This is a genomic window from Pseudomonas sp. MF6755, from assembly GCF_016405635.1.
Lineage (GTDB): Bacteria > Pseudomonadota > Gammaproteobacteria > Pseudomonadales > Pseudomonadaceae > Aquipseudomonas > Aquipseudomonas haemolytica.
In genome coordinates, this window is sequence record NZ_JAEKDA010000006.1 from 230,166 (window position 1) to 345,508 (window position 115,343).

The following is a 115,343-nucleotide window of genomic DNA, read 5'->3' on the forward strand; positions in this document are numbered from 1 at the left end:
GTGCTCGAGGGCGACATCGATCACCGGGCGGCCTTGCTGATAAGCCTTCTTGGCGATTTCAGCGGCCTTTTGGTAACCAATGATCGGGTTAAGTGCGGTGACCAGGATCGGGTTGCGCGAGAGCGCTTCCTTGAGCTTGGCTTCGTTAACCTTGAAGCTGGCAATCGCCTTGTCCGCTAGCAAACGGCTCGAGTTAGCGAGCAATTCAAGGCTACTGAGTAGGTTCTGGGCGATGATCGGCAGCATCACGTTCAACTCGAAGTTGCCTGATTGACCGGCCACGGTGATCACCGTGTCATTGCCGATGACCTGCGCGGCAACCATGGCCGTGGCTTCCGGGATCACCGGGTTGACCTTGCCCGGCATGATCGACGAGCCCGGTTGCAAGCCTTCCAACTCGATTTCACCGAGGCCGGCGAGTGGGCCGGAGTTCATCCAGCGCAGGTCGTTGGCGATCTTCATCAGCGACACCGCGGTGGCTTTCAACTGGCCGGAGACTGCGACGGCAGTGTCCTGGGAGCCAATCAGCGCAAACAGATTGCTGCCTGGGGTGAACTTCACCCCGGTCAAGCTGCTCAGTTGCTGGCTGAAACGCCCGGCAAACTCGGGATGCGCGTTGATCCCGGTGCCAACCGCCGTGCCGCCCTGGGCCAGTGCCTGCAAGGCCGGAAGCAAATCTTGCAGATGCCCGATATTGGCCTTGAGCTGCTGCGCCCAGCCATTCAACACCTGGCTCATACGCACCGGCATGGCGTCCATCAGGTGCGTACGGCCGGTCTTGATGAACGGGTGCACCTCTTCGGCCTTCCGCTCGATCACCTGCACCAGGTGCAACAGCGCCGGCAGCGTTTGCTCATGCAGTACCAACGCGGCGCTGACATGAATGGTGGTGGGGATGATGTCATTGCTGCTTTGGCCGCAATTGACGTGATCGTTGGGATTGACGGCCTCGCCGAGCAAACGGCTGGCAAGGGTCGCAATCACTTCGTTGGCATTCATATTGGAGCTGGTGCCGGAGCCGGTCTGGAAGATGTCCACCGGGAAGTGCTGCATGTAGTCGCCTTCCAGCAGGCCTTGGGCGGCATCGACGATGGCTTTGCCCTGCCCTTCGCTGATTTGCTTGAGCTCGATGTTGACTCTGGCGGCTGCGGTCTTGGCCAGGATCAGGGCGCGAATGAATTGCGCCGGCATGCGTTGGCTGCTGATCGGAAAGTTGTTCACCGCACGCTGGGTTTGCGCGCCATACAAAGCATCTGCGGGGACTTGCAGCTCGCCCATGCTGTCACGTTCGATACGGGTGTTACTCATCGGAAGATCCTTGCACCAAGTCGGAGTGAGAAATTGATGGCAGCAATTGGCAGGTCGCCAATTGCCAGGCAAAGGTCTGCCAGCGCTTGAGGCGGCAGGCACAGTGGGAAAGTTTTTCCAGGTCGCGTAATGGTCGCCAGGCTTGATCCAGGCACATCGAACGCCAATGCCAGGGCAGCGCGATATCGCTGGCGGTGTCGATCAGCAAGCGGAATGAAGTTTCGGCGATCGTCCACGGATGGGTCGCGGTACAACATGCCAGGTATCGACCTTCATTGAGGTAATGCTCGATGAGGCGCGGCTCATTGGGATCGAGGCCGCAGCGAATCTGGCGACTCATCCAACGCCAGCTCTCCAGGTAAGGATCCTCATGCAGGACAGAACTCATGATCCACACTCATTCGGTAATGATATTTATTATTAAATGATATTGAGAATCAAAACAAGTGCGCAGGGTTAATCCGCCTGCGACAGGGCCATAAAAAAAGGCGCGCCATCCTGAGAATGGCGCGCCTTTTATTGAGTGCTGGAGAGGTTAGCTACCAGCGACAGTCATCCGCTCGATAAGCACGGAGCCTGTACGGATGTTACTGCGCAGCTCCAAGTCATTACCCACGGCAACGATCTGCTTGAACATATCGCGCATATTTCCGGCGATCGTCACTTCCTGGACGGCGAATTGAATTTCGCCGTTTTCCACCCAGAATCCCGCCGCGCCACGGGAGTAATCACCCGTGACCATATTCAGGCCATGGCCCATCAATTCAGTCACCAGCAACCCACGTCCCATACGCCGCAACAACGCAGCCTGGTCTTCATCGCCATGGGTCACGAACAGGTTGTGCACGCCGCCGGAGTTGGCGGTACTTGGCAGGCCAAGCTTGCGACCTGCATAAGTGCCCAATACATAGGAGACCAACTCGCCCTTCTCGACAAACGGCTTTGCATAGGTCGCCAGGCCATCGCCGTCGAACGACGAACTGCCCATGGCACGCATCAGGTGTGGGCGCTCGTCAATGGTCAGCCACTCAGGAAACAGCTTCTGGCCGATTGCGCCTTCAAGGAACGAAGATTTGCGGTACAGGTTGCCACCGGAAATCGCCCCCAGGAAGCTGCCGAACAAACCACCGGCCAACTCTGCGGAAAACAGCACCGGCACTTCGCATGTTGGCACCGGGCGTGCGCCCAGGCGGCTGGCGGCTCGTTGCGCGGCACGCTGGCCAATGCTCACGGGGTCGGCCAACAAATCGCCCTGGCGATTCACGTCATACCAGTAATCACGCTGCATCTGGCCATTCGCCTCGGCGATCATCACGCAGCTGAGGCTGTGACGCGTGGACGCAGAGCCGCCGATAAAACCATGGCTGTTGCCGTATACGCGACAACCCTGGTGGGTGCTCAGCGTGGTGCCGTCAGCATTCTTGATCCGGGAGTCGGCATCGAAGGCCGCCGCTTCGCAGATCAGCGCTTGCTCGATGGCTTGCTCAGGGGTGATGTCCCAGGCATGGTACAAATCGAAGTCCTGTACTTCCCTGGCCATCAGTGCCTTGTCGGCCAGCCCCGAACTTTCATCTTCGGAAGTGTGCTTGGCAATCGCCAATGCTGCGGCTACGGTCTCGCGAATGGCCTCCGGGCCACTGGCCGAGGTGCTGGCCGAGCCCTTGCGCTGGCCTGCGTACAAGGTGATACCGAACCCCTGGTCGCGATTGAATTCAACCGTTTCCACTTCCCGCTGACGCACCGAAGTCGACAGACCCTGCTCCAGCGACACCGCCACTTCACAGGCACTGGCTCCCTGGCGCTTGGCCTCGGCAAGGATCTGCTCGACTTGTTCCTGCAGTGCCGGTAACGCTTGCGGACCGACGCTTTGGGCTGCACTCATGGTTTTCTCCACTCAAATTCTGCTTTCGGTTAAGGCCATCGAGCGACCGGGCCGGACAAGCGGCCCCCGACTGGTTATCATGGCGGCGTTTCTTTGCGGACTGCCACCATGGTTGATTCTTACGACGACTCCCTCGATGGGGAGAAAAGCAAAACCCAGGTCAAACGCGAGCTGCATGCGCTGGTTGACCTCGGCGAGCGCCTTACAACGCTCAAGCCCGACTTGATTGCAAAACTGCCACTGACCGACGAAATGCGCCGGGCCCTGGCAGATGCGCCCAAGCACAGCGCGAATATCGCGCGTAAACGGCACATCATGTTTATCGGCAAACTGATGCGCGATCAGGACACTGACGCCATTCTGGCCTTGCTTGATCAAACCGATGCCTCCACGCGCCAGTACAACGAACGCTTCCATAACCTGGAACGTTGGCGTGACCGCCTGATCGCGGGCGATGACGCCGTGCTGGAGAAATTCGTGATGGACTACCCGGATGCGGACCGCCAGCAACTGCGCTCCCTGATCCGTCAGGCCCAGCACGAACTGGCGCATAACAAAGCGCCGGCCACCAGCCGTAAAATCTTCAAGTACATCCGTGAGCTGGACGAGACTCAACGCGGTCTGCGCTGATCCTCTTCCCCGGGTGGCGGCCTTCGCCACCCGAAGCTCCCGGCCCTACGACCCCGTGCCACCCACGGTGATCGCATCAATTTTCAGGGTCGGCTGGCCTACGCCGACCGGCACCGACTGCCCATCCTTCCCGCACGTGCCTACACCGCTGTCCAGCGACAGGTCGTTACCGACCATCGACACCTTGCTCATGGCTTCCGGCCCGTTACCAATCAACGTCGCCCCTTTGACCGGCGCGGTAATCTTGCCGTCTTCGATCAGGTACGCCTCGCTGGTGGAGAACACGAACTTGCCACTGGTGATGTCCACCTGGCCACCGCCGAGGTTGGCGCAGTAAATGCCGCGCTTCACCGAGGCAATGATTTCCGCCGGATCGCTTTCGCCACCGAGCATGTAGGTGTTGGTCATACGCGGCATCGGCAGGTGCGCGTAGGATTCACGACGGCCGTTACCGGTACGCGCCACGCCCATCAGGCGGGAATTGAGCTTGTCTTGCATATAGCCCTTGAGCACGCCGTTTTCGATCAGGGTGGTGCACTCGGTCGGCGTGCCTTCGTCATCGATGCTCAACGAGCCACGGCGACCGGCCAAGGTGCCGTCATCGACAATGGTGCATAGCTTCGACGCAACCATCTCACCCATACGCCCACTGTAGGCAGAACTGCCCTTGCGGTTGAAGTCGCCTTCCAGACCATGGCCCACGGCTTCGTGGAGCAACACGCCGGACCAACCCGAGCCCAGCACCACCGGCAATGTACCGGCCGGCGCCGGGATCGCTTCCAGGTTGACCAACGCCTGGCGCAACGCCTCACGGGCATAGCCCATGGCACGGTCGTCAGCGAGGAAATAACGATAGTCAGTGCGCCCGCCGCCGCCATGGCCACCGCGCTCGCGGCGACCGTTCTGCTCAACGATCACACTCACATTGAAACGCACCAGCGGCCGCACATCCGCCGCCAGCCCGCCATCGGTTGAGGCAACGAGGATGCGCTCCCACACGCCGGCCATGCTCACGGTCACTTGCTGGATACGCGGGTCCAGGGCGCGGGTAGCCGCGTCGACACGCTTGAGCAGCTCGACCTTTTCGGCACGGCTGATCACTTCCAGCGGGTTATCCGGCGCATACAACTGCGCCACGTCCTGGGTGCTGAATGCCTGCACGGTACCGTTCTGGCCGGCACGGGAAATCGAGCGTGCAGCACGCGACGCCAGGCCCAGGGCTTCCAAGGTGATCGCATTGCTGTAGGCAAAGCCGGTTTTTTCACCGGATTGCGCACGCACGCCTACGCCTTGGTCAAGGTTGAAACTGCCTTCCTTGACGATGCCATCTTCCAGCGCCCAGGACTCGGAAATCTGCCCCTGGAAATACAGGTCGGCCGCGTCGATACCTGGCCCTGCCAGATCGCCCAGCACAGTTTGCAGATTTTCGATGGTCACGCCACCGGGTGCCAGGAGGTGTTCACTGACTGAGGACAACAACTCGCTCATAGGTTTGGCCTTAAATTCATCGTTCTGAAGCAGGCCGCTGCGCGCCCTGCGAGAAAAAGCGCCGATGGTTGACCACCGGCATGCGCGCCCGTATCGACGCCTGTTCACTGCTATCGCGTTCGGCCAGTAACACCGCTTCGCCTTGATCCTGTTGTGCCAGCACCCGACCCCAGGGGTCGACAATCGCCGCGTGGCCATGGGTTTCCCGTGGGCCTGGGTGCACGCCACCTTGAGCGGCCGCCAGCAGGTAGCACTGGGTTTCGATGGCCCGCGCCCGAATCAGCACATCCCAATGGGCGGCCCCGGTCACCGCCGTAAAGGCCGAGGGCGCGGTAATCAATTCAGCCCCCGCCGCGCGCAGTTCGCTGTACAGCTCGGGGAAACGCAAGTCGTAGCACACTGTCAGTCCCAAGCGGCCCACTGGCGTATCCGCCACCACCACATTGCTTCCGAAAGCATAGTCGTCAGATTCGCGATAACGACCACGAGCATCCGCTACGTCCACATCAAACAGGTGGAGTTTGTCGTAGCGAGCGACGATTTCACCCTGATCATTGATCAGCAGCGAGCAAGCGTTGGACTTGGCGTTCGGTTGGTCCCTGGGTGGCAACGGCAACGTGCCGGCCACTATCCATAAGGTGAGGTCGCGGGCGGCCCGTTTCAACCATGGCAGGATCGGACCTTCACCCGATGCCTCGGCGCGGCCGATATCGGCCACGTCACGGCGCCCCATGGCGGCGAAGTTCTCTGGCAGGACCACGAGTTTCGCGCCACCCGCCGCCGCTTGTTCCAGCAGGCGGCGTGCCTGGCTGAGATTAGCCAGCACGTCACTCTGGCTGACCATTTGAATTACCGCAAAGGACATGGGCCGACACTCCATACAGGGCATCGGGCCATGCTACTCCACAGGCTCTCAGTTTGGCTTTTCAAATGGCTTGTCGAAGGTGATTTTCGGATCCTTCCAGGGGCCTTGGACCTTGTATTGCACACTGGCGAAGCGTGAAACCCGGTCACCGATCAGTTTATCGATCAGGAACAGCGCACCACCAATGGCAGGAGCACCGACGATCAGCGCTGCGATCGGCAGGTTGTTGGTCACAGGCAACGTGACCAGCAACTTGGCGTCGACGCGATCAGCCACCAGGTCCAGGGTACCGTTGAGTTCCAGATTGGTGGAGGGCCCGGTCATGGTGATCGGCTCACGGGTCACGAACACCCCATTACTGGCGGCCAGCAAGCCTTTGACCCGGTCATAGCTCAAGCCCTTGCCCAGCAGGTCGGAAAAGTCCAAACGCAAACGCCGGCCAATGGAGTTGAAGTTGAGCAGGCCAAACACCCGCAACGCCTGGGCGCCGCCCTCCACTTCGACGAACTGACCTTTACGGAATGCCGCATCCAGGCTGCCGGAGAAACGCTTGGGTCCGACCCAGGCTGGCGAGCCCGGCCAACGGCCATCCACGTCCAGGTGGAAATCTTCGCTGGTCACCGTAGGCGCAAAGCCCCAACCCTTGAGCACGTCGGCAATGTTCTTGCCGTCCAGCCGGCCCTTGTACCAGCTGCTGCTGGCGCCCGGCGCACCTTCCCAACCGCCGGCGCCCTTGAGCTGCAGGCCCTTGAGGCCCAGGTCGAGGTTGTTGAAGGCCAGGCCCTTGGCGGTCGGACGGATCCTCAGCGACCACGCGCCTATCAGGTCCGGCCCCTGGAACAGTTGATCTACAGCGATATCCAGCGCCGGAATGCTTTTAGGGTCGATATCGGCCAGCGGGTCCGGCGCGTTTTCATCTGCCTGCACCGACGGGTCCACCGCGGGTAGCTTCACATACTTGAGGTTGACGGCTATCGGCGCGCCCTTGGCGTCCGGCAGATTCACCGTGCCCTTGGCTTGCTGGCTGTCCAATTGCAGGCCCCAGGCAGCGGGTTTGCGATTCAACTGCAAGCTGACCTGGTCAAACTGGGTACCAAACCCGGTCAGCTTGCCCACTTTGAAATCGGCACCACTGAGCAGTTGCTTGGCATTGCCGCCCGGGTCATTGCCCGCGTAGCGGTCCACGAGTTTTTTCCAGGGGTCGATATCCAGCTCCGACAGCACGCCACGAATGCGCAAGCCCTTTGCACCAGGCAGCAGGGCATCACCATCGCCAAGAAACAGCTCGCCGCGGCCATCATTGAACTTGTCCGGCGGCGCAGCAAAGGTGAAGTTTGCCAGCTCACCGTAATCAAACCAGTAACGGCGCTCCGCGCCCTGCAAGGTCATGCGGTAGGTGCTGTCACGCCCCTGGCTGGCCGGCATGCCAAACGGCGCGGGCAGGTCCACCGTGACACCTTTGAGGTTGGAGTTGACCATCAGTTGACTGTCCGCACCGTCCAGGATGACTTGCAACTGATACGGGATATCGCCGGACACCGGCAGCGGCTGGCTGACGTTCAACCAATCCGTGAGGCGCTTGACCGTGACCTGGCCTTTGGCAGTCACGCGGGTGCTGATGTTGCCCGGCCTGCCCTCGGCAAAAATCTGCGCGGTGATCGGCCGGTCGAACGCCTGGGCCGAGATGTTCTGCCCACTCAGGCCCTTGGCGCTGTCAAAGCGGAAATCACCCTTGAGCTGATTCAGGTCCAGGCTCGGTTCGGCCAATTGCAGGCGTGCCTTGTCGGTCTTGAAGTCCACCACGATCTTGGGCTCGGTGCCTTTAGCCAGGGGAATGTCCAGGTCCAGGCTACCTTGCAGGTCGCCCTCGCCTTTCCAGCCAGCGAAAGTGGACGCGGTACCGATGGGCGCTTCCTGAAGGATTTTCAGGCCATCGCCCAAGCCACCGGAAAACCCACCGGTGAGCAGCAGGTGGCTGTCCTTGCCGGCCGGTGCGTGGGGAATATTGACGTAGACGTCCTTGACCTGGGTGTCGAGCAATTGCCCCTTGCTCGCCAGGATGCGCACACCGCTTTCCTCGACAAACACTTCGCCATTGACCTTGTTCACATGGGGCCAACCCGGCTGGAAGGCCAGCTCGGCATCATGCACCTTGAAGAACAGGCTGATATTGCGCGACGCCGGCAGCGCGTCGTGGTTCAGGGAACCTTGATACTGGAAGAAACCTTGATCCACCGCGCCTTTGAGAATCGCCGTGCGCAACCATTCATCCAGTGCGGGGCTCAGCACGGCCGGCAAATACTTGGGGGTAAAACGGCCATCGCCATCGACCATGCCGACCCGCAGGTCCATGTAGTCTTCCTGGCTATGATCGAAATGCAGGCGGATCAGGAAGTCCGCAGCCACCTTGCCCTCTTCGCCCAGCACCTTGATATAGGGGGCGATCAGGGTGAAACCTTGTTTATCCAGTTTCCAGGTCAGGCGCGCATTGGCCTGAATGTACTGCCACGGCTTGGCGAAGATCGGGAACAGATGCAGGGAAAAATCCTTGCTGTCCATGCGCAACTCGCCATGGCCAAGGTCACCACTGATGCTCCCGGACACATTGCGCGCAGCCGGCGCGCCGAAATACGCGTCGAAACCGACACGCTCAAGGTTGGCGGCAAAACTGACTTTCTGGTCGGTAGTGTCCTGGGGCCGAAAGTCCACCAGCACATTGCGCAGCAGGCCAGTGGCCTTAAGGTGCTCGACGGCCTTGGCGAAACCATCCGGCAGCGGCGCCAAGGCGTTGAGCAGCGGAGTGATGGGCGTCAGGTCGAGTCGATCGGCCTGCAGCTTCCACACTTCCTGATCCTTGTCGGTCGCCAGGCTTTGCTGTAGTTGCAGACGAGACTCCCAGCGGGTTTCGCCGATGTTCATCGCCAGCGAATCAAACAGCACCTTAAGACCGCTGTCACTGCGTTGCAGGTAGGCGGTCAGGGCCAGGTTTTCCAGGTGCACGGGCTTGCGGTCGGCGTAGCTGCCCTTCACTTGCGGGGAATTGAGGCGCACCGCAGCGCTTTGCACGGTGCCTTTGGCCCAACTGAGCCAAAACTCGCCGCCGGCCTTGAACTGCGTGAGCTTCCATTGCTGGGTCAGCCTGGCGGGAATCCACTTGGCCCAGTCGCTTTGCGGCAGGCTCAAGTAGGCGTCGACCTCAGCGTCTTTCCAATGGCTGGCGCGAATAAGGCTACGCAGGCTTACCGCCAGCGGCTGGCCGTCGGGCAACGTCAGGCGTGCATCCAGGCGCTGATGGCTCATGCCGGTGTGCAGGCTCAGGCCCACGTACGTCACAGTCACTGGCGCCTGGTCGAAGGGTTGCAAGGTGACCTGGCTGTCCAGCACCGATACGCGCTTGACCATTTGCATGCGCGTCAGCAGTTGTTGCGGGTCCAGCGGCTGGTCGTCCTGAACTGGCAAGCCTTGCAGCGTCCAGCGGCCGTCCTTGTCCTCCTTGACGCTCAGTTGCAGGCCACTGACTTGCAGGTGGGCGATGCGCACTTCTCGGGCCATCAAGCTGGCCCACATATCCGGCACCACTTCCACCTGGTCCAGGCGCAAGGCACTGCTGCCCTCGCCGACCATGACGTCGTGAGCCAGCAATACCGGGGCAAACCCGCTCCAGCGGCCCTCAAGGCTACCGATATGCAGGGGCGTATCCACAGCGGCCTGGGCCTTGGCTTCGATTTCAGCGCGGTATTCGGCCACCAATGGGGTCAATTCACGCCCCAGGCTCACGTACACTGCCGCCAATACCAGCAACAAAGCACACAGGCCCAGGCCCCAACGGGTCAAAGCGGCAAAAAAGCGTATCAGACGCTCCATGTCAGGCGACCCTCAAAAAACAGTTAGCGGACGGCAGATCAAGGTTTGCCGGTCTCGGATACAACAAGCAATTGGGGATCAGAGCAGCACCACGTCGTATTGTTCCTGGGAATACATGGTTTCGACCTGGAAGCGAATCGTGCGACCGATAAAACTTTCCAGCTCGGCGACGTTGCCGGATTCTTCGTCCAGCAGCCGATCGACCACTTTCTGGTTGGCAAGCACTCTATAACCTTCGGCCTGGTAGGCGCGCGCCTCGCGCAGGATTTCGCGGAAAATCTCGTAGCAAACGGTTTCCGGCGTCTTCAATTTACCGCGCCCCTGGCAACTGCTGCACGGCTCGCACAGCACTTGCTCCAGGCTTTCGCGGGTGCGCTTGCGGGTCATCTGCACCAGGCCCAGTTCGGTGATACCGATGATGTTGGTCTTGGCGTGGTCGCGCTCCAGCTGCTTCTCGAGGGTACGCAGGACCTGGCGCTGGTGATCTTCATCCTCCATGTCGATGAAGTCGATGATGATGATGCCGCCGAGGTTGCGCAGGCGCAGTTGGCGGGCGATTGCCGTGGCGGCTTCAAGGTTGGTCTTGAAAATGGTCTCTTCGAGGTTGCGATGGCCCACGAATGCACCGGTGTTGACGTCGATGGTGGTCATGGCTTCCGCCGGATCCACTACCAGGTAGCCGCCGGATTTGAGCGGTACCTTGCGCTCCAGGGCTTTCTGGATTTCGTCTTCGACGCCATACAGGTCGAAGATGGGTCGCTCGCCGGGGTAATGCTCCAGGCGATCGGCAATTTCCGGCATCAACTCGGCAACAAATTGTGTGGTGCGCTGGAAGGTTTCCCGCGAGTCGATGCGAATTTTCTCAATCTTCGGGCTGACCAGGTCACGCAGCGTACGCAGCGCCAGGCCCAGGTCTTCATAGATGACGCTGGGCGCGCCAATGGTCTTGATCTGTGCGTCGATCTGGTCCCATAGGCGCCGCAGGTAGCGGATATCCATGAGGATTTCATCAGCACCAGCGCCCTCCGCAGCGGTACGCAGGATAAACCCGCCAGCCTCCTTGATACCCTCGGCAGCCACGCAGTCGCTGACCACCTTTTTCAGGCGCTCGCGCTCGGCTTCGTCTTCGATCTTCAGGGAAATTCCGACATGGGGGGTACGCGGCATGTACACCAGGTACCGCGATGGGATCGACAGCTGAGTGGTCAAGCGTGCCCCCTTGGAACCGATGGGGTCCTTGGTGACTTGCACCACCAGGCTCTGCCCTTCGTGCACCAGAGCGCTGATGCTTTCCACCGCAGGCCCCTCACGCAGGGAAATTTCCGAAGCATGGATAAACGCGGCACGGTCCAGGCCGATGTCGACAAATGCCGCCTGCATGCCCGGCAATACGCGCACCACCTTGCCTTTGTAGATATTGCCGACGATCCCGCGCTTCTGGGTGCGCTCAACATGCACTTCTTGCAGAACACCGTTCTCTACCACCGCCACGCGCGATTCCATCGGCGTGATATTGATCAGAATCTCTTCACTCATGGCTGGGTCTCGTTCAGGCGTTTTCACAATAGTGACCGGTCGCTCAAGGCTTGGCGCTGGAATACGGCGTTCAGCGCACGGTAAGGTTTTGCCAACAGGGTATGCCGAATTGGGCTAGCAGTTGCGCGGTTTCGCACACGGGCAGGCCAACCACGGCGGAATAGCTGCCATTGAGTCCCGCAACGAACACCGAACCCAGCCCCTGGATAGCATAGCCGCCAGCCTTGTCCTGCGGTTCGCCACTGTGCCAGTAGGTTGTAGCCTCTTCGACAGAAACCTGGCGAAAACGTACGCGACTGCTGACATGTCGGCATTCACAGCGTTGGCCGTCGGCAAGGGCGATGGCGGTAAGTACTTCATGCTCTCGACCGGACAAGGCCATCAGCATCGCCAGCGCATCGGCCTGGTCAACGGGCTTGCCAAGAATCTGGCCATCGACAATCACGGCCGTATCGGCACCCAATACGCAGGCGCCCGAGGTCTGGCCAAGCGCAACAAAACCCGCGGTCGCCTTGCCGCGCGCAAGGCGCTCGACATAGGCAACGGCAGGTTCGTGGGGAAGGGGTGTTTCATCAATAGCGGCGCTGACCACGGTGAATGGCACACCGATCTGGGTCAACAGCTCGCGTCGCCGCGGGGAGCCCGAGGCCAGATAAAGCGAATTCATTGCAGCCTCTCCCTGTTGGGTTCGATAACCAGGCAGAGCCTCGCAACCATTCAATTGATTTTATAGCGACGACGCAGCCCACGCAGGCCAAAACTGATCCAGGGCCACAGCAATGCACTGACCAGAGCCGGCAAGACTAACGCCAGGGTCGGCTGGCGATTACCGGTCAGGGCGCTGAGCCATAGCTGCACCAACTGCGCCAGGCCGAAGATCACCAGGATCACCAGGCACTGCTGCCACATCGGGAACATGCGCAAGCGCTGCTGCAACGACAGCACCAGGAAGGTAATCAGGGTCAGGATCAACGCATTCTGGCCTAGCAAGGTGCCATAGAGCACATCTTCCGCCAAGCCCAGGCACATTGCCGTGACCATGCCCACTTTGTGCGGCAGGTTCAACGACCAGAACGCCAACAGCAGGGCCAGCCAGAGCGGGCGCAGGATTTCCATGAATTGCGGCAGTGGCGAAACGCTGAGCAACAGACCAATGGCGAAGGTCAGCCAGACGATCCAGCCATTGCGCGAATGAGTACCGGCCATTATTCCTCCCTCTGCCGTGTGGTGGCCGGAGCGGCGGTCGGCGTCGTGGTCGGCGGTTTGGCCACAGCCGGCTTGGCTGGACGTGCGTTGTGCGCCGCCGGTTTGGCCGGCGTTGCCACAGGCGCCGCCGCTGCCGGTGCGGCCGCCGGTGCAGGCGGACCGACGAAAGCGGGTTTGGGCACCGTGGCCGGCACGACCGGCGCGGTGCCATTCTGCTTATCTTCCGCTTCCTGGGCCTGGGCGGCGTCGTTGGCGCGCTCTTCCGGGGTGCGGTTGTCGCTGAACACCAGCAATAGGTAGCGGCTGCGGTTCAAGGCGGCGGTAGGCACGGCACGGACAATGGCGAACGGCTGGCCGGAATCGTGAATCACTTCCTTGACCGTCGCTACCGGGTAACCCGCCGGGAAACGCTGACCCAGGCCGGAGCTGACCAGCAGGTCGCCTTCCTTGATATCAGCGGTATCGGCCACATGGCGCAGTTCCAGCCGCTCAGGGTTACCGGTACCGCTGGCAATCGCGCGCAAGCCGTTGCGATTCACCTGCACCGGAATACTGTGGGTGGTGTCCGTCAGCAGCAATACCCGCGAGGTGTAGGGCATCAACTCCACTACCTGGCCCATCAGGCCACGGGCGTCGAGCACCGGCTGGCCAAGGACCACACCGTCACGCTCACCCTTGTTGATGATGATGCGGTGTGTAAAGGGGTTGGGGTCCATGCCGATCAATTCGGCCACTTCGACCTTTTCGTTGACCAGCGCAGAAGAATTGAGCAACTCGCGCAGCCGAACGTTCTGCTCGGTGAGGGCCGCCAGCTTTTGCATGCGCCCCTGCAGCAGCAGGTTTTCAGTCTTGAGTTTTTCGTTCTCGGCGACCAGCTCAGTGCGGCTGCCGAATTGGCTGGCCACGCCCTGGTAGAGCCGTTGCGGCAGGTCGGTGATCCAGTAGGTCTGCATCAACACCAGCGACATCTGGCTACGCACAGGCTTGAGCAGTGCAAAGCGGGCATCGACCACCATCAGCGCGACCGAAAGCACGACCAGCACCAATAAGCGCACGCCCAATGAGGGGCCTTTGGCGAAAAGCGGTTTAATAGGCCGCTCCTCCCAGGCAAATGTTCTCTTTATTCATACGGCATCAAACCGGCCTGGATGCAGATTGAAGAAGATAAACGCCAACAGGCAGCACTGCAAAGTGCTGCCTGCCGACCAAGCACGAACCATCCAGGCGATCTTATTCGCTGGAGAGCAGGTCCATGGTGTGTTTATCCATCATTTCCAGTGCACGACCACCGCCGCGGGCAACGCAGGTCAGCGGGTCTTCGGCGACGATCACCGGCAGGCCGGTTTCCTGGGCCAGCAACTTGTCGAGGTCGCGCAGCAAGGCGCCACCACCGGTCAGCACCAGGCCACGCTCGGCAATATCGGAAGCCAGCTCCGGCGGCGATTGCTCCAGGGCGCTCTTCACGGCCTGAACGATGGTGGCCAGGGACTCCTGCAGAGCCTCCAGCACTTCATTGGAGTTCAGGGTGAAGGCACGTGGAACGCCTTCGGCCAGGTTGCGACCGCGAACATCGACTTCGCGAACTTCGCCGCCCGGGTAAGCGGTGCCGATTTCCTGCTTGATGCGCTCGGCGGTGGATTCGCCGATCAGGCTGCCGTAGTTACGACGCACATACGTGATGATCGCTTCGTCGAAGCGGTCGCCGCCTACACGCACGGATTCGGCATACACCACACCGTTCAGGGAAATCAGGGCGATTTCGGTAGTGCCACCACCGATATCCACCACCATCGAGCCGCGGGCTTCTTCCACCGGCAGGCCGGCACCGATCGCAGCCGCCATCGGCTCTTCGATCAGGAACACTTCGCGGGCACCGGCACCCAGGGCCGATTCACGGATGGCACGACGCTCCACCTGGGTGGACTTGCACGGAACGCAGATCAGCACACGAGGGCTGGGCTGCAGAAAACTGTTTTCGTGAACCTTGTTGATGAAGTACTGCAGCATCTTCTCGCAGACGCTGAAATCGGCGATCACGCCATCCTTCATCGGACGAATGGCAGCAATATTGCCTGGTGTACGGCCGAGCATGCGCTTGGCCTCGGTGCCAACGGCAACGACACTTTTCTGATTACCATGGGTCCGAATGGCCACAACCGATGGCTCATTCAGGACGATACCGCGCTCGCGCACGTAAATAAGGGTGTTGGCAGTGCCCAGGTCAATGGAAAGATCGCTGGAAAACATGCCACGCAGTTTCTTGAACATGGGAAAGGGACCCTAGGCAACGCGTGGGTAAAAAAGTGCGGCAAACTCTAACAACGACAGGGATTTTGGGCAAGGCGCCAATGTGCTAAATTGGCCGACTTTCTGTGCACCAACCCCCACAATCGCGGCCTTATGACCGTAGAAATGCGGTAGTGTTCCGACAATCTAACACACGGACGCCCTCCGTTCTGTTTTCCACTGGAGAATCCCATGGCGCTTGAACGCTCCGACGTGGAAAAAATCGCGCATCTGGCCTCGCTTGGCCTCAATGATGCCGATCTTCCACAGACCACCGCAGCCCTGAACAGCATTCTCGGGCTCGTTGACCAAATGCAGGCCGTGAATACCGACGGCATCGAGCCTCTGGCTCACCCACTGGAAGCCAGCCAGCGCCTGCGCGCAGACGTTGTGACCGAGCGAAATAACCGCGAGGCCTACCAGTCCATCGCGCCAGCGGTCGAAAACGGCCTGTACCTGGTTCCGAAAGTCATCGACTAAAGGGAAAGAGCCTTTCATGCATCACATGACTCTGGCCGAGATCGCCCGCGGTCTCGCCGACAAAACGTTTTCTTCCGAAGAGCTGACCCAGACCCTGCTGGCGCGTATCGCCGAGCACGATCCCAAGGTCAACAGCTTCATCAGCCTCACCGAAGAGCTGGCCTTGAGCCAGGCCAGGGCCGCCGACGCACGTCGCGCCAACGGTGAAAATGGCGCACTGCTGGGCGCACCGATTGCCCACAAAGACCTGTTCTGCACCCAGGGCATACGCACCAGTTGCGGCTCGAAGATGCTCGACAACTTCAAGGCGCCCTACGACGCCACCGTAGTGGCCAAGCTGGCTGCCGCCGGGGCCGTGACCCTGGGCAAGACCAACATGGACGAATTCGCCATGGGTTCGGCCAACGAATCGAGCTACTACGGCGCGGTAAAAAACCCGTGGAACCTGGAACACGTGCCCGGAGGTTCGTCCGGTGGCTCGGCCGCCGCCGTGGCCGCGCGTTTCCTGCCGGCCGCCACCGCCACCGACACCGGTGGTTCAATCCGCCAGCCAGCCGCCTTCACCAACCTTACCGGCCTGAAGCCGACCTACGGTCGTGTTTCCCGTTGGGGCATGATTGCCTACGCCTCCAGCCTGGATCAGGGCGGCCCATTGGCACGCACTGCCGAAGACTGCGCAATATTGTTACAAGGCATGGCAGGCTTCGATAAACAGGACTCCACCAGCATCGATGAGCCGGTTCCGGACTACAGCGCCAGCCTGAATACGTCGATCAAGGGCTTGCGCATCGGCGTGCCAAAAGAGTATTTCAGCGCCGGCCTCGACCCGCGTATCGCCGACTTGGTGCAAAACAGCATCAAAGCGCTGGAAAAGCTGGGCGCCGTGATCAAGGAAATCAGCCTGCCGAACAACCAGCACGCGATTCCTGCGTACTACGTGATCGCTCCGGCAGAAGCCTCCTCCAACCTGTCGCGTTTCGACGGCGTACGCTTCGGCTATCGCTGCGAAAACCCGAAAGACCTGACCGACCTGTACAAACGCTCCCGTGGCGAAGGCTTCGGCAGTGAAGTCCAGCGCCGGATCATGGTCGGTGCCTACGCCCTGTCCGCCGGCTATTACGACGCGTACTACCTCAAGGCGCAGAAAATCCGTCGCTTGATCAAGAACGACTTCATGACCGCCTTCGAAGAAGTCGACGTGATCCTCGGCCCAACCACGCCGAACCCGGCCTGGAAGATCGGCGCCAAGACCGGCGACCCGATCGCCGAGTACCTGGAAGACCTCTACACCATCACCGCCAACCTCGCGGGCTTGCCGGGCTTGTCCATGCCCGCCGGTTTCGTCGATGGCCTGCCGGTTGGCGTGCAATTGCTCGCCCCGTATTTCCAGGAAGGCCGCCTGCTCAATGTGGCGCACCAGTACCAGTTGAACACCGACTGGCACACCCGCACCCCTACCGGCTTCTGAGGAGAACACTATGCAATGGGAAGTTGTGATCGGGCTGGAGATTCATACCCAGCTCGCCACCCAATCGAAGATTTTCTCCGGTAGCGCCACCACGTTCGGCTCCGAGCCCAACACCCAGGCCAGCCTGGTCGACCTGGGCATGCCCGGCGTGCTGCCAGTGCTGAACCAGGAAGCGGTGCGCATGGCGGTGATGTTCGGCTTGGCAATTGACGCCGAGATCGGCCAGCACAACGTGTTTGCACGCAAGAACTACTTCTACCCGGACCTGCCCAAGGGCTACCAGATCAGCCAGATGGAATTGCCGATTGTCGGCAAGGGCCACCTGGACATCGCGCTGGAAGACGGCACCATCAAGCGTGTCGGCGTAACCCGTGCGCACCTGGAAGAAGACGCCGGCAAGAGCCTGCACGAAGAATTCCCGGGCGCTACCGGTATCGACCTGAACCGTGCCGGCACGCCGCTGCTGGAAATCGTTTCCGAACCGGACATGCGCAGCGCCAAGGAAGCCGTGGCCTACGTCAAGACTATCCACGCGCTGGTGCGCTACCTGGGCATCTGCGACGGCAACATGGCCGAAGGTTCGCTGCGCTGCGACTGCAACGTGTCGATCCGTCCCAAGGGCCAAACCGAGTACGGCACCCGCTGCGAGATCAAGAACGTCAACTCGTTCCGTTTCATCGAGAAGGCGATCAACAGCGAAGTGCGTCGCCAGATCGAACTGATCGAGGACGGCGGTAAAGTGATCCAGCAAACCCGCCTGTACGATCCGAACAAAGACGAAACCCGCGCCATGCGCAGCAAAGAGGAAGCCAACGACTACCGTTACTTCCCCGACCCGGACCTGTTGCCGGTGGTGCTCGAGGATTCGTTCCTCAGTGATATCCGCGCCACCTTGCCGGAATTGCCGCAGCAAAAACGCGAGCGCTTCCAGGAGCAGTTCGGACTGTCGATCTACGATGCCAGCGTGCTGGCCTCCAGCCGTGAACAAGCCAACTACTTCGAAAAAGTCGTAAGCATCGCCGGCGACGCCAAGCTGGCGGCCAACTGGGTGATGGTTGAGCTGGGCAGCCTGTTGAACAAACAGGGCCTGGAAATCGACGAGGCACCGGTCAGCGCCGAGCAATTGGGCGGCATGCTGCTGCGCATCAAGGACAACACCATCTCCGGCAAGATCGCCAAGACCGTGTTCGAAGCCATGGCCAGCGGTGAAGGCAGCGCCGACGAGATCATCGACAAGCGTGGCCTCAAGCAAGTCACCGACAGCGGCGCCATCTCGGCTGTACTCGATGAAATGCTCGCGGCGAATGCAGAGCAGGTCGAGCAATACCGCGCCGCAGATGAAGCCAAGCGCGGCAAGATGTTCGGCTTCTTTGTCGGCCAGGCGATGAAAGCGTCCAAGGGCAAAGCCAACCCGCAACAGGTGAACGAACTGCTGAAAAGCAAGCTCGAAGGCTGATAGCGGTGAATGGTCCGAATGGGATTTCATATCCAACTCGGACCCCTTGCGGGAGGGGGCTTGCTCCCGATTGCGGTGTACCAGTCGCTATATCGGCCGGCTGATCAACCGCTATCGGGAGCAAGCCCCCTCCCACATTTAAGTGGGGGATTTCCTGACAATGAAGCGTCTACTCGGCCTCCTGGCCTTGTCCTCCCTGCTGGCCGGTTGCGCCAGCGGCCTCATCGACCCCAAAGGTTACGACGAAACCGGCACCGCTTCCTATTACGGCGCCCAACACCATGGCAAGCGAACCGCCAGTGGTGAACCTTTCAACCAGAACGCTTTGACCGCCGCCCACAGGCGCTTGCCCTTCGGCACCCAGGTCAAGGTAACCAATCTCGACAACGACCGATCGGTGGTGGTGCGCATCAATGACCGCGGCCCGCATACCCGTGGGCGCTTGATCGACCTTTCCCGCAAGGCTGCCGAGCAACTGCGTATGCTGGGCAGCGGCACCGCACGGGTTCGCGTGCAAGCCCTGAATAACTGACTGAGGCAGCCTTGAGCATTTTCGGATTGAACGCCCTCTCGCCCTGGAGCCTGCTCGAACTGGTCGGCGGCTTGCTGCTGCTGATCGTCGGCGCTGAAATCCTGGTGCGCGCCGCCGTGCGCCTGGCGGCCAGCCTCAAGGTGCGGCCGTTGATCATCGGCTTGAGCATCGTCGCCTTCGGCAGCAGCGCGCCACAGATGACCGTCAGCCTGCAGGCCACGCTGGCCGGCAATACCGACATTGCCGTGGGCAGCGTCATTGGCAGCAGTATCTTCAATATCCTCGTTACCTTGGGCTTGTCCGCGCTGATCATTCCACTGCGGGTGTCGCGGCAACTGGTGCGCGTGGACATACCGGTGATGATCCTCGCCGGCCTGCTGGTGTTTACCCTGGCCGCCAATGAAGTGCTGACGCCATTCGATGGTGGGGTGCTGCTCGTGGCACTGGTGGCCTACCTGGGTGTGCTGCACTACCAGACGCGCCATTCGCGCCGCCCGCGAACCCTGGACACCGTGGCCAAGGCGCCGTGGCTGAGCAGTGTGTTGCTGATGCTCGTCGGGTTGCTGGTGCTGGTGTTGGCCGGGCACTTACTGCTCGGCGCAGCGGTGGATGTGGCGGGCGACCTGGGCCTGTCGGAGCGCGTCATCGGCCTGACGCTGATCGGCGTCGGCACCTCGCTGCCCTGCCTCGCCACTTCGCTCATCGCCGCCTTGCGTGGTGAACGGGAGATTGCCGTGGGCAACGTGATCGGCAGCAACCTGTTCAACCTGCTGGGCGTGCTGGGCTTTACTGCCCTGGTGGCGCCGTCGCCGTTGTCGGTATCGCCTAACGCGCTGGATTTTGATCTGCCGGTCATGCTCGGCGCCATCATCCTGTGCCTGCCGGTGTTCTATACCGGCTACCGGGTGACGCGTATCGAAGGGCTGCTGCTGCTGGGGTTGTACCTGGCGTACGGCCTGCATGTGATGGCGTTCACCACCGGCATGCCCCTGGCCAACAAACTTGAACAGTTGATGCTGTATTACGTCCTGCCGGCGTTGGTGGTTTTGCTGCTGTTCACCTCACTGCGCGCCTGGCACCGCCAACACAAGAGGGAATCGCAATGACCGATCAGAAAAAGCCCGGGGTTGAAGTGCGTCGCCAGGTCATGGGCGATGTGTTCGTCGACCGCGCCCTGGGCAACGCCACGGCGTTCACCCAGCCGCTGCAGGACTTCGTCAACGAACACGCATGGGGCAGCGTATGGAACCGCGAAGGCTTACCGCTCAAGACCCGCAGCCTGATCACCCTGGCCGCCCTGACCGCCCTCAAATGCCCGCAGGAACTCAAGGGTCACGTACGCGGTGCACTTAATAATGGCTGCACGGTAGACGAGATTCGCGAAGCGCTGTTGCATTGCGCGGTGTATGCCGGTGTGCCGGCGGCGATTGATGCCTTTCGAGCGGCGCAGGAAGTGATTGAGGCCTATCAGACAGATCAGCAGTGACTGTCCGATCGCTTTCGCGAGCAAGCCCGCTCCCACATTTGTCCGAGTTTCAGCATGAAAATGCGCTCGAATGTGGGAGCGGGCTTGCTCGCGAAGGCCCCTGAACACACTGCAAAACTCAAATCCAGCCACCCGCCTGCAATACGAAAATCCCGATATTAGTGGTCACCGCCGCCATCAGCGTGGTGATCACGATGATGGCCGCCGCCAACTCATGATTGCCTTGCGCCGCCCTGGCCATCACGAAGCTCGCGGCGGCAGTCGGCGCGCCGAAGTACAGGAACAGAATCCCCAACTCCGGCCCGCGGAACCCCAATAACCAGGCGCCCAAGGTCGCGATCACCGGCAGCCAGACCATCTTCATCAAGCTCGCGCTCAATGCCATGTTGCCGCTCTTGCGCAGCGCGGCCATGGACAAAGTGCCGCCGATGCAAATCAACGCCAACGGCAGCGTGGTGTCCGACAGGTACTGCAAGGACTTTTCCAGCCAGCCGGGCAAACCGATCTGGAAGTAAGCGAACGGCGCGGCGACGATCACACTGATGATCAGCGGGTTAGCGACCACACTCTTGAAGATGCTCCACGGGTCAGACTTGATCACCGGGCTGTACACCGCCAGCACGATGGTCGACAACGTGTTGTAGAACAGGATCACCAGCGCCGCCAGGATCGCGCCGAGGGAAATGCCATAGTCACCGTACATACTGGCCGCCAGCGCCAGGCCAATCACGCCGTTGTTGCCACGAAACGCGCCCTGGGCGTAGATCCCACGGTCCTCGCGCTTGCAGCGAAAAATCGCCCAGCCCCAGGCCAGGGCGAAACTCAGCAGCGTGGCCACGGCAAAATAGATCAACAACCCCGGCTTGAGCGCTGCGTGCAGATCGGCATGCAGGATGCCCAGGAACAGCAACGCCGGCATGGTGACGTTGAACACCAGGGAAGAGGCGGTGTGGATAAAGTTATCGTTGATCCAGTTGATGCGCCTGAGCAACACACCAAGGAACAGCATGGCAAACACCGGCGCGGTGATGGTGAGGGTGGTGAGGAAAATTGCCAGCATGCCGGGGAGAACCTTGGTGGGCGTCTTCAGTTGGCTAATGATAAGCCATGGAAACCCTGTCGTCTGGTCTACCGCTATCGGGAGCAAGCCCCCTCCCACATTTGATTGCATTACAAAGGTAATACTCGGTCAAATGTGGGAGGGGGCTTGCTCCCGATGCAGGCGACTGGGTCTCAAGTAATCGGCGCCGGATTGAAAAGCGTAATGTCGTTATGCAGCTTATGCCGCTCCGCCCACGTCTGCTTTCTGCCACTGGCCACGTCCAGGTAGAAGTGGAACAACTCCCAGCCCAGTTCCTCGATGCTCGCGCGCCCGGTAGCGATGCGCCCTGCGTCGATATCGATCAGGTCCGGCCAACGTTGGGCCAGCTCGGTGCGGGTCGAGACCTTCACCACTGGCGCCATTGCCAGCCCGTACGGTGTGCCGCGCCCAGTGGTGAACACATGCAGGTTCATCCCTGCCGCCAGTTGCAAGGTGCCACACACAAAATCACTGGCCGGTGTGGCACAGAAGATCAGGCCCTTGCTTTTGAAGCGCTCGCCCGGGCCAAGTACGCCGTTGATCGCACTGCTGCCGGATTTGACGATGGAACCCAAGGACTTCTCGACAATGTTCGACAGCCCGCCCTTCTTGTTCCCCGGCGTGGTATTGGCGCTGCGGTCCGCCTCGCCCTTGGCCAGGTAACGGTCGTACCAGTCCATTTCCCTGACCAGCTCGCGGGCAACTTCTTCGTTCTGTGCGCGTGAAGTCAGCAGGTAAATCGCATCGCGCACTTCAGTCACTTCGGAAAACATCACCGTCGCCCCGGCCCTCAGCAACAGATCCGAGGCATACCCCAGTGCCGGGTTGGCGGTGATGCCGGAAAACGCATCACTGCCACCGCACTGCATGCCCAGGATCAGCTCGGAAGCCGGCACCGTTTCCCGGCGGCGCTGGTCGAGTTTTTTCAAGCGCACTTCGGCCAGTTCCATGATCTGCTCGATCATCTCGGTAAAACCGTGGCTGGAATCCTGCAAGCGGTACAGCCACGGCTCGCTCAGGTCCACGGAGCTGTCGTTGTCGTGCATCACCTGCCCGGCCTGCAATTTCTCGCAGCCCAGGCTGATCACCAAGGCTTCACCGCCCAGGTTCGGGTTACGTGCCAGGTTGCGCACGGTACGGATCGGAATATAAGCATCCGTCGCCGTGATCGCCACGCCGCAGCCATAGCTGTGGGTCAGCGCCACCACATCATCGACGTGGGGGTATTTGGGCAGCAACTCGTCCTTGATGCGCTTGACTGCATGGTCCAGCACACCGGTAACGCACTGCACGGTGGTGGTGATGCCAAGGATATTGCGCGTGCCCACGGTGCCATCGGCATTGCGATAGCCCTCGAAGGTAAAACCCTCCAACGGCGCCTGGGTTTCAGGCACTTCGGTGGACAGCGGCAAACTGTCCAGCGGTGGCGCGGTGGGCATGCGCAGTTGATCTTCCTGCACCCAACTGCCGCGTGGGATTGGCGCCAAGGCATAACCGATGGTCTGGCCGTAGCGAATAATCCGGCCACCCTCGGGGATGTCTTCCAACGTCACCTTGTGGCTCTGGGGGATAAAGTCCACGGTGACCAGGCCGTCGGGGAATTCAGTCCCGGCCGGCACGCCCTGGTCGTTTACCACGATCACCACGTTGTCGCGCTCGTGCAAACGGATCGAGCGCGGCGAGTCGGCATGTTCAATCAACTGCATTACATCGCCCCTCGGGAGTGCGCTTGGGTAAGGTTGGTCAGCTCTGGCCCTTGGCTTGGCGGCTCTTTGAGCACCACGCGCTTGATCGGGCCGACAATCACCAGGTAGCTGAACACCGCCACCAGGGCATTGGCGCCGACGAACACCAGCGCCCATTTGAACGAGCCGGTGGTGCTGATGATGTAGCCGATGACGATCGGTGTGGTGATCGACGCCAGATTACCGAAGGTGTTGAACAAGCCACCACTGAGGCCGGCGATTTGTTTCGGCGAGGTGTCGGACACCACCGCCCAACCCAGTGCGCCTACGCCTTTACCGAAGAAGGCCAAGGCCATGAACCCCACCACCATCCACTCAATATCCACATAGTTGCAGGCCACGATGCTGCTGGAAATCAGCAGGCCACCGATGATCGGCGCCTTGCGTGCGAAGGTCAGCGAGTGGCCCTTACGCAACAGGTAATCGGAAATCACCCCGCCGAGCACACCGCCGATAAAGCCGCAGATCGCCGGTAACGAGGCAATGAAGCCGGCCTTGAGAATGGTCATGCCACGGTCCTGCACCAGGTACACCGGGAACCAGGTCAGGAAGAAATAGGTGATGCCGTTAATGCAGTACTGGCCCAGGTACACGCCGAGCATCATGCGGTTGGTCAGCAGTTGACGGATGTAGTCCCACTTCGGCCCGTCGGTTTTCTTGCCTTTGCCCTTGTCCTGATCCATGTCGACCATCGCGCCATTGGCGGCGATGTGATTGAACTCGGCCTCGTTGATCATCGGATGCTGGCGCGGGCTGTGGATAACTTTCAGCCAGACCAGCGAGAAAATGATGCCGATCACCCCCATCACGATGAACACGTGCTGCCAGCCGAAGCGGTAGACAATCCAGCCCATCAATGGCGCAAACAACACCGTGGCGAAGTACTGCGCCGAGTTGAAGATCGCCGACGCGGTGCCCCTTTCCGCCGTAGGAAACCACGCCGCGACAATACGGGCATTTCCCGGAAACGACGGCGCCTCGGCCAGGCCCACCATGAAGCGCAGCATGAACAGCGCGACCACGGCCGTGGAGACACCAAACTCACCGACATAGCCTTGCAGCACGGTGAACAACGACCAAGTGAAAATGCTCAGGGCATAGACTTTTTTCGAACCGAAGCGGTCGAGCAGCCAGCCGCCGGGGATTTGCCCGGCTACGTAGGCCCAGCCGAAGGCGGAGAAGATATAACCGAGGGTGACCGCGTCGATGCCGAGGTCTTTTTGCAGGCTGGAGCCGGCAATGGCGATGGTGGCCCGGTCGGCGTAGTTGATCGTGGTCACCAGGAACAGCATGAGCAGGATCAAATAGCGGACATGGGTCGGCTTGGTCGCTTGCATGAAGAGATACTCCCACTAATTATTTTTTTTGCGGGTAATTGTCTAGTTGTCGATGAGCACCGGGTTTATGTGGGAGCCGGGGTTGCCCGCTCCCACACAATGCAGGCGCCACAGGTGCTGCGTGTTACGAACCGATGTAGCTGGTCTTCACCACGGTGTAGAACTCTTGCGCATAGCGACCTTGCTCACGCGAACCGTAGGATGAGCCCTTACGGCCACCGAACGGTACGTGGTAGTCCACACCCGCGGTCGGCAGGTTGACCATCACCATCCCGGCCTGGGAGTGGCGCTTGAAGTGGTTGGCGTATTTCAACGAGGTGGTGGCTATCCCCGCCGACAGCCCGAACTCGGTGTCGTTGGCCATGGCCAGCGCCGCCTCGTAGTCCGCCACGCGTACCACATTGGCGACTGGGCCGAAGATCTCTTCACGGCTGATACGCATAGCGGCTTCGCTGTCGGCAAACAGTGTAGGCGCCAGGTAGTAGCCTTCGGTGTCGCACGTCACCAGGCCGCCACCGCTCACCAGCCGAGCACCTTCGCTTTGGCCGATGTCGATGTATTTCATGTCCTGTTCCAACTGGGCCTGGGACACTACCGGGCCAATGTCGGTGCCACTTTTCAACGCGTGGCCGACCTTGATCGACTTCATCCGCTCAGCCATCGCCGCCACAAATTGGTCGTGAATGCCCGCGGTGACGATCAAGCGGCTCGACGCAGTGCAACGCTGGCCGGTGGAGTAGAACGCGCTCTGCACCGACAGCTCGACGGCCTGCTTGAGGTCAGCGTCGTCGAGAATGACCTGCGGGTTTTTGCCGCCCATTTCCAACTGCACCTTGGCCTGGCGCGATACACAACTGACGGCGATCTGACGGCCGACGCCGACGGAGCCGGTGAAGCTGATGCCATCGACTTTCGGGCTGTTGACCAACACGTCGCCGACCACGCGGCCGCTGCCCATCACCAGGTTGAACACACCGGCAGGGAAGCCGGCGCGGGAGATGATCTCCGCCAGGGCCCAGGCACAACCCGGCACGAGTTCGGCGGGCTTGATCACCACGCAATTGCCGTAGGCCAGGGCCGGCGCGATTTTCCAGGCGGGAATGGCAATCGGGAAGTTCCACGGGGTAATCAGGCCCACTACACCGAGGGCTTCGCGGGTCACTTCAACGTTGACGCCCGGGCGTACCGACGGCACGTAATCACCCGACAGGCGCAGGCATTCACCGGCGAAGAACTTGAAGATATTACCGGCACGGGTTACTTCACCGATGGCTTCGGGCAGGGTCTTGCCCTCTTCCCGGGCCAGCAGGGTGCCGAGTTCTTCGCGACGGGTGAGGATCTCGCTGCCGACTTTATCCAACGCATCGTGACGCGCCTGAATACCTGAAGTCGACCAGGCCGGGAAAGCGGCGCGGGCAGCATCGATGGCTGCGTTGACCTGGGCTACGTCTGCCTTGGCGTATTCGCCAATGGCATCGGACAGATCCGACGGGTTGATGTTGGTGCAGTAGTCGGCGCCGGTTACCCATTCGCCATTGATGTAGTTCTCGAAACGCTGTGCTTGGGACACGAATCTTCTCCTGACGCAAAAGGCCGCTGATTGCGCAGCGGCCTTGTAGATAATTTATTGCGCGCCTTGCTTGTCGATCAGCGCGGCCAGGGCTTCGTACTCTTCCGGCAGCAGATCGGTCAGCGGCGTGCGCACCGGGCCGGCGTCGTAACCGACGATTTTCGCACCGGCCTTGACGATGCTCACCGCGTAACCGGCTTTGCGGTTGCGGATGTCCAGGTACGGCAGGAAGAAGTCGTCGATGATCTTGTCGACGGTGGCGTGATCTTCGCGGGCAATGGCGTGGTAGAAGTCCATGGCGGTTTTCGGGATGAAGTTGAACACCGCCGAGGAGTACACCGGCACGCCCAGGGCCTTGTAGGCAGCGGCGTAAACCTCTGCAGTCGGCAAGCCGCCGAGGTAGCTGAAACGGTCGCCGAGACGACGGCGGATCGACACCATCAACTCGATATCACCCAGACCGTCCTTGTAGCCGATCAGGTTCGGGCAGCGCTCGGCCAAGCGTTCCAGCAGCGGCGCGGTCAGGCGGCAAACATTGCGGTTGTAGACCACCACACCGATCTTGACCGACTTGCACACCGCCTCAACGTGGGCGGCAACCCCGTCCTGGCTGGCTTCGGTGAGGTAGTGCGGCAGTAGCAGCAGGCCTTTGGCGCCGAGGCGTTCGGCCTCTTGAGCGTACTCGATGGCCTGGCGGGTCGAGCCGCCTACACCGGCCAGAATCGGCACGCTGGAAGCACAGGTATCGACGGCGGTTTTCACCACTTGGGAGTATTCGCTGGCAGCAAGGGAGAAGAACTCACCGGTGCCGCCCGCTGCGAACAAGGCGGTAGCGCCGTAAGGGGCGAGCCATTCCAGGCGCTTGATGTAGCCTGCCTGGTGGAAGTCACCCTGGGCGTTGAAATCGGTCACCGGGAAAGACAGCAGACCGTGGGAGAGGATGGACTTCAATTCTTGTGGATTCATTATTCGAACACCCTGGGCGAAGACTTTCTAAAGAAAGGTTGTGGTTGGTTTTGGCTATGTCGTACGTCATCGTACAACTATAAATGGATTCGTCAACTGCAATTCATCGGCGCTCATCGCAAAGCTGACACGTTGAACAATCCCTCTTGACGTAGGAAATTTCTCCTCTATGCTCACAACAGCTGTATATACATACAGTTATCAAGGAAGATTCCTACGACATAGCAAGGAGCTAACATGTCAGGTCTAGAACTCGCTGCACCGCAAAAACAACCGCCTACCCTGCGCTTCGAAGGGGGTGAGCACACCGCCATCGGTGATGAAACCTTGTTGCGCTTCGTCAAGGACGCACCGGCGATTCCGGCACACCAAGTCGAGCTGCACCTACCCAACGGGCTGGCTCTGACCTACGGCCAAGTGATCGCCCTGGGTGGCGATTTTTATGGCGTTCCTGGGCAACCCATCAGCGATGGCACCTCCCCTGCCGACCGCGTGCAACGCTTCACCGCCGCTTTCAATTCCCTGGCAGTGCTACCCGCCTCGCGGGAAGAAGCACACAAGATCCTCGCGGTGATGCAAAAGGAGATCAACGCAGTCAAGCAGGCGATCAAAGACGGCAAGCAACCCCATGAAGCCTATGACGCTTTGGGTGATACGTTGTCCGAGGAATGGAACCGCATCACCGGGGGAGGCAGTGCTGTTTCGGCCCTGATTCCTCTGGGGCGCTACCTGAAGCTGGCAGCGGACAATGCCGACCACTTCGGAGAGTGGGCCCTGTCTGCCTACTTGGCCGGCCACACGGCGGCGCTGCAACAGGCCGTTGTCGCCCATCAAACCGGCACCGACCAGGCCCTGCAGTTGGCCTATGCGATGAACAGCTTTGCCGATCACTTCTTGACCGACCTATTTTCTGCCGGCCACCTGCGGGTACCGCGCAAACAACTGGCAGCGGTAGTGACACCGGGCGAGCTGGGCTCGCTGATCAGCCGCTTCATGCACGACGAAGACAGCAAGTTCGGGCTCAAGGTACGCAATGCCATGGGCGATCAATGGCACGCCTATGGTGACAAGCGCTATTTCGACACTATCGACGCTGACAATCGCCTACAGGTCAAACGTGCGGTACAGGCCTCGGCAGATGAGATCTTCGACACCTTCATCAGCGGCGTCGCGCCCTCCCCGGCCAGCTTCAAGGCGCCGCTGTATGTGCCCGACCTGAACGCAGCGCAGAACCCGGCAAACAACTTCTCGCCGCTGTTCAAGATGGAGGGGGACAAGGTGCTGCGGCGCAAGGACGTCAATGACCTGAACGACAAGCACTGGACCAATGATTGGTGGGGTTGGAGTACGTATTTGTTGCTTAAGGACTACAAGCCCAATCAACCCGTCAGCTGACGGCTGATAGTTTTTTGTAGGAGCGAGCTTGCTCGCGAAGAACCTGAGGCCAACGCACACATTCTGAATAAACGCAGCGCCCTTGAATCTTTCGCGAGCAAGCTCGCTCCTACAGGGCAATGCTTCAACCGCGCTGCGCTTCGGCCTCTTCATGGGCATGGCGCAGCCGCTCGCGGCTGTTGGTCAAATGCAGACGCATGGCCGCACGCGCCGCATCCGAATCCTGGCGGGCAATCGCCTCATAAATCTCTTCATGTTCGCGGCTCAGGCGGCTCATGTAGTGCTGTTGGTCATCATGGGCCAAGCGTGCAGAGTTCAGGCGGGTACGTGGAATGATGCTGGTGCCCAGGTGGGTCATGATGTCGGTGAAGTAACGGTTGCCGGTAGACAGCGCAATTTCCAGGTGGAAGGCAAAGTCTGACGCCACCGCATCGCCGGCGTGGGCCGCGCTTTCATTCAAGGCATCGAGGGCCGCACGCATGGCGGCCAGCTGTGCATCGCTGCGACGCAAGGCAGCGAGCCCCGCTGATTCCACTTCCAGGCTGATACGCAGCTCCAGAATCGCCAGCACATCACGCAAGGTCACCACGGTGGCCGGATCAATGCGAAAACCGCTGGGGCTTGGCGTGTCCAGCACAAAGGTGCCGATACCATGGCGAGTCTCGACCTGCCCCGCCGCTTGCAGCCGTGAAATAGCCTCACGCACCACGGTACGGCTGACCCCATGGGCGTCCATGATCGCCGACTCGGTAGGCAGCTTGTCGCCGCGTTTGAGTTGGCCGTCGCGGATCTGCTCGGACAACACCGTGACCAATTCCTGGGCAAGGCTGCGGCGCTTGCGGGGAAGACGTGGAGCGGCGCTGGAGTTTTCCATGATGAACCATCTTTCTCGGCGAACTAAAGACCGCATCATAGCCCATGGTGGTTGTACGATCACCGTTCTGGCGCGACTTTCATCCATATCCTTCACGCAAAAAAAATGCCCCGACAGAGTCGAGGCATTTTTCAGCTGGGCCTGAAGGCGAAATCCGCCTACTTCACCACTTTCAAGCTTGGCCGACCGCTAGGGCGCGGCGGTTCGGCATCCGGTGGCGGTACATCATCACCGTCTTCGCCTTCGATCGTTTCGTCATCCTCCAAAGGCGACTCCAGATCGAACACCATGCCTTGGCCATTTTCCCGGGCATAGATCCCGAGAATCGCACCGATTGGCACGAACAGCGTATGAGGCACACCACCGAAACGCCCTTCGAAGCTCACCGCTTCGTTATCCATGTGCAGGTGACGCACGGCACTGGGCGATACGTTCAGCACGATTTGTCCGTCACTGGCAAAACCCTGGGGTACCTGAACCGCAGGAAATTCGGAATTGACCAGCATGTGCGGGGTGCAATCGTTGTCCACAATCCACTCATAGAGCGCGCGGACCAGGTAAGGTCGACTGGAGTTCATCAGCGGCTCCTTAAGCCTTAGCGCATATCGCGTTCGACACCAGACAGACTCGCCTGGAAAGCCTCACGCGCAAACTGGCGCTCCATGTAATCAAGCAACGGCTTGGCTGGCCGTGGCAGTTCAATGCCCAGAATCGGCAAGCGCCAGAGTATGGGTAATAGGCAGCAATCCACCAAGCTTTGTTCCTCACTGAGGAAAAAAGGTTTATCGGCGAACAACGGCGAAACGCCGGTCAGGCTCTCGCGCAATTCCTTGCGCGCCTGTACTCGAGCGGCTTCTTTGGAGCGCGAATCCAGAATCACATCCACCAACCCGCACCAGTCACGCTGGATCCGATGGATCAGCAGGCGGCTGTTGGCACGCGCCACCGGATACACCGGCAGCAAAGGCGGATGAGGGTAACGCTCATCCAAGTATTCCATCACCACGGTTGACTCCCACAACGCCAGGTCACGATCGACCAGGGTGGGCAAGCTGCCGTAAGGGTTCACTTCGATCAGCTTCGGCGGATGACGGCCCGCCTCCACACTGATGATCTCGGCGCTGACACCCTTCTCTGCGAGTACGATGCGTACTCGGTGGGAATAGTGGTCGGCGGGGTCGGAGTAACAGGCCAACCGATTGGTCACGCCCATGGCGGTCCTCCTCGCTTGTTGAAATTATCGAAAGCTCAAAAACGAGCGCGCCCAGGGATCATCTCTGTAACGTCCGGTTCAACCGGGCGCTACGTGTTCAGAGATGCCGCTGGGCGCGCAAGATTAACAGCAATTGCTTACGGTTGGATCAATGCACATCCTTCCAGTATTCGCGCTTGAGCAGATAAGCGAATACGAAGAAGAAAGCCAGGTACAGCAAGACGTACGTACCGATGCGCTGGTGCTGCAGTTTGACGGGGTTGGCCGAGTAGGCCAGGAAGGTCACCAGGTTCTTGACCTTCTCGTCGAACTGCTCTTCATTCAGCGTACCGGTCTTGGGCACGATGGTCAGTTGATCGCACGCTTCATGGGTCAGAGGCGTACCGGTCAACGGATCATATTGCTTCTTGCCGTCTTCAACGACCTGAACCTGCTTGCATCCTACCACTTGACGGCCCTGCAGGCCGACCAGAACGTTCGGCATACCGACGTTCGGGAAGACTTTGTTGTTCACGCCATACGGGCGCGCAGGGTCTTCATAGAAGGATTTGAGGTAACCGTAGAGCCAGTCGGTGCCGCGCACGCGGGCCACCAGGGTCAGGTCGGGCGGCGCGGCGCCGAACCAGGTCTTGGCGTCGGCCGGTTGCATGCCGGAGTTCATGTGGTCGCCGATCTTCGCGCCAGTGAACACCGCGTGGCTGAGCATCACTTCATGAGGAATGCCCAAGTCATCGGCGACACGCTCGTACCGTTGGAACTTGGCGCTGTGGCAGCCCATGCAGTAGTTGGTGAATGTACGCAGCCCATCCTGCATGGCGGCTTTGTCAGACACATCGATATCGACTTTTTCCAGCTCCGCGCCATGCTCGGCGGCGAAGGACAGTAGCGGCAGGGCCGCAAGCACGAATGCAACGAATAACTTTTTCATCAGCCAGTCACCCTTTCCGGAACCGGTTTGGTCTTCTCGAGCCGGGTATAGAACGGCATCAGAATGAAGTAGGCGAAGTACAGGAAGGTGCAGACCTGCGACAGCAACGTACGCTCAGGGGTTGGCGCCAATACGCCGAGTACACCGAGGATCACGAAGGAGATGCAGAACACCCACAGCCAGATCTTGCTCAGCCAGCCTTTGTAGCGCATCGACTTGACCGGGCTACGGTCGAGCCATGGCAGCACGAACAGCACCGCGATGGCGGCGCCCATGGCGATCACGCCCATCAGCTTGTCGGGGATCGCCCGCAAGATCGCGTAGAACGGTGTGAAGTACCAGACCGGGGCGATGTGCTCAGGTGTCTTGAAGGCGTTGGCCTGTTCGAAGTTAGGCTTCTCCAGGAAATAACCACCCATCTCCGGGAAAAAGAACACGATCGAGCAGAACACGAACAGGAACACTACCACGCCGACAATGTCTTTCACGGTGTAGTACGGGTGGAACGGAATGCCATCCAGCGGGATGCCGTTCTCGTCCTTGTGCTTCTTGATGTCCACACCATCCGGGTTGTTGGAACCCACCTCGTGCAGCGCCAGGATGTGCAGCACCACCAGGCCGAGAATCACGATCGGCAGGGCCACCACGTGCAAGGCGAAGAAGCGGTTCAGGGTGATGCCGGAAATCAGGTAATCACCTCGAATCCACTGGGTCAGGTCGTTGCCGATCACCGGGATCGCGCCGAACAGCGAGATGATCACCTGGGCGCCCCAGTACGACATCTGGCCCCAAGGCAGCAGGTAACCCATGAAGGCCTCGGCCATCAGCGCCAGGTAGATCAACATGCCGAAGACCCATACCAGCTCACGGGGCTTCTGGTACGACCCGTAGAGCAGGCCGCGGAACATGTGCAGGTAGACGACGATAAAGAACGCCGACGCGCCCGTGGAGTGCAGCAGCCGCAGGATCGAGCCGTACTCGACGTCACGCATGATGTATTCGACGGAAGCAAAGGCTTCTTCCGCAGAAGGCGTATAGCTCATCGTCAACCACACGCCGGTGACGATCTGGTTGACCAGCACCAACAAGGCCAGGGAGCCAAAGAAGTAGAAGAAGTTGAAGTTTTTTGGCGCGTAATATTTGCTGAGATGGTCTTCCCACATTTTGGTAGCGGGGAAGCGCGCATCCACCCAATCCATGAACTTGCTCATCACGCGTTCTCCTTGTCGAGGCCAATGACTATGAGGTCGTCAGTTTCGTAGGTATGCGGAGGCACGGGCAGATTCAATGGAGCAGGCTGGGATTTGTAGACACGGCCAGCGAGGTCGTAGTGCGAACCGTGGCAGGGACAGAAATAACCACCGACCCAATCCTTGCCGAGATCGACAGGGGCCACTTCCGGGCGGAAGGTAGGCGAGCAACCCAGATGGGTACACAGACCAACCAGCAACAGGATCTCTGGCTTGATCGAACGCACTTCGTTCTTGGCGTAGGCGGGTTGGTCGGAATTCTCGGATTTCGGGTCAGACAACTGGCCTTCGATCTTCTTCAGATTCCCCAGGATTTCCTCGGTACGACGAACGATGAAAACCGGCTGGCCGCGCCACTCAGCAATCATCTGCTGGCCTGGCTCGATCTTGCTGACATTCACCTTCACCGGTGCACCTGCGGCTTTCGCCTTGGCACTGGGAAACCATGACCCCACGAACGGGACCGCAGCCCCCACCGCTCCTGCAGCACCCACCACGGATGTGGCTGCTACCAAGAAGCGACGCCGGCCTGCATTCACGCCGTCATTGCTCATTCAGTCCTCTCCCATCAGCTTTTTGGCCTGTTAAATCAGGCGTCTACTAAGTGTTGAATCTTTACTTATAAAAATTTTGACGGATGGTAATGAAAAGCCCCACGTATGACAAGGGAATTGCCCGGGCCTCCGCCCCCAGGCCTTGTAGTATAGGGGGTCTACGGATGTGGCAAGTTGTCACGCACAAATTTATGCATAAATCGCAGGCAATAAAAAACGCCCAGCTCCGTGAGGAGGCTGGGCGTTTTTGTGGAACGTAAAGCGAATTAACGCTTCGAGTACTGCGGACGCTTACGCGCTTTACGCAGACCGACTTTCTTACGTTCAACTTCACGAGCATCGCGAGTTACGAAACCAGCTTTGCGCAGAGCGCCACGCAGGGTTTCGTCGTACTGCATCAGAGCGCGAGTGATACCGTGGCGGATTGCGCCAGCTTGACCACTTACACCGCCACCGATAACAGTGACGTAGATGTCGAACTTTTCAACGGTCTCGGTCAATTCCAGCGGCTGACGAACTACCATGCGGGCAGTTTCGCGGCCGAAGAAGTTGTCCAGAGTGCGGTTGTTGATCGAGATGTTACCAGTGCCCGGACGCAGGAAAACGCGTGCGGTTGCGGTTTTGCGACGGCCAGTGCCGTAATTTTGAGTCGCCGACATAATGAACTATTCCGTTAAAACTTCAGTTCTTGGGGCTGCTGAGCAGCATGAGGGTGTACAGCGCCCGCATAGACTTTCAGCTTGCGAAACATATCGCGACCCAGTGGGCCCTTCGGCAGCATGCCTTTGACCGCGATTTCGATCGGGGCTTCAGGCTTCTTGGAGATCAGGCCTTCAAAGTTGGAAGACTTGATACCGCCTGGGAAACCGGAGTGACGGTAGTACATTTTGTCTTGCGCTTTGTTGCCGGTAACACGTACCTGCTCAGCGTTGATGATCACGATGTAGTCACCGGTGTCAACGTGAGGGGTGTACTCAGGCTTGTGCTTGCCACGCAGACGGCTGGCGACTTCAGTGGCCAGACGACCCAGGGTCTGACCAGCGGCGTCGACGACAAACCAGTCGCGCTGAACTGTTTCCGGTTTTGCAGTAAAAGTTGTCATTCTTTAATAGCCTCAGGGGCCGCCCTGTAAATTAGACGGCGGATCTTACTGAATAGTGCGTACTTTGACAAGTCAAAGGCAGCCGGATACAGACGCTATCGGGGGCTCGGGTCGGCGCGTCCGTTCAACGGCAAGATTCTTCGGCAGGCGGCGCATCACTTCCACTGCAGAAAGAGGTGGGCAATTATGCAGATTGCGAAAAAAAATTCAACCTGCTTTTATGATTGTTTTCCCCGAAGGAGTACCCGATGGATTACCGACAGCTGGGCCGCACCGATCTGAACGTCAGCGCGATCGCTTTGGGCACCATGACCTGGGGCGAGCAGAACAGCGAGGCAGAGGCCTTCGCGCAGATCGAACGGGCAAAGGCCGCAGGCATCAATTTCCTCGACACGGCGGAAATGTACCCGGTACCGCCCAAGGCCGACACCTATGCCACTACCGAGCGCTACATCGGCAACTATTTCAAAAGTCGTGGCGACCGTGCCGACTGGGTCCTGGCCAGCAAGATCGCCGGCCCCGGCAACACCATCGACTACATCCGCGATGGTTACCTGCGCCACAACCGCAAGCACATTGCCCTAGCGCTGGACGCCAGCCTCAAGCGCCTGCAGACCGACTGGATCGACCTCTACCAACTGCACTGGCCGGAGCGCAGCACCAACTTTTTCGGTCAGTTGAGCTACAAGCACAAGGACGAAGACGACCTCACCCCGCTGGAGGAAACCCTCGAAGCCCTGGATGAACAGGTGAAGGCCGGCAAGATCCGCCATATCGGCCTGTCCAACGAAACGCCATGGGGCACCATGAAGTTCCTCGCCCTGGCCGAAGCCCGCGGCTGGCCCCGCGCAGTGTCGATCCAGAACCCCTATAACCTGCTCAACCGCAGCTTTGAGGTGGGTCTGGCGGAAATCGCCATTCGTGAGCAGTGCGGCCTGCTGGCCTATTCGCCCCTGGCGTTCGGCATGCTCAGCGGCAAATACGAAAATGGCGCGCGTCCGGCCAAGGCGCGCCTGACCGAGTACAGCCGCTTCAGCCGTTACTTCAACCCGCAATCGGAAGCGGCGTGCAGCCGGTATGTGGCACTGGCGCGCGAACACGGCCTGGACGCGGCGCAAATGGCGCTGGCGTTCGTCACACAACAACCCTTCGTGACCAGCAATATTATTGGTGCGACGACGCTTGCGCAGTTGGACAGCAACATTGCCAGTGCTGATCTGAAACTGTCCAAGGAGGTGCTGGAAGGGATCGAGGCGATTCAAAAGGATCATCCGAACCCTGCGCCTTGATTGATCTTTAGACCGCCTTCGCGAGCAAGCCCGCTCCCACATTTAACCGAGTACACCGATTTGGAATGCGGTCGAATGTGGGAGCGGGCTTGCTCGCGAAGGGGCCATCAGCAACACCGCAAGATCAAAGCGCCCGCGCAATAATCTCCTTCATGATCTCATTGGTCCCCGCATAAATCCGCTGCACCCGCGCATCAGCCCAGGCCCGGGCAATCGGGTATTCCCACATGAAGCCGTAGCCCCCGTGCAGCTGCACGCACTCATCGAGCACCTTGCATTGCAGGTCTGTGGCCCAATACTTGGCCATCGCTGCTGTAGGCACATCCAGCTTGCCTTCCAGGTGCAGCGCCATGCACTTATCGACGAACACACGGCCGATCTGAATCTCGGTGGCCATCTCCGCCAGCTTGAAGCGGGTGTTCTGGAAGTCGGCAATCGCCTTGCCAAACGCCTTGCGCTCGCGGGTGTAGTCCAGGGTCCACTGCAACGCCGCTTCGGCGGCTGACAAGGCGCCAATCGCCACGGTCAAGCGCTCCTGGGGCAGCTCCTGCATCAGGTAGGCGAACCCCATGCCGGCCTGGCCCAGCAGGTTTTCCTTGGGCACCCGCACATCCTGGAAGAACAGCTCCGAGGTGTCCTGGGCCTTCATGCCGACTTTCTCCAGGCGTTTGCCTTTGTCAAAGCCGGGCGTGCCAGCGTCCACCAGGAACAGGCTGGTGCCCTTGGCGCCGGCCTTGGGATCGGTCTTGGCCACCACAACCACCAGATCGGCCAGGTAGCCGTTGGTGATAAAGGTCTTGGACCCGTTGATCACATACTCATCGCCGTCCAGCACCGCTGTGGTCTTGACCCCTTGCAAGTCGGAACCGGCGCCTGGTTCGGTCATGGCAATGGCCGTGACCATCTCCCCGGAGATCAACTTGGGCAGGTACTTGTGCTTCAGCGCTTCACTGCCGTAATGCAGGATGTAGGGCGCGACGATATCCGAATGCAGGGAAAAACCGATGCCGGTCAAACCGAGGCGGCTGATTTCTTCGATCACCACCGCGCTGTAGAGAAAGTCCGCCCCCAGGCCACCGTATTCCTCCGGCAGATGGGAGCACAGCATGCCCGCCTCCCCCGCCTTGCTCCACAGGCTACGATCGATATAACCCTGCTTTTCCCATTGCCCATGAAAGGGCGCGGCGTGTTTTTCGAGAAAGGTACGCACGCTCTCGCGGAAGAGTTCGTGCTCCGAGCTGAACAAGGTTCTGGGGATCATGGGTCACCTGCGTGGATTGTCGGACAAGGACGAGCCCACAGAGCCTATGCCCCGATCGCGTGACAGGACACTGGACACATGCGACAAAAAATAAGACGATCCAGCCGTCTGGTGACCACTTTCCCCTATAAGAATAAATGAAATTATGTCTAACCAAATCTCCACGCCCTTGCGGCGCGTCAGCATTTTGGCCATTGATCGGGTATTTGCTTCAACCCTCATGCAAGCCAAGGATTTCTTCCATCTCGCTAGCCTGCGTTATGGCAAACAGCAAGGCCTGGGCCTGACCCCGGCGTTCGAAACGCGCCTGGTCAGTCCCGACGGGCAGTCAGTGCGCAGCTTCAGCGATGTGATCATGCCAGTGGATGGCGGCCTGGGAGACGCCGATATCATCGTGCTACCGGCCTTCTGGGACGACTTCGACGCCTTGTGCACCCGCTACCCGCAAGTGCTGCCGTGGCTGTGCCAACAACACGCTCGCGGCGCCGTGCTGTGCGGCGAAGCCACCGGCGTATTCTGGCTGGCCGAAGCCGGGCTGCTGGATGGCAAGGAAGCCACTACCTACTGGCGGTTTTTCACTGCGTTCAGCGAGCGCTTCCCCAAGGTCCAGCTCAACCAGGACAAACACCTCACCGACGCCGACAACCTGTATTGCGCAGGCGGCACCACCTCGGCGTGCGACCTCTACATCTACCTGATCGAGCGTTTTTGCGGTGCCACTATCGCCCAGGCCGTGGCCCGCGACATTCTCTATGAGGTGCAGCGCAGCTATTCACCAGGGCGTATCGGTTTTGGCGGCCAGAAGCTGCACCAGGACGTGATCATCCTGCAGATCCAGCACTGGCTGGAAGAGCATTTCGCCGACAAGTTCCGCTTCGAAGACGTCGCCCGGGAACACGGCATGAGCATCCGCAACTTCATGCGCCGGTTCCAGACCGCCACCGGTGACAAGCCACTGCACTATCTGCAACGACTGCGCATCGAGACGGCAAAAGGCCTGCTCTCGGGCAGCCGCAAGAGCATCAAGACCATCAGTTATGAGGTGGGTTACGACGATGCGAGCTTCTTTGCGCGCTTGTTCAGGCAGCACACGGAGTTGTCGCCGAACCAGTATCGCCAGCAATTTCAGCAAGCCGCCTAGCTGAAGGAACACAGAAAACAAAGTGGGAGGGGCTTGCTCCCGATTGCGCTGGGTCAGTCACATCTACAGTGACTGACACTCCGAAATCGGGAGCAAGCCCCCTCCCACATTGGATCTCCATTGTTCTGGAGATCTCTTATGGCTTGTGGCCGCGCGACAGGAACTCGTGGGACTGCATTTCCAGCAATCGGCTCAGCGTGCGCTGGAACTCGAAGTTCAACCGACCACCGGTATACAGATCCTTGAGCTCGACTTCCGCCGAGATGATCAACTTGACGTTACGGTCGTAGAACTCGTCGACCATGTTGATAAAACGCCGGGCGATGTCGTCGGTGGTGACGCCCATCTGCTCAACGCCGCTCAAGATCACCGCATGGAAGATCTTGCCCAGCTCGATGTAGTCGTTCTGGCTGCGCGGGCCGTCGCACAGTTGGCGAAAGTCGAACCAAGCCACGTCATCGCAGGTACGCAGTGCGATTATTTCGCGGTTCTCGATCATCAACTTGTCGTTTTCCACCGCCTGGGTGCATTCCGGCGTCAGGGCGCGGAAGCTCTTTTTCAGACTCTGGTGGGCCGCTTCGTTCAGCGGGAAGTGGAACAATTCAGCCTGCTCCAGATGACGCAGGCGGTAGTCGACGCCGCTGTCGACGTTGACGATATCGGTGTTCTGCTTGATCAGTGCAATGGCCGGCAGGAAACGCGCACGTTGCAGGCCGTCCTTGTACAGGCCATCGGGCACGATGTTCGAGGTGGCGACCAGGGTGACGCCGTTCTTGAACAACTCTTCCATCAGGGTGCCGAGGATCATGGCGTCGGTGATGTCGGAGACGAAGAATTCATCGAAGCAGATCACCCGTGCTTCCTGGGAGAAACGCTTGGCGATGATGGTCAGCGGGTTTTTCTCGCCCGGCAGGGTCTTCATCTCTTCGTGCACGCGCTTCATGAAGCGGTGGAAGTGGGTACGGACCTTTTCCTTGAACGGCAGCGCTTCGAAGAAGGTATCTACCAGGTAGGTCTTGCCCCGGCCCACGCCGCCCCAGAAATACAGGCCCTTGACCGGCGTGTGGTCTTTCTTGCCAAACAGCTTGCTGAATATCCCTGGCTTGCTTTGCGAGGCCGCGACCAAGTCGTCGTAAAGGCGCTGCAAATGACGCACGGCATTTTCCTGGGCCGCGTCATGGAAGAATTCAGGGCGTTTCAGATCAGCTTGATATCGTTCTAGGGGCGTCATAATTTCGTTAGCAAGGCAACAAAAACGGGCCGTCACTGTAACGACGGCCCTGGATAATGGCAATCAACCCTTGGTCGGGTTAATCCTCGATTGGGGTTAACGCGACGCGCAGGGCTTCGATGGCGGCATCGCGGGATGCGTCGTCGGAGAACTCGGCGCTGTCAGCCACCGCAGCGCCGTCCAGCCATACGCTGAAGCTCAGGGCTTGAGTGCGTACGTCCAGCGCGTCACCGCTTTGCAATTGCTTGGTCGCCGCGCCAGCCGCCTTGCCATCGGCAAAGTTGCGCGACAGCAGCAGTTGCTCTCCGTCAGCCGCCAACAAGCGGAAACGGAAGCTGCCATCGTCTTCGCGAAAGCTCACGAAGCGCGCGGCTTTGGCGGCTTTTTTCTTGGTGGCGACCGGCGCCGCAGCCTGGTTGACGAACGAACGCAGGCCCACCGCTTCACGCAGCTCGGCCAGGAACGGCGCGGCTACCGCACGGGCTTTTTTCGCGCCGACCAGCAGCAGGTCTTCCATGTCCGACGGGCGCGACATCAGGTGATGGTAACGCTCGCGGGCTTCGCCCAGTTGGCCGTCCAGCAGTTGGAACAGGCGGTTCTTCGCCTCGCCCCAGCCCAGGCCTTGCAGCAGTTCGTCACGGAACTCCTGTTCCTGGGCCTTGGTCGCGAACGCCTGGTACAGGGTGAACAGGTGCGAATTGTCCGGGTCCTTGGCTTCGCCCGGCGCGCGGGAGTCGGTGACGATCCGCGAGATCGCGTCTTTCATGTCTTTGGCGCTGGTGAACAACGGGATGGTGTTGTCGTAGCTCTTGGACATCTTGCGGCCATCCAGGCCCGGCAAGGTGGCGACGCTTTCTTCGATCAGCGCCTCGGGCATGGTGAAGAATTCTTTACCGTTGCCGAACAGGTGGTTGAAACGCTGGCCGATGTCGCGGGCCATTTCCACGTGCTGGATCTGGTCACGACCCACCGGCACCTTGTGCGCGTTGAACATCAGGATGTCCGCCGCCATCAGCACCGGGTAGCTGTAAAGGCCCATGCTGATACCCGCATCCGGGTCTTCGCCGTTTTCCACGTTCTTGTCCACCGACGCCTTGTAGGCGTGAGCGCGGTTGAGCAGACCCTTGGCGGCAACGCAGGTCAGCAGCCAGGTCAGCTCGGGGATTTCCGGGATATCGGACTGGCGGTAGAAGGTCACCCGGTTCACATCCAGGCCACCGGCCAGCCAGGTCGCGGCGATTTCCATGCGCGAGCGCTGGATGCGCTGCGGGTCATCGCACTTGATCAGGGCGTGGTAGTCGGCCAGAAAGTAGAAGGAATCGGCATTGGCGTCTTCGCTGGCGAGGATCGCCGGGCGAATCGCACCGGCGTAGTTGCCCAGGTGCGGCGTGCCGGTGGTGGTAATGCCGGTGAGGATACGGGTACGGGTCGTCATGGGTGATCGCTTGTCATCAATTCGAAAGACGTGGCAGCACAAGATCCTTGAGATCGGTCAGCTTGCCATGAAAAAAGTGTCCGCATTCTGCCACTTTCAGCAGCTCATGGGGGCGTTTCAGGGCGGCGGACCAGTCGTAGACGATTTGTGCGTCGACCACTTCGTCGGTTTCCGGCTGGATCAGGGTCAATGGGCAACCTTGGGGCAGCACATCGGTATCGCCCAGGCGCATCACCGCAGCGGCAACCATGAACAGGTGCGCGAGCTTCTCGCCCTTGGCTTCCAGGCGGCCACCAAGACTGGCCGCGACGTAGCCGCCGAAGGAAAAACCCAGCAAGGTGATCGGCAGGTTCGGGTGTTTTTCCCGCAGCCAGGTAGCGGCCGCTTCGGCATCGTCCACTTCGCCGGCGGCCATATCGTGAATACCGGCGCTGGCGCCAACACCACGATAATTGAAACGCAGTGTAATCAAACCGGCATCGCGGGCGGTGCGTTGCAGGGTCGAGACAACTTTATTGAGCATGGTCCCGCCCTGTACCGGGTTAGGGTGGCAGATCAGCGCCAGGCCCCGTGGCTCGGGGTGATCCAGGTACAGGGCTTCCAATTGGCCTACCGGGCCATCGATCAAAACGGGGGTTTCACGCATGAGCAAGGAATGAACTCCGTGACCTCTCAAGGGGTCGACTCGTCTAGCTAAAAGTCTGTGCATGGCATCATTGCGAGCTTAATCGCGGTATACAGCGCAGGTCCGAGCCGTTAACGTAAAGCAAAGCCGTTTATAGAGGAAGGACTCGTGGAACACTCGCTCTTAGTTTGGTTGTTGCCGACTCTTGCCCTGGTTGCCGGTGTCGCCATTGGATTCCTGGTTGCCCGCCTGCTGCCGAATGCCGCGCCTAACCGCACGCAGCGTCAGTTGGATGACATTCAGGAACGTTTTGACAGTTATCAGAACGAGGTTGTTACCCACTTCAACAGCACCGCGACCCTGGTCAAGAAGCTCACCCAGAGCTACCAGGAAGTACAGGATCACCTCGCCGATGGCGCTAATCGCCTGGCCCTCGACGACATCACCCGCCAGCGCCTGCTGGCCGCGCTGCATTCCGATGCACCGCAACCCCCACGGGAACGCCTGACCCCGCCACGGGAAAACCAGGAGCCACCACGGGACTACGCGCCAAAGACGCCGAACGCCCCAGGCATGCTGGATGAGCATTACGGCTTGAAGAAGTAAGCCTTCCGAGCGCTGTAAAAAAGCCCGGCTGATCGATGATCAGCCGGGCTTTTTTTGCCTCATTCTCCAAGACAAAGCAGAACCTCATGTGGGAGGGGGCTTGCTCCCGATAGCAGTCTGTCAGACCCAAAGTAGGTGGCTGACACACCGCTATCGGGAGCAAGCCCCCTCCCACATTGACCGAGTTTGACTTCAGGCCGGTTGTTGTTCCTGCAACCGCCCACCCACGATGCGCACATGCCGCCCATGAAAACGCTTGAGGCTGCTGCGGTGGCCGACGCTGACGATGCTCAATCCCGGCAATTCATCGATCAATGTCTGGTACAAGGTTGCCTCATCTTCTTCATCCATGGCTGAGGTCGCCTCATCCATGTACAGCCATTGCGGCGCGAACAACAACGCACGGGCAAAGGCCAGGCGCTGTTGCTCGCCCGGTGAGAGCATGCGTTGCCAGTGGTTGGCTTCATCCAGGCGGTTGACCAGATGCGGCAGGCGGCAGGTTTCCAGCACCTGTGCATAACGTTCTACCGGATAGGTGCTGTCGTCCTGTGGGTAACTCAACACAGCCTTGAGCGTACCAATCGGCAGGTACGGCTTCTGCGGCAGGAACAGGTAACGCGCCGTCGGCAGGCGAATGCTGCCATGTCCAGCCGGCCATAGATGGCCCATCGCCCGCAGCAAGGTACTCTTGCCGCTACCGGAACGCCCACTCAGCATCACGCGCTGGCCAGGCTCCACGGTCATGTCGGCGTCGGTGAGCAAGTGACGGCCGTCGGCCAGGTCCATGCCCAGGTCTTTTAGCACCAGGCGCTCGCCTTCAGGGCGCACGTCGATGGCCGGGGGGCGTTGCTCGTTGTCGCTCATGGCCTGCTGGAAGCTCAACAAACGATCGCTGGTTGCACGCCATGTCGCCAGCTCCGAATAGGCATTGATAAACCAACTGAAATTCTCTTGCACGTTGCTGAACGCCGAGTTGATTTGCATCAGCTCACCCAGCTCGATCTTGCCGGTGAAGTAGCGCGGTGCGGCGACGATAAACGGGAAAATGATCGCGATCTGGCCGTAGCCAGAGGTGAAAAAGGTCAGGCGCTTGGACACTTTCATGATGTCCCAGAAGTTGTGCCAGACCTTGCCGAAACGCGTGCTCAGGCGTTGTCTCTCATTCGGTTCGCCGTTGTACAGGGCGATACTCTCGGCATTCTCACGTACCCGCACCATGGAAAAACGCAGGTCCGCTTCGAAGCGTTGTTGCTGGTTGCTCAGGCCGATCAAGCGGCGGCCGATCAGGTGCGTCAGCCAACTGCCCACGGCGGCATACAGCAGCGCACACCAGAACATGTAGCCGGGGATGGTGATGCCAAACACTTCGATGCTGCCCGACACGCCCCACAGGATGATCGAGAACGACACCAGGCTGACCACATTGCGCAGCAACCCGAGGCCAAGGCTCAGGGTACCGGAGGTGAAATTATTGAGGTCTTCGGAAATCCGCTGGTCCGGGTTGTCGGTGTAGCCGCCCTGCTCCAGCTGGTAGTAGTTCTTGTGGGCCAGCCAACGGCTGAAGTGTTTTTCGGTAAGCCAGGCACGCCAGCGGATCGTCAGCATCTGGGTCAGGTAGAGACGGTAGACCGCCCCGAGAATCGCCACCGCTGCGATCCCACCGAAGTAACCGATCAGTTGCCAGAAGGCGGCGGTGTCCTTCTTTTCCAGGGCGTTGTAGAAGTCCTTGTACCAGTGATTGATCCACACCGAGATCGCCACGCTGAACAGCGACAGGCCAATCACTGCCGCCAGCAGCAGCCACGCCCTGCCCTTTTCTTCGCTGCGCCAATAAGGTGTGATCATCGCCCAGGTTCGGCGAAAGAATTGCCCACGCACCGCGTCGTTGACCGCGCGATATTCAGCGTTCTGGTTCATTGTTCAGGCTCGGCAGGAAAAACATCACAGGCGTTTGAACCGATCATAGGTGATCGGTTCGTGCATCCGTGCAGCCTGAAGCAGCTTGTTCAGGCTGTGTTCAGCGTCGTACCGGGCGCTTCTGCAGCTTGCGTTGCAGCGTGCGGCGGTGCATGCCCAGGGCGCGGGCAGTGGCGGAGATATTGCCTTCGTGTTCGGTCAGCACGCGCTGGATGTGTTCCCACTGCAGGCGGTCCACCGACATCGGGTTTTCCGGCACCAGGGTGTCGAGGTCGGCATGCTCGGACAGCAAGGCAGCGAGCACGTCGTCGGCATCCGCCGGCTTGCACAGGTAGTTGCAGGCGCCGCGCTTGATGGCCTCGACAGCGGTGGCGATGCTGGAGTAACCGGTAAGGATCACCACGCGCATTTCCGGGTCGAGCTCCAGCAGCTTGGGCAGCAGCACCAAGCCCGAGTCGCCGTCCATTTTCAGGTCGAGGGCGGCGTAGTCCGGCAGGTCGGCCTGGGCGATGGTAAAGCCCTCTTCGGCAGAACCTGCGGTACTGACGCGAAACCCGCGCCGGCTCATGGCGCGCGCCATCACGCGGGTAAAGGTCGCATCGTCATCTACCAGCAACAGGTGCGGCAGTTCTTCGCCTTCGACTTGGATCTCGTCACTCATCGATATCTCCTCGTGCGACACGGGGCAGGCGCAGCTCGGTGAGCGTGCCACCTTCCTCATGACTATAGAGCTTCACTGAGCCGCCCGCGCGGGTCACGCTGGCCTTGCTCAAAAACAGGCCCAGGCCGAAGCCTTTGCCCTTGGTGGTAAAGAAAGGTTTGCCGATCTGCTCGGCAATGGCCAACGGCACGCCTGCACCGTGGTCACGAATGCTGATGGTGACGTGCTCCGCGTCCCAGTCCAACTGTACGCCGAGACCTTCGGGGCAGGCGTCAGCGGCGTTGTTGAGCAGGTTGAGCAGCGCCTGGGTAAGGTCCGGCGGTGGCGCCATGCGCGGCACGCTGCCCTGGCCTAATAGATTGAAACGGTAACTGGCCTCGGGGCGCATCAGGTGCCAACGGTTCAGGGCCTCATCGAGCCACTGGGTCACGTCCTGCATCTCAACTGCCAGGCGGCGGTTGGCCTCGGCGGCACGCACCAGTTGCTGCAACGTCAGTTTGCATTGCTTGACCTGTTCCTGCAGCACGCTCAAGTCATCTTGCAGCGCCGGATCGTGATGGTCCTGGGTCATTTCCTTGAGCAATACGCTCATGGTTGCCAGCGGCGTGCCCAGCTCATGGGCGGCGCCGGCCGCTTGGGTGGCGACGGCGAGCAATTGCTGGTCACGCAACCCTTCTTCGCGGCGAATGGCGCGCAACTCTTCCTGGCGGCGCAGCTCTTCGGCCATGCGTGCGGCAAAGAAGGTAATGACAGCAGCAGACAGGGCAAAACTCAGCCACATCCCGTAGATCTGCAGGTTTTCACGCGCGATCGGGAAGGTTTGCAACGGATAGAACTGCGCCAGCAGCAAGGTATAGAGCGTCAGGGCGATGCCCGACAGCACCACCGAGAAGCGCCATGGCAGGGTGACGGCGGCAATGGTCAGTGGCACCAGATAATACGAAACGAAGGGGTTGGTAGAACCACCGGAGAAATACAGCAACACACTGTGGATAACCAGGTCACACGCCAACTGAAGCGCATATTCCAGCTCGGTTACCGGCCACGTGGTGCGCAGTCGGATGGCGGTGAACGCACACAGCACGGTGGAAAACGCCAGGGTCACGCCCAGTTGCAGCCACGGCAGCGGTAATAGGTCGAACCAGTAGGCAAGCCCCACGGAACCGGCCTGTGCGGCCAATACCAGGGTACGAATGAACGTCAGGCGCCAGAGGTTCTGGCGGGTGGCGGAAGTCAGTTTTACGGCGGCGAGCATGAGCTCTCCCGGTGAGCGCTGCAGGCGGATCGGCACGAGTATAAACGAAGCAGACCGGCTGGCATGGTGTGTGTGGCTCTTTGACGCAGGGCGAACAAATGACCGTTCGTCGGCATCACCACAACGTGTAGGGAATGTGTAAACCCGAAGAACCCGATACCTGCGTCTACAGTCATACCGAACACGGCTATCCCAACACGATTATCCCAAGGAGCTTCCATGTCTCGTTTCACTCGCAGTGCAGCCATCATCACCTTCAGCGCCAGCGCAATCGCCAGCCTCCCGGCCATGGCAGCCGATGCACTGAACTACAACCAGATCTCCCTGCGTGCCGAAGTCAGCCAGGAAGTGGCCCGCGACAAGATGATCGTCACCCTCTACACCGAATCGCAAAACTCCGACCCGGCCAAGCTCGCCGCCGAAATCACTACCACCATGAACCAGGCCCTGGGCCAGGCCCGCGAAGTCAAAGGCGTAACCCTGCGCCAGGGCAGCCGCAACAGCTACCCGGTCTACGACAGCAAGAACCAGAAGATCACCGGCTGGCGTGAGCGCGCTGAACTGCGTCTGGAAAGCGCGGACTTCCCAGCGTTGTCCAAGCTCACCGGCGAACTGCTGAACACGCTGAAAATGGACAACATGGACTTCGCCATCGCCGACGCTACGCGCAAGGCCAGCGAAGATGCATTGCTCAAGGATGCGGTTGCCGCGTTCAAGGCACGCGCACAACTGGCCACCGATGCGCTGGGCGGCAAGGGTTACAAGATCGTCAACCTGAACTTCAACACCAATGGCTACCCGATGCCTTATGCCCGTGGCGGGATGATGATGAAGGCGAACATGGCCGATTCAGCGCCGGCGCCCGCGCCGGAAGTCGAAGCAGGCACCAGCCAGGTCAACATGAGCGCCGATGGGGTGATTGAAGTTCTTCAGTAACGCTCTTCGAGACAAAAACGGCGCAGCCTTGGAAGGCTGGCGCCGTTTTTTTTTGATAAGCCGACCCGAATGCCTCTCAGCGCAAGTTCTTTTCGATCGCTGTAGGCTGCACTTTGTGAAACCACTGGTTGCACAGAACATACACTTAAAAGTGGAACTTTCTGTACGCCTGCTGCCACCCAATTGCATGTAACACTACACGAGTGCTACCGCGCAGGCACCGGCAAACCCAACTTAACAAAAGTGCCAGCAATATTAGTTTGGTTCGCCCTGCACATGCAGGCCGAGTTAAAAAAATAACTGATGACACAGTGAAGTTCATCAACCTAATAATTAACTCATATCTCGGCGTGCATATTGCCTGCCCTATTACTTCGTGCCCAGACAATAACGTTAAGAACCTACGAATACAGCGAGCCGCTCATGAACATATCTGCGCCTTTGTTGCCAAACCCCATCATCACTGAACATTTAACTGCGAGTACACACAGCCGCAACACTCGGGCAGCTGACGCGCCGCCGCCATTGGAAAATAGGGAGCCAGGTACGCAGATCGGGTCAACGGGCAATGTTGGCCGGATGACTGCGCCCACCCCGGATAATGAGCTTGATTTCTCCAAAGGCGTTATTTACGGGGAGGCCGGTGTTTCTCCGCCCTCCACGAGTTATACGCTACGAGAGCGGATGCACCGCATTGAAGCCTATACCGAGCGAGTAGTGGCACAGATCAAGAACATAGAAACGGGTGAGGAAGGCGAAAGAAATGTCCGCTTCCAAAAGGTTCGCCAATTTCTCGAGCCTGCGGGTTACTTCAGTGCCGGGTTATTGGCTGCCGGGCGCGACCCGCATGAACAATTCACCGTAAAGTTCGATTCTTACGTAGGGAAATGGCACCCCGAAATAAAGACCAACACCAGCGAGCGAACCTACTATGCATGGGAAATTGCAGCCGGTGCCCTTCAGCACGATAGAACACCGGAGGGCGGCTCACTCAACTTCCAAGAGACGAAAATAAACCCACAAGATCAGGACAAGATCAACGATCTAGAAGCCTTGGGTGGACGACTTGAGGTGCATTGGGAAGTTCAGATAGCCGAGCCCATGCGGGACGTGCCCGGTGCATTGGCGAAGCGCTCGGGGAAAGCTGATGCCTATGTTGTGCGGGGAATTTTACACAGCCTGCGTAACGACAAGGGCAGTTATGAACAACTCACACCTGCCGGACAAGAAGCAATCAACCGTACACTTGAAAAAAACGGCAATGTGATTATCCCAAATATATACGGCTATCCACTGGGAGGGCATGCATTCATCCCTTACATCAACTATCACGGTGATTATGATCACAGGCCCAACAATGGCCTGATGATTGATTTGAAAACCGGCACGGTCAATGAACTGAATGGAGATAACGATTTCGCCCGCTGGGCTGAAACCAATCGTAATACGTTGCACAGTAGTTTCAATGCCCGCGACAGGCAAGGCGGCAAAGATGCTCATTGGACATCCGCCGAAAATGTGCTTGAAAACCTGATCGACTATCAACGAGCCACCTATCCAGGCTATGAAAACCTTTTCAAAGATAAACCTGTACCGGTGAGGGAGACGTTTAATTATACCCAATCGCGAAACAGCGACTATTTTTTGAGATACGGCAACCTGGACTCCGGTATCGCTACCGAGTACCAGGCAGTGAACGCCAAAAACGCAGAATGGGCCGACCAAACACAGGTATTTGGTAACGAGCAGCAAGCGTGGAAGGGGGCGAAGGAATTATGGGGACGCACCTTCGGTTACGTGCCCATCCTTGGCAACGCGGGCAATATTTACTTCGGTATCCATGACGCCATTTATGGCATGACCGCCGACGATCGCGTTGGCGGCACTGCCGCAGCAGTGATATCGAGCCTGCAACTGGTGCACGAACTCGCACCCTATGGGGTAGAGGTGGGGTTGGGGGAACCTCAACTGCCTTCCAGCACCCGGAATTACAGCTGGAGGTTCAATTCCGAGACACGCGAGTTTGAATTCGTGCGCGCACCAAAAGCGCCGAACGAGAGCGATACCCCCACACGCGTCAACATCGAGACAGACGACGCCAATCGTTCGGCGCCTGCTGATAGTGCAGGCATCCCTCTGCCCGTCGACGGCACAGACGTGAAACTTCCACCGCTGAGGTCCATAGAAAACTTACCCACGGGTGAGTCACTTTTTTCTACCGGTGAAAAAGCCGTTATCCTCAGTGGAGAGGTCGATAACCTGAATGTGATCAACGAAAAACTGTATACCTTTATCGACACTAATAAAAAAGGCACAGAGCAACGATTGAATATACTCGTCCACGGCAGTTTCAACCCTGAAACCGGCGTAGCAAAAGTGGTATACGATGGACAACTTAATACGCCAGGAGAATTGCTTCATACCCTGCATGCAAAAGGTATAAACCCGGAAGACTTTGACAACGTACGCCTGTTATCCTGCAATTCTGCAAGCGGTGGAGACAGTTCCTTTGCTGCTCAATTTCAAAGATTGATAAGGCGCCCTGTAAAAGGCTATACCGGCACCCTCACCGCGAACCTTTCGCCGGAAGTTATAACCAGCGCCATTGGTAAAGTAGAAACCGCGTATCACCAAAACCTGCAAAGCAACGGCATCACCCTTGACCCCACTATAACAAAATTGGCTAGAGGCCAAGCTGAGCAATATGTCAGCGATGAAATGAAGAGAATTTCACGATTCAGACCGTCAAAGACAAACCCTTATTGGAACCCGCTCAAGTGGTGGGCGTTCACCTATAAGCCCGTCACGTTCCCCATTCAACCTTGAAACGTCTATGTATCGGTAGAGGTGAGCGGCCACGGCATTGCCTTGAGCGCCAATGCCGTGGCCGCCGATGCGCTAGGCGCCCTATACAACTCAACCCTGTAGAAAATAATTACGTAACTTACACTTTTAATGAAGGGATGTGGAACGCCTCCTGCGTAAACAACCACACATTTGACACGAACCTATTCTAATTATCTAATCAGGTAGTCGAACGTGACAGACTCAACTCGATTTAATATTGTCCGTTACTCAACACCAACGCCTGGATCTACTCAAGAAGAACACACCCAGGCGCAGGAACAGCAACCGCTCACACCGTTGAACAATAACGAAGTTTATAACACCGACAACACCGCCTCTACTGCCCAGCGCCAATCCGATATCTATAAGGCAACCCTTTATGGATCCGGCCCTGTTCAAGCGCTCGGAGGCAGGTATACGTTAAATGAGCGCGAGGGTCTTATTGATGCCTATGCCACTCGTGTAAGTACGCAGATCAAAAACATCGAAAGTGGCAGTGAAGGCGAGCGAAACGTTAAGTTCCAGAACGTGCGCCTGTTCATGGAACCCTCCGGTTACTTCAGTGCGGGTCTATTAGCGGCAGGGTTCGACCCGCAGGAAAAAATCACCGTAACGTTCAATACTTACGTCGGTATGGGGACAGCAGAAAATCTGTCCGGTACCGAAAGCCGTACCTACTCTGCATGGGAAATCGCAGCGGGTATTCTTGAACATGACACGCCAGAACGGGGCGGCATTGTCAATTTCCATGGAGTGGTAATTGACAAAAAAGACCAGAGCAAGATTAATGACCTGCAATCGTTCGGCAAACAACTTCAAAAACACTGGGAGCAGGATATAGCCACGCCAATGCGTGGTAGCGCTAAGGTCAACAGCGCTGTTGAGATTCTTCAAGACCTGCCGTTCCTACCCACGTTCGCATACAAACCAAAAATCTCGACGGTAATACCTGAACGCTCGGGCAAGGCAGACGCCTATGTAGCACGGGGCGCTTTGCAGAGTCTTCGTCACGATAAGGATGCCTTTGAAAAATTAAGCCCTGCTGGTCAAGAAGCCATTAGCCGCACGCTGGATAAGAATGGGCAAGTGATTATCCCCAATATCTATGGTTACCCCTTGAGTGGCTACGCGTTTGTTCCCTACACGCCCTATGACGGCAATGCCAAGCACAGACCCAATCAGGGTGTCATGGTTGATTTGAGAAGTGGCGCTGTTCGCGAGATAAAGGGCGATGACGAGTTTGCGACGTGGGCCAAAGACAATCGTAACCAGTTGATAAGTCGTTTCAATGCCAGTGATCTGCAAGGAGGAAAGGATGCGCATTGGCCACCCGCCGCAGCAGTACTCGACCGTCTGATCCAAGATAATAGCTCCCACTTTCCAGGGCGGAACAGTTTGATAACTGATAAATCCGTACCTGTTCGGGAACTGTTCAATTATACCGAATCGCGCGGCAGTGATTATGAGTTGAAAGTTGGCGATCTGAACAAGGGTATTGCTTCGCACTATCAGGAGGTGAACGCCAAGAACGCACTATGGGACGATCAAACCAAGGTGTTTGGTGCAGTGGAGCAAGGCTGGAAGGGCGCAAAAGAAGTATGGGGCAATACCTTTGGCTACGTTCCCGTCCTCGGCAACGCTGGCAATATTGTTTTCGGCAGGCATGACGCCGAACATGGCATGACGGCCAGCGATCGCGTGGCAGGCACGGCCGGCGCAGTGATATCTGGCTTGCTGCTGGCGCACGAAATCATACCGGCAGGGGTAGAGGCAGGCCTGGGTGACGCACCCTTGAATTTCAACGCCTCCGGCACCGAACATTACAACTGGCAATACAACGCGCAGACCAGCGAATTTGAGTTGGCGCGAATTCCCAAGTCGACGAGCAATACTGATGCACCTTCAGTCACGCCCAATCAGGCACCGCAAGTGGTATCAGCGCCACAGGCTGCGTCGTTTCCGGGAATGCGAGAAATAGAGCTCAAAGGAACGACGTATTTCGCGGCTGAGAAGCCTGACACCCCGGACGGGCTTCATTACCTGTTACGCGTACGGGACCCCAATGACCCATCGAAATTAGCGAGTAGCGGGATTGTCGCCCGCCCTGATGAGGCCGGGAAATGGACGCGAGAAAATAGAGTCGGCGGGAGATGGCCATGGGACCGTGCACCGTCGCCCACACCAAGTAACGACGTAAAGACACCTCCCAAAATTTCCAATGGCTTCGAAATTCTGGGTGATCCAAAAATAAGTGGCGCCGACAAATTTGACGAAATCCTCAAAAGCGATAGCACTACTCACTATGAGCAATCGATCAATAACGTTGAAGAGCAGGGCGTCATTAAACGAAAGCTCACGGTAACTTCGACGACCGAAGAGAGGGTGTTTAAGGTTAAAGCAAGCGAAAGAGCACAGCCCAATGAATACAGTTCGACGGACTACTCGCCAAACTTTCTAAAAGACCTGAACCGTGACCACTACACCGTCCAAATAAAGCAACCTGACGGTAGTTACACCACCATCGAGTTGGATACAACGGGAAGCGCGCATGGTGAAACATTGAACAAGCGCCTGAAGCAACTCGAGGAGGCAATCCCCGATCCAGCCCTACGCACGCGAATCTCCGAGGTCGCTCATCAGGCCAGTGTCGCCCCGGCGTCGGTGGAGCTGAAATTGAACCAACTGCAAGACCATATCGGCTTCAGAGGCACAGACACGCATTACACAATCATGTACGACCCGGCAGCTAATCAAGCCCAAGTCAAATTTGAGGCAAAAATGACGCTGCTCGACTTGGATAAAGATGCTGCACAAATTACGAATGTCGAGGTCAGTGCGAAGAGAACCTTCCACATTGGAGAAAGCAACGAATTGCTGGAGGATGGAAACCCTTACATCATCGATAAAAATGCGCCCTTTACCTTGAGCACGGCGGTGACTGCAGACCTGAAATAGCTCGTGACTACCTGAAAAGCCACAGCGGCGGTAACCTCGGTAACCGCCGTTCTGTGCCACTTTCGGGATCTCCATGGAAAGAACCTTAAAACCGCTCCTCCTCGCTGCCGGCCTGCTGGCCTTCATGCCGATGGCTCACGCGGCCAGCACCTTGGTCTACTGCTCCGAAGCCAGCCCTGCCGGCTTCGACCCCAGCCAATACACCAGCGGCACCGACTTTGATGCCTCGGCCGAAACCGTGTTCAACCGCCTGACCCAGTTCACGCGCGGCGGCACCGAAGTCGAACCAGGCTTGGCAACAAGCTGGGATGTGTCCAAAGACGGCCTGACCTACACCTTCCACCTGCGCGATGGCGTCAAGTTTCACACCACCGCCTACTTCACCCCGACCCGCGATTTCAACGCCGATGATGTGCTGTTCACCTTCAATCGCCTGCTCGATGCCGACAGCCCGTTTCGCAAGGCCTACCCTTCGGAATCGCCGTACTTCACCGACATGGGCTTGAACACCACGATCAAGAGCGTCGATAAAGTCGATGAGCACACCGTGCGTTTCAACCTGAACAATGTCGATGCCTCGTTCGTGCAGAACCTGGCCATGAGTTTCGCCTCGGTGCAATCAGCCGAATACGCCGCCCAGCTGTTGAAAGAAGGCAAGGCCGAGGACATTAATCAGAAACCCGTCGGCACTGGGCCGTTTGTGTTCAAGCGTTACCAGAAAGACTCGCAGATCCGCTACGAGGCGAATAAACAGTATTGGAAACCCGAGGATGTGAAACTCGACAACCTGGTGTTCGCCATCACCCCGGACGCCGCCGCGCGCCTGCAGAAACTCAAGGCCGGCGAATGCCAGGTCAGCGGCTACCCGCGCCCCGCCGACATCGAAGTCATGAAACAAGACCCGAACCTGCGTGTGCTGCAACAAGCCGGCTTCAACCTGGGCTTCCTGGCCTACAACGTGACTCACCCGCCGCTGGACCAGCTCAAGGTGCGCCAGGCCCTGGACATGGCCATCGACAAGCCAGCAATCATCAAGGCCGTGTACCAGAGCGCCGGACAATTGGCGCAGAACGCATTGCCACCAGCGCAGTGGTCTTATGATGCAAGCATCCACGATGCGCCCTACGATCCGACCAAGGCGCGGTTGCTACTAAAAGAAGCAGGGGTTGCACCAGGTACCACCATCAACCTGTGGGCGATGACCGTGCAACGCGCCTCAAACCCGAATGCGCGCATGTCCGCTCAAATGATCCAGCAGGATTGGGCCAAAGTCGGCATCAAGGCCAATATCGTCAGCTATGAGTGGGGCGAATACATCAAGCGCGCCAAAAATGGCGAACACGATGCAATGATTTATGGCTGGACCGGCGACAACGGCGACCCGGATAACTGGCTTGGCGTGCTCTACAGTTGTGCCGCGGTCAAGGGCAGTAATTATGCCAAATGGTGTAACCCAGGCTACGACAAGCTGGTGCAGCAAGCCAAGGTCAGCAATGACCGCGAGCAGCGCATCAAGTGGTATCAACAGGCACAGAAAATCCTTAAGGAACAGGTACCTATAACGCCTATCGCAAACTCGACGGTTTTTCAGCCGTTACGCAAGGAAGTGCACGACTTCAAAATCAGCCCCTTCGGGCTCACACCCTTTTACGGCGTGAGTCTAGATAAGTAACAACCGCGCCCCAACCGAGTGCGCTAGACGCCTCGGTTGAGCTTTTCTGGTGCGCTCGCCGCACCGAAAAAACCCTCCAAACAGGCACATTTGTGTCAAAACTTTCAAAATTGCGACATTCCTGTACGTTCGTACCACAGTTTGTCGCTACCGACCGCTCAGCATCTTGCATTGGGTATGGCGCCTGCATAAGTATCCGCAGGCCGACTCACGAGGTCGCCCTCACCACCAAAAATGACAACAAATCATGAGGCCAACATGCTTAAACACGCAGTCCTTCCGTTATTAGTGAGCGCTGGCCTTATGGCCGCAGCCCCCGTAGCCCTTGCGGCAACTAACCTGGTGTTCTGCTCCGAAGGGAGCCCGGCCGGTTTCGACCCAGGCCAGTACACCACCGGAACAGACTTCGATGCCTCGGCCGAAACCATGTTCAACCGCCTGAGCCAGTTCGAACGTGGCGGCACCGCCGTTGTTCCTGGCCTGGCCACCAGTTGGGACGTGTCCCCGGATGGCCTGACGTATACCTTCCACCTTCGCGAAGGCGTCAAGTTTCATACCACCCCGTACTTCAAGCCTACTCGTGAATTCTCGGCTGACGACGTACTGTTCACCTTCAACCGGATGATCAAGAAAGACGATCCATTCCGTAAGGCCTACCCCACCGAGTTCCCGTACTTCACGGACATGGGGATGGACACCAACATCAAGAACATCGAGAAAGTCGATGACCATACCGTCAAGTTCACCCTTGGCACCGTGGACGCGGCTTTCATCCAGAACCTGGCCATGAGCTTCGCGTCGATCCAGTCCGCTGAATATGCCGCGCAGTTGTTGAAGGAAGGCAAACCTGCCGACATCAACCAAAAACCAGTCGGCACTGGCCCGTTCGTGTTCAAGAGCTACCAGAAAGACTCGAACATTCGCTACACCGGCAACAAGGACTACTGGAAACCTGAAGACGTGAAGATCGACAACCTGATCTTCGCTATCACCACCGACCCGTCGGTGCGTATCCAGAAGCTCAAGAAAAACGAATGCCAGATCACCCTGTTCCCACGTCCGGCCGACCTCAAGGCGCTGGGCGAAGACAAGGATCTGAAACTGCCGCACCAGGCCGGTTTCAACCTGGGCTACATCGCCTACAACGTGATGCCGGTACTCAAGGGCCAGACCGCCGCCAACCCGCTGTCCGACCTGCGCGTACGCGAAGCCCTGGACATGTCGGTGAACAAGCAGCAAATCATCGACTCCGTGTACCAGGGTGCCGGCCAGTTGGCGGTCAACGCCATGCCGCCGACCCAGTGGTCGTATGACACCACTATCAAGGATGCCAAGTACGATCCGGCCAAGGCCAAGGAACTGCTCAAGGCAGCCGGCGTCAAGGAAGGTACCGAAATCACCCTGTGGGCCATGCCGGTTCAACGTCCTTACAACCCGAACGCCAAGCTGATGGCCGAGATGCTGCAGAACGACTGGAAACAGATCGGCCTGAAGGTCAACATCGTCAGCTACGAGTGGGGCGAGTACATCAAGCGCTCCAAAGGCGGCGAGAACCAGGCCATGATCATTGGCTGGAGCGGCGACAATGGTGACCCGGACAACTGGCTGAACGTACTGTTCGGCTGCGACTCGCTGTCGGGTAACAACTTCTCCAAGTGGTGCGACAAGAAATTCGACGGTATCGTCAAAGAAGCCAAGGCCACATCGGATGTCGCCAAACGCACCGAGCTGTACAAGCAGGCGCAACATATCCTCAAAGATGCAGTCCCGATGACACCTATCGCGCACTCGACGGTGTATCAACCCATGCGTAATACCGTACAGGACTTCAAGATCAGCCCGTTTGGCTTGAACTCCTTCTACGGCGTTAGCGTCAGCGGCAAGTAATGATCAATAACGGCGACGTTTCTTAACGTCGCCGTTATTCCATCTGCCTGGGCCATAGGAAACAGACCACGCTTGCAATCGTTGCCGTCCTACAGCAACGAACTGCGCCCCGTGCCTCCGTTACCTACAAGGTTAGTCAGATTTGACGCATTTACTGCAAGGTCAACGACCAATAACGTCGTAGGACAGCAGAGGCATCATTCTGGGAAGGGCACTTGCTGTGTGTGGGATCAGTGACATCTCCCTGGCCGGACGCCAGAGGGATGGCTCGCTGTTGATAACTACAAACAAGGATCGGGATTGTCATGCGCCATACCACCGTTCTATCCGCGATGTTTGCCACCAGCCTGCTGGCTGTGGCCACGATGGGCCAAGCGGCCGAGAAGAAGAGCCTGGTGTTCTGTTCCGAAGGCAGCCCGGCAGGGTTTGACACTGCGCAATACACCACCGCCACCGACAACGACGCAGCCGAGCCGCTGTACAACCGCCTGGTCGAGTTTGAAAAGGGCGAGACCAACGTCGTTCCTGGGCTAGCGACCAAGTGGGATATTTCCGAAGACGGCCTGACCTACACCTTCCACCTGCGTGAAGGGGTGAAATTCCACAGCAACAAGGAATTCAAGCCGACGCGGGACTTCAACGCCGACGACGTGCTGTTCACCTTCAACCGCATGCTTGACCCCGACCACCCGTTCCGCAAGGCCTACCCCACCGAGTTTCCGTACTTCAACGGGATGAGCCTGAACAAGAATATCGCCAAGGTCGAGAAAACAGGCCCCTATACCGTGGTGATGACCTTGAACACGGTCGACGCCGCGTTTGTACAGAATATCTCCATGAGCTTCGCCGCAATCCTCTCGGCCGAATACGCCGAGCAGTTGCTCAAGCAAGGCCGGCCCAGCGACATCAACCAGAAGCCGATCGGCACTGGCCCTTTCGTGTTCCAGCGCTACCAGAAAGACTCGCAGATCCGCTATGTGGGCAACAAACAGTACTGGGACCCGAGCAGGGTCAAGCTTGATCAACTGATCTTCGCCATCAACACCGACGCCTCGGTGCGGGTGCAGAAGCTCAAGGCCGGCGAATGCCAGGTGACCCTGCATCCGCGCCCGGCCGATGTCGAGGCCCTCAAGGCCGACCCGAACCTGCAACTGCTGACCAAGCCTGGCTTCAACCTCGGCTACATCGCCTACAACGTGCGCCACAAGCCGTTCGATCAGCTCGAAGTACGCCAGGCGCTGGACATGGCGGTGAACAAGCAGAGCATCCTCAACGCCGTGTACCAGGGCGCCGGGCAACTGGCGGTCAACGCCATGCCGCCGACGCAGTGGTCCTACGACGACAGCATCAAGGACGCCGCCTACAACCCGGAAAAAGCCAAGGAGTTGCTCAAGGCTGCCGGCGTCAAGGAAGGCACCGAGATCACCCTGTGGGCGATGCCGGTGCAACGTCCGTACAACCCCAACGCCAAGCTGATGGCCGAGATGCTGCAGAACGACTGGGCCAAAATCGGCCTCAAGGTCAAGATCGTCAGCTACGAGTGGGGCGAGTACATCAAGCGCACCAAGAACGGTGAGCACGATGTCAGCCTGATCGGCTGGACCGGCGACAACGGTGACCCGGACAACTGGCTGGGCACGCTCTACAGCTGCGATGCCATCGGTGGCAACAACTACTCCATGTGGTGTGACCCGGCGTACGACAAGCTGATCAAGCAAGCCAAGGTCGTGACCGACCGTGAACAAAGGACTGTTCTGTACAAACAGGCGCAGCAACTGCTCAAGCAGCAGGTGCCGATCACGCCAGTCGCCCACTCGACGGTCAACCAACCGTTAAGCGCCAAAGTCGAAGGCTTCAAGGTGAGCCCCTTCGGCCGCAACGTGTTCTCGGGCGTCAGCATTACCCCATAAGAAAATAACCGGATTGCGGGGAGCGAAGTGGGCTCCCCGGCAAACGCGCAGCTTTTTATTAGGAAACCTCCTACGCCAAACGTTTGCAAAAGCTTGAACGAGTTCCACACCCAATAGCCGGTTCACCTAAAAAGACCGGCATTAAAAAAAGAACCAAAGGAGCTTCACCCATGAAACTGAGCAGCAAAGCGCTTCTGGCCCTGGCCATCAGCAGCATCACGGCAACCGCCTACGCGGAACCCGCCAGCCAGGACTTCGTTCCCACCACGTTGGCCGGCACCAGTGCCCAAAGCGAGGCCAAGGGCTTTATCGAAGATTTCAGCCTGGGCGGCACCACGCGTAACTGGTACTCCCATGAAAGCAAATACCGTGGGGGCACCTTCTCTTACAAGAAACATGGCCAGACCCTGACTGATCGCAACCGTACCAACTGGGTGCAGGGCACTATCCTCAACGCCAGCTCGGGTTTCACCCAGGGCACCGTAGGGGTCAAGACCGAAGTTGCGGTCTACAACGCCCTGGTACTGGATCGCAGCAAGCGTGACATCAAAGGTGGCTCCAACCGTACCCTGGCCGACTCCAATGGCGACGCCGTCGACCAGTGGAGCAAACTGGGCCTGGCCAACGTGCAGTTCCGCGTGTCCAACACCACGTTGACCGCCGGTCGCCAGAACTTCAGCAGCGGCATCATCGACACCATCGGCAACCGTGCCCTGCCGTCGAGCTTCCAGGGCGTGAGCTTCAACAGCGAAGAGTTCAGCAACCTGTCGTTCCAGGGCGGCGTGTTTGACCGCGTTTCGCCACGTAGCGAACAGAGCCTGTCGAAATTCCGTTCCGAGTACACCAGCAACGCCAAGGTCGAAACCGACAAGGTCTACACCCTGGGTGCCAACTACCAGCCGTTCAAGAGCCTGAAGACCAGCTTCTTCGGCGCCAACGTCAAGGACTTCTGGAACCAGTACTACTTCGGTGCAACCCATGAACTGGGTGACAGCCAGCAACTGGCCCTGACTACCGGCTTCAACTACTACAAGACCGTCGATGAAGGCAAAAAGCTGATGGGGGATATCGACAACGATACCTACTCCCTGTCCTTTGGCCTGACTCACCAGGCCCACAGCCTGACCTTCGCCTACCAGGCCGTGAACGGTAACGAATACTTCGACTACCTGCACGAAACCAACGGCATCTACCTGGCCAACTCCCTGACGTCTGACTTCAACGGCCCGAACGAGAAATCGTTCCAGGTCGCCTACGCCATCAACATGGCCGAATACGGCGTGCCAGGCCTGAAGTTCAACGCATACTCCGCTCGCGGCTGGGGCATCGACGGCACCCACTACACCGGCAACCGCGGTGTAGTCGGCAAAGGCTACGACGGCATCCAGACCCAGGACGGCGAAAAACACCAGGAATACGGTGTAGGCGCTTCCTACGCAATCCAGAGTGGCCCACTCAAGGCCACCGCGATTCGTGCCACTTACGTCGAGCACCGCGGCAGTGAGTTCCAATCCGACGGCAGCATCAAAGAGTTCCGTCTGGTAACCACTGTTCCATTCAACATCCTTTAATTAGTGCCAGGCAGGCGGCGGGCTCAGGACGAGCCCCGCCGTCTACGCTTTTCTGGCTCCAACGATTGCAGAGGGCTCTGAATGAAAATGCTCCCGCTACAAGCCGCCATGGCCGCTGCGCTGTTGAGCGTGGCAATCGGCGTTTCGGCCAAACCGCTGGTGGTCTGCACCGAAGCCAGCCCGGAAGGTTTCGACCCGGTCCTGTACACCACGGCCGTGACGGCTGACGCCGCCGCTGAAACCATGTTCAACCGCCTGGTGGACTTCAAGCCCGGCACCACCGAAGTGGTTCCCGCGCTGGCCAAAGACCTGCCCGAGATCAGCGCCGATGGCCTGACCTATACCTTCCACCTGCGTGACGACATCAAGTTCCACACCACCGACTATTTCAAACCCACGCGCAACCTGAACGCCGACGACGTACTGTGGAGCTTCCAGCGCCAGCTGGACCCCAATCACCCGTGGCATAAAAAGTCCAACGTGGGCTACCCGTACTTCGAAAGCATGGGCTTCAAAGAACTGCTCAAGAGCGTAGAGAAGACCGACGACCACACCGTCGTCTTTACCCTGACCCGTCCTGAAGCACCGTTCCTGGCCGACCTGGCCATGGCGTTTTCCTCGATCCACTCCGCCGAATACGCCGACCAGTTGCTCAAGTCTGGCAAGACCGATGACCTGAACGCCAAGCCGATCGGCACCGGGCCGTTCATCTTCACGCGTTACCAGAAAGATGCCCAGGTACGTTTCAAGGCCAACCCGGACTACTTCCGTGGCAAGCCGCCGGCCGACCCACTGATCCTGGCGATCACCGTCGACAACAACGTGCGCCTGCAGAAGCTCAAGGCCAACGAGTGCCAGATCGCGCTGTATCCCAAGCCCGATGACGTGCCGAGTGTGAAGGCCGACCCAAACCTGAAAGTCGATGAGCTGGCGGCCATGACCACCAGCTACACCGCGATGAACACCACACGCAAGTACATGAGCGATGCGCGGGTGCGTCACGCGATCAACATTGCGTTCGACAAGGCCGGCTACACCGACGCCCTCTACGGCAAAGGCAACGCAGTGGTTGGAACCGGCCCGTATCCACCGACTCTGCTGGGCTTCAATGACAAGCTCAAGAACCCACCCCGTGACCTGGACAAGGCCCGTGCCCTGCTCAAGGAAGCCGGCGTGCCGGAAGGTACCGAGTTCACCCTGTTTACCCGTAACGGCGGTGGCCCGACCAACCCTAACCCGATGCTCGGCGCCCAGCGTATGCAGGCGGACTTGGCCCAGATTGGCCTGAAGGTCAATATCAAGGTCATGGAATGGGGCGAAATGCTCAAGCGCGCCAAAGCCGGCGAGCACGACATGGTTTCCGCCGGCTGGGCCGGGGATAACGGGGACCCGGACAACTTCCTGACCCCCAACCTGAGTTGCGATGCGGCGAAAAACGGCGAAAACTACGCGCGCTGGTGTAACAAAGAGTTTCAGAGCTTGATCGACAAGGCTCGCGCTGACGCTGAACCCGCCGAACGCGCTGCACTCTATCAACAAGCCCTGGAGGTATTCGAGAAGGACCAACCGTGGATCCCCATGGCCTACCCGAAAATGTTCACCGCTATGCGCAAGAACGTCGAGGGTTATACCCAAAGCCCCCTGACCACCAATAACTTCGCCACCACCCAGGTGAAGTAATAAGAAAAACGCTCGGCACCGTCGATATTGACGGTGCCGAACCTGCCTAACCGGCTGATTGAGGTACACACCAAGATGTTTAGTTTTATTGCCCGCCGATTGGGGTTATTGATCCCCACGTTTTTCGGCATCACGTTGCTGACCTTTGCGTTGATTCGCATGATTCCAGGCGACCCCGTAGAAGTCATGATGGGCGAGCGCCGGGTTGACCCCGAAATGCATGCCCAGGCAATGGAGCGCCTTGGCCTTAACAAGCCGCTGTATGCGCAATACCTGGATTACGTCGGCAAGCTCGCCCAGGGCGATCTTGGCGAATCGCTGCGTACCCGCACCAGCGTGTGGACCGAGTTCACCGCCCTCTTCCCGGCGACCCTGGAACTGTCCATGGCTGCCCTGTTGTTCGCCGGCATCCTGGGCCTGTTGGCTGGGGTAATCGCGGCCTTGAAACGAGGATCCCTGTTCGACCATGGGGTGATGGGCATCTCCCTCGCGGGATATTCGATGCCAATTTTCTGGTGGGGCCTGATCCTGATCATGTTCTTCTCGGTGAGCCTGGGCTGGACCCCGGTTTCCGGGCGTATCGACCTGCTCTACGACATCGAGCCACGCACCGGCTTCATGCTGATCGACACCCTGCTGGCCGACGAACCGGACGCCTTCTGGGACGCCCTGCACCACCTGATCCTGCCGGCCATCGTGCTGGGCACCATCCCGCTGGCGGTGATTGCGCGGATGACCCGTTCGTCGATGCTCGAAGTGCTGCGCGAGGACTACATCCGTACTGCCAAGGCCAAGGGCCTGTCGCCGGCGCGCGTGGTATTTGTGCACGGCCTGCGCAACGCGCTGATCCCGGTATTGACCGTAGTCGGCCTGCAAGTCGGCACCCTGCTGGCCGGCGCCGTACTGACCGAAACCATCTTTTCGTGGCCCGGCATCGGCAAATGGCTGATCGAAGCCATTGGTGCACGGGATTACCCGGTGGTGCAAAACGGCATCCTGCTGATCGCCTGCCTGGTGATCCTGGTGAACTTCGTGGTGGATATCCTCTACGGCTTCGCCAACCCACGCATCCGTCACCAGCGCTGAGATCATGACCATGACTACCTCTACTCCAGTGTCAGCAGTCGATCAGAGCCTGCTGTACCCGTCCCCGTACAAAGAATTCTGGCAAGCCTTCTCCAAGAACAAAGGCGCGGTTGCCGGCCTGCTGTTCATGTTGCTGATCGTGTTCTGCGCGATCTTCGCCCCGTGGGTTGCACCGCATAACCCGAGTGAGCAATACCGCGACTTCCTGCTGACCCCGCCGGCCTGGCTGGAAGGTGGGCAGATGCAGTTCCTGCTCGGGACCGACGAACTGGGCCGTGACTTGCTCTCGCGCCTGATCCAGGGCTCGCGCCTGTCCTTGCTGATCGGCTTGTCGTCGGTGGTGATGTCGCTGATCCCGGGCATCCTGCTGGGGCTGTTCGCCGGGTTCTTCCCGCGCCTGCTCGGCCCGACCATCATGCGCTTGATGGACATCATGCTGGCCCTGCCGTCGCTGCTGCTGGCTGTGGCCATTGTCGCGATCCTCGGCCCTGGCCTGATCAACACCGTGATCGCCATCGCTATCGTGTCGCTGCCGTCCTACGTACGTCTGACCCGCGCCGCAGTAATGGGCGAACTGAACCGCGACTACGTGACTGCCGCCCGCCTCGCCGGCGCCGGCCTGCCACGCCTGATGTTCATCACCGTGCTGCCTAACTGCATGGCGCCGCTGATCGTCCAGGCCACCTTGAGTTTCTCTTCGGCGATCCTCGATGCCGCCGCGCTGGGCTTCCTCGGCCTTGGCGTACAACCGCCAACCCCGGAGTGGGGCACCATGCTGGCTTCGGCACGTGACTACATCGAACGCGCCTGGTGGGTCGTGAGCCTGCCTGGTTTGACCATTTTGCTCAGCGTGCTGGCAATCAACTTGATGGGTGACGGCCTGCGCGATGCGCTGGACCCGAAACTCAAGAACGCCGCCTGAGGAGATTCCCATGTCACTGTTAGAAATCAAGAATCTCAACGTGCGCTTCGGCGACAAGACCGCCGTACCGGTGGTCGATGGCCTCGACATTTCTGTCGACAAAGGCGAAGTACTGGCGATTGTTGGCGAGTCGGGCTCGGGTAAATCCGTGACCATGATGGCGCTGATGGGCCTGATCGAGCATCCCGGTATCGTCACCGCTGACGCCCTGAACTTCGACGGCAAGGACATGCTCAAGCTGAGCAACCGCCAGCGCCGCCAGATCGTCGGCAAAGACCTGGCGATGGTGTTCCAGGATCCGATGACCGCGCTGAACCCCAGCTACACCGTAGGTTTCCAGATTGAAGAAGTGCTGCGACTGCATTTGAAAATGTCCGGCAAGCAAGCGCGCAAACGGGCTATCGAGCTGCTGGAAAAAGTCGAAATCCCGGGCGCCGCCAGCCGGATGGATGCCTACCCGCACCAACTGTCCGGCGGTATGAGCCAACGTGTTGCGATCGCCATGGCGATTGCCGGCGAGCCGAAACTGCTGATCGCCGATGAACCAACCACCGCGTTGGACGTGACCATCCAGGCGCAGATCATGGAACTGCTACTGGCCCTGCAGAAAGAGCAGAACATGGGCCTGGTGCTGATCACCCACGACCTCGCGGTGGTGGCTGAAACCGCCCAGCGCGTGTGTGTGATGTACGCCGGCCAGGCCGTGGAAGTCGGCCAGGTGCCGCAATTGTTCGACATTCCCGCTCACCCGTACAGCGAAGCGCTGCTCAAGGCGATCCCGGAACACAGCCTCGGCGCCACGCGCCTGGCCACACTGCCGGGCATCGTACCCGGCCGTTATGACCGCCCGCAGGGTTGCCTGCTATCGCCGCGCTGCCCGTATGTGCAGGACTCCTGCCGTGCCCAGCGCCCGGGCCTTGATCCGAAAAGCAACAGCCTCGCCCGCTGCTTCTACCCGCTGAACCAGGAGGTGGCGTAATGGCCGTCGTTCTTACCGCCCGCGACCTCACCCGTCACTATGAAGTGTCCCGTGGCCTGTTCAAGGGCCACGCCACCGTGCGTGCCCTCAATGGTGTGTCCTTCGAGCTGGAAGCCGGCAAGACCCTCGCCGTTGTGGGCGAGTCGGGTTGCGGCAAATCCACCCTGGCCCGTGCTCTGACGTTGATTGAAGAGCCATCGTCCGGCTCGTTGAAAATCGCCGGGCAAGAAGTAGCCGGCGCCGACAAGGCCCAGCGCAAGCAATTGCGCAAAGACGTGCAGATGGTGTTTCAGAGCCCGTATGCCTCATTGAACCCACGCCAGAAAGTCGGTGATCAACTCGGTGAACCGCTGCTGATCAACACTAACCTCTCCGCTGCCGAACGCCGCGAAAAGGTCCAGGCGATGATGAAGCAGGTGGGTTTGCGCCCTGAGCATTACCAGCGCTACCCGCATATGTTCTCCGGTGGCCAGCGCCAGCGCATCGCGTTGGCCCGGGCCATGATGCTGCAACCCAAAGTGCTGGTGGCAGATGAACCGACCTCGGCGCTGGACGTGTCGATCCAGGCCCAGGTGCTCAACCTGTTCATGGATTTGCAGCAGGAATTCAACACGGCCTACGTGTTCATTTCCCACAACCTGGCGGTGGTGCAACACGTTGCCGACGATGTGATGGTGATGTACCTCGGCCGCCCGGTGGAGGTAGGCCCCAAGGAAGACATCTACGCTCGCCCTTTACACCCCTACACCCAGGCGCTGCTGTCGGCCACACCGACCATTCACCCGGACCCGAGCAAGCCGAAGATCAAGATCGTCGGCGAACTGCCCAACCCGCTGAACCCGCCGCCTGGCTGCGCTTTCCACAAACGCTGCCCCTATGCGACCGAACGTTGCAGCAGCGAGGAACCGTTGTTGCGGCCGCTGGATAATCGCCAGGTGGCTTGCCATTACGCGGAGCAATTCGTGGCCTGACGCAACAGAGCAGTTGAAATGAGTTCCACCGCCCTTCCCGCCAGATTGCGCATCAGTCTGGCCGGAGGGGCTTTTTTTGCGCACATCTCGGGTCGGGAACATCAGTCTGTAACAAAAAGCACACAGAAGAATCCGCGTCTTTCAAGGCTCCGCACCTTGGAAACGTTGGGGCAAAGCGCTTTACAAAGTGTATAGATTGTAAATGAAATTTACTTTTGTTTGAGAATCAATACCATTACGGCGCAAAGAGAGCGCTGAATATCGTCCGGTTAGCCAAGGTTTTCTGCACAAGGCGATTTAGGCGCATCTCGCTCAATCGCCCCTCCAAAGGACTTTGTGGACATGTCGTCTCAATTCAGACTCAGCCGTTTATCGCTGGCGTTTATCGCTACCCTTTCGTCTCCCGCGCTGCTGGCGGAAAGTGTCGAAAAAGAGCGCGATAAAGTGCCGATCGAAGCGACTGACCTGCCGGTAGACGGCACGCCTCAAGCCTTGGTGCTGGGAGAGACGCGTGTATTGGGCACCGCTGCCGAAGAACTCAAGCAAGCGCCTGGCGTGTCGATCATCACCGCCGAAGACATCAAGAAACGCCCACCTACCAACGACCTGTCGGAGATCATCCGCCGCGAGCCAGGCGTCAACCTGACCGGCAACAGTTCCAGCGGCAGCCGTGGCAATAACCGCCAGATCGACCTGCGCGGCATGGGCCCGGAAAACACCCTGATCCTGATCGATGGCAAACCGTCGACCTCCCGCAACGCCGTGCGTTATGGCTGGAGCGGTGACCGTGACACCCGTGGCGAAACCAACTGGGTGCCGGCCGAAGAAGTCGAGCGTATTGAAATTCTGCGCGGCCCGGCTGCCGCCCGTTACGGCTCCGGTGCCATGGGCGGGGTGATCAACATCATCACTAAACGCCCAACCGACCAATTACACGGCTCGTTGACCGCCTACACCGCCTTCCCCGAAAACGACGCCGAAGGCGCGAGCAAACGCACCAACTTCAATCTCAGCGGCCCGTTGACCGACAGCCTGGCGTTCCGCGTCTATGGCGGGCTGAGCAAGACCGACGCCGATGACGCCGACATCAACCGCTCCGCACAAGCGACACCTGATTCGCTGGTCGCCGGCCGCGAGGGCGTGCGTAATAAAGACGTCAATGGCTTGCTGAGCTGGCAATTCACCCCCGAGCAAACCCTCGACCTGGAAGCCAGCTACAGCCGCCAGGGCAATATTTTCGCCGGCGACACCATGCTCAACGGCGGTGGCGCATTCGTTGAAAGCCTGGTGGGCAAGGAAACCAGCGTGATTCAACGCAGCAGCTTCTCTGCCACGCACCGCGGCGAATTTGACTGGGGCTCGACCCTGGCCTCGCTGAGCCACGACCTGACCCGCAACGAGCGCCTCAACGAAGGCCTGGCCGGTGCCGGCGAAGGTGCGCCGTCTGCAAGCGCCGGTCGTTTTGAATCACGCTTGCGCAATACCCGGGCCACCGCCGAGGTCAACCTGCCGCTAAGCTTCGGCACCGAGCAGGTGCTGACCCTGGGCAGCGAATACCTCTACGAGTCGATGAACGATCCAGGCTCGTTGCGCCCGCAAAGCTATGACCCCGGCACCGGCGGCGTCCCCGCCATCCCGGGCGTCAACCGCAACAGCACCAAGACCACCGCGTCGAGCTACGCCTTGTTTGCCGAGGACAACATCGAACTGGGCAGCAAGACCATCATCACCCCCGGCCTGCGCTACGACGATCATGAAGAATACGGCGGCAACTGGAGCCCCAGCCTCAACGCCTCCCATCAGTTGACCGATGAGCTGAGCCTCAAGGGCGGTATTGCCCGGGCGTACAAGACGCCGAACCTGTATCAATCCAACCCCAACTATTTGCTGTACAGCCGTGGCAACGGTTGCAACGCCAGCGAAGCGAACATGGGCGGCTGCTACCTGGTGGGTAATCGCGACCTGAAGCCGGAAATCAGCGTCAACAAGGAAATCGGCCTGGCCTACGACAAGGGCACCTGGCGTACCAGCGCGACGTACTTCCGTAATGACTACAAGAACAAGATCAATGCCAGCAACGAGGCGGCTTTCCGTTTGGGCAATGGTCGCCGCGTATTGGAGTGGGAAAACAGCGGACCGGCACTCGTGCAAGGGGTTGAAGGCAACCTGTTCGTGAGCCTGCGCGACGATCTGGACTGGAACACCAACCTGACCTACATGATCGACTCCAAGGACAAGGACACCGGCGAGCCGTTGAGCATCATCCCCAAGTACACCGTCAACACCACGCTGGACTGGCAAGCCACCGACAAGCTTTCCTTCCAGGTCAGCGGCACCTATTACGGCAAGCAGGAAGCACCGACGCTCAACTCGCGCAGCGCCAACAGTTATGACCGCAGCGCCCAGCAGGATGTCGACCCGTACGGGTTGATGGGGGTGAGCAGTGGCTACGAGTTCAGCAAAAACCTGAGCGTACGCGTCGGTATCAACAACCTGTTGGACAAACGCCTGTCCCGCAAAGGCAATGCCGATGACGCCGGCGCCCAGACCTACAACGAACCGGGCCGCGCTTACTTCGCGTCGGTGACCACATCGTTCTGATCGGGCCGTTGTAAGTTCATAACGTACACCGCCCGGCTAGCCGGGCGGATGTGTTTCTGGCTGGGGTTAAGTCTGGCTATCGCCTTCATCCGGATCGTCGCTGTCCGGCTCATCAGTGGTGGCGTCATCATCGTCCTTGCTACCGCCCTGGTCCTGGTCACCGGGTTCGGCCTCGGACTTGGCCAGTTGCAGATCGTGGCTATTCACCGCCGTCAGCGCAACACCGCCCTGCACCGGGTTATGCGCCCAGGCTGACGACATCCCCAATGACAACAGCCCCAGCACCTTAATCAACAGCACGACTCGTTGAACAATACTCATGGTCGATTCCGTCCAGTCAGTAAATGGGACCCGCACGGCAGTCATTAATTGCCGCCAGCGTTTAAGCTAGTCGCGATGCCGGATTACCGCCAATCTCCAGCCTTTTGGAGATCAAAATGTGGGAGGGGGCTTGCTCCCGATTACGGTGTGTCAGCTACAAATCAGCTGGCTGACACACTGCTATCGGGAGCAAGCCCCCTCCCACATTTGATTGCATTTCAAGCCAATAAAAAGGGCGAAGCCATCACAGCTTCGCCCTTCTCTCGACCGCTCAGACCTTAGTGGTGCTCACGGGTCGCACGGAACTTCACATCCGGCCAACGCTCTTCCATCAGCGCCAGGTTGACCCGGGTCGGGGCCAGGTAGGTCAGGTGACCGCCGCCGTCGATCGCGAGGTTTTCCACGGCCTTGTTGGAGAACTCTTCCAACTTCTTCTTATCGCTGCACTCGATCCAACGCGCGGAGTACACGGTGATTGGCTCATAGGAGCATTCGACCTTGTATTCTTCTTTCAAACGGCTGGCGACCACATCGAACTGCAGCACACCCACGGCACCGAGGATGATGTCGTTGCTGCGCTCCGGGAAGAACACCTGGGTGGCGCCCTCTTCGGCCAATTGCTGCAAGCCTTGGCGCAGTTGCTTGGACTTGAGCGGGTCACGCAGGCGCACGCGGCGGAACAGTTCCGGGGCGAAGTGCGGGATGCCGGTGAAGCCCAGCGCTTCACCTTCGGTGAAGGTGTCGCCGATCTGGATGGTGCCGTGGTTGTGCAAACCGATGATATCGCCGGCGTAGGCTTCTTCGAGCTGTTCACGCTCGGAGGAGAAGAACGTCAGGGCGTCGCCGATGCGCACGTCCTTGCCGGTGCGCACGTGGCGCATCTTCATGCCTTTTTCGTATCTGCCGGAGCAGATGCGCATGAAGGCGATACGGTCGCGGTGTTTGGGGTCCATGTTCGCCTGGATCTTGAACACGAAGCCCGTGAATTTCTCTTCAACCGGCTCTACGGTACGCTCGTTGGCGACGCGGGCCAGCGGTTTTGGCGCCCAGTTCACTACCGCGTCGAGTACGTGGTCGACACCGAAGTTGCCCAAGGCAGTACCGAAGAACACCGGGGTCAACTGGCCGTCGAGGAACTCCTGCTGGTTGAACGCGTGGCAGGCGCCCTGCACCAGTTCCAGTTGGTCGACGAAGCGGTCGTACTCGTCACCCAAGTGGGCCCGGGCTTCGTCGGAATCAAGCTTCTCGATGATCTTGACGTCAGTGCGCTCGTGGCCGTGACCGGCGGTGTAGACAATGATGTAGTCGTCAGCCAGGTGGTACACGCCCTTGAAGTCGCGGTAGCAGCCAATCGGCCAGGTGATCGGCGCGGCTTTAATCTTCAGGACCGCTTCAATTTCATCAAGCAACTCAATCGGGTCGCGGATATCGCGGTCGAGTTTGTTGATGAAGCTGACGATTGGCGTGTCACGCAGACGGCAAACGTCCATCAGCGCAATGGTGCGTGGCTCAACGCCCTTACCACCGTCGAGGACCATCAAGGCCGAGTCCACCGCGGTCAGGGTGCGGTAGGTATCTTCGGAGAAGTCTTCGTGGCCCGGGGTGTCGAGCAGGTTGACCATGTGGTCGCGATACGGGAACTGCATGACCGACGTGGTAATGGAAATACCCCGTTGTTTTTCCATTTCCATCCAGTCGGAGGTGGCATGGCGGTCGGATTTGCGGGATTTCACCGTGCCGGCCACCGCGATTGCCTTGCCCATCAGCAGGAGCTTTTCGGTGATGGTGGTTTTACCGGCATCGGGGTGGGAAATAATGGCGAAAGTGCGGCGTTTCGCGACTTCGGCGGCCTGGTGGGTCATGGGAAATCGCCTGGCAGGTGAGTCAAAAAAGGGCGGCGAGTATAGCGCAAACCGAGGGTTACAGACCACCGTTCACCCCATTGGGGGTGGCTAAATGCTCTCAAGTGTGGAACCTTTTAAAAGGTAGAGACGTCCACTCCCCTGCTACCGCACTCGGAACAGGGGCTGAAAAATCAGCAAGTTAGCCTGACGAGGCTGCGCTCATGGCTCGAACTCACACCGCATTGCCGGTATAGACGAGCTGCATTTCGCGACCACATACGCCGACAGCCAGGAATGGCATTGCCGCTCGGAAATGTGGACGCCGACAGAAGAAAAAAGGAGTCCGCCTGTGGCTATTCGCTATGGCAAAGGGCTGATAGGAGGAGCGGTTGTCGTCGCTCTCCTGGCCCTGCTGGTCCACTGGATCGGCATCAACACGATCGAACTGTACCGCGACGATTTGTTGTTTTACCTGCAAGCTCATCTGATTCTCGTCCTAGTCTCCATGCTGGCAGCCCTGATTGTGGGCATCCCCGCTGGCATCCTGCTCAGCCGACCGAACATGGTCGGGCGCGCAGAACGTTTCATGCAAATCTTCAACATCGGCAACACCGTCCCTCCCCTGGCCGTACTGGCCATCGCCCTCGGCGTCCTCGGCATCGGCAGCGGCCCGGCCATCTTCGCGCTCTTCCTCGCCTCCTTGCTGCCCATCGTGCGCAACACCTACGAAGGCCTGAAAAACGTCCAGGGCTCCCTGAAAGAAGCCGCCACCGGCATCGGCATGACACCGCGCCAGGTGCTGTTTCGCGTGGAGTTGCCCAACGCCGTGCCGATCATCATCGGTGGCGTGCGTGTAGCCCTGGCGATCAACGTCGGCACCGCGCCGCTGGCGTTCCTGATTGGTGCCAACAGCCTGGGCAGCCTGATTTTCCCCGGCATCGCCCTGAACAACCAGCCGCAACTGCTGCTCGGCGCCGCGTGCACCGCGCTGTTGGCATTGCTGCTCGACGGCTTGGTGACCATGGCCAGCCGTCTCTGGCTGGAACGCGGGTTGCGTCCGTCTTAAGGCTTGGCAAAGGAAATCACATGAAAAAACTGACGTTGATATTGAGCTGCGTCCTGCTGTTTGCAGGCATCGCGCAAGCCGCTGAAAAACCGGTGATCCGCATTGGCGCCCGGGTCTTCACCGAGCAGACTCTGCTCGCCGAAATCACCTCCCAATACCTGCGCACCAAGGGCTACGACACCCGCGTGACCGGTGGCCTGGGCAGCAACCTGGCGCGCAGTGCCCAGGAAAGCGGGCAACTGGACCTGATCTGGGAATACACCGGCGTATCCCTGGTGGCCTACAACCACGTGGACGAGAAACTCGACAGCGAACAGTCCTACGCCCGAGTGAAAGAACTCGACGCGAAAAAGGGTTTGGTCTGGCTCTCCCCGTCGAAATTCAGCAACACCTACGCGCTGGCACTGCCGGAAAACGTGGCCAAGGAGTTCCCGCAGATCAACAGCATCAGCGACCTGACCCAGGCCCTGGCCGAGCACACCAAGGAAAACCGCCTGGTGGCCCTGGACACCGAGTTCGCCAACCGTTCCGACGGCATGGGCGGCATGGTCAAGCTGTATGACATGAACCTGACGCGCAAAAACACCCGGCAGATGGACGCAGGCCTGGTCTACACCGCCCTGCGTAATGGCCAGGTGTTTGCCGGTTTGGTCTACACCACCGACGGTCGCCTGAACGCGTTCAAATTGAAGCTGCTGGCCGACGACAAGCACTACTTCCCGGACTACACCGCCGCGCCCGTGGTGCGCCAGGTGTATCTCGACGCGCACCCTGGACTGGCAGCCGACCTCAAGCCACTGGCCGCACTGTTCGATGATGAAACCATGCGCCAGCTGAATGCGCGGGTTGATGTCGACCATGAGAGCCCTTCCGCTGTTGCCGCAGACTTCCTGCGCCAACATCCGATCAACTAAGAAGGAGAAGACATGGAATTCCTGAACGCCTTTTCCCATCTTGATTGGGCCCAAGTGCTGCACCTGACCTGGCAGCACATCACCCTGGTCGGCATCGCGGTGATCCTCGCGATTGTCGTCGGCGTGCCCCTGGGCGTGCTGATGACACGCTTCCCGACCCTCGCCGGCCCATTGCAGGCCAGCGCCACGGTGCTGCTGACGGTGCCGTCCATCGCCCTGTTCGGCCTGCTGCTGCCGTTCTACTCCAAGTTCGGCCAGGGCCTGGGGCCTATGCCGGCAATTACTGCGGTGTTTCTCTACTCTCTGCTGCCGATCATGCGTAACACCTACCTCGCGCTGACCGGCGTCGAGCCAGGCATTCGCGAAGCCGCGCGCGGCATCGGCATGACCTTCGGCCAGCGCCTGCGCATGGTCGAGCTGCCCATCGCCGTACCGGTGATCCTCGCCGGCGTGCGCACCGCCGTGGTGATGAACATCGGCGTGATGACCATCGCCGCCACCATCGGCGCCGGTGGCCTGGGTGTACTTATTCTGGCTTCCATCAGCCGCAGCGATATGTCGATGCTGATCGTCGGCGCCGTGCTGGTCAGTCTCCTGGCCATCTTCGCCGACCTGCTCCTGCAATGGCTGCAACGCTCGCTGACTCCAAAAGGATTGCTCAAATGATCGAACTTCAAAACCTGTCCAAGACTTTTCAAAGCAACGGCAAGACCATTACTGCCGTCAACGATGTAAGCCTGACCGTCAACGAAGGCGAGATTTGCGTATTCCTCGGCCCATCGGGCTGCGGCAAGAGCACCACGCTGAAAATGATCAACCGCCTGATCAAGCCAACTTCGGGCAAGATCCTGATCAACGGCGAAGACACCACCGACCTGGACGAAGTGACCCTGCGCCGCAACATTGGCTATGTGATCCAGCAGATCGGCCTGTTCCCGAACATGACCATCGAAGAGAACATCGTGGTGGTGCCCAAGCTGCTCGGCTGGGACAAGCAGAAATGCCACGACCGCGCCCGCGAGTTGATGAGCATGATCAAGCTGGAACCCAAGCAGTACCTGCATCGCTACCCGCGTGAACTGTCTGGCGGCCAGCAACAGCGCATCGGCGTGATCCGTGCCCTGGCGGCCGATGCACCGCTGCTGCTGATGGATGAGCCGTTCGGCGCGGTCGACCCGATCAACCGCGAGATGATCCAGAACGAGTTCTTCGAGATGCAACGCGCGCTGAACAAGACCGTGATCATGGTCAGCCACGACATCGACGAAGCCATCAAGCTGGGTGACAAGATCGCCATCTTCCGCGCCGGCAAGCTGCTGCAGATTGACCACCCCGATACGCTGCTGGCGCACCCGGCCGACGAATTCGTCAGCAACTTCGTGGGCCAGGACAGCACCCTCAAGCGCCTGCTGTTGGTGAAGGCCGAAGACGCGGCGGACAATGCGCCGTCGGTCAGCCCGGAAACCCCGGTGGCCGATGCCCTGGAGCTGATGGACGAACATGACCGTCGCTACGTGGTGGTCACCTGCGCCGAGAACAAGGCGCTGGGTTATGTACGCCGTCGCGACCTGCACCGTCAGACCGGTACTTGCAGCCAGTACCTGCGTGAGTTCAACGCCACGGCAGCCTATGACGAGCATTTGCGCATCCTGCTGTCGCGCATGTACGAGTTCAACCGCTCGTGGCTGCCGGTGATGGATGCGGAGCGGGTGTTCCTCGGGGAAGTAACCCAGGAGTCGATTGCCGAGTACTTGAGCTCGGGTAAGTCCCGTGGGGGCAAGACCAGCATCGTCTCCCCTGCCGAGACGGCGCTCGCATGACCTGACGCGCCCCGTTCAACATGTGGGAGCGGGCTTGCTCGCGAATGCGGAGTGTCAGTCAACGGATGGATTGGCTGATACACCGCCTTCGCGAGCAAGCCCGCTCCCACATTGGATCTTCACAGTGCCTGAAACACCTCAAATTGCCCCCTCCGGGGAACATCAATCCGTCACACCGGTCGGTTACATAAGTAGCTGCACGCGGCCGCGCGACGAACGCGTGCAAAAACGCGACATTTTTAGTTGATCCCACGCCCGTCAAGCCCTAAAGTTCGCGCCGAACGTCCATGCTGGAAACGATCCATCCGGCTCAAGTACTGACGACGAGACAGCAAGGCCAAGGGAAGCGGTTATTCCCATGGCCTTTTTGCTTTCGGCGACATGCCTTGGGAAGTAGGCGAACCAAAGTGGGGATACGGAGGACGTTCAGTTGTACCCATTGATTAATACAGTTTGCCCCTAGGAGTCCCCAGCATGTCGATCAACGTCGAAGACTATTTCGCGCGCGCCACCTTTGACAAAATGAAGGCGTTCGCCGACAAGCAAGAAACCCCGTTCGTGGTGATCGACACCGCGATGATCAGCCAGGCCTACGATGACCTGCGCGCCGGTTTCGAATTCGCCAAGGTGTATTACGCGGTCAAGGCCAACCCGGCCGTCGAGATCATCGACCTGTTGAAAGACAAGGGTTCGAGCTTCGATATCGCCTCGATCTACGAGCTGGACAAGGTCACGGACCGCGGCGTCAGCGCCGACCGTATCAGCTACGGCAACACCATCAAGAAATCCAAGGACATTCGCTACTTCTATGAGAAGGGTGTGCGCCTGTTCTCCACCGACTCCGAAGCCGACTTGCGCAACATCGCCAAGGCCGCGCCGGGTTCGAAAGTGTATGTGCGTATCCTCACCGAAGGCTCGACCACGGCGGACTGGCCCCTGTCGCGCAAGTTCGGCTGCCAGACCGACATGGCCATGGACCTGCTGATCCTCGCCCGTGACCTGGGCCTGGTGCCGTACGGCATCTCGTTCCACGTTGGCTCGCAGCAGCGTGATATCAGCGTGTGGGACGCGGCCATCGCCAAGGTCAAGGTGATCTTCGAACGCCTGAAGGAAGAAGACGGCATTCATCTGAAGCTGATCAACATGGGCGGCGGCTTCCCGGCCAACTACATCACCCGTACCAACAGCCTGGAAACCTACGCCGAAGAAATCATCCGCTTCCTCAAGGAAGATTTCGGCGACGACCTGCCGGAAATCATCCTGGAGCCAGGCCGTTCGTTGATCGCCAACGCCGGTATCCTGGTCAGCGAAGTCGTACTGGTTGCACGTAAATCACGCACCGCCGTCGAGCGTTGGGTGTACACCGATGTGGGCAAGTTCTCCGGCCTGATCGAAACCATGGACGAAGCCATCAAGTTCCCGATCTGGACCGAAAAGAAAGGCGAGATGGAAGAAGTGGTCATCGCCGGCCCTACCTGCGACAGCGCCGATATCATGTACGAAAACTACAAGTACGGTTTGCCGTTGAACCTGGCGATTGGTGATCGTTTGTACTGGTTGTCGACCGGTGCGTACACCACCAGCTACAGCGCGGTTGAGTTCAATGGGTTTCCGCCGTTGAAGTCGTTCTACGTTTAAAAGCAGCAGCAAGCTTTAAGCTACAAGCTACAAGAAAAAACCCATGACGTTTCATGGGTTTTTTTATGTCTCAGGAGAGGCTCGTGGCGCGCTGTTGATAAGCCTCGGCCATGGCGCGAACCTGCGGATCGATGGCGACTGCCAGCGCCTTATGTGCCACCCGCAAAAACTTTAAATTCCCGCCAAGCAGTGCCTTACGCAGCCACTCCAGCGCCGTGTCGATCTGGGCTCTGTCCGCCAATACCGCCGCATAGCTGAACTGCCCACGAAAATCCCCGGCTTCGGCGGAGCGTCGGTACCACTCAATGGCCGCTTCCAGATCCCTCGGACAATACTGGCCGTCTTCCAGATAACGCCCCACCAGATTCATCGACTTGGCGTGGCCCTGCTCGGCGGCCTGGCGATAAAGCGCCAGCGCTTGGGCCTGGTCATGCACAACACCGCGTCCGGTCGCCAACAGGTTGGCGTAGTTGTACTGCCCCCAATCCAACCCGGCCTCTGCTGCGAGCCGATATTCGCGCGCAGCCGCCGCTTCATCCACGGCACAACCCCAACCATGCTCCAGGCAACGCCCGGCCATATTGCGCGCCATCGAATGCCCACCTTGCGCCGCGATGCGGAACCAGCGCAGCGCCAGTGCTTCATCGCGCGCAATGCCACGCCCTTCCAACAGGATTTGCCCAAGCAAGGCCTGGGCATCGAGCACGCCTTCCTTGGCCGCGATCAGGATCGCCTGAGCGGCGCGCACTGGGGAGTCGTCGAGCATGGACTGCAATTGTTCAACGTTGAGCACTTCTTCACGGCGCAATAAAAAGCCCATCTCAGACCTCGACCCAGCGGCGCAACAAGTTGTGATAGGTGCCAGTGAGCTGGATCAGTGCCGGGTGGTCAGGGACATCGCGGGTCAGTTGCTGAATGGCGCCGTCCATTTCGAACAGCAAGGTGCGTTGGCTGTCTTCGCGCACCAGGCTTTGGGTCCAGAAGAACGAGGCATAGCGCGTGCCACGGGTCACGGCGTTGACCTTATGCAGGCTGGAACCGGGGTACAGCACCATGTCGCCGGCGGGCAGCTTGACTTGTTGCAGGCCGAAGGTGTCCTGGATTTCCAGTTCGCCGCCGTCGTAATCCTCCGGGTCACTGAAGAACAGCGTGGACGACAGATCGGTCCGCACACGTTCATGGCTGCCTTTGGGTTGGCGCACGGCGTTGTCGATATGAAAGTCGAAACTGCCGCCAGCGGTGTAGCAGTTGAGCAACGGCGGGAAGACTTTGTGCGGCAGCGCCGCCGACATGAACAGCGGGTTCTGCCACAAGCGTTCCAGCATCGCCGCGCCGATTTCCTTGGCCAAGGGGTGGCCTTCGGGCAATTGCAGGTTGTGCTTGGCTTTGGCGGACTGATGCCCGGCAGTGATTTTGCCGTCGGCCCACTCGGTATTTTCCAGGGCCTGGCGAATGCGCAGCACCTCCTCGCGAGAGAACAGGCCGGGAATGTGCAGCAACATGGGGCGATACCTGAAATCGGAGAGGCACCAATGGTATTGATTCTTATCCACCCTGTAAAACCCAGGGGACGAACGAGCTGGCAAAAACCGTAAACAAAAAGTGTAAAGATTGTAAATTAAGTGCGAATAGCAATATCTCGCAATTGATACCAAGTCTTGTTGGGCCTATATTCCGCGGCCTCACATCCTTGGGGAAGGGACACGTCATGTCGCGCATTCTTATAAAAACACCGGCCAGTTCACCACGCATGCTGGCCTCGGCCATTGGCGTTGCCCTCAGTGCCAGCTCCGCCGCCCACCTGGCGCAGGCGGCGGAAAACACCGAGCAAAAAGGCGAGCGCAACCCTATCTCCCTCGGCGCCACCAACATCACCGGCCAGGAGCAGGACACCACCTCCTATCAGGTGGAAAAAGCCTCATCGCAGAAGTACACCGCGCCGCTGGTGGATACGCCGCGCTCGGTCACCGTGGTGCCGCAACAAGTGCTCAAGGACACCGCCGCCACCTCGTTGCAGGATGCCTTGCGCACCGTACCGGGCATTACCTTTGGTGCCGGTGAAGGCGGCAATCCGCAGGGCGACCGTCCGTTCATCCGTGGTTTTGACGCCCAGGGCGACACCTACCTGGATGGCGTGCGCGACACTGGCGGCCAGAGCCGCGAGATCTTCGACATCGAGTCCATCGAGGTCAGCAAAGGCCCGAACTCCTCGTTCGGCGGCCGTGGCTCGGCCGGTGGCAGCCTCAACCTGGTGAGCAAGACCCCACAAGCGCGGGACTTCACCAACGGCGGCTTCACCTACGGTTCCGACCAGACCCGCCGCTATGTACTCGACGTGAACCGCCAGTTCCTCGACAACGCCGCCTTCCGCTTGAACCTGATGAGCCACGAGCAAAACGTCGCCGGCCGCGATGCAGTGAATTACGACCGTTGGGGCGTGGCACCGTCGCTGACCTTTGGCCTGGGCACGCCGACCCGCGTCAACCTCAGCTACTACCACATGGAAAGCAACGACCTGCCGGACTCGGGAATTCCCTACGGCTACGGCAACAGCGGCGCCAAAACCGCCCACGTGCATGACAAGCCTACCGACGGCGGCGACAGCAACAACTTCTACGGTTTGAAGCACCGCGACTTCCGCGAGACGCGCGCCGATATCAGCACCTTCTCCATCGAGCACGACCTGAACGACAACATGACGCTGAAGAACACCCTGCGCCATGGCAGCACCGGCCAGGACTACGTGTTGACCCAGCCTGACGACAGCCAGCACAACGTCAACCAGTTCGGCACCGTATGGCGCCGCGCCAACACCCGCGTGACCACCACCACGACCACCACCAACCAGACTGACCTGTTTGGTAATTTCCAGTTGGCGGGCATGAAGCACTCGTACTCCACTGGCCTGGAATTCACCGGTGAAGAAACCCGCGCCAGCGGCTACACCGTGAGCCCGAATGCCAACCCGGTCTGCACCACGGCCAAGGGCAGCCTGGGCGGCCAGTGCACCTCGCTGAGCAACCCGAACCCGGACGATGCCTGGACCGGCAGCGTCGCGCGCAATTACAACGGCACCAATACCAAGGCCACCAGCCGCGCCGCCTACGTGTTCGATACCATCGAACTCGATCCGAAATGGCTGCTGAACGTCGGCCTGCGCTATGACACCTTCGACACCGAAGCCAACACCAACGCCGTCGCCGGGCGCACCAAGATCAAGGACGACAGCCAGTTCTTCAACTGGCAGGCTGGCCTGGTCTGGAAACCGCTGGAGAACGGCAGCATCTATGCCTCCTACGCGACCTCGGCCTCGCCAGCCGGTGGCCTGGTGGGTGAAGGCGCCGACGGCAACCCGCTGTCTGCCGGTGCCGCCACCAGCGACTTGCAGCCAGAAGAAACCGTCAACTATGAACTGGGCACCAAGTGGGACCTGTTCCACGACCGCCTGTCGCTGACCGCCGCGGTGTTCCGCACCGAGAAGAAAAACACCCGCATCCTGGTGGATGCCCTCACTTACCAGAATGGCGGTGAATCCCAGGTCGATGGCGTGGAACTGTCCGCCAGCGGCAAGCTCACCGATCAATGGCAAGTGTTCGCCGGCTACACCTACCTGGACAGCGAGCTGGTCAAATCCGGCCTCAACGGGCGTAACGGTGTGGTGAGTGCCGGCTCCAACAAAGGCAACCAGATGCCCAACACGCCGAAGAACGCCTTCAGCCTGTGGACCACCTACGACATCACACCGAAGCTGACCGTCGGCGGCGGCGCCTTCTACGTGGACGAGGTTTACGGCGACGCCGGCAACACCGTATACGTGCCCTCCTACACCCGCTACGACGCCATGGCCAGCTACAAACTGACCAAGAACGTCGACCTGCAATTGAACGTGCAGAACCTCACCGACAAGACCTACTACGACAAGGCCTACTCGGCGCACTTCGCCAACCAGGCGGCCGGTCGTACCGCACTGTTGACCACCAGCTTCCACTTCTAAAAGCGGTCAATGCCCGACCCAAGGCCCCACGCATCGGATGCGTGGGGCTTTTGTGTGTAAAACAGAATTTTTCTCGATAACCCACGGCATAATGCGCGCCGTGACATAGATATCCAGATGAGCGAGGCGGTCCGACGTGTTGAAGAAAACCCTGTTCCAGTTGCACTGATTTTTCGGCATCACTGCCGGCCTGGTGCTGGCCTTGATGGGGATCACCGGGGCTGCGTACTCGTTCCAGGATGAAATCCTGCGGGCGCTCAACCCCTCGGTCTTGAGCGTGCAGAAACGCGAAGCCGGTGTGCTGCCGCCTGCCGAGTTGGTGCGCAAGCTGAAGGCCACCGAAGGCAAGACCGTCTCCATGCTGTGGGTGGAAAGCGAAAGCGGCAACGCCGCCCGGGTGTTCTTCACTCCGCCAGCGGGCGAACGCCGCGGGCAGATGCGTTACTTCGATCCTTACACCGGCGACTACATGGGCGACGCCGTTGGCCAGGATGTATTCGGCTTTATCCTGCAACTGCACCGCTTCCTGGCCATGGGCGACACCGGGCGCAACATTACCGGCGCCTGCACCCTGATCCTGGTGTTTTTCTGCCTCTCCGGCCTGTACCTGCGCTGGCCGCGCCAGGTAGCGAGCTGGCGCGCCTGGCTGACGTTGGACTGGCGCAAAAAAGGCCGCAGCTTCAACTGGGATCTGCACTCGGTATTCGGCACCTGGTGCCTGCTGTTTTATCTGCTGGCGGCGCTGACCGGGCTGTATTGGTCCTACGACTGGTACAACCAGGGCGTGACCAAGCTGCTGTCCGATGCGCCGCAAAACGAGCGCATGCGCAAGCGCGGCCCACCGCCCGCAGGCCCTGCGCCGGTGGCCAACTACGAGGCGATCTGGAGCAGCATCTACAGCAACGCCGGCCCCGACTTGAGCGCCTACAACATCCGTATGCCGGCCGTCGCCGGGCAACCGGCCACCGTGTATTACCTGCTCACCTCATCGCCCCATGACCGCGCGCTGAACCAGATCAACCTGGACCCGGCCACCGGCGAGGTCAAATCCCATGAGCGTTACGCCAGCAAGACGCTCAAGGCGCAATGGCTGACCAGCGTGTATGCGCTGCACACCGGCAGTTACTTCGGCCTGCCCGGGCGCATCATCCTCACCGTCAGCTCGCTGCTCATGCCGTTGTTCTTTATCACCGGCTGGCTGCTGTACCTCGACCGACGCCGCAAGAAGCGCCAGGTGCGGGATGCCCGCAAGGGCCTGACGGCCAATCACAGCGATGCGTCGGCCTGGCTGATCGGCTTTGCCAGCCAGAGCGGCTTTGCCGAACAGCTTGCATGGCAAACGGCTGGGCAATTGCAGGCGGCTGGCCTGCCGGTGAAGGTGCAGCCTCTGGGTAGCGTCAGCCAGGACGACCTGAGCCAGGCGCAACATGCGCTGTTTGTGGTCAGCACCTTCGGCGACGGCGAAGCCCCCGACAACGCCCGCGGGTTTGAGCGCAGCGTGCTCGGCCAGGATGTGTCCCTCAATGGCTTGAACTACTCGGTACTGGCCCTGGGTGATCGCCAATACGAACACTTCTGCGGCTTTGCAAGACGCCTGCATTTCTGGCTGACCAACCAGGGCGGCAACCCATTGTTCGCTCCAGTGGAAGTCGACAGTGGCGACACCGAGGCCTTGCTGACCTGGCAACAACAATTGGGCCAACTCACCGGTCACGCGCCAGCGGCAGCTTGGCAGCCAGCCCAGTATGAAACCTGGACCCTACGCCAGCGCACCCTGCTCAACCCCGGCAGCGTGGGTGAAGATGTCTACCTGCTCGGCCTCACACCGCCCTCGCCGCACAGCTGGCTGGCCGGCGACCTGGTGGAAATCCTGCCGCGCAATTGCCCGTGGGCCATTGAGCATTTCCTCAATGGCCTGGGCCTGGCCGGCAGCGATGGCGTGCTGATCGACGGCCTGGCACACACCCTCGATCAAGCCCTGGCCACGCGGCAATTGCCGGACAACCGCACGCACCTGGTCGGCCTGCATGCCCAAGCCCTGGTGAACGCACTGGTGCCCCTGGGCATGCGCGAATACTCCATCGCCTCGATTGCCAGCGACGGCGTGCTGGAGCTGATAGTGCGCCAGGAACGCCACCCCGACGGCAGCCTGGGGCTTGGCTCCGGCTGGCTCACGGAACACGCGGCCATCGGGTCGGGCATCAGCCTGCGCCTGCGCCGCAACAGCGGCTTCCACCTGCCGGATGCGCCAGTGCCGCTGATCCTGCTGGGCAACGGCACCGGCCTTGCAGGCCTGCGCAGCTTGCTCAAGGCGCGCATTGCCGAGGGCCAACAGCGTAACTGGCTGCTGTTTGGCGAACGCAATATCGCCCATGACTACTTGTGCCAGGACGAACTGCAAGGCTGGCTCGCCAGTGGTGACCTGGCCCTGCTCGACCTGGCGTTTTCCCGCGATCAGCAAGAGAAGATCTACGTACAGGACCGCCTGCGCGAATCGGCGGATGTGCTGCGTAAATGGCTGGCGGACGGTGCCGCGATTTATGTGTGCGGCAGTCTGCAGGGAATGGCGACGGGGGTGGATCAGGCGTTGGTGGATATCCTGGGCAATGAGGCAGTGGAGCGCTTGATTGAACAAGGCCGCTATCGCCGGGATGTCTACTGAAGACCTGAAGGAACACACATCAAACTGTGGGAGGGAACAAGCCCCCTCCCACAGTTTTGATCGCATTCCAGGTCAAGCCGGTTGCAGTTTTTGCTCGAACACTGAGACCCCATCAAGATCCCGCAAAATCACGGTCAACTCCGCCGTCTGCCCATCAATCTGCACCTCACCAAAAAACTGGAAGCCAGCAAGCGGCGAGGTGTTTTGCGCGGGCGGTGCTTTCTCGAACACCACCTGCGGGCCAAAGGTTTTATCCAGCGGATTAGGCCCGAAGCTCCCGGCATTCAACGGCCCGGCGACAAACTCCCAGAACGGCTCGAAATCCTGGAACGCCGCCCGATCCGGATGATAGTGATGCGCCGCGCAATAGTGCACATCGGCCGTCAGCCACACATGGTTGCGTACCTGTTGCGCTCTTAAAAAGCCCAGCAGCTCGGCGATTTCCAGCTCACGTCCTTGCGCCGGGCCGGGGTCGCCGTTGGCGATGGCTTCCCAACGCGGCACACCAGGGCTCACCTCACCATCGGGCACACCCAGGCCGATGGGCATGTCGGCGGCGATCACCTTCCACTGCGCTTGCGAGGCCTTGAGTTCACGCTTGAGCCAGTCCAGTTGTTCGCGGCCGAGGAAGGGTTTCTCGCCGCCCAGGTTGTCGTCATTCGGCCCGCGATAGCTGCGCATATCCAGCACAAACACATCCAGCAGCGGCCCATAACTGAGCTTGCGATAAATACGCCCGCCGCCATCGGCGCTTTGCCGGCGCATAGGTGAATATTCCAGCCAGGCCTGGCGTGCTCGGCCAACCAGCGTGTTGATGTCCCTGGTCTGGTAGCGCTCATCCAATTGCTTGCTGGGCGACCAGTTGTTCACCACTTCGTGGTCATCCCACTGCCAGATCTGCGGCACCTCGGCGTTGAAGCGGCGCACGTTTTCATCCAGCAGGTTATAGCGGTAATTGCCGCGATACTCATCGAGGGTTTCAGCCACTTTGCTCTTGGCTTCGGTGGTGATATTGCGCCAGATACGCCCGCCTTCGACGGTCAGTTGCGCCGGCACCGGGCCATCGGCGTAGATGGTGTCGCCACTGTGGATAAAGAAGTCCGGCAGGCGCTGTCGCATGGCTTCGTAGATGCGCATGCCGCCGATATCCGGGTTGATGCCGAAGCCTTGGCCGACGGTGTCGCCGCTCCACACAAAGCGAATGTCGCGACGCGCTTGTGGCACGCTGCGCAAGTGGCCGAACCAGGGTTCGCTGGCGACGCCGGTCTGGGCGTCCTCGAAGTGCACGCGGTAGAAAATTGCCTGATCCACCGGCAGCCCGGTGAGTTCGACACGGGCGGTAAAGTCGGTGCGGATGTCGGCCAACGGCGAGATGAATTTACGCGGGTTGCTGAACACACTGCGCGTGTCCCACTCCACCACCATTTTGGCGGGGCGATCGCTACGGCTCCAGATCATCGCGCGGTCGCCGAGCAGGTCGCCGGATTGCACCCCGTCAGTGAGTTGCGGCCGGTCCTTGACTGAAGCGATCACCGCCGGCGCCAGGCCCGGTAACAACAGGCCGGCGCCCACGGCTTGCATCACGCGGCGACGGCCGAGATCGAAGTGGCTCATGCAGGTGCCCTCTTGAATATCAAAAGGGCCACTTAAGCATGCAGTTATGACACCGGTGCGACAGCCAGCTCGACAGCTTCCGGCCGCTTGATCAACGCATACACCAACCCGGTCAAGACACTGCCCGCCACAATCGCCAGCAAATACAACAACGCATGGTTCATGGCATTCGGAATCACCAGCACAAACAAGCCGCCATGGGGCGCGGCGAGTTTGCAGCCGAAGTACATCGACAGCGCACCGGTCAGGGCACCACCGGCAATGCTGGCCGGGATCACCCGCAACGGGTCTTTGGCCGCGAACGGGATCGCGCCTTCAGAGATAAAGCACAGGCCCAGCACCATTGCGGCCTTGCCGGCTTCGCGCTCGGTCTGGGCGAACTTGCGCCGGGCCAGCAAGGTGGCGATACCCATGCCAATCGGCGGCACCATGCCGGCGGCCATGGTCGCGGCCATCGGTGCACCGCTTGAGGCGGCCAGCAGGCCGACGGAAAACGCATACGCCGCCTTGTTGATCGGCCCGCCCAAGTCCACGCACATCATGCCGCCAAGCAAAATGCCCAGCAGCACCGCGTTGGTGGTGCCCATGGTGCTGAGAAACTCCGTCAGGCCGCTGAGCAGCCGCGCCACAGGCGGGCCGACCAGGTAGATCATCACCAGGCCGGTGAACAGGCTCGCCAGCAACGGGATGATCAGGATCGGCTTGAGTGCTTCCAGGCTCTGGGGCAATTGCACCGCACGGCTGATCAACTTGACGCAGTACCCCGCGACAAAGCCGGCGAGGATACCGCCGATAAATCCGGCCCCCAGCGTACCCGCCAGCAACCCGCCGATCATGCCCGGCGCCAGGCCAGGACGATCGGCAATCGAATACGCGATATAGCCCGCGAGCAGCGGCACCATCAGCATGAATGCCTGGTCACCGACGGTTTTCAAGGCCGCCGCCAAGGTGCCTGGTTCTTCAAAGGCATGAATGCCGAACACGAATGACAAGGCGATCAACAAGCCCCCCGCCACCACCATCGGCAACATGTACGACACGCCAGTGAGCAGGTGTTTATAGACGCCGGTCTTCTCCGACTTGGCCGGCGCGCCATTGGCTGCGCTTTCCACCGCGCCTTCGGCCAGGGCCTTGTTGAGGATGGCTTCGGATTGCTTGAGGGCAATGCCGGTGCCACAGCGGTAGATCTTCTTGCCGGCAAAACGCTCGGTGGCGACTTCGATATCGGCCGCCAGCAACACCACGTCGGCCTGGGCGATGGCCTCGGGGCTCAAAGGTGTGCGGGCACCCACCGAGCCTTGGGTCTCGACCTGCAAGTCGTAGCCCAGGCGTTTGGCGGTCTGCTGCAAGGCTTCGGCGGCCATGAAGGTGTGGGCCACACCGGTCGGGCACGCGGTAATCGCGACGATACGCGGCGCATTTTTCGCCGCCACCGGGGCGTCGGCGGCGACATAGACCTGGGCCTCTTCGGCGCCGCGGCGCAATACCGCCTCGACATCCGCCAAGGCCTGGGCCGGCGTGGTCTGGAACACGCGCTTGCCGACAAAACGCTGCATATCCACTGGTGTGCTGCTGACCAGAAGCACCCATTCGGCGTCGTCGAGGGTGGCCTGGGACAATTGGCGTTCGGGGCGCTGCACATCCACGACTTCAACACTGGTGCTCCACCCCTGGCGCTGGGCGGCGGCGTCCAACAAGCGGGCGCACAGCACACTGGTGACCATGCCATTCGGGCAGGCGGTAACAATGGCTAACTTCATCACAAACCCTCTTATTGTTCTGTCAACGCGCGCACTACGACGCCGCTTTCGAGCTGCGCCAATTGCGCGTCATCGCTGATGCCGAAACCGATCTGCGTCACCGCCATCGCGGCAATCGCCGTGGCGCGGCGCAGTGTCTGCTCGGGTGCTTCGTCGCTGAGCAAACCGTGGAGCATGCCGGCCAACAACGAATCGCCCGCGCCCACGGTACTGGCCACCGCCACCTTGGGCGGCGTGGCGTGCAGCGCCGCACCCGGGCAGTACCAGGTCACGCCTGCGGCACCGTCGGAAACCACCACATGTTCAACGCCGTGCTGATGCAGTCGGCTGATTGCATCGGTGGAACCCTCCAAGGCTTCGGCCAACTCTTCGGTATTGGGTTTGACCAGCCAGGGGCCCGCTTGCAAACCGGCACGCAGCGCTTCACCGCTGGTGTCCAGGGCGACTTTCAAACCGAGGTCTTTCAACTGTTGCAACAGCCCTTGAAACCACTGCGGGCTGACACCACGCGGCAAGCTGCCGGCCACCACCACCGCATCGAATTGCGGGCCGATCATCGCGATCCGCTTGAGCAGTGCTTTTTGCGCCTCATCACTCACCTGCGGCCCCGGCGCATTGATGTCGGTGACCCGGCCATCCTGCTCGGCAATCTTGATATTGCTGCGGGTTTCGCCAGGTACGCGAACGAACGCATCGCCAAACCCACGGCGGGCGATCAGCGCATCGAAAGCCTGGGGGTTCGCGTCACCGAGAAAGCCGCCAACGCTGACGTCATGGCCAAGGTCCGCCAGCACTTGCGCCACATTCACGCCCTTGCCCGCCGCATGGGTAAGCATCGTTTCACTGCGATTGACGGCACCCGGTTCCAGGCGCGCCAGGCGTACCGTGAGGTCCAACGCCGGGTTCAGCGTCAGGGTCAGAATCTTCGCCATCTACACGGCCTCCACAAGGGCACGCACTTGCGCGGCAGAACCCACCGCCAGTGCTTTTTGAGCCAGGCCCTGGGCCTCGCTCAGACTGAATTCACGCACCCGCGCCTTCACTTCAGGAATGCTGCGGGCCGATACACTCAACTCATCCACACCCAGGCCGACCAGCACCGGCACCGCCAGTGGGTCCGCCGCCAACTCGCCGCAGACGCCCACCCATTTGCCGTGGGCATGGGCAGCACGCACGGTGATGTCGATCAGTTGCAAGACCGCCGGGTGCAAGCCATCGGCCTGGGCCGACAAGGTCGGATGGCCGCGGTCGATCGCCAGGGTGTACTGGGTCAGGTCATTGGTGCCGATGCTGAAGAAGTCGACTTCCTTGGCCAGTACCGGCGCCAGCAAAGCGGCCGATGGCACTTCGATCATGATGCCCAGTTGCAAATCGGCGACCGGGATTTCCAGGCGCAGGCGCTCGGTCATGTCGCGGGCTGCGCGCCATTCATCCACGCTGCCGACCATCGGGAACATGATGCGCAGCGGGCGGTTATCCGCCGAACGCAGCAGCGCACGCAGTTGCGCTTCCATGATCTGCGGGCGTTGCAGTGTGAGGCGGATGCCGCGCACGCCGAGGAAGGGGTTTTCTTCCTGGGCGATGGGCCAATAGGGCAAGGGTTTATCGCCGCCCACATCGAGGGTACGCACCACCAACGGGCGGCCGTTGAGGCCGTCAAGTACGCGACGGTATTCGGCTTCCTGGGTGGCTTCGTCTGGCGCTTGGGGGTGCGCCATGAAAATCAGTTCGGTGCGCAGCAGGCCAATGCCTTCGGCGCCCTGCTCCACCGCACTGGCCACCCCGGCGCTTTCGCCGATATTGGCGAACACTTCCACGGCGTGACCGTCACGGGTCAGCGCCGGTTCGTGGCGCTGGGCCGACGCGGCTTGCAGGCGTTGTTCGCGGGTGTCGCGCTCGACGGTGGCGCGTTGCAGGGTGGCGGTGTCCGGATCGACATGCAGGCGACCGCGTTGGCCGTCGAGCAACAGCGGCGTGCCGGCGTTCAGCAGCAACACCGCCGCGCCTGCGCCGACCAGGGCGGGAATGCCCAGGGCGCGGGCGACGATGGCGCTGTGAGCGGTGGCACCGCCCCTGGCGGTGAGGATGCCGGCCACGCGGGCCGGGTCCAGGCGGGCCACGTCCGAAGGGCCGACTTCATCCATCACCAAAATGTAGGGTTCGCTGGGCTCCTGCACGGTTTCAACGCCGCACAGTTGCGCCAGCACACGGCGGCCGATATCGCGCAGGTCGGCGGCGCGCTCGGCCAGCAAGGCGTCCTGCAACGCTTCCTGCTGCTTGGCGGCAGCTTCGATCACGCTCATCCAGGCAGCTTCGGCACTTTCGCCTTGCTTGAGGCGGGTGTCGACTTCATCGGTGAGTTCCGGGTCGTCGAGCATTTCCTGGTGGGTGATGAAAATCTCGCGAATGGCCTTGGCCTGGCTGCGCTCGATCAGGCCCTGGATATCTTGGCGCACGTCGCTCAAGGCCGTGTGCAGGCGCTGGCGCTCAAGCCCGGCGGACTCACCGCGCAGCGGGTAATCAAACAGCTGTGGAACCTGGATATGTGCCGGGCCAATGGCGATACCCGGCGCGGCGGCGATAGCCTGGAGCTGGCTGCCACTCAATGGCGCGCTGAGCACGGGCTCGATATCGACCTGGGCGGGTTGCGCGCTCACGCTCGGCAGCGGCTCGACGTCTTCGCCAAGGCCCTCTTCGACAGCGGCCAGCAGCGCGGGCAATGCATCGCCGGCAACTGTCGGCTCGGCAACAAACTCCAGCACCTGGCCGCGACGCGCGCCGAGGCTGAGCAACTTGCTCAGGCTTTTGACCGACACTGCGCCCACTGGCCCATCGACGATGCGCACGCGGATATCGCCGTCAAAACCTTTCGCCAACTGCGCGAGGATCTTGGCCGGGCGCGCATGCAGGCCGTGGGCGTTGGCCAGGGTGATGCGGGCGCTGGGCCAGTCCGGCGGCAATTCGCCGCCCAGCACTTCCAACACTGCACGGCGGCTGGTGGCACGCCCCAGTTCCTGGCCGCGCCCTTCAATCAGCAAGGCGCACAAGCGTTCAAGCAGGGTCTGGTGGGCTTCACCGAGGCTCGCCAGGCAGAACAGACCGTGCAAGGGCTGGCCGAGGTAACGCATGGGTTTATCCGGTGTGACAAACGCCAGGCCCGGGCGCTTGACCGTCTGTTCACTGTGCAACCACCACAGGCCATCGCCCAGGGGCAGCGCGTCGACCTGTTGCAGCACCGCAGCAAAACCATTACTCACGCAGTCGGCCTGGCGCAGCAGGCGTGCGCCGCGCCACACCAACTCTTCAAAATCATCGGCAGACACGCCCAGGCTGATCATCTGCGCATCCAGCGCCAATTCCTGGGGGGCGCCTTGCAACAGCTTCAACAAGGCTTCGGCGCTGCCGGCCCGACGCAGTGCCTGGCCCAAATCGGTTTCACCGAGGGCGCGGGTCAGCAGTTGCAGCAGCCGCAAGTGTTCATCGGATTTAGCCGCGATGCCAATCGCCAGGTAGACCACCTGGCCGTCGCCCCAGTCCACTCCTTCGGGGAACTGCAACAGACGCACCCCGGTGGAAAACACCTGGTCGCGGGTTTCTGGAGTGCCGTGGGGAATGGCAATGCCTTGGCCGAGAAAGGTCGAGCCTTGGGCTTCACGGGCTTGCAAGCCACTGAGATAACCCTCGGCGACCAGGCCATCGGCCACCAACTTGTCAGCGAGCAGGTGCAAGGCAGCAGATTTATCCACAGCCACCTGGCCCATGGATATCTGCTCTACAGTGAGCTCAAGCATGCCGTTCTCCTAGTTAGTGCGGCGTGCGCACTAGGTATTGTTTTGAATAAATCAGCGCGAGACGTTCAAAATAACTGACTGAGTGGTCAATTGGCAGTAGTCACTCAGTGGCGAACATCGTAAAAATACGCCTGCTGAAACGTTTAATCTAGAATTTATGGCAGATTACGCGTTAATTACGCAAGCTTGAAGGACCACTCGGCGCTTGCCTTGGGACATTGGTCGTATGCTGGAATCGGTTACGATTGGACAAAATGTCGGGGCACGCTCTAAAAAACAAGGAAATCCCGGTTTGAAACTCAGTGATATCGCACGTCTGGCCGGTGTGTCCGTAACCACCGCCAGCTACGTCATCAATGGCAAGGCCGCACAGCAACGCATCAGCACCGCAACCGTTGAGCGTGTGCGTGCCGTGGTCCAAGCCCATGGTTTTACTCCCAACCCCCAAGCCGCCGGGCTGCGCAGCCGGCATACGCGTACGCTGGGGTTCATCCTGCCAGACCTGGAAAACCCCAGTTACGCACGCATCGCCAAGTTGTTGGAGCAAGGTGCGCGGGCGCGGGGCTATCAGTTGCTGATTGCCAGCTCCGATGACGAAGCCGACAGCGAACGCCAACTGCTGCAACTGTTCCGTGCGCGACGTTGTGATGCGCTGTTCGTCGCCAGTTGCCTGCCGGCCAGCGATGACAGCTATCGCGAGCTAAAAGCCAAGGGCTTGCCGGTGATCGCCATCGACCGGGTCATGGAGCCGAGCCAATTCTGCTCGGTGGTCAGCGATGACCGCCAAGCCTGCCAGCAACTCACCAGTAGCCTGCTGCAACCGCTGCCCAAACAAATCGCGCTGATCGGCGCACACCCCGAGCTGAGCATCAGCCAGGAACGTGCCGCAGGTTTTCGTGAAGCGCTGCAGGGCTTCACTGGCGATGTGATCATCGAACAGGGCGAAGCCTTCAGCCGTGACTGCGGCCGACAGTTGATGGAGCAACTGCTGCAACGCCTGGGGCATTTGCCGGATGCGCTGGTGACGACTTCCTACGTGCTGCTGCAAGGCGTGTTCGACGCACTGCATGACTTCCCCCTCAGGTCGCGACCGCTGCGCCTGGGCACCTTCGGCGATACCCAACTGCTGGATTTCCTGCCGCTGCCGGTCAACGCCATGGCCCAGCAACATCAACTGATTGCCGAGACTGCCCTGCGCCTGGCCCTGGCCGCCATTGAGGAGGAGCAGTACCAACCTGGTGTCCATGCGATTGGCCGGACCTTCAAGCAGCGTATTCACGAGGCCTGAGCGTGGAGCTGATCGACACCCACACCCATTTGGACTTCGCGGATTTCGACCACGACCGCCAGCAAGTCCTCGCCCACAGCCGTCAACTCGGCGTGCGGCGCATGGTGGTGTTGGGGGTATATCAGAACAATTGGCAGCGGCTATGGGATCTGGTGCAGGAGGACGAAGACTTGTTCGCCGCCTTCGGATTGCACCCGGTGTATCTCGATGAGCACCGCCCTGCCGACCTGCTGGAGCTGGGTGATTGGTTGACACGCCTGCACGGCCATCGGCAACTGTGTGCCGTAGGCGAAGTCGGCCTGGATTATTTTCTTGAGCACCTGGACCGCGAGCGCCAGCAAAGCCTGTTTGAAGCCCAACTGAAACTTGCAGTGGATTTCCAGCTGCCTGCCTTGCTACATGTGCGCCGCAGCCACGCCGCTGTGATTGCCACCCTCAAGCGCATCCGTCTGCCGCGGGGCGGCATCATCCATGCGTTCGCCGGCAGCGTCGAGGAGGCCCGCGAGTACATCAAGCTCGGTTTCAAACTTGGCCTGGGCGGCGCCGCCACCTGGCCCCAGGCACTGCGAATGCACAAGGTGCTGGCCCAGCTACCCCTTGACGCCGTGGTGCTGGAAACCGATTCGCCGGATATGGCCCCGGTCATGTACCCGAACCAGCGCAACAGCCCGCAGCACTTGCCGGACATCTGCACCGCGCTGGCCGAGCGGATGGGTATCAGCCCTTCATTGCTGGCAGAGGCGAGCACACGCAATGCGTGCGAGCTGTTCAAGTGGTAGCGGGTGGATGACCTGCAAGTTCAAGGTCATTTTTTGTCGATGGCGGGCGTAGCGCACGACCAGGCAATGGATAAACACCGCGACCAGCGAAATGTTGAACTGCCCGATCACACTGAGCAGCCCCACCCACTCCGCGACCAACGCCACCAGCAAGGTCGCGCACGTCAGTATGATCATGCTCGGCCGCACCAGCGCCCATTGGTCCAAGGCGCGAAATTGACGCAACTGTTTGTGGCAAAGCAACTGCAAGCCTGAGTGGCAGTACGTACAGTCAAAAGGTACATCGATGGCAATGGCGTTCAGTTGCCAAGGCTTGAGTTCAAACGTCATGTCGCACTGGGCGCAATGCCCTTTGATGCTGCCGATTACAGCGGTCATCGCCATGCCTCCTCGAGACCGTGACTGAGTGAAACAAAGTCTCACCCATTCACGCCGCGATAAAACCTAGCCTGGTAAATCAAGACATACGCTACGCCGCCCGAAGCCCAATCCTATAGAAAATTCCTACACCCGGAACGCGCCAATCAATTGCCTCAACTCTATAACCTGCGCCGACAATTGCCGACTGGCCGCTTCAGTCTGCTGGGCCCCTTGCGCTGCATGCTCGCCGGCGCGATTGATTTCAACAATATTCTGGTCGATGTCTTGGGCGACCGCCGTTTGCTGCTCCACGGCAGCGGCGATCTGCTGGTTCTGGTCGACGATCATCCCGACGGCGCCGAGGATATTTTCCAGGGCCTGCTGGACTTTCTCAGACTGCCCCACCGTGCCACTCGCCATTTCATGGCTGCTGCCCATGGCCTTCACCGCCGCGCCAACGCCGCTGTGCAAGCGGCTGATCATCTGTTCGATTTCTTCGGTGGAATGCTGGGTGCGCCGGGCGAGAGTGCGCACCTCATCGGCCACCACGGCAAAACCGCGCCCCTGTTCACCGGCGCGCGCGGCTTCGATGGCCGCGTTAAGCGCCAACAAGTTGGTCTGTTCGGCAATGCTCTTGATCACGTCCAATACGCGGCTGATGGATTGGCTGTCGACGGCCAACTGGTTGATAACCCTCACCGACTCATCGATCTCCGAAGCCAGGCGCACGATGCCACCTTGCTGGGATTGCACCAGCGCACGCCCGCTGACGGTTTCATCGTTAACGCTCTGGGCGCTGCTGACTGCGGCCGCTGCGCTACGGGCCACTTCCTGGGCGGTGGCGGACATCTGATTCATCGCCGTCGCCACTTGTTCGATCTGGCTGCGCTGGCCGGACACCGCCTGGTTACTCTGGGACGAAACCGCCTGCACCTGGCCGGCCTGCAATTCGACCTGGCTGACCGTATGCCCGACACGCTCGATCAAGTCATGGATCTTGGCCACGGTGCCATTGAACACTTGGCCCAAGTCCCCAAGCTCATCGCGGCTTTGGGCAACGAAGGTAACCGTCATGTCACCTGCCGCCACTTTGTCCATCATCGCCCCCAAGCGATGCAAAGTGGTGCGTGTGGAAACAAAGAAGCCCGCATACAGATAGAAAATCAGCGCGAACATCGCCGCCAGGGCCGTGATCAGCAGCACCATGTGCATGCGGTTTTGTGCCAGCCGTTGCTGCAATTGCTGCTCGAGGAACGTCAGAGTGGCGTCATCCAATTGATACGTCTTGGCCATCAGTTGGCTGACGCTGTCGTAAAAGCCTTGCCACGCCATGTCGAGGGTCTCTGCCATCACCACCTGTTCTTCGAACAACTCACTGCCTTGCTTCAGGCTGGCCTGGCTGGCTTGCGCCAACGTGTCGAGTGCTGCGTGCGCGGCGTTGCTGATGCCCAGCGCATCCTGCAACTTCAAGCCATATTCGCCCTGAAGCTTTTCCAATTGCTGCAACAGCTCATCAAAGCGTGTGCTGGAAGACGAATTGATGAAACCTTGGCCCAACGAATACGCGCCCATCGCCCGGCCCTCTCCCAGCGCCTGGGTGACTTGCGGGGTGACGGTGGTGACCAGATTGGAGAGCTGGCGCAGCTCACTTTGCGCGTCACGGCTCAAGCCGGCTTGGCTGGCAATGATTTGGCTAAGCATCTGGGCTTGGTTGAGTAATTTGCCGATCAGCGCGGTTTTGTTGAGCAACGAGGTTTCCTGTTGCTGGGCCTTGAACGCGTCGATCAACTCGTCGCGCTTGTTTTCGAAAACTGCGACTTGCTCAGGTTGATTCGCCATGGCGCTAAGGCCCTGCAGACGGTCCAGCACACTTTGCTCCAAGGCGCTGATCCTGGTCTCAAGGTCAGCGGCCTTGCCGGACTGACCAAGGGTGGCGTTGATCTGCACCTGGTTGTTGAGCGACTCCAGGTCACGACGCAACACCAGGCTGCTGCCGAGCAGGTCAAGGCTTTGCAGTTCGATGTGGGTGCCCTGGAATTCGCGCCAGGAATCACGCACCAGGAAATAGTTGGTCGCCAGCATCGGCAGCAGGAACAGCACGCTGATCAGGCTGAACTTCATGCCGAAGCTCAGGCGGTTCATCAGCGCGACGGCTGGATAGAGCAAGCTCTTCACAGGTGACCTCCCTTTCTTTTATTTTTATTGAGGCGCAGGGCGGCGGCAGATAGCCACTATTTGGCGCTCTGTCTGTATAGCTCAATTCGAGAGGGAGTTTTGTAACGTAAGGTTAACGGCGTGGGTAATGGATCCCCACGCCGCTATGACTCAGGGCAAAACGGTCCAGATAGCAAACCCGGCATACCACAGCACCGCCGCACGCAGCAGCAGTTCCCACAGGCGATCCAGGCTGTTGATGCCATCGGCACCCACCACCGGCGGCGGAATTTCGGCGGCGGCCAGGCCAACTTTTTCCACCAGTTGTGCAGCGCTGATGTCCCAGCTCAGCAGCTCGTGGAGCATCACACGGCTGACCCCGACGAAGTTGCCCACCAAGGCAAAGCTCGCCGCCAGCAGACGTACCGGCAACCAGTCAAACGCGTGACGCAACTGCGTGGCGCGTTCGGCCACCAACGGGTTCTGGCTGTGTTCGCTGGCCAGCGCCAACAGGCGATAGGCCAAAGCGGCCACCGGGCCTAACAGGAAGTACCAGAAAATTACTGCGAAAAAGCTCTGATACGCCTGCCACAACAGATGGCCCTGGACGCGCTCCAACAATTGCTCGCCACTGTCGGCGCCAAGCTTCAGGTCGCGCTCGGCCACGTGTTCGGCAGCTTGCAGGTCACCGCGCCGCCAGGCATCACGAAACGGGCCCAGCCCTGCCAGCAGATCGCCACGGCCCAGGCTATAGATCACCACCAGCAAATGCACCGGCAATGCCAACAGGCCATAGGCCACCGGCTCCAGCACCAACAACAATAGTGCCAGTAATGCCACGGGCAGCAGCACCAGCACCAGCAAGATCAGCCAGGGTCGCTTGCCCATGCGTGGGCTCGATTCCAGCTTGGCCAACTCCCGCAGCCATCCACCGTCGCGCTGCAACCGCAGGCGCAAGGCCGAGAACTTCTCGATCCAGACCGCCAGCACCAACACCAGGAAACTCATTGTTTGTGTCCTCCATTCTGCAGGGCGCTGCGAAAGCGCCTCCAATCAAAAGCGGGGCCCGGGTCGGTCTTGCGCCCCGGTGCGATGTCGCTGTGACCACAAATACGTTGGTGGGTTATCGCTGGGTAAGCCAACAGCAACTGGCGCGCCAAGTCGATCAGGGCCGCATACTGGGCATCGGTAAACGGCAGTTCGTCGGTGCCCTCCAACTCGATGCCCAGGGAGAAATCGTTGCACACCTCGCGCCCCTCGAAGCTGGAAATGCCGGCATGCCAAGCCCGGTCCCGGCACGAAACAAATTGCGTCACAGTGCCGTCACGCTCAATCAGAAAATGCGCAGACACACGTAGGTGGGCAATCCCTTCAAAGTAGGGATGTTCCGATACATCCAGGCGGTTCTGGAAGAACTCCTGCACCTTGCCAGTGGCGAACTGCGCCGGAGGCAAGCTGATGTTGTGCACCACCAACAGCGAGATTTCACCTTCAGGGCGCTCGTTGAAGTTGGGCGACGGGCAATGACGAATGCCTTGGCACCAACCGCTGGCGGGGTCCAACTGCATACAGGCTCCTTGAATGAGACGAGGTGTTACCAGTATGCCGCGTTCCGCCCTGTGGTTGCGATCACTTGCCGCGATTGAGTTGACGCAGGTTGGCCATCACCGCAGCCAGCGCACGCTCGAACAGCAAGCCATCGTCCAAGACGCGCAGCGCGCCACACTTGAACGCCACGGCCAATTGCTCGGCGCTTTTCTCCAAGGCTTTGAGCCCCGTACGGCTGACAAAAACGTAGGTGTTGGCGGGGGGCATGATTGCCGTCAGCTTGCAGCGCAGGGTGGTTACTTGATCTTGCTGAAACGCCACCCAGACGCCGATCCGCAATTGCTGAGCCTTGAGCAAGTCGGCGTCATCACCGGGCAAGGACTCAACAGCGACGCGCAAGCCCGGGCCGAGGGTAACGGGCTCGCGGACTTCGACCAACGCGTCGGCGCCCTCGCCTTCGAACGGCTGAACATGCACGGCCTGCAACCGCAGGAAAAACTCACGGGTGCTGAAAGGATCGAACGCCGCACCGGCCAAACCGTCACGCAATGCCTTGAGCAGCCCTGGCAATTGCTCAAGCAAATACCGGCCCGCCTCGGTGCCTTCCCGCAAACCAACGCTGCAGATCAACTCATCCATGGTGCGCAGCGCCGCTTGCCACTGCAGCGATTGTTCGCCGTGCTTGAGAGCGGTCACCACCAGCACCTGGCTCCACGCCTGTTGCAGGAATTGCACCACAAACTGCGGCAGGACTTGGCCCAAAAGCCGTCGATTGAGCACTTGCGCCACACGCTCACGCGCGGCTTCCAGTTGCAGGCGCTCGCGTGCGGCGTCACGGGTATGCCGTTCCAGCAACTCGCTGCGCCTGCGCTCATCAGCGGCAAACGCGCTGAACTGCGTCAGCATCTGGAAAAAAATCTCCGGGTCTTCGACATACTCGTTCAGCAAGCGCTGTACCACCTGCTCGATACGCACGTACAGGGTGTCGCGTGGATCGTCCTGCGGGCCCCACCCTATGACGGCGCTCGCGATTTCATTGAGCAAGCGCCGCGCCGGATGGTTCGCGCAGCTGAACAGGCTCTTGTCCAGCACGGCGACTTTCAGCAGTGGGATCTGCAAGCGGGCGATCAGGCCCTTGAAAGCGTCCGGCACACTGCCGTCATCGAGCATGAATTCGAACAGCAAGGCCACCAGGTTGATCACATCTTCGTCAGCATCTTCCACCACCCGCGACTTGCCACTCTTGACACTGACCCGGGTCAGCAACTGTTCAAGATGGTTTCGCAGGTCGAAATCGTCCTCGGCCTCGGGCTCCGGGACGTATTGTTGCAAATGCGAAAGCAGGCGCAGCAGGTCGCGAGTGTCAATGGGTTGTGGCTCGGCACTGGCTTCGAGGGTCGGCGCCACGCTACCACGCACGGCGACCAACAATTTTTGCAAGGCACTGAAGGCTTGCTGACCGCTTTCATCGAGTGGCAGTTCGGCAATCGGCTGGTTGGCGTGGTGCTGTTCACGGTTCGCACGCTCGCCGAGACGACGGGACGGAACGGCCTTGAGTTCGGGCAGCACCCCAGTGGCGACCAATAGTTGATTGGCTTCCGCGTACAGCAGGTCAGCGTCACTAAGCACGTATTTTTCAAAGAGCTTGAGCATGATCAGCTTGACGCGGATCTCGACTCCCAGGCTGCGCCCCGCCTGCAGGAAAAACCCACAGAGCAGTGCCGGGCCCAGAGGGTTCTCATGATCATCCAGGCGCCTGCCGAGCAATTCACTGAGCCGCGCGCTCAGTTGCCCCAATGCCAAGCCATCACGGTGCCGCACTCGACTGAGCATCGCTTCCAGGGCCACGGCTCTTTCCAGATCATCGGCGCTTGTACCACGTACCGATTCGTAGGACACCACCGGCACCAGGTGCAAGTCGCCGCGCCCGGCCTGACCCAGATTGGCGAAGGCCGCAAACAGCTGTTCCATGAACACGCGCTCGAAATTCTTGCGCTTGAGGCGCAGGTCGCGCATGGCCTCGAAAAAAATATGATGATCGACGGTGCTACGGGCTTTGTCAGCCATTTCGAACAGGGTGTCATCGGCGTTATCGAACAGCTCCTGTAAACCCTGTTGCAGCTGTTGCGCGGCCTTGTCACGCACCTGCAGCACCACCACCGGCAGGCGTGCGAGCGGCGATGGCGTGGCCTGTGCCCTGTTGATAGGCACCACCTTTCCGTCATTGTGCATCCTGGCCTCCTGAAACGGCGGTGTTGAGGGGGAAAGAACGGGGCAGGCCTGAAAGGCACGGCAAATACCCGTCTACCACCCGGACGTCAAAGCTATGACGCCAATTGCAAGGCGCGCGATTATCTTGCAAATGAGGGCCGTTGCGCCAGCAAACTCTGCCGTCGCGCTGTAATTGAGTGGCGAGCCTGGGTTCAAACGCACGCAGCCCCTATAATCGAGGCACTTTGTTTGTGGAGCCTGTTATGCCGAACCTCCGTCTTGCCGACCTCACTGCCGAAATCGAAGCCAACGTGCGCCGCGCACTGCTGGAAGACATCGGCAGTGGCGACATCACCGCACAGTTGATCCCGGCCGAACGGCTGGCCAAGGCCACGATCATTACCCGCGAGGCGGCCGTTATCGCCGGTACGGCCTGGGTGGATGCGGTATTTCGCCAACTGGACCCGCGGGTCGCCGTGCATTGGCAGGTGGCCGATGGTGAGCGTGTCAGCCCCAACCAGGCGCTGTTCCACCTCGAAGGTCCGGCACGTTCGCTGCTCAGTGGTGAACGCTCTGCGCTGAATTTCCTGCAGATGCTGTCAGGGGTAGCTACTCGCGCGCAGTTCCTGGCGGACTTTGTCGCCACTACCCAGGTCAAGCTGCTGGACACCCGCAAGACATTGCCGGGCCTGCGCCTGGCGCAGAAGTACGCAGTCACTTGCGGCGGTTGCCATAATCACCGCATCGGGCTGTATGACGCGTTCCTGATCAAGGAAAACCATATTGCCGCCTGCGGTGGCATTGCCCAGGCGATCACGGCCGCGCACAAGATCGCCCCGGGCAAGCCGGTGGAAGTCGAAGTGGAAAGCCTGGAGGAATTGCGTGAAGCGCTGGCCGCGGGGGCTGACATCATCATGCTGGATGAGCTGAGCCTGGAAGACATGCGCGAAGCCGTGCACTTGAACGCCGGCAAGGCCAAGCTGGAAGCCAGCGGCGGCATCAATGAAACCACCCTGCTGCCCATCGCTGAAACCGGCGTGGACTATATCTCCATCGGCGCGATGACCAAGGATGTGAAAGCGGTGGATCTGTCGATGCGCCTCAGTATCTGAGTAGTTGCCAGCGGTAAGCTTCAAGCTGCAAGAAGGCTGCGAGACAACTTGCAGCTTGAAACCCGCGGCTGCTTTTAAACTACAAGGTTATTCATCTCGCAGTACTCTTGCCATTCGACACCCAGCACGTCGGCCGCCTCTTTGTGCAAGACCAACCGCGCAGCTTCGAACTCTTCCGGTGTCGAAGTGTACTTGAGGGTCAGCTCCCAAGGCTGGTAGCCCTGGCTCTCGGCCTCGTCCTCGAATGCCCACTGAATCTGGTCACGCTGGTCGTCAGCGCTCAGGTCCTTGATCTCTTCTTTAAGCTGCGGCGTGTCCTCAAGGTATTTCTTGAGTGCTTCTTCGTGCCGAACTTCCTGGGTCATCTCAGTCGTGGTCATGTTGTTCTCTTAGATCGAGGAATGGGGATGCATCTGGGTCATCAAGGTTGCGCAGATACAAAAGAGCAGGCAGGAATGCCGACTCGTCTGGCCTTCAGAACCATTCTGGGATCATCTGAAAACATTGCCTTTGAAGCAGTGGTGCCTTTGTGCCCGAGACAGGAATCGAACCTGCGACCTTCGCGTTACGAGTGCGCTGCTCTACCAACTGAGCTACACGGGCGGTGGGCTAAAGCTAGCACTGCATTGGGCGTGCAGCAACTGACACGCTCACCGCCCGGCGCCCGTTACGCTCCGTGGGCGCTGCAACCCTTGGCAACGTACTGAGCCTCCGCCGTGGTGGCACAGGTCCAGCCGGTGCTGGCGCTGCGGGTCAAGGTGATGGTCTTGCCCAGCACGGGCGCAGGCGCGTCGAGGATTTCACAACTGATGGAACCGGCACCCGAGGCCACATCGCCTGCCACGTCGATCTTGCAGTTGGCTGTAGGGCTGGTGCCACCGATCAGGGCCAAGGTCGGCACAGTGCCCTGGTTGATCGTGTCCTCGTAGCCAGCCTTCAACGCGCTGATTTCAGCCAGCCCCGCCGTGAACTTGGCCTTGGCCTGGTGCTTGGTGTACATGGGCAAACCGATGGTGGCCAAAATGCCGATAATTGCCACGACGATCAACAATTCGATCAAGGTAAAGCCTTTTTGACGCATCTCTTTCACTCTCCAGTATAGAACCATGACAGGGCACGTCCTGCGCCCCGTTTTGTGCAACGGCGCCAGTGTACTCATGCTCACTCGGCCAATCGCGTACAAGACGTACATTCTGACATTTTATTCCTGAACGCCAGCCTGCCCGGACACGCTCCCTGACTAAGCTATAAATTCTTCACCACCTGCGTGCGCAAACCTGACATGAATGACACTTCAACGATATACGCCTGGGAAGGCATCAACCGCAAAGGGCGCAGGGTGTCCGGGCAAATGGCTGGCCATAACCTTGCGCTGATCAAGGCACAACTGCGCCAGCAAGGAATCTGCCCCGAGCATGTGCGCAAGAAGCCTCCCCCACGAGGTACTTTCGCTCCACGAATATTACCCGCGGATATCGCCCTGCTCACCCGCCAGTTGGCTACCTTGCTCAAGGCCGGTATCCCGCTGCTGCAAGCGTTCGACATCATCAGAGAAGGTGTTGAAAACCGGCAAGTCAGCGAACTGGTCAAAACGTTGAAACAGCAGATCGCCAGCGGCAACAGCTTGGCCGATGCGCTGCGCCAGCACCCGCGTTATTTCGATGACCTGTATTGCAGCCTGGTAGCCGCCGGGGAACAGGCAGGTGCCCTGGAAACCCTGCTGGAGCGCGTGGCGATCCACCTGGAAAAAAGCCAGCAGCTCAAAGCCAGGATCAAGAAAGCCATGACCTACCCTGTCGTGGTACTGGTGGTTGCCGCACTGGTCAGCACAGTGCTGTTGATACACGTAGTGCCGCAATTCCAGAACCTGTTCGCCGGGGTCAATGGTCAATTGCCCGGATTTACCCTGGGGGTCATTGCCTTGTCCGAATTCCTGCAACAAGCGTGGTGGATGCTGGCATTGGGCTTGGGCGCAACCGTATGGGGGCTTCGCTACGCCTACCGTGTTTACCCGAGCTTTCGCCACTGGCTTGAAGCCGGTTTGTTGAAAGCCCCGCTGGCAGGCAAACTGCTGCAAAAATCAGCCGTCGCACGCTACGCACGCACGCTTTCAACCACGTTTTCGGCGGGTGTCCCCTTGGTGCAGGCATTGAGCTCGGTGGCCGGTGCCGTCGGTAATGGACCTTTCAGACAGGCAATCGAACGTATGCGCCACGATGTATCCACAGGCATGCAGTTGAATCAGTCAATGGCCAGCAGCGGCCTGTTCCCAGGCATGGCGATCCAGATGACGGCAATCGGTGAGGAGTCCGGCACTTTGGACCGCATGCTGGAAAAAGTCGCGAACCACTACGAGTCAGACGTAGACACCTTGGTCGATAACCTCACCAGCCTGATGGAGCCGTTGATCATGGTCGTACTGGGGGGCATTGTCGGGGCGCTGGTGATCGCGATGTACCTGCCAGTCTTTCAGTTGGGTACGGCATTTTGAGCCTGCTGTTGCGCGAGTATCCCTGGGCGTTTGTCGGCCTGGCGCTGGTATTGGGCCTGATCGTCGGCAGTTTCCTCAACGTGCTGGCGTGGCGCCTGCCAAAAATGCTCGAGCGCGAATGGCGTGCCCAGGCCCATGAGATCCTCGGCTTGCCGGCTGCTCCCACAGGCCCGGTCTATAACCTGATGCGCCCGAACTCCTGTTGCCCGCACTGTGACCAGCCGATTCGACCTTGGGAAAATATCCCGGTGCTCAGTTACCTGCTGCTCAGGGGGCGCTGTGCCCACTGTCGTGAGCCCATCAGCATTCGCTACCCCCTCACCGAACTGGCATGCGCACTGCTCTCAGCCGCTGTTGCCTGGCACTTCGGCTTTGGCTGGCAAGCCGGCGCGGTACTGCTGTTGAGTTGGGGCTTGCTCGGCATGAGCCTGATTGACCTCGACCATCAATTGCTGCCGGATGCGCTGGTGCTACCGCTGCTCTGGCTGGGGCTCATCCTCAACAGCGCCGGCCTGCTGACGACCCTGCCCGATGCGCTGTGGGGCGCAGTCATTGGCTACATGAGCCTGTGGAGCGTGTTCTGGCTGTTCAAACTCGTCACCGGCAAGGATGGCATGGGCCATGGCGACTTCAAGTTGCTGGCATTGCTGGGCGCCTGGGGCGGCTGGCAAATACTACCGATGACACTGCTGATGGCCTCACTGCTGGGCGTGATCGCCGGGCTTATTCTGTTGCGTGTGCGCAAGGCCCAAGGCTCGGCACCGATGCCGTTTGGCCCCTGCCTGGCAATTGCCGGCTGGATTGCATTGCTCTGGGGTGGTCAAATAACCGACTTCTATTTGCAGTCTGTCGGTTTCAGATGACCACTTCTGTCGCAACACCCTGGATTCTTGGCCTCACAGGCGGCATTGGCAGCGGCAAAAGCGCTGCGGCCGAGCACTTTATCAACCTGGGTATTGACCTGGTGGATGCCGATCATGCTGCCCGCTGGGTCGTCGAACCTGGTCGGCCGGCACTGGCGCGCATTGCCGAGCACTTCGGCAACGGCGTGTTGCAGCCCGACGGCCAGTTGGACCGCGCCGCACTGCGTAAACTGATTTTTGAAGTACCTGAAGAACGCCGGTGGCTGGAGGCCTTGCTGCACCCGCTGATTGCCGAGGAAATTCGCAGCCACCTGGCACGTGCCCGGTCGCCTTATGCGATCCTGGTGTCACCGCTGCTGATCGAGTCCGGCCAGTACAGCATGACCCAGCGCATCCTGGTGATCGACGTGCCGCAATCGCTGCAGATTCAGCGTACCCTGCAGCGCGATGGCATCAGCGAACACCAGGTGCAGGCGATACTCAAGGCCCAGTCCAGCCGAGAAGACCGCCTGAACCATGCCGATGACGTACTGGTCAATGACCAAGACCTTGCCTGGCTGCACGGCGAGGTCGAGCGACTGCACCACTTTTACCTTACTTTGCGTGGAGGCCGACCATGAGCCAACCCTTGACCGTCGACTGCCCAACCTGCGGTGCACCCGTGGAATGGAAAGCGACCAACCTCAACCGGCCGTTCTGCTCGGACCGTTGCAAACTCATCGACCTGGGCGCCTGGGCCGCAGAGGAACACAAGATCCCCGTGACCCCGGATGCAGAAGACGAACTGTTTTCCGAAGACCTGCCGCCGCGCCACTAAGGCCGCATAAAGGCATATTCCTGCTGGTCGTCGAGGTTTTCTGCGAGGTATTGCAACTCGTCGGCCAGGTCTTCAAAACTGCGCACACCCTTGCTTTGCTGCACCACGGCGCTGAGCATGGCGCGCAATGTCAGGCCTGGGTCAAAACCGATTTCCTGCGCTGCATCCTGACTTCTGCGCAACTCCTGCCGTGCCCACTCATACACACTCATGATCCGTGCTCCTGAAAATTTTGCAGAGCATGGACCTGCGCCGTTGCCTGGGATTTGACCTGGATCAACGCCGCGAATCGTCGTCCTTCCAGGGTGCCGAGAGATAGCGGGTGCGGTTGAAGGTCTCCAGCCATTCAGGGCAAAACACTACCAACGCACTGATGACCATGCCGTTGATAAAAGCTTCGGGGAAGATGATCAGCCACAGGTAGCCTACAAAGTCTTCCAGCCACTCCGGCATCGCAAAGCGGCCATCGAACCACAACAGACCCAGGCCGGCCAACAGGCACAACAAGGCCGATAGCGCAGCGGCAAAAAAACCGGAACAGAAGATATACACAAAGGGGTTACGTGGTTGTGCCCGCTCCACCAACAGCGCGCAACTTTCGGTGACCAGCACCGGCAACACGATCAGGAGCAGGCCATTGACGCCGAGCGCAGCCAGGTCCTGGCGCCCCAACAGCATCAAGCCGAGCTGAGCGGCAAACCCACCAACGATTGCCAGCGGCCAATCGAGCAGCAAGGTGACGGCGGTCATGCCGATAAAGTGATAGGACACCCCGGTATCGAAATCCCGCCGCACCAGCCACAGCATGAACAGCGCGAATACCGTGCCGAACAGCAAATGCTGGCGCCGTCGGTCGGCGAACAGTTCGACCCAAGGCGAACGCAGGATCGCCCAGACCACCGCCGGCGCGTACAACAGCCAGCCGATGCTCAGGGTCAGTGGTGCCAGAACAGCCGCACTGATCACGGATGCAATACCTCTACAAAAAGCCTCACCACACACCTCATCCTTGGGCTTACTGCCAAGTCAACAGTCTACACCCGCGTTTTAAAGCAAGACTTCCTGTGGTCATCATTTGAACGCTAAGCTGCGAATATGGATGACTCAGATTATTTGCGTCTGCTCACCGTAGCAGCCGAACAAGCCAATGCGTTCCTGTCCAATGCCCGCAAGTGGGAGCGTGAGCGTTGGGTCTGCCAGCGCCTGCTGCAAGGCCTGAACGTGCCCTACCGTGTCGAAGAGTTTCACGCTGCGGGCCAGGAACCGCCGGATGTATTGTTTCGCGACGCCAGCTTCGAGGTGTTTTTCGTGCTGGACGAAGGCCGCCGCCTGAATGATGAATGGCGCGACGAATTGCTGCGCAGGCGCAGCGCTTTCTCCTTGAGCCAATTGGTGCGGCGCGAGGCCAAGCCACGGCGCATCCCTGCCCATGAGTTCCTGCTGCGCCTGGCGCCGACATTGCGTAAAAAAGCCCACAACTACAAAGAACGCGGTATGGACCTGGGAGAGCTGGACCTCATCGCCTTCACCAGCCTCAAGCGCGAAGTGCTGGACCTCAACAGCCACTTTCCGCCACCGACCGAATACCTGCGCCAGGGCTGGCGTTCGTTGTCACTGGTAGGCCCGACTTTCGCCCGGGTGCTGTTCGCCCACCCGGATGCACCGGATTTCTTGCGCAACAACCTGGGGCGCAGCATAGTATTCGACGTTGGCATCAGCTTGTGACACGGGCACCGGCTACGCTTATGGCGATAGCGCCAACTCCTTGACTGTAACGTGGCGCCCTTTTGCAACGTCTACCTGACGAGGCCTTTATGACCAGCCGCCTGAACCCCGATGACCAACAGCATGTCGAAGAGTACCTGCAACTCTCCCAGAACAGAGTCGAGCGCAAGCCTTTCCGGCCATGGCTGCTTCTCTGTGTGGTGCTGGTAGTGGTGGTCGGGCTCGGCGTGCTGAGCCGCCTATTGAGTTACCTGACGCTATGAGCTGCCTGGCGCTCGCGGGGGTAACTGCTCCGATTTCTTTTAGCCTTGCGAGATATCCCCATGACCCATCGTATTATTATCGTCGGCGGCGGTGCCGGCGGCCTGGAGTTGGCCACCCGCCTGGGTAAGACCCTGGGCAAGCGCGGCAAGGCCAGCATCACGCTGGTGGACGCCAACCTGACCCACATCTGGAAGCCCCTGCTGCACGAAGTGGCTGCAGGCTCACTGAATTCTTCTGAAGACGAACTCAATTATGTCGCCCAGGCGAAATGGAACCACTTCGAGTTCCAGCTGGGGCGTATGAGCGGGCTTGACCGTGAACAGAAGAAAATCCAGCTGGCCGCCACCCTCGACGAAGAAGGCCGCGAACTGGTGCCCGCACGTGTACTGGGCTATGACAGCCTGGTGATTGCCGTGGGCAGCACCACCAACGATTTCGGTACCGAGGGCGCGGCGCAGCATTGCCTGTTCCTCGACACGCGCAAACAGGCCGAGCGCTTCCACCAGCAGTTGCTCAACCACTATCTGCGCGCCCATGCCGGGCAGACCGATGCCGTTGAACAGATCAGCGTTGCCATCGTTGGCGCCGGTGCCACCGGCGTCGAACTGGCCGCCGAGCTGCATAACGCCGCCCATGAGCTGGCCGCGTATGGCCTTGACCGCATCAAGCCGGAAAACATGCACATCACCCTGATCGAAGCCGGGCCGCGGGTACTGCCTGCGTTGCCGGAGAGGATCGGCGGGCCTGTGCATAAAACCCTGGAGAAACTTGGGGTGACCGTACTGACCAATTCGGCGGTCAGTGAGGTGACTGCCGACGCCCTGATCACCAGCAGCGGCCAAGTGATTCCGGCCAGCCTCAAGGTGTGGGCAGCCGGGATCCGCGCACCGGGTTTCCTCAAGGACATCGATGGCTTGGAAACCAACCGCATCAATCAGTTGCAAGTGTTGCAAACCCTGCAAACCACTCGCGACGAAAACATCTTCGCCTTTGGTGATTGCGCCGCCTGCCCGCAACCCGGCACTGACCGCAACGTACCGCCACGGGCACAGGCTGCGCATCAGCAGGCTTCGCTGCTGGCCAAATCGCTTAAATTACGCATCGAAGGCAAGGACCTGCCGACCTATAAGTACACCGACTACGGCTCGCTGATCTCGCTGTCGCGCTTCTCGGCAGTGGGTAACTTGATGGGTAACCTGACCGGCAGTGTGATGCTGGAGGGTTGGCTGGCGCGGATGTTCTATGTGTCGCTGTACCGCATGCACCAGATGGCGCTGTACGGTTTCTTCCGCACGGCGATGCTGATGCTGGGGAGCAAGATTGGCCGAGGCACCGAACCGCGCCTCAAACTCCACTAACAGCGCATAATACCTGTGGGAGGGAGCAAGCCCCCTCCCACATTTGATTTGCGGTGAACTCAGGATTCGCGCGCGCAAAAAAAATCCCCGTATCTTTCGATACGAGGATTTTTAATATGGTCGGGGTAAGGGGATTCGAACTCCTGACATCCTGCTCCCAAAGCAGGCGCGCTACCGGACTGCGCTATACCCCGGTAAAAAAAAGGCGACCTTTCAGTCGCCTTCTCCGATCAGGGCTTTTGGCCTCTGATCTTAAGATTCGATTCCAGCCTTAACTGGTCTCAAAAATGGTGGGTCGTGTGGGATTCGAACCTACGACCAATTGGTTAAAAGACAATTGGTTCTAGTGCTTCAAAGCCCAGGATCGTGTTCGCTACACATAGCTGTTTCCGTGGCCTCGCAGCCTCTAATGAACCCACATTAGAGGCTCCAAACCATGAAAATCTCTGCGGTAGTTTCGACCAAAGGCGGCGTAGGAAAAACCACCATCGAGGCCAACCTCGGCGCTTTTTGTGCGGATGCAGGCCTGCGCGTGCTCCTCATCGACCTAGATCCTGCACAGCCCTCACTCTCCTCGTATTACCAATTGGTCGACGAAGCTCAGGGGGGCATCTACGACCTGCTGGCATTCAATATCACCGAATCAGCCAAGATCATATCCAGCACCGCGATACCAAACCTCTCGCTTGTCATTTCCAACGACATCAACAACCAACTGAACAGCCTGCTCCTGCAAGCACCTGACGGACGGTTGCGGCTCGCCAACCTGATGCCGGCGTTCAAAGATCATTTCGACCTGGTACTGATTGACACTCAAGGCGCCAGATCGGCCATGCTCGAAATGGTGGTCCTAGCCTCTGATTTGGTCATATCCCCACTTCCGCCCAATATGCTCGCTGCACGGGAGTTCAGCCGGGGAACCATGCAGATGTTGGACGGCCTGCGCGCCTATGGGCGCCTGGGCATGAAAATCCCACCCGTGCGGATAGTCGTCAACAATCTCGACCAAACCACTGACGCGCAAATGATCGAGCAGTCGGTACGGGAAATTTTCCAGGACAATGACGAAATCAACGTTCTGGATAGCGTCGTCCCCAGCGCAGTGGTGTTTCGTAGCGGTTCTTCCCTGGGCGTCCCAGTACACCGCCTGGAATACCGACAGCCTTCAAACCGAATATCCCCGGCAGCCTTAGTCGTCATCCGCCGTTTGGCCATTGAGCTTTTTCCAGAATGGCGTGACCGCTTCGAGGCCATGACCGAGGAAAAGGTAGCCAACTTGGTGAGGGAGGGTCGTTGAAATGGCGAAGCCCTCCATTACCGACGCCCGCAGTATTACTGCAGATCTCATCCTAGAGGTTGGCAAGTACTACAGCGCTCAGCAATTGCGCAGCTTGCAAGCCAAGCTCAGTGGAACCGCACGAGAAATCAGAGCCCTGACAAGCGGTTGCCATCTACCCGGTCGGATTGGCGCCCAGTTGAGCGTTGAACAGATTCAGCTTTTGCAAGACGCCGCGAAGCTAATCGAGTCTGTGAACTCGAACATAAAGCACGCGAAGGAAAAGCGCGGCCGCGACGAAAGCCAAGCCAAACGCCGTCAGCAAAGTCGATATGCAGAAGCCAAACGCCTGGTAGCTGAAACATATCTAGAACCTTTTGTTCCTGAGTCAACGGCTTTGGACCCTCTCCTAGATATTCTTAAAACAGCGCTGACGCTCAATCGCGCAGACGTTTTCAGGAATGGTTATTCACCTAGGGAGTTCAATCTCAGGCTCCGTGATTACCTGTCGCCTGCCAGAACTCGAAAGCTTATTGGCTGGACCAGTCCAAGTGCTTTTTGGATAAGCACGGTTCTCTCTCTGCGTAATGACGTTGTGCAAACTGTTGAGCAAGAGATTGCTTACGACGATGGCTCGAGTGTTCAAGACCGTCTTGATGCCTTGAAACAGAAGGTTGCGGACTGTCTTGCACAGACTCACCTCTCTGCTGATGAGGAAGAAACACTTCGCCTGTGGTCAGAGGCGCTCTCCCCCAGCCTTCAAAAGGAAGGGGGCGAATGATGGACAAGCAAAAAGTCCTCTGCAAGGTTGCCAAACTCATGGCGCTGGCCAAGTCACAAGGCGCTGCCCCAAACGAAGTGGAAATTGCACTTCGTCAAGCTCGCCATTTGATGAAGCAGTACAACCTGGAACACACCGAAGTTGCTGCCCATACAATCAAAGAAGCCATTGTGGGTACCAAAACCCGTAGGGCACCGCAGGATTGGCTGCACAACCTGGCCTCAATCTGCTCCCAAGCCTTCGATTGCAGCCACTTGGCGTATTTCAATCCGCTGCTTGGCTGGTCCTTCAAGTTCTTGGGGAAGGGTATTTCACCCGAGCTGGCAGCTCACACCTATTCAACGCTGCATCACCAGCTTGTCGCAGCCCGACGAGCTCATGTTGCCCGGCAGAAGCGCTGCCAACTAAAAACCAAACGTCACCGTGGCCAACTGTTTGCAGAGGGCTGGCTCAATGCCGTCGCCTCTAAGGTGCACCAGTTTGCAGGCGGGATAGACGAAAACACTGCGCTGGAGATCCAAGCCTACCTGGAATGGCACCATCCAAAACTAACACTAGCCATTATCAAGCCCATCGAAGCCAAAGGTCATGACACCCGCTCTTTGCAAGCGGGATGGGACCAGGGCAAGCATGCCAGGCTGCATCGTGGTGTTGGACAGCAGTCGCAAGGAGCCCTTGGGCATGGGAGGAGCCAATGAGAACTCATTCGCCTCCACCTTTGGCCATGGCGGCGCTGGAAAAAGCCAGATCCCAGCTTGGACTTACCCCGGTTCACAAACACCATGTTTGGAGTGAGGCAGAAGAGCGCACGCTCATTGCCCGTTATCCCGATGAACCGACTCATGTCCTAGCCGCCGAATTGGGGCTCAGCGTCTATCAGGTCTATGCCAAAGCCAAACGGCTGGGTTTGAGCAAAAGCACCGAGTTTCTTCGCAGTAGTCTCTGTGGCCGGCTTGACGGCAAGTTGGGCGCTGAATTCCGCTTTCCCAAGGGTTTTGTCCCGTGGAATAAGGGCCTCAAGGGGCTCCCCTCCTCTGGTCGCATGACTCAAACGCAGTTTAAGGCGGGGAATAAACCAGGGAACTGGCTCCCTGTTGGCAGCCTGCGCACGACTCCTGACGGCTATCAGCAGAAGAAAATCACTGATACCGGTTATCCACCCGTTGACTGGAAAGCGGTGCACGTACTGCTCTGGGAGGAGCATCACGGACCAGTCCCTTTAAACATGTGCGTGTGCTTCAAGGACGGCAACAAGGCCCATATAGCCCTGAATAACCTGGAGTTACTGACGAGGGCAGAACGCATGCGTCGTAACACCATTCATCGGTATCCGGAAGAGCTGAAATCCGCAATACGCGCTATCGGCAAACTCAAACGCACCATCCGGGAGGTTGAAAATGAAGAACAAGATTGAAGATCTACGTAATCACCTGTTCGTCGCGATCGAGAGCCTCCTGGACCCGGAAAAACCAATGGAAATCGAACGGGCTAAAGCGGTAGCGGAGGTTGCTCAGGTCATGATCAATTCAGCGAAGGTTGAAGTCGACATGGTCAAAGCCCTGGGGGCACGCAACGGGAGTGGTTTTCTTCAGATAGGTCAGGAGTCAGGGAAATGAATCACCTTGACCTATCACCGCCCTACTCCGTAGAGGCTGAACAAGGTGTGTTAGGTGGGCTACTGCTCGACAACAACACCTGGGATCTCGTCGCGGACAAACTGGATGCCTCTGATTTTTTTCGACACGACCATCGGTTGCTGTTCCGGACAATGGCAAGCCTTGCTGACAAGTCGATTCCGTTCGACATCGTCACCGTCCACAACGCGTTGGAGGAGCCAGACGAAGCCGGAGGGCTGGGCTATCTGGGCGAGCTGGCCAAAAACACGCCGTCTGTAGCCAACATCGAGCATTACGCATCCATCGTGCGTAATCGCTCTCGGCTCAGACAGCTCATGTCCCTTGGATACCAATGCTCTCGCGAGGCGACAGACCCGTTGGCAAGTGCGGAGGATGTTCAAGAATCTATTGAACAGCAACTGTTCGCTCTGGGTGAGGGCAAGAGCGCAACGGAATTCGTCAATATCAACCAGTGCCTGACGAATGTCGTCGAACAAATAGACGAACATTTCAACGGCAATATCACCGTGACCGGCCTGCCTTCAGGCCTGGAGGACCTGGACGAGCTGACTTCGGGGTTTCAAGAAGCCGACCTGATCATCCTCGGCGCGCGCCCGTCTATGGGGAAGACCTCTCTGGCCTTGAACTTCATAGATACGGCTCTGCAGGCAAAGCTTGATCGTACAGTTCAGGTTTTCAGCATGGAAATGCCGGCCAAAGCATTGATGTATCGATTGATGGGCATCCTAGGCCATATCGATCTGGGCAGGCTATTGAAGGGCAAGCTCGATGATGATGATTGGCCGAAGCTGACTGCAGCGGTTTCTCGTATCAATGACTATGGCGAGCGCCTGGTCATCGACGACTCATCAGCGCTCACGCCTGCAGTAATCAGAGCCAAATCTCGTCGAGCAGCTCGTCGCTTCGGGCACCCGAGCTTGATCCTGATCGATTACCTGCAGCTCATGCGCTGCCCAGGTCAGGAAAACAGAGCCAACGAGATCAGCGCTATATCCCAATCCCTCAAGGCCCTGGCGAAAGAGATGAATTGCCCGGTGGTTGCGCTTTCCCAGCTCAACCGAGAACTGGAGCGACGGCCAAATAAGCGTCCGATCAACGCAGACCTGCGTGATAGCGGTGCGATTGAACAGGACGCGGACCTGATTATGTTCGTCTACCGGGACGAGGTGTACCACCCTCAGAGCGAACACAAAGGCATTGCAGAAATCATTCTCGGTAAGGCGCGTAACGGCCCAACTGGGACCGTACGAACAGCCTTCATCGCCAATCAGACCCGGTTTGCCAACCTCAGTCCCAACGCCGGCTGGCAAGGGGCTCAAATATGAAAAAGCACACCTCAGCGATGAATACTCTCGTCCGCATCACTCACTGGTGCCTTCAATGCGATAGCCACCACCCAAAACATCAAGTGAGTGGCGCTCCAGCCTTACCCGGCGGTGAAGTGGACGAGCTTATTTGCCCTACTTGCAATAGCTATGACATCGAGGAGCTTCAGGAGGTGTCGGATGCACAGTAGCGCCGAGCTATTTCCTAGTATCCATGCCGGTGCCGTGTTCGAAGCCTCTGCCGTGGCTCATGCCCATAAATCTGGGATAAACCCAGTGGAGCTCGACGCATTAGCTCAAGCGATCGGTCGCCTTGCTCGTGACCACAGCACCGTAGTCCCAATGAGCATGCGTGAGGATCTGTTGGAGTTTGAGAATCTCGGCTACGTCGAGCTGACCAACACGCTCAGCGCAACAATTACCGTTGAACTGCTCTGCGCGGGCGCCTTGCTATCCAGCTACTTCTGGTCGGTTTGGGTGCCCCGCTACCTCCAGTGCTGCTCGCTGAAAGTGGCCGTCATGTCTCACCTGCAACACCCCGCGGAAGTTCAGCACTGCAGCGTGGTGTTCCGCGTCCCTGGAGCACGTGAGGCTATGCGTCACTTTTTGCATGAGCTCGGTACCAAGTTTCCTGGCGACCAGGCTGAAATCATCGCGATCCAGACCGGTAACGTTCTGGCAGCCAGGGATGCAGAGCTATGACCACCAATCTCCTACGCGGAAAAAGCGAGAGCCTTCGTGTACTCGTGAAGTTTGCTGAAGCGAATGGCTGGACGGTGTCTCGCACTCAAGGTGGCCACATCAAGTTCACCAAGTCTGGCCTTGGATCGATTTACACCTCATCAACCGCAAGCGATTACCGCTCAGGCCTCAATGCCAAAGCCCGTATTCGTCGTGCTGATCGAGCTCAAACCCTACATTCGCAGGAGGCAATCTAATGCCTATCCGTCATTGCATCGTCCACCTGATCGACAAAAAACCCGATGGCACACCTGCTGTTCTCCAGGCACGCGATTCGGAGCTATCCGAATCGGTCGCCATCGAGAACATGCTTGCCGACCTCAACGAGAGCTATAACGCCAAACAAGGCAAGGCCTGGGGTTTCTTCCACGCCGAGTCCGGCGCGCACCCGTTTAGCGGCTGGTTAAAGCAATACTTTGAAGGTGGCCAGGACTTCACCGCCTTCAGCCACACGGCGGTCGAGCATCTGCAAAAGCTGATGGAAGAATCCAACCTCTCCACCGGTGGCCACGTACTGTTTGCCCATTACCAGCAAGGCATGACCGACTACCTAACTGTTGCCCTACTCCATCACAGTGAAGGCGTCGTGGTTACTGACGATCTGGACGTCACCCCTTCACGCCACCTGGACGTTGGCCAGCTGCACCTGGCGGCGCGTATTAACCTGTCCGAGTGGCAGAACAACAAACAGTCCAAGCAGTACATCTCGTACATCAAAGGCAAGAACGGTAAGAAGATCTCGGGGTATTTCAGCGACTTCATTGGCTGCATGGAAGGCGTCGACGGCCCGGGCGAAACCCGCACCCTCCTCAAGGCGTTCAGCGACTTCGTTGAAAACGAAGACCTGCCAGACGAATCGGCCCGCGAGAAAACCAAGGCCCTGGTGGACTACGCCACTAGCCAGGCCAAGCTCGGTGAACCCATGGGCCTGGAGGAACTCTCGGGCCTGATCGATGAAGATCGGCCCAAGGCGTTCTACGACCATATCCGCAATAAGGACTACGGCCTGTCGCCGGAAATCCCCCTGGATAAACGCACTCTCAACCAATTCCGTCGGTTCACCGGCCGTGCCGAAGGCTTGTCCATCAGTTTTGAAGCGCATCTGCTAGGGGACAAGATCGAGTACGACGAGGCGTCCAATTCATTAGTCATCAAGGGGTTACCTACCCAACTCACTGATCAGTTGAAACGTCGCTGAACACACTTTCTACCCTAGGCATCGGAGCCCACCATGAGTAACAAACCAAAGCGTCTGCATGAAGAAAAATTCGTTATTCGCCTTCCCGACGGGATGCGCGAACGCATCGCGCTGGAAGCACGTGACAACGCCAGGTCGATGAACTCAGAAATTGTTTATCGGCTGGAAACAACTGCCGAACTTGAAGCCGCTCTTGATCGTGCTTTAAAAATCATTGACCAGCTTTTGGCGGCAAGCCCGGCTTACGAGCAGCCAGGAGCCAGAGTATGAAACCGTCGTTGGCCCAGACCATGAAAGATAAGCTGTTGCTGCCGGCGTTTGAATCGAAGTCGCCAGTGGCAGCGCGGATGAGTGACCCCATCGTCGATACACCCATGCTGTTGACCCTCGACGAAACGCTGCCGTATGACGAAAACCCAAGGACGACTCGTAACCCGAAGTACGATGAAATTAAAGAGTCGATACGAAATCGGGGTCTCGATACGCCACCTCCCGTAACCCGTAAACCTGGGGAAGATAAGTACCGGATCCGCAACGGCGGTAACACTCGTCTGGCAATTTTAAACGAGTTGTATCGTGAGACCGGCGACGAGAAGTACTTCAAGTTTCACTGCCTATTTCGCCCCTGGGACGCCGTTCGGGGCGAAATCATCTCGCTCACCGGCCACTTGGCTGAAAACGACCTGCAAGGCCAGCTCCTATTCATTGAGCGGGCTATTGGGGTCGACAAAGCGAGAGCGCTATATGAAACAGAGGCAGGGGAAGCTATCTCATTGCGTGAGCTTTCACGGCGGCTCAGCGCAGATGGCTACCCTATCTCTCATACGCACATAAGCCGAATGCAGGACGCCATCCGCTACCTGCTTCCTGCAATTCCTACGGTGCTGTATTCCGGACTAGGTGTAGACCGAGTTTCGAAGCTTCTTTCTTTGAGAAAGAGCGCCTTGCAGTGCTGGGAGCGCAATTACCAAACGCAAGAAAATGGGCCGATTCTAGAATTTGAGACAATTTTTCAAGATGTATTGTCCCAGTTTGAGGGCGATGCAGAAGAGTTTCTGTTCCAGCGATTCCAGGACGAACTAATTGATCAGCTCAAAAAGCCTTTAAATCTCGGTTACGAAAAGATACTGCTGGAAATCACTCAGAACCAGGACCAGTTGCGCCGCTCTACGCCGGTTCTTGAGCTGCCACAGTACCCTGCATCGCAATTTGAGGGGGGGACTCAACTTAACGCCTCAAACAATGGCATTGAGGCTAATCAGAACCCTCTACAACTACCCCCTGCTCCTTCGGGGGGCAGCACACATAAGACGACGCCCTCCAAAGAGAGTCCTTCACCTCAAGGGGTCCAACAGCAACTGGCCCCTACTCCGCAGGAGCAAATGAGCCCACAAGAGCGCCAAGCACGTATCGATGGGCACGTTGCGAGTCCTGTGAAGACTTCTCCCAGAGTCGACAAGATGAAACGGGAGCTCGCTGCGCTTGACGGTGAGGTCTTGCCGGACTTCGCCTCCAATGCCTTGGTGGCCATACCTGTTCAAGCGGGCGGACTCAATCCCATTTCTGACCTTTGGTACATCGAACGCGAAATAGACAATACCGCAACCCTGCGTCAGCACATTGCTCAATTGGCTCGCGAAATAGCCAGCTCGGTCAAAGCCCCAGGTCAATTTATCGATATCGATGGTGGCGTCGGGTTCAGCTACCGACACCCCGAAGCGGAAGTCGAAATTACTGCCACAGCCCAACATACCTTGACGCTGCTCCAGTCTTTGAGCGGCTCAATGGCCATCGTACTGAAAATGATTCAGCAGCAACCCGAGCTTCAAATCGACGCTCTGGCTGACTTCGAGTTCGCAGCCGGGCTGGGCCAGATCTTACTGGGCCAGCCTCACACAAAAGATCAGCCCCCTGAAAGTGAATGCCGTCTCAGCGACGGCGCTTTAGTGAAGCTGTTCCGCATTATTCGTCTCGCAAGACGTTTGATTGACCTGGAAATCCAGTCAGTCGCCAACAACGGTCCGAATTCAGCCAGTTAACACACGGACTCT

The 115,343-nt window shown here is 59.3% G+C and carries 100 protein-coding genes, 2 tRNA genes and 1 pseudogene (1 of these 103 only partly in view); 52 read left to right on the forward strand and 51 right to left on the reverse strand.

The features are described 5' to 3' along the window. From JFT66_RS09865 to pmbA, 3 genes are all read right to left on the reverse strand, one after another. Nucleotides 1–1,308: the 5' portion of a class II fumarate hydratase gene (locus JFT66_RS09865; protein WP_153870187.1), read on the reverse strand. Its footprint begins 69 nt before the window's first position; 1,308 of the gene's 1,377 nt are visible here — the first part of the coding sequence; its start codon is at nt 1,306–1,308; its stop codon lies beyond the left edge, outside the window. Next, nucleotides 1,301–1,696, reverse strand: coding sequence for a hypothetical protein (locus JFT66_RS09870; RefSeq protein WP_034118112.1), 396 nt, complete (start codon nt 1,694–1,696; stop codon nt 1,301–1,303). Before JFT66_RS09870 ends, JFT66_RS09865 begins: the two co-directional genes overlap by 8 nt. A 147-nt stretch (nt 1,697–1,843) precedes the next feature. Next, nucleotides 1,844–3,190 carry a metalloprotease PmbA gene (pmbA, locus tag JFT66_RS09875; protein WP_198859186.1) on the reverse strand — a complete coding sequence of 449 codons (1,347 nt, stop codon included), beginning with the start codon at nt 3,188–3,190 and terminating at the stop codon, nt 1,844–1,846. A 108-nt stretch (nt 3,191–3,298) separates the two neighbouring features. Between pmbA and yjgA the strand changes: the two genes are divergently transcribed. Then, complete coding sequence (gene yjgA / locus JFT66_RS09880; protein ID WP_034118110.1) at nt 3,299–3,820, forward strand: ribosome biogenesis factor YjgA; 522 nt, start codon at nt 3,299–3,301, stop codon at nt 3,818–3,820. 45 nt (nt 3,821–3,865) lie between these two features. Here the strand turns inward: yjgA and tldD are convergent, their stop codons facing one another. From tldD to mreB, 8 genes are all read right to left on the reverse strand, one after another. Beyond that, nucleotides 3,866–5,308, reverse strand: coding sequence for a metalloprotease TldD (gene tldD, locus JFT66_RS09885; RefSeq protein WP_198859187.1), 1,443 nt, complete (start codon nt 5,306–5,308; stop codon nt 3,866–3,868). A 16-nt stretch (nt 5,309–5,324) separates the two neighbouring features. Continuing rightward, nucleotides 5,325–6,173 (reverse strand): carbon-nitrogen hydrolase family protein, encoded by an 849-nt coding sequence (locus JFT66_RS09890; RefSeq protein WP_198859188.1) that lies wholly within the window; start codon nt 6,171–6,173, stop codon nt 5,325–5,327. A 48-nt stretch (nt 6,174–6,221) separates the two neighbouring features. After that, a complete protein-coding gene (locus tag JFT66_RS09895; RefSeq protein WP_198859189.1) occupies nt 6,222–10,037 on the reverse strand; it encodes a YhdP family protein in 3,816 nt (1,271 codons plus the stop codon). 78 nt (nt 10,038–10,115) lie between these two features. Further along, nucleotides 10,116–11,573 carry a ribonuclease G gene (gene rng, locus JFT66_RS09900; protein ID WP_034118106.1) on the reverse strand — a complete coding sequence of 486 codons (1,458 nt, stop codon included), beginning with the start codon at nt 11,571–11,573 and terminating at the stop codon, nt 10,116–10,118. Nucleotides 11,574–11,643: 70 nt separating this feature from the next. Further along, nucleotides 11,644–12,240 (reverse strand): Maf family protein, encoded by a 597-nt coding sequence (locus tag JFT66_RS09905; protein ID WP_034118105.1) that lies wholly within the window; start codon nt 12,238–12,240, stop codon nt 11,644–11,646. Between the two features lie 50 nt (nt 12,241–12,290). After that, nucleotides 12,291–12,779: a rod shape-determining protein MreD gene (gene mreD, locus JFT66_RS09910; protein WP_003188558.1), complete on the reverse strand. Its 489-nt coding sequence runs from the start codon at nt 12,777–12,779 to the stop codon at nt 12,291–12,293. Beyond that, the gene (mreC, locus tag JFT66_RS09915; protein WP_198809599.1) at nt 12,779–13,870 is read right to left on the reverse strand and encodes a rod shape-determining protein MreC; all 1,092 of its coding nucleotides are present in this window, start codon (nt 13,868–13,870) and stop codon (nt 12,779–12,781) included. The genes mreD and mreC overlap by 1 nt, the downstream gene beginning before the upstream one ends. A 139-nt stretch (nt 13,871–14,009) precedes the next feature. Further along, a complete protein-coding gene (gene mreB / locus JFT66_RS09920; protein WP_002555108.1) occupies nt 14,010–15,047 on the reverse strand; it encodes a rod shape-determining protein MreB in 1,038 nt (345 codons plus the stop codon). A gap of 210 nt (nt 15,048–15,257) precedes the next feature. Between mreB and gatC the strand changes: the two genes are divergently transcribed. From gatC to JFT66_RS09950, 6 genes are all read left to right on the forward strand, one after another. Next, nucleotides 15,258–15,545 (forward strand): Asp-tRNA(Asn)/Glu-tRNA(Gln) amidotransferase subunit GatC, encoded by a 288-nt coding sequence (gene gatC, locus JFT66_RS09925; RefSeq protein ID WP_003188556.1) that lies wholly within the window; start codon nt 15,258–15,260, stop codon nt 15,543–15,545. A 16-nt stretch (nt 15,546–15,561) separates the two neighbouring features. Next, nucleotides 15,562–17,013, forward strand: coding sequence for an Asp-tRNA(Asn)/Glu-tRNA(Gln) amidotransferase subunit GatA (gatA, locus tag JFT66_RS09930; RefSeq protein ID WP_153838894.1), 1,452 nt, complete (start codon nt 15,562–15,564; stop codon nt 17,011–17,013). A 10-nt stretch (nt 17,014–17,023) separates the two neighbouring features. Next, nucleotides 17,024–18,469 carry an Asp-tRNA(Asn)/Glu-tRNA(Gln) amidotransferase subunit GatB gene (gene gatB, locus JFT66_RS09935; RefSeq protein ID WP_153838895.1) on the forward strand — a complete coding sequence of 482 codons (1,446 nt, stop codon included), beginning with the start codon at nt 17,024–17,026 and terminating at the stop codon, nt 18,467–18,469. A 160-nt stretch (nt 18,470–18,629) separates the two neighbouring features. Continuing rightward, entirely contained in the window at nt 18,630–19,001 is a 372-nt protein-coding gene (locus tag JFT66_RS09940) for a septal ring lytic transglycosylase RlpA family protein (RefSeq protein ID WP_153838896.1), read from the forward strand. A 26-nt stretch (nt 19,002–19,027) separates the two neighbouring features. Continuing rightward, nucleotides 19,028–20,107 (forward strand): calcium/sodium antiporter, encoded by a 1,080-nt coding sequence (locus JFT66_RS09945; RefSeq protein ID WP_034118099.1) that lies wholly within the window; start codon nt 19,028–19,030, stop codon nt 20,105–20,107. Continuing rightward, a complete protein-coding gene (locus tag JFT66_RS09950; protein ID WP_034118098.1) occupies nt 20,104–20,487 on the forward strand; it encodes a carboxymuconolactone decarboxylase family protein in 384 nt (127 codons plus the stop codon). The genes JFT66_RS09945 and JFT66_RS09950 overlap by 4 nt, the downstream gene beginning before the upstream one ends. Nucleotides 20,488–20,605: 118 nt before the next feature. Here the strand turns inward: JFT66_RS09950 and JFT66_RS09955 are convergent, their stop codons facing one another. The 5 genes from JFT66_RS09955 to kdgD all read right to left on the reverse strand — a co-directional run bounded on the left by JFT66_RS09955 (nt 20,606) and on the right by kdgD (nt 27,186). Beyond that, nucleotides 20,606–21,547 carry an AEC family transporter gene (locus JFT66_RS09955; RefSeq protein WP_034118097.1) on the reverse strand — a complete coding sequence of 314 codons (942 nt, stop codon included), beginning with the start codon at nt 21,545–21,547 and terminating at the stop codon, nt 20,606–20,608. Nucleotides 21,548–21,720: 173 nt separating this feature from the next. Further along, on the reverse strand, nt 21,721–23,274 hold the full coding sequence (gene garD, locus JFT66_RS09960) for a galactarate dehydratase (RefSeq protein ID WP_153838897.1): 1,554 nt from the start codon (nt 23,272–23,274) through the stop codon (nt 21,721–21,723). Continuing rightward, nucleotides 23,274–24,650, reverse strand: a complete 1,377-nt coding sequence (locus JFT66_RS09965) for an MFS transporter (protein WP_034118095.1) — start codon at nt 24,648–24,650, stop codon at nt 23,274–23,276. The genes garD and JFT66_RS09965 overlap by 1 nt, the downstream gene beginning before the upstream one ends. Nucleotides 24,651–24,774: 124 nt before the next feature. Beyond that, nucleotides 24,775–26,220, reverse strand: a complete 1,446-nt coding sequence (locus JFT66_RS09970) for an aldehyde dehydrogenase family protein (protein ID WP_198859190.1) — start codon at nt 26,218–26,220, stop codon at nt 24,775–24,777. 54 nt (nt 26,221–26,274) lie between these two features. Continuing rightward, entirely contained in the window at nt 26,275–27,186 is a 912-nt protein-coding gene (kdgD, locus tag JFT66_RS09975) for a 5-dehydro-4-deoxyglucarate dehydratase (protein WP_034118093.1), read from the reverse strand. Between the two features lie 237 nt (nt 27,187–27,423). Between kdgD and JFT66_RS09980 the strand changes: the two genes are divergently transcribed. Beyond that, on the forward strand, nt 27,424–28,581 hold the full coding sequence (locus JFT66_RS09980; RefSeq protein WP_198859191.1) for a phospholipase: 1,158 nt from the start codon (nt 27,424–27,426) through the stop codon (nt 28,579–28,581). Nucleotides 28,582–28,705: 124 nt separating this feature from the next. On the opposite strand, the gene JFT66_RS09985 is transcribed toward JFT66_RS09980, so the two are convergent. The 8 genes from JFT66_RS09985 to rplM form a co-directional block, all read right to left on the reverse strand. Next, the gene (locus JFT66_RS09985) at nt 28,706–29,455 is read right to left on the reverse strand and encodes a FadR/GntR family transcriptional regulator (RefSeq protein ID WP_043048554.1); all 750 of its coding nucleotides are present in this window, start codon (nt 29,453–29,455) and stop codon (nt 28,706–28,708) included. Between the two features lie 158 nt (nt 29,456–29,613). Next, complete coding sequence (locus JFT66_RS09990) at nt 29,614–30,033, reverse strand: ClpXP protease specificity-enhancing factor (RefSeq protein ID WP_003188531.1); 420 nt, start codon at nt 30,031–30,033, stop codon at nt 29,614–29,616. Nucleotides 30,034–30,050: 17 nt separating this feature from the next. Continuing rightward, nucleotides 30,051–30,668: a glutathione S-transferase N-terminal domain-containing protein gene (locus JFT66_RS09995; RefSeq protein ID WP_005784778.1), complete on the reverse strand. Its 618-nt coding sequence runs from the start codon at nt 30,666–30,668 to the stop codon at nt 30,051–30,053. A 148-nt stretch (nt 30,669–30,816) separates the two neighbouring features. Beyond that, nucleotides 30,817–31,596: a cytochrome c1 gene (locus JFT66_RS10000; protein ID WP_034118090.1), complete on the reverse strand. Its 780-nt coding sequence runs from the start codon at nt 31,594–31,596 to the stop codon at nt 30,817–30,819. Continuing rightward, on the reverse strand, nt 31,596–32,807 hold the full coding sequence (locus tag JFT66_RS10005; RefSeq protein ID WP_003188526.1) for a cytochrome b: 1,212 nt from the start codon (nt 32,805–32,807) through the stop codon (nt 31,596–31,598). Before JFT66_RS10005 ends, JFT66_RS10000 begins: the two co-directional genes overlap by 1 nt. Further along, nucleotides 32,807–33,400: a ubiquinol-cytochrome c reductase iron-sulfur subunit gene (gene petA, locus JFT66_RS10010; RefSeq protein ID WP_034118089.1), complete on the reverse strand. Its 594-nt coding sequence runs from the start codon at nt 33,398–33,400 to the stop codon at nt 32,807–32,809. Before petA ends, JFT66_RS10005 begins: the two co-directional genes overlap by 1 nt. Before the next feature lie 266 nt (nt 33,401–33,666). Then, nucleotides 33,667–34,059 carry a 30S ribosomal protein S9 gene (gene rpsI, locus JFT66_RS10015; protein ID WP_003171743.1) on the reverse strand — a complete coding sequence of 131 codons (393 nt, stop codon included), beginning with the start codon at nt 34,057–34,059 and terminating at the stop codon, nt 33,667–33,669. A 14-nt stretch (nt 34,060–34,073) separates the two neighbouring features. Beyond that, complete coding sequence (gene rplM, locus JFT66_RS10020; protein ID WP_003171742.1) at nt 34,074–34,502, reverse strand: 50S ribosomal protein L13; 429 nt, start codon at nt 34,500–34,502, stop codon at nt 34,074–34,076. A 248-nt stretch (nt 34,503–34,750) separates the two neighbouring features. Between rplM and JFT66_RS10025 the strand changes: the two genes are divergently transcribed. After that, nucleotides 34,751–35,791: an NADP(H)-dependent aldo-keto reductase gene (locus tag JFT66_RS10025; protein WP_153838900.1), complete on the forward strand. Its 1,041-nt coding sequence runs from the start codon at nt 34,751–34,753 to the stop codon at nt 35,789–35,791. 124 nt (nt 35,792–35,915) lie between these two features. On the opposite strand, the gene JFT66_RS10030 is transcribed toward JFT66_RS10025, so the two are convergent. Further along, entirely contained in the window at nt 35,916–37,052 is a 1,137-nt protein-coding gene (locus JFT66_RS10030; protein WP_198859192.1) for an acyl-CoA dehydrogenase family protein, read from the reverse strand. 220 nt (nt 37,053–37,272) lie between these two features. Between JFT66_RS10030 and JFT66_RS10035 the strand changes: the two genes are divergently transcribed. Then, the gene (locus JFT66_RS10035) at nt 37,273–38,193 is read left to right on the forward strand and encodes a GlxA family transcriptional regulator (RefSeq protein WP_198809598.1); all 921 of its coding nucleotides are present in this window, start codon (nt 37,273–37,275) and stop codon (nt 38,191–38,193) included. Between the two features lie 136 nt (nt 38,194–38,329). Here JFT66_RS10035 and zapE read toward each other — a convergent pair whose 3' ends face one another. From zapE to JFT66_RS10050, 3 genes are all read right to left on the reverse strand, one after another. Then, nucleotides 38,330–39,424: a cell division protein ZapE gene (gene zapE / locus JFT66_RS10040; protein WP_034118085.1), complete on the reverse strand. Its 1,095-nt coding sequence runs from the start codon at nt 39,422–39,424 to the stop codon at nt 38,330–38,332. A 79-nt stretch (nt 39,425–39,503) separates the two neighbouring features. Continuing rightward, on the reverse strand, nt 39,504–40,859 hold the full coding sequence (locus tag JFT66_RS10045) for a tryptophan--tRNA ligase (RefSeq protein ID WP_198859193.1): 1,356 nt from the start codon (nt 40,857–40,859) through the stop codon (nt 39,504–39,506). Between the two features lie 16 nt (nt 40,860–40,875). Next, nucleotides 40,876–41,505: an alpha/beta hydrolase gene (locus tag JFT66_RS10050; protein WP_198859194.1), complete on the reverse strand. Its 630-nt coding sequence runs from the start codon at nt 41,503–41,505 to the stop codon at nt 40,876–40,878. Nucleotides 41,506–41,652: 147 nt separating this feature from the next. Between JFT66_RS10050 and JFT66_RS10055 the strand changes: the two genes are divergently transcribed. Beyond that, nucleotides 41,653–42,090, forward strand: coding sequence for a YhcB family protein (locus tag JFT66_RS10055; RefSeq protein ID WP_032893585.1), 438 nt, complete (start codon nt 41,653–41,655; stop codon nt 42,088–42,090). A gap of 192 nt (nt 42,091–42,282) precedes the next feature. On the opposite strand, the gene JFT66_RS10060 is transcribed toward JFT66_RS10055, so the two are convergent. The 3 genes from JFT66_RS10060 to JFT66_RS10070 form a co-directional block, all read right to left on the reverse strand. After that, nucleotides 42,283–44,007 carry an ABC transporter ATP-binding protein/permease gene (locus JFT66_RS10060; protein WP_198859195.1) on the reverse strand — a complete coding sequence of 575 codons (1,725 nt, stop codon included), beginning with the start codon at nt 44,005–44,007 and terminating at the stop codon, nt 42,283–42,285. A gap of 100 nt (nt 44,008–44,107) precedes the next feature. Then, the gene (locus JFT66_RS10065; protein ID WP_010213178.1) at nt 44,108–44,668 is read right to left on the reverse strand and encodes a response regulator transcription factor; all 561 of its coding nucleotides are present in this window, start codon (nt 44,666–44,668) and stop codon (nt 44,108–44,110) included. Then, nucleotides 44,661–45,923 (reverse strand): ATP-binding protein, encoded by a 1,263-nt coding sequence (locus JFT66_RS10070; protein ID WP_034118081.1) that lies wholly within the window; start codon nt 45,921–45,923, stop codon nt 44,661–44,663. The genes JFT66_RS10065 and JFT66_RS10070 overlap by 8 nt, the downstream gene beginning before the upstream one ends. Before the next feature lie 219 nt (nt 45,924–46,142). Here JFT66_RS10070 and JFT66_RS10075 point away from each other — a divergent pair, with 219 nt between their 5' ends. From JFT66_RS10075 to JFT66_RS10135, 13 genes are all read left to right on the forward strand, one after another. After that, a complete protein-coding gene (locus JFT66_RS10075; RefSeq protein WP_198859196.1) occupies nt 46,143–46,859 on the forward strand; it encodes an SIMPL domain-containing protein in 717 nt (238 codons plus the stop codon). A 423-nt stretch (nt 46,860–47,282) separates the two neighbouring features. Beyond that, complete coding sequence (locus JFT66_RS10080) at nt 47,283–49,685, forward strand: hypothetical protein (protein WP_198859197.1); 2,403 nt, start codon at nt 47,283–47,285, stop codon at nt 49,683–49,685. Between the two features lie 213 nt (nt 49,686–49,898). After that, the gene (locus JFT66_RS10085) at nt 49,899–52,661 is read left to right on the forward strand and encodes a hypothetical protein (RefSeq protein WP_332875115.1); all 2,763 of its coding nucleotides are present in this window, start codon (nt 49,899–49,901) and stop codon (nt 52,659–52,661) included. 73 nt (nt 52,662–52,734) lie between these two features. Further along, a complete protein-coding gene (locus tag JFT66_RS10090) occupies nt 52,735–54,333 on the forward strand; it encodes an ABC transporter substrate-binding protein (protein WP_198859198.1) in 1,599 nt (532 codons plus the stop codon). A 258-nt stretch (nt 54,334–54,591) separates the two neighbouring features. Further along, nucleotides 54,592–56,220 (forward strand): ABC transporter substrate-binding protein, encoded by a 1,629-nt coding sequence (locus tag JFT66_RS10095; protein ID WP_153838908.1) that lies wholly within the window; start codon nt 54,592–54,594, stop codon nt 56,218–56,220. 305 nt (nt 56,221–56,525) lie between these two features. After that, nucleotides 56,526–58,130 carry an ABC transporter substrate-binding protein gene (locus JFT66_RS10100; protein WP_034118077.1) on the forward strand — a complete coding sequence of 535 codons (1,605 nt, stop codon included), beginning with the start codon at nt 56,526–56,528 and terminating at the stop codon, nt 58,128–58,130. Nucleotides 58,131–58,300: 170 nt separating this feature from the next. Then, entirely contained in the window at nt 58,301–59,701 is a 1,401-nt protein-coding gene (locus tag JFT66_RS10105; protein ID WP_034118076.1) for an OprD family outer membrane porin, read from the forward strand. Nucleotides 59,702–59,782: 81 nt separating this feature from the next. Further along, on the forward strand, nt 59,783–61,381 hold the full coding sequence (locus JFT66_RS10110) for an ABC transporter substrate-binding protein (protein ID WP_198859199.1): 1,599 nt from the start codon (nt 59,783–59,785) through the stop codon (nt 61,379–61,381). Between the two features lie 75 nt (nt 61,382–61,456). Continuing rightward, nucleotides 61,457–62,467: an ABC transporter permease subunit gene (locus JFT66_RS10115; protein ID WP_003171721.1), complete on the forward strand. Its 1,011-nt coding sequence runs from the start codon at nt 61,457–61,459 to the stop codon at nt 62,465–62,467. A 10-nt stretch (nt 62,468–62,477) separates the two neighbouring features. Further along, nucleotides 62,478–63,389 (forward strand): ABC transporter permease subunit, encoded by a 912-nt coding sequence (locus JFT66_RS10120; protein WP_005784738.1) that lies wholly within the window; start codon nt 62,478–62,480, stop codon nt 63,387–63,389. A gap of 10 nt (nt 63,390–63,399) precedes the next feature. Continuing rightward, entirely contained in the window at nt 63,400–64,368 is a 969-nt protein-coding gene (locus tag JFT66_RS10125; protein ID WP_014716896.1) for an ABC transporter ATP-binding protein, read from the forward strand. Continuing rightward, a complete protein-coding gene (locus tag JFT66_RS10130) occupies nt 64,368–65,339 on the forward strand; it encodes a peptide ABC transporter ATP-binding protein (RefSeq protein WP_034118074.1) in 972 nt (323 codons plus the stop codon). Before JFT66_RS10125 ends, JFT66_RS10130 begins: the two co-directional genes overlap by 1 nt. A gap of 342 nt (nt 65,340–65,681) precedes the next feature. After that, entirely contained in the window at nt 65,682–67,940 is a 2,259-nt protein-coding gene (locus JFT66_RS10135; RefSeq protein WP_153838910.1) for a TonB-dependent siderophore receptor, read from the forward strand. A gap of 66 nt (nt 67,941–68,006) precedes the next feature. On the opposite strand, the gene JFT66_RS10140 is transcribed toward JFT66_RS10135, so the two are convergent. Beyond that, nucleotides 68,007–68,261, reverse strand: coding sequence for a hypothetical protein (locus JFT66_RS10140; RefSeq protein ID WP_153838911.1), 255 nt, complete (start codon nt 68,259–68,261; stop codon nt 68,007–68,009). A gap of 278 nt (nt 68,262–68,539) precedes the next feature. Further along, nucleotides 68,540–70,123: a peptide chain release factor 3 gene (locus JFT66_RS10145; RefSeq protein WP_034118071.1), complete on the reverse strand. Its 1,584-nt coding sequence runs from the start codon at nt 70,121–70,123 to the stop codon at nt 68,540–68,542. Nucleotides 70,124–70,418: 295 nt separating this feature from the next. On the opposite strand from JFT66_RS10145, the gene JFT66_RS10150 reads away from it, so the two are divergent. From JFT66_RS10150 to JFT66_RS10170, 5 genes are all read left to right on the forward strand, one after another. Then, nucleotides 70,419–71,171, forward strand: coding sequence for an ABC transporter permease (locus JFT66_RS10150; protein WP_153838912.1), 753 nt, complete (start codon nt 70,419–70,421; stop codon nt 71,169–71,171). A 20-nt stretch (nt 71,172–71,191) separates the two neighbouring features. After that, nucleotides 71,192–72,085, forward strand: a complete 894-nt coding sequence (locus JFT66_RS10155; RefSeq protein ID WP_034118070.1) for a glycine betaine ABC transporter substrate-binding protein — start codon at nt 71,192–71,194, stop codon at nt 72,083–72,085. A 12-nt stretch (nt 72,086–72,097) separates the two neighbouring features. After that, nucleotides 72,098–72,751 carry an ABC transporter permease gene (locus JFT66_RS10160; RefSeq protein WP_034118069.1) on the forward strand — a complete coding sequence of 218 codons (654 nt, stop codon included), beginning with the start codon at nt 72,098–72,100 and terminating at the stop codon, nt 72,749–72,751. Then, complete coding sequence (locus tag JFT66_RS10165; protein ID WP_034118068.1) at nt 72,748–73,905, forward strand: osmoprotectant ABC transporter ATP-binding protein OsmV; 1,158 nt, start codon at nt 72,748–72,750, stop codon at nt 73,903–73,905. The genes JFT66_RS10160 and JFT66_RS10165 overlap by 4 nt, the downstream gene beginning before the upstream one ends. Nucleotides 73,906–74,379: 474 nt before the next feature. Next, a complete protein-coding gene (locus tag JFT66_RS10170; protein WP_198859200.1) occupies nt 74,380–75,543 on the forward strand; it encodes a type III PLP-dependent enzyme in 1,164 nt (387 codons plus the stop codon). 70 nt (nt 75,544–75,613) lie between these two features. On the opposite strand, the gene JFT66_RS10175 is transcribed toward JFT66_RS10170, so the two are convergent. Both JFT66_RS10175 and JFT66_RS10180 read right to left on the reverse strand, forming a co-directional pair. Then, nucleotides 75,614–76,363 (reverse strand): tetratricopeptide repeat protein, encoded by a 750-nt coding sequence (locus tag JFT66_RS10175; protein ID WP_153838914.1) that lies wholly within the window; start codon nt 76,361–76,363, stop codon nt 75,614–75,616. A 1-nt stretch (nt 76,364) separates the two neighbouring features. After that, nucleotides 76,365–77,045 carry a Fe2+-dependent dioxygenase gene (locus tag JFT66_RS10180; RefSeq protein WP_034118066.1) on the reverse strand — a complete coding sequence of 227 codons (681 nt, stop codon included), beginning with the start codon at nt 77,043–77,045 and terminating at the stop codon, nt 76,365–76,367. Nucleotides 77,046–77,251: 206 nt separating this feature from the next. On the opposite strand from JFT66_RS10180, the gene JFT66_RS10185 reads away from it, so the two are divergent. Both JFT66_RS10185 and JFT66_RS10190 read left to right on the forward strand, forming a co-directional pair. Beyond that, nucleotides 77,252–79,537, forward strand: coding sequence for a TonB-dependent receptor (locus JFT66_RS10185; protein WP_198859201.1), 2,286 nt, complete (start codon nt 77,252–77,254; stop codon nt 79,535–79,537). A 178-nt stretch (nt 79,538–79,715) separates the two neighbouring features. After that, complete coding sequence (locus JFT66_RS10190) at nt 79,716–82,199, forward strand: sulfite reductase flavoprotein subunit alpha (protein ID WP_332875116.1); 2,484 nt, start codon at nt 79,716–79,718, stop codon at nt 82,197–82,199. Nucleotides 82,200–82,271: 72 nt separating this feature from the next. Here JFT66_RS10190 and JFT66_RS10195 read toward each other — a convergent pair whose 3' ends face one another. The 4 genes from JFT66_RS10195 to ptsP are packed head-to-tail and all read right to left on the reverse strand — an operon-like array spanning nt 82,272 to nt 89,364. Continuing rightward, nucleotides 82,272–83,813: an alkaline phosphatase D family protein gene (locus JFT66_RS10195; RefSeq protein WP_034118062.1), complete on the reverse strand. Its 1,542-nt coding sequence runs from the start codon at nt 83,811–83,813 to the stop codon at nt 82,272–82,274. 44 nt (nt 83,814–83,857) lie between these two features. Further along, nucleotides 83,858–85,573: a PTS fructose-like transporter subunit IIB gene (locus tag JFT66_RS10200; protein WP_153838917.1), complete on the reverse strand. Its 1,716-nt coding sequence runs from the start codon at nt 85,571–85,573 to the stop codon at nt 83,858–83,860. Nucleotides 85,574–85,584: 11 nt separating this feature from the next. Continuing rightward, nucleotides 85,585–86,505 (reverse strand): 1-phosphofructokinase, encoded by a 921-nt coding sequence (gene pfkB, locus JFT66_RS10205; protein ID WP_198859202.1) that lies wholly within the window; start codon nt 86,503–86,505, stop codon nt 85,585–85,587. Continuing rightward, a complete protein-coding gene (gene ptsP / locus JFT66_RS10210; RefSeq protein WP_198859203.1) occupies nt 86,506–89,364 on the reverse strand; it encodes a phosphoenolpyruvate--protein phosphotransferase in 2,859 nt (952 codons plus the stop codon). A gap of 292 nt (nt 89,365–89,656) precedes the next feature. Between ptsP and cra the strand changes: the two genes are divergently transcribed. Together cra and JFT66_RS10220 are read left to right on the forward strand one after the other, a co-directional pair. Beyond that, a complete protein-coding gene (gene cra / locus JFT66_RS10215) occupies nt 89,657–90,652 on the forward strand; it encodes a catabolite repressor/activator (RefSeq protein ID WP_153838920.1) in 996 nt (331 codons plus the stop codon). 2 nt (nt 90,653–90,654) lie between these two features. Continuing rightward, complete coding sequence (locus JFT66_RS10220) at nt 90,655–91,431, forward strand: TatD family hydrolase (protein WP_034118057.1); 777 nt, start codon at nt 90,655–90,657, stop codon at nt 91,429–91,431. On the opposite strand, the gene JFT66_RS10225 is transcribed toward JFT66_RS10220, so the two are convergent. The 6 genes and pseudogenes from JFT66_RS10225 to JFT66_RS10245 form a co-directional block, all read right to left on the reverse strand. Further along, on the reverse strand, nt 91,378–91,809 hold the full coding sequence (locus JFT66_RS10225) for a hypothetical protein (protein WP_198859204.1): 432 nt from the start codon (nt 91,807–91,809) through the stop codon (nt 91,378–91,380). The two genes, JFT66_RS10220 and JFT66_RS10225, sit on opposite strands and share 54 nt — an antisense overlap. 126 nt (nt 91,810–91,935) lie before the next feature. Beyond that, complete coding sequence (locus JFT66_RS30165) at nt 91,936–92,865, reverse strand: methyl-accepting chemotaxis protein (protein ID WP_442963605.1); 930 nt, start codon at nt 92,863–92,865, stop codon at nt 91,936–91,938. Beyond that, nucleotides 92,842–93,933: pseudogene (locus JFT66_RS30170) on the reverse strand (methyl-accepting chemotaxis protein); the annotation flags it as partial. The gene JFT66_RS30165 and the pseudogene JFT66_RS30170, both read right to left, overlap by 24 nt. Before the next feature lie 183 nt (nt 93,934–94,116). After that, on the reverse strand, nt 94,117–94,953 hold the full coding sequence (gene ampE / locus JFT66_RS10235; protein WP_034118054.1) for a regulatory signaling modulator protein AmpE: 837 nt from the start codon (nt 94,951–94,953) through the stop codon (nt 94,117–94,119). Beyond that, a complete protein-coding gene (gene ampD, locus JFT66_RS10240; RefSeq protein ID WP_153838923.1) occupies nt 94,950–95,513 on the reverse strand; it encodes a 1,6-anhydro-N-acetylmuramyl-L-alanine amidase AmpD in 564 nt (187 codons plus the stop codon). Before ampD ends, ampE begins: the two co-directional genes overlap by 4 nt. Before the next feature lie 61 nt (nt 95,514–95,574). Then, the gene (locus JFT66_RS10245) at nt 95,575–97,725 is read right to left on the reverse strand and encodes a DUF1631 domain-containing protein (RefSeq protein ID WP_198859206.1); all 2,151 of its coding nucleotides are present in this window, start codon (nt 97,723–97,725) and stop codon (nt 95,575–95,577) included. 242 nt (nt 97,726–97,967) lie between these two features. On the opposite strand from JFT66_RS10245, the gene nadC reads away from it, so the two are divergent. Continuing rightward, entirely contained in the window at nt 97,968–98,816 is an 849-nt protein-coding gene (gene nadC, locus JFT66_RS10250) for a carboxylating nicotinate-nucleotide diphosphorylase (protein WP_153838924.1), read from the forward strand. A 74-nt stretch (nt 98,817–98,890) separates the two neighbouring features. On the opposite strand, the gene JFT66_RS10255 is transcribed toward nadC, so the two are convergent. From JFT66_RS10255 to JFT66_RS10265, 3 genes are all read right to left on the reverse strand, one after another. Next, nucleotides 98,891–99,196, reverse strand: a complete 306-nt coding sequence (locus JFT66_RS10255; protein WP_198859207.1) for a DUF6388 family protein — start codon at nt 99,194–99,196, stop codon at nt 98,891–98,893. A gap of 150 nt (nt 99,197–99,346) precedes the next feature. Next, a tRNA-Thr gene (locus tag JFT66_RS10260) sits at nt 99,347–99,419 on the reverse strand. Between the two features lie 64 nt (nt 99,420–99,483). Then, a complete protein-coding gene (locus JFT66_RS10265; RefSeq protein WP_034118049.1) occupies nt 99,484–99,897 on the reverse strand; it encodes a pilin in 414 nt (137 codons plus the stop codon). Between the two features lie 201 nt (nt 99,898–100,098). On the opposite strand from JFT66_RS10265, the gene JFT66_RS10270 reads away from it, so the two are divergent. From JFT66_RS10270 to yacG, 4 genes are read left to right on the forward strand one after another with little or no spacing between them, the layout of a single operon-like run. Continuing rightward, the gene (locus JFT66_RS10270; protein ID WP_198859208.1) at nt 100,099–101,307 is read left to right on the forward strand and encodes a type II secretion system F family protein; all 1,209 of its coding nucleotides are present in this window, start codon (nt 100,099–100,101) and stop codon (nt 101,305–101,307) included. Further along, nucleotides 101,304–102,170, forward strand: a complete 867-nt coding sequence (locus JFT66_RS10275; RefSeq protein WP_034118047.1) for a prepilin peptidase — start codon at nt 101,304–101,306, stop codon at nt 102,168–102,170. Before JFT66_RS10270 ends, JFT66_RS10275 begins: the two co-directional genes overlap by 4 nt. Further along, the gene (gene coaE / locus JFT66_RS10280; RefSeq protein WP_034118045.1) at nt 102,167–102,790 is read left to right on the forward strand and encodes a dephospho-CoA kinase; all 624 of its coding nucleotides are present in this window, start codon (nt 102,167–102,169) and stop codon (nt 102,788–102,790) included. Before JFT66_RS10275 ends, coaE begins: the two co-directional genes overlap by 4 nt. Next, entirely contained in the window at nt 102,787–102,987 is a 201-nt protein-coding gene (gene yacG / locus JFT66_RS10285; RefSeq protein ID WP_034118044.1) for a DNA gyrase inhibitor YacG, read from the forward strand. The genes coaE and yacG overlap by 4 nt, the downstream gene beginning before the upstream one ends. On the opposite strand, the gene JFT66_RS10290 is transcribed toward yacG, so the two are convergent. Beyond that, nucleotides 102,984–103,199 (reverse strand): hypothetical protein, encoded by a 216-nt coding sequence (locus tag JFT66_RS10290; RefSeq protein ID WP_003171680.1) that lies wholly within the window; start codon nt 103,197–103,199, stop codon nt 102,984–102,986. The two genes, yacG and JFT66_RS10290, sit on opposite strands and share 4 nt — an antisense overlap. A gap of 64 nt (nt 103,200–103,263) precedes the next feature. Continuing rightward, complete coding sequence (locus JFT66_RS10295; protein WP_198859209.1) at nt 103,264–103,953, reverse strand: energy-coupling factor ABC transporter permease; 690 nt, start codon at nt 103,951–103,953, stop codon at nt 103,264–103,266. Between the two features lie 129 nt (nt 103,954–104,082). On the opposite strand from JFT66_RS10295, the gene JFT66_RS10300 reads away from it, so the two are divergent. From JFT66_RS10300 to JFT66_RS10310, 3 genes are all read left to right on the forward strand, one after another. Next, nucleotides 104,083–104,712: a DUF1780 domain-containing protein gene (locus tag JFT66_RS10300; protein ID WP_003188431.1), complete on the forward strand. Its 630-nt coding sequence runs from the start codon at nt 104,083–104,085 to the stop codon at nt 104,710–104,712. An 89-nt stretch (nt 104,713–104,801) separates the two neighbouring features. Then, nucleotides 104,802–104,975, forward strand: a complete 174-nt coding sequence (locus tag JFT66_RS10305) for a DUF3094 family protein (protein WP_034118042.1) — start codon at nt 104,802–104,804, stop codon at nt 104,973–104,975. A gap of 60 nt (nt 104,976–105,035) precedes the next feature. Next, nucleotides 105,036–106,334: an NAD(P)/FAD-dependent oxidoreductase gene (locus tag JFT66_RS10310; RefSeq protein WP_005784669.1), complete on the forward strand. Its 1,299-nt coding sequence runs from the start codon at nt 105,036–105,038 to the stop codon at nt 106,332–106,334. 117 nt (nt 106,335–106,451) lie between these two features. Here JFT66_RS10310 and JFT66_RS10315 read toward each other — a convergent pair. Next, nucleotides 106,452–106,528 (reverse strand) — tRNA-Pro (locus JFT66_RS10315). Between the two features lie 242 nt (nt 106,529–106,770). Here JFT66_RS10315 and JFT66_RS10320 point away from each other — a divergent pair. From JFT66_RS10320 to JFT66_RS10370, 11 genes are all read left to right on the forward strand, one after another. Then, nucleotides 106,771–107,631 (forward strand): ParA family protein, encoded by an 861-nt coding sequence (locus JFT66_RS10320; RefSeq protein WP_032877846.1) that lies wholly within the window; start codon nt 106,771–106,773, stop codon nt 107,629–107,631. 1 nt (nt 107,632) lies between these two features. Then, nucleotides 107,633–108,391, forward strand: coding sequence for a hypothetical protein (locus JFT66_RS10325; protein ID WP_060763808.1), 759 nt, complete (start codon nt 107,633–107,635; stop codon nt 108,389–108,391). Continuing rightward, nucleotides 108,388–109,089, forward strand: coding sequence for a DUF2786 domain-containing protein (locus tag JFT66_RS10330; protein WP_153838928.1), 702 nt, complete (start codon nt 108,388–108,390; stop codon nt 109,087–109,089). Before JFT66_RS10325 ends, JFT66_RS10330 begins: the two co-directional genes overlap by 4 nt. Beyond that, complete coding sequence (locus JFT66_RS10335) at nt 109,086–109,805, forward strand: HNH endonuclease signature motif containing protein (protein ID WP_102605717.1); 720 nt, start codon at nt 109,086–109,088, stop codon at nt 109,803–109,805. The genes JFT66_RS10330 and JFT66_RS10335 overlap by 4 nt, the downstream gene beginning before the upstream one ends. Beyond that, nucleotides 109,789–110,007, forward strand: a complete 219-nt coding sequence (locus tag JFT66_RS10340; protein WP_032877851.1) for a hypothetical protein — start codon at nt 109,789–109,791, stop codon at nt 110,005–110,007. Before JFT66_RS10335 ends, JFT66_RS10340 begins: the two co-directional genes overlap by 17 nt. Next, nucleotides 110,004–111,353 carry a replicative DNA helicase gene (dnaB, locus tag JFT66_RS10345; RefSeq protein ID WP_153838929.1) on the forward strand — a complete coding sequence of 450 codons (1,350 nt, stop codon included), beginning with the start codon at nt 110,004–110,006 and terminating at the stop codon, nt 111,351–111,353. Before JFT66_RS10340 ends, dnaB begins: the two co-directional genes overlap by 4 nt. A gap of 180 nt (nt 111,354–111,533) precedes the next feature. Further along, nucleotides 111,534–112,055 (forward strand): hypothetical protein, encoded by a 522-nt coding sequence (locus JFT66_RS10350; protein WP_153838930.1) that lies wholly within the window; start codon nt 111,534–111,536, stop codon nt 112,053–112,055. Then, nucleotides 112,052–112,291, forward strand: a complete 240-nt coding sequence (locus JFT66_RS10355) for a type II toxin-antitoxin system HicA family toxin (protein WP_008437325.1) — start codon at nt 112,052–112,054, stop codon at nt 112,289–112,291. Before JFT66_RS10350 ends, JFT66_RS10355 begins: the two co-directional genes overlap by 4 nt. Further along, nucleotides 112,291–113,292 carry a nucleoid-associated protein YejK gene (gene yejK, locus JFT66_RS10360; RefSeq protein WP_060763811.1) on the forward strand — a complete coding sequence of 334 codons (1,002 nt, stop codon included), beginning with the start codon at nt 112,291–112,293 and terminating at the stop codon, nt 113,290–113,292. Before JFT66_RS10355 ends, yejK begins: the two co-directional genes overlap by 1 nt. A gap of 33 nt (nt 113,293–113,325) precedes the next feature. Beyond that, on the forward strand, nt 113,326–113,562 hold the full coding sequence (locus JFT66_RS10365) for an Arc family DNA-binding protein (protein WP_032877856.1): 237 nt from the start codon (nt 113,326–113,328) through the stop codon (nt 113,560–113,562). Further along, on the forward strand, nt 113,559–115,331 hold the full coding sequence (locus JFT66_RS10370; protein WP_153838931.1) for a ParB family protein: 1,773 nt from the start codon (nt 113,559–113,561) through the stop codon (nt 115,329–115,331). Before JFT66_RS10365 ends, JFT66_RS10370 begins: the two co-directional genes overlap by 4 nt. Nucleotides 115,332–115,343: the final 12 nt, after the last annotated feature.

What these genes read in the sequence shown, in the direction of transcription:
- JFT66_RS10000 (WP_034118090.1), bottom strand. Translation starts at nt 31,596, where the DNA reads ATGAAAAAGTTATTCGTTGCATTCGTGCTTGCGGCCCTGCCGCTACTG.
- JFT66_RS10070 (WP_034118081.1), bottom strand. Translation starts at nt 45,923, where the DNA reads ATGCTCGCCGCCGTAAAACTGACTTCCGCCACCCGCCAGAACCTCTGG.
- yejK (WP_060763811.1), top strand. Translation starts at nt 112,291, where the DNA reads ATGCCTATCCGTCATTGCATCGTCCACCTGATCGACAAAAAACCCGAT.
- JFT66_RS10300 (WP_003188431.1), top strand. Translation starts at nt 104,083, where the DNA reads ATGGATGACTCAGATTATTTGCGTCTGCTCACCGTAGCAGCCGAACAA.
- JFT66_RS10165 (WP_034118068.1), top strand. Translation starts at nt 72,748, where the DNA reads ATGATCGAACTTCAAAACCTGTCCAAGACTTTTCAAAGCAACGGCAAG.
- JFT66_RS10245 (WP_198859206.1), bottom strand. Translation starts at nt 97,725, where the DNA reads ATGCACAATGACGGAAAGGTGGTGCCTATCAACAGGGCACAGGCCACG.
- JFT66_RS09955 (WP_034118097.1), bottom strand. Translation starts at nt 21,547, where the DNA reads ATGCTGGCAATTTTCCTCACCACCCTCACCATCACCGCGCCGGTGTTT.
- JFT66_RS10370 (WP_153838931.1), top strand. Translation starts at nt 113,559, where the DNA reads ATGAAACCGTCGTTGGCCCAGACCATGAAAGATAAGCTGTTGCTGCCG.
- JFT66_RS10265 (WP_034118049.1), bottom strand. Translation starts at nt 99,897, where the DNA reads ATGCGTCAAAAAGGCTTTACCTTGATCGAATTGTTGATCGTCGTGGCA.
- JFT66_RS10115 (WP_003171721.1), top strand. Translation starts at nt 61,457, where the DNA reads ATGTTTAGTTTTATTGCCCGCCGATTGGGGTTATTGATCCCCACGTTT.
- JFT66_RS10350 (WP_153838930.1), top strand. Translation starts at nt 111,534, where the DNA reads ATGCACAGTAGCGCCGAGCTATTTCCTAGTATCCATGCCGGTGCCGTG.
- JFT66_RS09965 (WP_034118095.1), bottom strand. Translation starts at nt 24,650, where the DNA reads ATGCAAGCGACCAAGCCGACCCATGTCCGCTATTTGATCCTGCTCATG.
- JFT66_RS10045 (WP_198859193.1), bottom strand. Translation starts at nt 40,859, where the DNA reads ATGACGACCCGTACCCGTATCCTCACCGGCATTACCACCACCGGCACG.
- JFT66_RS10120 (WP_005784738.1), top strand. Translation starts at nt 62,478, where the DNA reads ATGACTACCTCTACTCCAGTGTCAGCAGTCGATCAGAGCCTGCTGTAC.
- ampD (WP_153838923.1), bottom strand. Translation starts at nt 95,513, where the DNA reads ATGCAGTTGGACCCCGCCAGCGGTTGGTGCCAAGGCATTCGTCATTGC.
- dnaB (WP_153838929.1), top strand. Translation starts at nt 110,004, where the DNA reads ATGAATCACCTTGACCTATCACCGCCCTACTCCGTAGAGGCTGAACAA.
- mreB (WP_002555108.1), bottom strand. Translation starts at nt 15,047, where the DNA reads ATGTTCAAGAAACTGCGTGGCATGTTTTCCAGCGATCTTTCCATTGAC.
- JFT66_RS10355 (WP_008437325.1), top strand. Translation starts at nt 112,052, where the DNA reads ATGACCACCAATCTCCTACGCGGAAAAAGCGAGAGCCTTCGTGTACTC.
- coaE (WP_034118045.1), top strand. Translation starts at nt 102,167, where the DNA reads ATGACCACTTCTGTCGCAACACCCTGGATTCTTGGCCTCACAGGCGGC.
- JFT66_RS10060 (WP_198859195.1), bottom strand. Translation starts at nt 44,007, where the DNA reads ATGAACCAGAACGCTGAATATCGCGCGGTCAACGACGCGGTGCGTGGG.
- JFT66_RS10105 (WP_034118076.1), top strand. Translation starts at nt 58,301, where the DNA reads ATGAAACTGAGCAGCAAAGCGCTTCTGGCCCTGGCCATCAGCAGCATC.
- pfkB (WP_198859202.1), bottom strand. Translation starts at nt 86,505, where the DNA reads ATGGCGAAGATTCTGACCCTGACGCTGAACCCGGCGTTGGACCTCACG.
- JFT66_RS10255 (WP_198859207.1), bottom strand. Translation starts at nt 99,196, where the DNA reads ATGACCACGACTGAGATGACCCAGGAAGTTCGGCACGAAGAAGCACTC.
- JFT66_RS10225 (WP_198859204.1), bottom strand. Translation starts at nt 91,809, where the DNA reads ATGACCGCTGTAATCGGCAGCATCAAAGGGCATTGCGCCCAGTGCGAC.
- JFT66_RS10130 (WP_034118074.1), top strand. Translation starts at nt 64,368, where the DNA reads ATGGCCGTCGTTCTTACCGCCCGCGACCTCACCCGTCACTATGAAGTG.
- JFT66_RS10095 (WP_153838908.1), top strand. Translation starts at nt 54,592, where the DNA reads ATGCTTAAACACGCAGTCCTTCCGTTATTAGTGAGCGCTGGCCTTATG.
- JFT66_RS10090 (WP_198859198.1), top strand. Translation starts at nt 52,735, where the DNA reads ATGGAAAGAACCTTAAAACCGCTCCTCCTCGCTGCCGGCCTGCTGGCC.
- JFT66_RS10050 (WP_198859194.1), bottom strand. Translation starts at nt 41,505, where the DNA reads ATGCGTGAAACCCCCGTTTTGATCGATGGCCCGGTAGGCCAATTGGAA.
- JFT66_RS10125 (WP_014716896.1), top strand. Translation starts at nt 63,400, where the DNA reads ATGTCACTGTTAGAAATCAAGAATCTCAACGTGCGCTTCGGCGACAAG.
- yjgA (WP_034118110.1), top strand. Translation starts at nt 3,299, where the DNA reads ATGGTTGATTCTTACGACGACTCCCTCGATGGGGAGAAAAGCAAAACC.
- JFT66_RS09995 (WP_005784778.1), bottom strand. Translation starts at nt 30,668, where the DNA reads ATGGGCGTGACCAATCGGTTGGCCTGTTACTCCGACCCCGCCGACCAC.
- JFT66_RS09990 (WP_003188531.1), bottom strand. Translation starts at nt 30,033, where the DNA reads ATGAACTCCAGTCGACCTTACCTGGTCCGCGCGCTCTATGAGTGGATT.
- JFT66_RS09985 (WP_043048554.1), bottom strand. Translation starts at nt 29,455, where the DNA reads ATGGAAAACTCCAGCGCCGCTCCACGTCTTCCCCGCAAGCGCCGCAGC.
- JFT66_RS30165 (WP_442963605.1), bottom strand. Translation starts at nt 92,865, where the DNA reads ATGACGGTTACCTTCGTTGCCCAAAGCCGCGATGAGCTTGGGGACTTG.
- JFT66_RS10170 (WP_198859200.1), top strand. Translation starts at nt 74,380, where the DNA reads ATGTCGATCAACGTCGAAGACTATTTCGCGCGCGCCACCTTTGACAAA.
- petA (WP_034118089.1), bottom strand. Translation starts at nt 33,400, where the DNA reads ATGAGCAATGACGGCGTGAATGCAGGCCGGCGTCGCTTCTTGGTAGCA.
- JFT66_RS10325 (WP_060763808.1), top strand. Translation starts at nt 107,633, where the DNA reads ATGGCGAAGCCCTCCATTACCGACGCCCGCAGTATTACTGCAGATCTC.
- JFT66_RS10365 (WP_032877856.1), top strand. Translation starts at nt 113,326, where the DNA reads ATGAGTAACAAACCAAAGCGTCTGCATGAAGAAAAATTCGTTATTCGC.
- JFT66_RS10075 (WP_198859196.1), top strand. Translation starts at nt 46,143, where the DNA reads ATGTCTCGTTTCACTCGCAGTGCAGCCATCATCACCTTCAGCGCCAGC.
- ampE (WP_034118054.1), bottom strand. Translation starts at nt 94,953, where the DNA reads ATGAGTTTCCTGGTGTTGGTGCTGGCGGTCTGGATCGAGAAGTTCTCG.
- JFT66_RS09950 (WP_034118098.1), top strand. Translation starts at nt 20,104, where the DNA reads ATGACCGATCAGAAAAAGCCCGGGGTTGAAGTGCGTCGCCAGGTCATG.
- JFT66_RS10150 (WP_153838912.1), top strand. Translation starts at nt 70,419, where the DNA reads ATGTGGACGCCGACAGAAGAAAAAAGGAGTCCGCCTGTGGCTATTCGC.
- JFT66_RS10175 (WP_153838914.1), bottom strand. Translation starts at nt 76,363, where the DNA reads ATGGGCTTTTTATTGCGCCGTGAAGAAGTGCTCAACGTTGAACAATTG.
- JFT66_RS10065 (WP_010213178.1), bottom strand. Translation starts at nt 44,668, where the DNA reads ATGAGTGACGAGATCCAAGTCGAAGGCGAAGAACTGCCGCACCTGTTG.
- JFT66_RS09980 (WP_198859191.1), top strand. Translation starts at nt 27,424, where the DNA reads ATGTCAGGTCTAGAACTCGCTGCACCGCAAAAACAACCGCCTACCCTG.
- JFT66_RS10100 (WP_034118077.1), top strand. Translation starts at nt 56,526, where the DNA reads ATGCGCCATACCACCGTTCTATCCGCGATGTTTGCCACCAGCCTGCTG.
- JFT66_RS10200 (WP_153838917.1), bottom strand. Translation starts at nt 85,573, where the DNA reads ATGAAGTTAGCCATTGTTACCGCCTGCCCGAATGGCATGGTCACCAGT.
- nadC (WP_153838924.1), top strand. Translation starts at nt 97,968, where the DNA reads ATGCCGAACCTCCGTCTTGCCGACCTCACTGCCGAAATCGAAGCCAAC.
- JFT66_RS10155 (WP_034118070.1), top strand. Translation starts at nt 71,192, where the DNA reads ATGAAAAAACTGACGTTGATATTGAGCTGCGTCCTGCTGTTTGCAGGC.
- JFT66_RS10160 (WP_034118069.1), top strand. Translation starts at nt 72,098, where the DNA reads ATGGAATTCCTGAACGCCTTTTCCCATCTTGATTGGGCCCAAGTGCTG.
- kdgD (WP_034118093.1), bottom strand. Translation starts at nt 27,186, where the DNA reads ATGAATCCACAAGAATTGAAGTCCATCCTCTCCCACGGTCTGCTGTCT.
- JFT66_RS10290 (WP_003171680.1), bottom strand. Translation starts at nt 103,199, where the DNA reads ATGAGTGTGTATGAGTGGGCACGGCAGGAGTTGCGCAGAAGTCAGGAT.
- JFT66_RS10310 (WP_005784669.1), top strand. Translation starts at nt 105,036, where the DNA reads ATGACCCATCGTATTATTATCGTCGGCGGCGGTGCCGGCGGCCTGGAG.
- ptsP (WP_198859203.1), bottom strand. Translation starts at nt 89,364, where the DNA reads ATGCTTGAGCTCACTGTAGAGCAGATATCCATGGGCCAGGTGGCTGTG.
- pmbA (WP_198859186.1), bottom strand. Translation starts at nt 3,190, where the DNA reads ATGAGTGCAGCCCAAAGCGTCGGTCCGCAAGCGTTACCGGCACTGCAG.
- JFT66_RS10110 (WP_198859199.1), top strand. Translation starts at nt 59,783, where the DNA reads ATGAAAATGCTCCCGCTACAAGCCGCCATGGCCGCTGCGCTGTTGAGC.
- JFT66_RS10145 (WP_034118071.1), bottom strand. Translation starts at nt 70,123, where the DNA reads ATGACCCACCAGGCCGCCGAAGTCGCGAAACGCCGCACTTTCGCCATT.
- garD (WP_153838897.1), bottom strand. Translation starts at nt 23,274, where the DNA reads ATGCAGTTGATTGAACATGCCGACTCGCCGCGCTCGATCCGTTTGCAC.
- rng (WP_034118106.1), bottom strand. Translation starts at nt 11,573, where the DNA reads ATGAGTGAAGAGATTCTGATCAATATCACGCCGATGGAATCGCGCGTG.
- JFT66_RS10140 (WP_153838911.1), bottom strand. Translation starts at nt 68,261, where the DNA reads ATGAGTATTGTTCAACGAGTCGTGCTGTTGATTAAGGTGCTGGGGCTG.
- gatB (WP_153838895.1), top strand. Translation starts at nt 17,024, where the DNA reads ATGCAATGGGAAGTTGTGATCGGGCTGGAGATTCATACCCAGCTCGCC.
- JFT66_RS10180 (WP_034118066.1), bottom strand. Translation starts at nt 77,045, where the DNA reads ATGTTGCTGCACATTCCCGGCCTGTTCTCTCGCGAGGAGGTGCTGCGC.
- JFT66_RS10185 (WP_198859201.1), top strand. Translation starts at nt 77,252, where the DNA reads ATGTCGCGCATTCTTATAAAAACACCGGCCAGTTCACCACGCATGCTG.
- zapE (WP_034118085.1), bottom strand. Translation starts at nt 39,424, where the DNA reads ATGACGCCCCTAGAACGATATCAAGCTGATCTGAAACGCCCTGAATTC.
- JFT66_RS10135 (WP_153838910.1), top strand. Translation starts at nt 65,682, where the DNA reads ATGTCGTCTCAATTCAGACTCAGCCGTTTATCGCTGGCGTTTATCGCT.
- rplM (WP_003171742.1), bottom strand. Translation starts at nt 34,502, where the DNA reads ATGACAACTTTTACTGCAAAACCGGAAACAGTTCAGCGCGACTGGTTT.
- JFT66_RS09940 (WP_153838896.1), top strand. Translation starts at nt 18,630, where the DNA reads ATGAAGCGTCTACTCGGCCTCCTGGCCTTGTCCTCCCTGCTGGCCGGT.
- JFT66_RS10080 (WP_198859197.1), top strand. Translation starts at nt 47,283, where the DNA reads ATGAACATATCTGCGCCTTTGTTGCCAAACCCCATCATCACTGAACAT.
- JFT66_RS10335 (WP_102605717.1), top strand. Translation starts at nt 109,086, where the DNA reads ATGAGAACTCATTCGCCTCCACCTTTGGCCATGGCGGCGCTGGAAAAA.
- JFT66_RS10320 (WP_032877846.1), top strand. Translation starts at nt 106,771, where the DNA reads ATGAAAATCTCTGCGGTAGTTTCGACCAAAGGCGGCGTAGGAAAAACC.
- JFT66_RS10330 (WP_153838928.1), top strand. Translation starts at nt 108,388, where the DNA reads ATGATGGACAAGCAAAAAGTCCTCTGCAAGGTTGCCAAACTCATGGCG.
- JFT66_RS09895 (WP_198859189.1), bottom strand. Translation starts at nt 10,037, where the DNA reads ATGGAGCGTCTGATACGCTTTTTTGCCGCTTTGACCCGTTGGGGCCTG.
- JFT66_RS10340 (WP_032877851.1), top strand. Translation starts at nt 109,789, where the DNA reads ATGAAGAACAAGATTGAAGATCTACGTAATCACCTGTTCGTCGCGATC.
- tldD (WP_198859187.1), bottom strand. Translation starts at nt 5,308, where the DNA reads ATGAGCGAGTTGTTGTCCTCAGTCAGTGAACACCTCCTGGCACCCGGT.
- JFT66_RS10270 (WP_198859208.1), top strand. Translation starts at nt 100,099, where the DNA reads ATGAATGACACTTCAACGATATACGCCTGGGAAGGCATCAACCGCAAA.
- gatA (WP_153838894.1), top strand. Translation starts at nt 15,562, where the DNA reads ATGCATCACATGACTCTGGCCGAGATCGCCCGCGGTCTCGCCGACAAA.
- JFT66_RS09890 (WP_198859188.1), bottom strand. Translation starts at nt 6,173, where the DNA reads ATGTCCTTTGCGGTAATTCAAATGGTCAGCCAGAGTGACGTGCTGGCT.
- yacG (WP_034118044.1), top strand. Translation starts at nt 102,787, where the DNA reads ATGAGCCAACCCTTGACCGTCGACTGCCCAACCTGCGGTGCACCCGTG.
- JFT66_RS10005 (WP_003188526.1), bottom strand. Translation starts at nt 32,807, where the DNA reads ATGAGCAAGTTCATGGATTGGGTGGATGCGCGCTTCCCCGCTACCAAA.
- rpsI (WP_003171743.1), bottom strand. Translation starts at nt 34,059, where the DNA reads ATGTCGGCGACTCAAAATTACGGCACTGGCCGTCGCAAAACCGCAACC.
- JFT66_RS10035 (WP_198809598.1), top strand. Translation starts at nt 37,273, where the DNA reads ATGCAAGCCAAGGATTTCTTCCATCTCGCTAGCCTGCGTTATGGCAAA.
- mreD (WP_003188558.1), bottom strand. Translation starts at nt 12,779, where the DNA reads ATGGCCGGTACTCATTCGCGCAATGGCTGGATCGTCTGGCTGACCTTC.
- gatC (WP_003188556.1), top strand. Translation starts at nt 15,258, where the DNA reads ATGGCGCTTGAACGCTCCGACGTGGAAAAAATCGCGCATCTGGCCTCG.
- JFT66_RS09905 (WP_034118105.1), bottom strand. Translation starts at nt 12,240, where the DNA reads ATGAATTCGCTTTATCTGGCCTCGGGCTCCCCGCGGCGACGCGAGCTG.
- JFT66_RS10305 (WP_034118042.1), top strand. Translation starts at nt 104,802, where the DNA reads ATGACCAGCCGCCTGAACCCCGATGACCAACAGCATGTCGAAGAGTAC.
- JFT66_RS09870 (WP_034118112.1), bottom strand. Translation starts at nt 1,696, where the DNA reads ATGAGTTCTGTCCTGCATGAGGATCCTTACCTGGAGAGCTGGCGTTGG.
- JFT66_RS10195 (WP_034118062.1), bottom strand. Translation starts at nt 83,813, where the DNA reads ATGAGCCACTTCGATCTCGGCCGTCGCCGCGTGATGCAAGCCGTGGGC.
- JFT66_RS10030 (WP_198859192.1), bottom strand. Translation starts at nt 37,052, where the DNA reads ATGATCCCCAGAACCTTGTTCAGCTCGGAGCACGAACTCTTCCGCGAG.
- JFT66_RS10025 (WP_153838900.1), top strand. Translation starts at nt 34,751, where the DNA reads ATGGATTACCGACAGCTGGGCCGCACCGATCTGAACGTCAGCGCGATC.